General features: G+C 69.5%; 92 protein-coding genes and 1 tRNA gene (2 of these 93 running past the window's edge). 52 read left to right on the forward strand and 41 right to left on the reverse strand.

Features of this window, described 5'->3' with window-relative positions:
• The 5 genes from ybeY to IEX18_RS02715 form a co-directional block, all read left to right on the forward strand.
• Positions 1 to 169: the end of an rRNA maturation RNase YbeY gene (gene ybeY, locus IEX18_RS02695; RefSeq protein WP_188657109.1), read on the forward strand. Its footprint begins 341 nt before the window's first position; only the last 169 of its 510 coding nucleotides appear in the window; its start codon lies beyond the left edge, outside the window; it ends in the stop codon at positions 167 to 169.
• A 1-nt stretch (position 170) separates the two neighbouring features.
• Positions 171 to 1,070, forward strand: a complete 900-nt coding sequence (locus IEX18_RS02700) for a hemolysin family protein (RefSeq protein ID WP_188657110.1) — start codon at positions 171 to 173, stop codon at positions 1,068 to 1,070.
• 521 nt (positions 1,071 to 1,591) lie between these two features.
• On the forward strand, positions 1,592 to 3,808 hold the full coding sequence (katG, locus tag IEX18_RS02705; RefSeq protein WP_188657111.1) for a catalase/peroxidase HPI: 2,217 nt from the start codon (positions 1,592 to 1,594) through the stop codon (positions 3,806 to 3,808).
• 110 nt (positions 3,809 to 3,918) lie between these two features.
• On the forward strand, positions 3,919 to 5,259 hold the full coding sequence (locus tag IEX18_RS02710) for a PQQ-dependent sugar dehydrogenase (protein WP_188657112.1): 1,341 nt from the start codon (positions 3,919 to 3,921) through the stop codon (positions 5,257 to 5,259).
• Positions 5,260 to 5,274: 15 nt separating this feature from the next.
• Positions 5,275 to 6,153 (forward strand): hypothetical protein, encoded by an 879-nt coding sequence (locus IEX18_RS02715; protein ID WP_188657113.1) that lies wholly within the window; start codon positions 5,275 to 5,277, stop codon positions 6,151 to 6,153.
• Between the two features lie 3 nt (positions 6,154 to 6,156).
• Here the strand turns inward: IEX18_RS02715 and IEX18_RS02720 are convergent, their stop codons facing one another.
• Entirely contained in the window at positions 6,157 to 6,459 is a 303-nt protein-coding gene (locus IEX18_RS02720) for a polyhydroxyalkanoic acid system family protein (protein ID WP_188657114.1), read from the reverse strand.
• Positions 6,460 to 6,594: 135 nt separating this feature from the next.
• Here IEX18_RS02720 and IEX18_RS02725 point away from each other — a divergent pair, with 135 nt between their 5' ends.
• The 4 genes from IEX18_RS02725 (at position 6,595) to metK (ending at position 10,580) form a co-directional block, all read left to right on the forward strand.
• Complete coding sequence (locus IEX18_RS02725) at positions 6,595 to 7,122, forward strand: P-loop NTPase family protein (protein ID WP_188657115.1); 528 nt, start codon at positions 6,595 to 6,597, stop codon at positions 7,120 to 7,122.
• A gap of 57 nt (positions 7,123 to 7,179) precedes the next feature.
• Positions 7,180 to 7,653, forward strand: a complete 474-nt coding sequence (locus IEX18_RS02730) for a hypothetical protein (RefSeq protein WP_188657116.1) — start codon at positions 7,180 to 7,182, stop codon at positions 7,651 to 7,653.
• 138 nt (positions 7,654 to 7,791) lie between these two features.
• Positions 7,792 to 9,321 (forward strand): apolipoprotein N-acyltransferase, encoded by a 1,530-nt coding sequence (gene lnt / locus IEX18_RS02735; RefSeq protein ID WP_188657117.1) that lies wholly within the window; start codon positions 7,792 to 7,794, stop codon positions 9,319 to 9,321.
• A 41-nt stretch (positions 9,322 to 9,362) separates the two neighbouring features.
• On the forward strand, positions 9,363 to 10,580 hold the full coding sequence (metK, locus tag IEX18_RS02740; protein WP_188657118.1) for a methionine adenosyltransferase: 1,218 nt from the start codon (positions 9,363 to 9,365) through the stop codon (positions 10,578 to 10,580).
• A gap of 95 nt (positions 10,581 to 10,675) precedes the next feature.
• On the opposite strand, the gene IEX18_RS02745 is transcribed toward metK, so the two are convergent.
• Both IEX18_RS02745 and IEX18_RS18510 read right to left on the reverse strand, forming a co-directional pair.
• A complete protein-coding gene (locus tag IEX18_RS02745) occupies positions 10,676 to 11,566 on the reverse strand; it encodes a tyrosine recombinase XerC (RefSeq protein WP_188657119.1) in 891 nt (296 codons plus the stop codon).
• Positions 11,567 to 11,784: 218 nt separating this feature from the next.
• On the reverse strand, positions 11,785 to 12,444 hold the full coding sequence (locus IEX18_RS18510) for a PEPxxWA-CTERM sorting domain-containing protein (protein ID WP_229664321.1): 660 nt from the start codon (positions 12,442 to 12,444) through the stop codon (positions 11,785 to 11,787).
• Positions 12,445 to 12,706: 262 nt separating this feature from the next.
• On the opposite strand from IEX18_RS18510, the gene IEX18_RS02755 reads away from it, so the two are divergent.
• On the forward strand, positions 12,707 to 14,875 hold the full coding sequence (locus IEX18_RS02755; RefSeq protein ID WP_188657120.1) for a primosomal protein N': 2,169 nt from the start codon (positions 12,707 to 12,709) through the stop codon (positions 14,873 to 14,875).
• Positions 14,876 to 14,912: 37 nt separating this feature from the next.
• Positions 14,913 to 16,640 carry a hypothetical protein gene (locus IEX18_RS02760; protein WP_188657121.1) on the forward strand — a complete coding sequence of 576 codons (1,728 nt, stop codon included), beginning with the start codon at positions 14,913 to 14,915 and terminating at the stop codon, positions 16,638 to 16,640.
• Between the two features lie 150 nt (positions 16,641 to 16,790).
• On the opposite strand, the gene IEX18_RS02765 is transcribed toward IEX18_RS02760, so the two are convergent.
• The 5 genes from IEX18_RS02765 to IEX18_RS02785 all read right to left on the reverse strand — a co-directional run bounded on the left by IEX18_RS02765 (position 16,791) and on the right by IEX18_RS02785 (position 21,795).
• A complete protein-coding gene (locus tag IEX18_RS02765; RefSeq protein ID WP_188657122.1) occupies positions 16,791 to 17,042 on the reverse strand; it encodes an ATP synthase F1 subunit epsilon in 252 nt (83 codons plus the stop codon).
• Between the two features lie 120 nt (positions 17,043 to 17,162).
• Positions 17,163 to 18,644: a F0F1 ATP synthase subunit beta gene (gene atpD, locus IEX18_RS02770; protein ID WP_188657123.1), complete on the reverse strand. Its 1,482-nt coding sequence runs from the start codon at positions 18,642 to 18,644 to the stop codon at positions 17,163 to 17,165.
• 114 nt (positions 18,645 to 18,758) lie between these two features.
• The gene (locus IEX18_RS02775) at positions 18,759 to 19,634 is read right to left on the reverse strand and encodes a F0F1 ATP synthase subunit gamma (protein WP_188657124.1); all 876 of its coding nucleotides are present in this window, start codon (positions 19,632 to 19,634) and stop codon (positions 18,759 to 18,761) included.
• A gap of 81 nt (positions 19,635 to 19,715) precedes the next feature.
• Positions 19,716 to 21,245, reverse strand: a complete 1,530-nt coding sequence (atpA, locus tag IEX18_RS02780; protein WP_188657125.1) for a F0F1 ATP synthase subunit alpha — start codon at positions 21,243 to 21,245, stop codon at positions 19,716 to 19,718.
• Positions 21,246 to 21,249: 4 nt separating this feature from the next.
• Entirely contained in the window at positions 21,250 to 21,795 is a 546-nt protein-coding gene (locus IEX18_RS02785; RefSeq protein WP_229664400.1) for a F0F1 ATP synthase subunit delta, read from the reverse strand.
• Positions 21,796 to 22,032: 237 nt separating this feature from the next.
• On the opposite strand from IEX18_RS02785, the gene IEX18_RS02790 reads away from it, so the two are divergent.
• The 3 genes from IEX18_RS02790 to IEX18_RS02800 all read left to right on the forward strand — a co-directional run bounded on the left by IEX18_RS02790 (position 22,033) and on the right by IEX18_RS02800 (position 25,800).
• On the forward strand, positions 22,033 to 22,974 hold the full coding sequence (locus IEX18_RS02790; RefSeq protein ID WP_229664322.1) for a hypothetical protein: 942 nt from the start codon (positions 22,033 to 22,035) through the stop codon (positions 22,972 to 22,974).
• A gap of 218 nt (positions 22,975 to 23,192) precedes the next feature.
• Positions 23,193 to 24,227, forward strand: a complete 1,035-nt coding sequence (gene ada / locus IEX18_RS02795) for a bifunctional DNA-binding transcriptional regulator/O6-methylguanine-DNA methyltransferase Ada (protein ID WP_188657127.1) — start codon at positions 23,193 to 23,195, stop codon at positions 24,225 to 24,227.
• 55 nt (positions 24,228 to 24,282) lie between these two features.
• On the forward strand, positions 24,283 to 25,800 hold the full coding sequence (locus IEX18_RS02800) for a TadA family conjugal transfer-associated ATPase (protein ID WP_188657128.1): 1,518 nt from the start codon (positions 24,283 to 24,285) through the stop codon (positions 25,798 to 25,800).
• 58 nt (positions 25,801 to 25,858) lie between these two features.
• Here IEX18_RS02800 and IEX18_RS02805 read toward each other — a convergent pair whose 3' ends face one another.
• From IEX18_RS02805 to IEX18_RS02820, 4 genes are read right to left on the reverse strand one after another with little or no spacing between them, the layout of a single operon-like run.
• A complete protein-coding gene (locus tag IEX18_RS02805) occupies positions 25,859 to 27,790 on the reverse strand; it encodes a GDSL-type esterase/lipase family protein (protein ID WP_188657129.1) in 1,932 nt (643 codons plus the stop codon).
• Between the two features lie 27 nt (positions 27,791 to 27,817).
• Positions 27,818 to 28,120 carry a hypothetical protein gene (locus IEX18_RS02810; RefSeq protein WP_188657130.1) on the reverse strand — a complete coding sequence of 101 codons (303 nt, stop codon included), beginning with the start codon at positions 28,118 to 28,120 and terminating at the stop codon, positions 27,818 to 27,820.
• On the reverse strand, positions 28,117 to 28,347 hold the full coding sequence (locus IEX18_RS02815; RefSeq protein WP_188657131.1) for a hypothetical protein: 231 nt from the start codon (positions 28,345 to 28,347) through the stop codon (positions 28,117 to 28,119). The genes IEX18_RS02810 and IEX18_RS02815 overlap by 4 nt, the downstream gene beginning before the upstream one ends.
• Positions 28,344 to 28,898: a glycoside hydrolase family 108 protein gene (locus tag IEX18_RS02820; RefSeq protein ID WP_188657132.1), complete on the reverse strand. Its 555-nt coding sequence runs from the start codon at positions 28,896 to 28,898 to the stop codon at positions 28,344 to 28,346. Before IEX18_RS02820 ends, IEX18_RS02815 begins: the two co-directional genes overlap by 4 nt.
• Before the next feature lie 337 nt (positions 28,899 to 29,235).
• Here IEX18_RS02820 and IEX18_RS02825 point away from each other — a divergent pair, with 337 nt between their 5' ends.
• The 7 genes from IEX18_RS02825 (at position 29,236) to IEX18_RS02855 (ending at position 36,181) form a co-directional block, all read left to right on the forward strand.
• Entirely contained in the window at positions 29,236 to 30,348 is a 1,113-nt protein-coding gene (locus IEX18_RS02825) for a CDP-glycerol glycerophosphotransferase family protein (protein ID WP_188657133.1), read from the forward strand.
• Between the two features lie 85 nt (positions 30,349 to 30,433).
• Complete coding sequence (locus IEX18_RS02830) at positions 30,434 to 31,561, forward strand: CDP-glycerol glycerophosphotransferase family protein (RefSeq protein ID WP_229664323.1); 1,128 nt, start codon at positions 30,434 to 30,436, stop codon at positions 31,559 to 31,561.
• Between the two features lie 34 nt (positions 31,562 to 31,595).
• Entirely contained in the window at positions 31,596 to 32,936 is a 1,341-nt protein-coding gene (locus IEX18_RS02835) for a lipopolysaccharide biosynthesis protein (protein ID WP_229664324.1), read from the forward strand.
• 79 nt (positions 32,937 to 33,015) lie between these two features.
• Positions 33,016 to 33,477: a DUF2141 domain-containing protein gene (locus IEX18_RS02840; RefSeq protein ID WP_229664325.1), complete on the forward strand. Its 462-nt coding sequence runs from the start codon at positions 33,016 to 33,018 to the stop codon at positions 33,475 to 33,477.
• 60 nt (positions 33,478 to 33,537) lie between these two features.
• Entirely contained in the window at positions 33,538 to 34,554 is a 1,017-nt protein-coding gene (locus tag IEX18_RS02845; RefSeq protein ID WP_188657134.1) for a diacylglycerol/lipid kinase family protein, read from the forward strand.
• Positions 34,551 to 35,441, forward strand: a complete 891-nt coding sequence (locus IEX18_RS02850; protein WP_188657135.1) for a hypothetical protein — start codon at positions 34,551 to 34,553, stop codon at positions 35,439 to 35,441. Before IEX18_RS02845 ends, IEX18_RS02850 begins: the two co-directional genes overlap by 4 nt.
• Positions 35,438 to 36,181, forward strand: a complete 744-nt coding sequence (locus IEX18_RS02855; RefSeq protein WP_188657136.1) for a nucleotidyltransferase family protein — start codon at positions 35,438 to 35,440, stop codon at positions 36,179 to 36,181. Before IEX18_RS02850 ends, IEX18_RS02855 begins: the two co-directional genes overlap by 4 nt.
• A 173-nt stretch (positions 36,182 to 36,354) precedes the next feature.
• Here IEX18_RS02855 and hspQ read toward each other — a convergent pair whose 3' ends face one another.
• Positions 36,355 to 36,762 carry a heat shock protein HspQ gene (hspQ, locus tag IEX18_RS02860; RefSeq protein ID WP_188657137.1) on the reverse strand — a complete coding sequence of 136 codons (408 nt, stop codon included), beginning with the start codon at positions 36,760 to 36,762 and terminating at the stop codon, positions 36,355 to 36,357.
• A 127-nt stretch (positions 36,763 to 36,889) separates the two neighbouring features.
• Here hspQ and IEX18_RS02865 point away from each other — a divergent pair.
• Positions 36,890 to 36,979 (forward strand) — tRNA-Ser (locus tag IEX18_RS02865).
• A 27-nt stretch (positions 36,980 to 37,006) separates the two neighbouring features.
• Here IEX18_RS02865 and asd read toward each other — a convergent pair.
• Entirely contained in the window at positions 37,007 to 37,888 is an 882-nt protein-coding gene (asd, locus tag IEX18_RS02870) for an archaetidylserine decarboxylase (protein ID WP_188657138.1), read from the reverse strand.
• A gap of 32 nt (positions 37,889 to 37,920) precedes the next feature.
• Here asd and IEX18_RS02875 point away from each other — a divergent pair, with 32 nt between their 5' ends.
• Positions 37,921 to 39,576: an aminotransferase class III-fold pyridoxal phosphate-dependent enzyme gene (locus tag IEX18_RS02875; protein WP_188657139.1), complete on the forward strand. Its 1,656-nt coding sequence runs from the start codon at positions 37,921 to 37,923 to the stop codon at positions 39,574 to 39,576.
• 670 nt (positions 39,577 to 40,246) lie between these two features.
• Here the strand turns inward: IEX18_RS02875 and IEX18_RS02880 are convergent.
• Both IEX18_RS02880 and IEX18_RS02885 read right to left on the reverse strand, forming a co-directional pair.
• Positions 40,247 to 40,846: a hypothetical protein gene (locus IEX18_RS02880; protein WP_188657140.1), complete on the reverse strand. Its 600-nt coding sequence runs from the start codon at positions 40,844 to 40,846 to the stop codon at positions 40,247 to 40,249.
• 11 nt (positions 40,847 to 40,857) lie between these two features.
• Positions 40,858 to 41,499, reverse strand: coding sequence for a class I SAM-dependent methyltransferase (locus IEX18_RS02885; RefSeq protein ID WP_188657141.1), 642 nt, complete (start codon positions 41,497 to 41,499; stop codon positions 40,858 to 40,860).
• Positions 41,500 to 41,713: 214 nt separating this feature from the next.
• On the opposite strand from IEX18_RS02885, the gene IEX18_RS02890 reads away from it, so the two are divergent.
• Positions 41,714 to 42,649, forward strand: a complete 936-nt coding sequence (locus IEX18_RS02890) for a UDP-2,3-diacylglucosamine diphosphatase (protein WP_188657142.1) — start codon at positions 41,714 to 41,716, stop codon at positions 42,647 to 42,649.
• A 17-nt stretch (positions 42,650 to 42,666) separates the two neighbouring features.
• Positions 42,667 to 43,692, forward strand: coding sequence for a glycosyltransferase family 4 protein (locus IEX18_RS02895; protein ID WP_188657143.1), 1,026 nt, complete (start codon positions 42,667 to 42,669; stop codon positions 43,690 to 43,692).
• 233 nt (positions 43,693 to 43,925) lie between these two features.
• On the opposite strand, the gene IEX18_RS02900 is transcribed toward IEX18_RS02895, so the two are convergent.
• From IEX18_RS02900 to IEX18_RS02925, 6 genes are all read right to left on the reverse strand, one after another.
• Positions 43,926 to 46,256, reverse strand: coding sequence for a penicillin acylase family protein (locus IEX18_RS02900; RefSeq protein WP_188657144.1), 2,331 nt, complete (start codon positions 46,254 to 46,256; stop codon positions 43,926 to 43,928).
• Between the two features lie 219 nt (positions 46,257 to 46,475).
• A complete protein-coding gene (locus tag IEX18_RS02905; protein WP_188657145.1) occupies positions 46,476 to 47,483 on the reverse strand; it encodes a glycosyltransferase family 4 protein in 1,008 nt (335 codons plus the stop codon).
• On the reverse strand, positions 47,480 to 49,051 hold the full coding sequence (locus IEX18_RS02910) for an alpha-amylase family glycosyl hydrolase (RefSeq protein WP_188657146.1): 1,572 nt from the start codon (positions 49,049 to 49,051) through the stop codon (positions 47,480 to 47,482). The genes IEX18_RS02905 and IEX18_RS02910 overlap by 4 nt, the downstream gene beginning before the upstream one ends.
• Positions 49,052 to 49,160: 109 nt before the next feature.
• Positions 49,161 to 50,384 carry an NAD(P)/FAD-dependent oxidoreductase gene (locus IEX18_RS02915; RefSeq protein WP_188657808.1) on the reverse strand — a complete coding sequence of 408 codons (1,224 nt, stop codon included), beginning with the start codon at positions 50,382 to 50,384 and terminating at the stop codon, positions 49,161 to 49,163.
• A 64-nt stretch (positions 50,385 to 50,448) separates the two neighbouring features.
• Positions 50,449 to 51,795, reverse strand: a complete 1,347-nt coding sequence (locus tag IEX18_RS02920; RefSeq protein ID WP_188657147.1) for a family 43 glycosylhydrolase — start codon at positions 51,793 to 51,795, stop codon at positions 50,449 to 50,451.
• Positions 51,795 to 53,360 carry an alpha-N-arabinofuranosidase gene (locus IEX18_RS02925; protein WP_188657148.1) on the reverse strand — a complete coding sequence of 522 codons (1,566 nt, stop codon included), beginning with the start codon at positions 53,358 to 53,360 and terminating at the stop codon, positions 51,795 to 51,797. The genes IEX18_RS02920 and IEX18_RS02925 overlap by 1 nt, the downstream gene beginning before the upstream one ends.
• 556 nt (positions 53,361 to 53,916) lie before the next feature.
• Here IEX18_RS02925 and IEX18_RS02930 point away from each other — a divergent pair.
• Positions 53,917 to 55,392 carry a glycoside hydrolase gene (locus IEX18_RS02930; protein ID WP_188657149.1) on the forward strand — a complete coding sequence of 492 codons (1,476 nt, stop codon included), beginning with the start codon at positions 53,917 to 53,919 and terminating at the stop codon, positions 55,390 to 55,392.
• Here the strand turns inward: IEX18_RS02930 and IEX18_RS02935 are convergent.
• Positions 55,382 to 56,743: a glycoside hydrolase family 27 protein gene (locus IEX18_RS02935; protein ID WP_188657150.1), complete on the reverse strand. Its 1,362-nt coding sequence runs from the start codon at positions 56,741 to 56,743 to the stop codon at positions 55,382 to 55,384. The two genes, IEX18_RS02930 and IEX18_RS02935, sit on opposite strands and share 11 nt — an antisense overlap.
• 181 nt (positions 56,744 to 56,924) lie before the next feature.
• Between IEX18_RS02935 and IEX18_RS02940 the strand changes: the two genes are divergently transcribed.
• From IEX18_RS02940 to IEX18_RS02965, 6 genes are all read left to right on the forward strand, one after another.
• Positions 56,925 to 59,243, forward strand: a complete 2,319-nt coding sequence (locus IEX18_RS02940; protein ID WP_188657151.1) for a PAS domain-containing sensor histidine kinase — start codon at positions 56,925 to 56,927, stop codon at positions 59,241 to 59,243.
• Positions 59,244 to 59,382: 139 nt separating this feature from the next.
• Entirely contained in the window at positions 59,383 to 60,258 is an 876-nt protein-coding gene (locus IEX18_RS02945; RefSeq protein WP_188657152.1) for a glycosyltransferase family 2 protein, read from the forward strand.
• A complete protein-coding gene (locus IEX18_RS02950; protein WP_188657153.1) occupies positions 60,233 to 61,036 on the forward strand; it encodes a ChbG/HpnK family deacetylase in 804 nt (267 codons plus the stop codon). Before IEX18_RS02945 ends, IEX18_RS02950 begins: the two co-directional genes overlap by 26 nt.
• 18 nt (positions 61,037 to 61,054) lie before the next feature.
• The gene (locus IEX18_RS02955; RefSeq protein ID WP_229664326.1) at positions 61,055 to 61,603 is read left to right on the forward strand and encodes an RNA polymerase sigma factor; all 549 of its coding nucleotides are present in this window, start codon (positions 61,055 to 61,057) and stop codon (positions 61,601 to 61,603) included.
• Positions 61,600 to 62,559 carry a FecR family protein gene (locus tag IEX18_RS02960; RefSeq protein ID WP_188657154.1) on the forward strand — a complete coding sequence of 320 codons (960 nt, stop codon included), beginning with the start codon at positions 61,600 to 61,602 and terminating at the stop codon, positions 62,557 to 62,559. Before IEX18_RS02955 ends, IEX18_RS02960 begins: the two co-directional genes overlap by 4 nt.
• Before the next feature lie 16 nt (positions 62,560 to 62,575).
• Positions 62,576 to 64,876, forward strand: coding sequence for a TonB-dependent receptor (locus IEX18_RS02965; protein WP_229664327.1), 2,301 nt, complete (start codon positions 62,576 to 62,578; stop codon positions 64,874 to 64,876).
• A 21-nt stretch (positions 64,877 to 64,897) separates the two neighbouring features.
• On the opposite strand, the gene IEX18_RS02970 is transcribed toward IEX18_RS02965, so the two are convergent.
• Positions 64,898 to 66,838: a glycoside hydrolase family 127 protein gene (locus tag IEX18_RS02970; protein ID WP_188657155.1), complete on the reverse strand. Its 1,941-nt coding sequence runs from the start codon at positions 66,836 to 66,838 to the stop codon at positions 64,898 to 64,900.
• Between the two features lie 145 nt (positions 66,839 to 66,983).
• On the opposite strand from IEX18_RS02970, the gene IEX18_RS02975 reads away from it, so the two are divergent.
• Positions 66,984 to 68,510, forward strand: a complete 1,527-nt coding sequence (locus IEX18_RS02975; protein ID WP_188657156.1) for an MFS transporter — start codon at positions 66,984 to 66,986, stop codon at positions 68,508 to 68,510.
• On the opposite strand, the gene IEX18_RS02980 is transcribed toward IEX18_RS02975, so the two are convergent.
• Positions 68,500 to 70,950, reverse strand: coding sequence for a TonB-dependent receptor plug domain-containing protein (locus tag IEX18_RS02980; RefSeq protein WP_188657157.1), 2,451 nt, complete (start codon positions 70,948 to 70,950; stop codon positions 68,500 to 68,502). The genes IEX18_RS02975 and IEX18_RS02980 overlap by 11 nt on opposite strands.
• Positions 70,951 to 71,165: 215 nt before the next feature.
• Here IEX18_RS02980 and IEX18_RS02985 point away from each other — a divergent pair, with 215 nt between their 5' ends.
• The 7 genes from IEX18_RS02985 (at position 71,166) to IEX18_RS03015 (ending at position 77,178) form a co-directional block, all read left to right on the forward strand.
• Positions 71,166 to 72,077, forward strand: a complete 912-nt coding sequence (locus tag IEX18_RS02985; protein WP_188657158.1) for a fatty acid desaturase — start codon at positions 71,166 to 71,168, stop codon at positions 72,075 to 72,077.
• Complete coding sequence (locus IEX18_RS02990; RefSeq protein WP_188657159.1) at positions 72,074 to 72,883, forward strand: phosphate/phosphite/phosphonate ABC transporter substrate-binding protein; 810 nt, start codon at positions 72,074 to 72,076, stop codon at positions 72,881 to 72,883. The genes IEX18_RS02985 and IEX18_RS02990 overlap by 4 nt, the downstream gene beginning before the upstream one ends.
• Before the next feature lie 57 nt (positions 72,884 to 72,940).
• Positions 72,941 to 74,290: an FAD/NAD(P)-binding protein gene (locus tag IEX18_RS02995; protein ID WP_188657811.1), complete on the forward strand. Its 1,350-nt coding sequence runs from the start codon at positions 72,941 to 72,943 to the stop codon at positions 74,288 to 74,290.
• Positions 74,291 to 74,419: 129 nt separating this feature from the next.
• Complete coding sequence (epsC, locus tag IEX18_RS03000; RefSeq protein ID WP_188657160.1) at positions 74,420 to 75,379, forward strand: serine O-acetyltransferase EpsC; 960 nt, start codon at positions 74,420 to 74,422, stop codon at positions 75,377 to 75,379.
• A 5-nt stretch (positions 75,380 to 75,384) separates the two neighbouring features.
• Positions 75,385 to 76,155 carry a gamma-glutamyl-gamma-aminobutyrate hydrolase family protein gene (locus tag IEX18_RS03005; protein ID WP_188657161.1) on the forward strand — a complete coding sequence of 257 codons (771 nt, stop codon included), beginning with the start codon at positions 75,385 to 75,387 and terminating at the stop codon, positions 76,153 to 76,155.
• Positions 76,152 to 76,412 carry a hypothetical protein gene (locus tag IEX18_RS03010; RefSeq protein ID WP_188657162.1) on the forward strand — a complete coding sequence of 87 codons (261 nt, stop codon included), beginning with the start codon at positions 76,152 to 76,154 and terminating at the stop codon, positions 76,410 to 76,412. Before IEX18_RS03005 ends, IEX18_RS03010 begins: the two co-directional genes overlap by 4 nt.
• 211 nt (positions 76,413 to 76,623) lie before the next feature.
• Positions 76,624 to 77,178 carry an alpha/beta hydrolase gene (locus IEX18_RS03015; RefSeq protein WP_188657163.1) on the forward strand — a complete coding sequence of 185 codons (555 nt, stop codon included), beginning with the start codon at positions 76,624 to 76,626 and terminating at the stop codon, positions 77,176 to 77,178.
• Between the two features lie 272 nt (positions 77,179 to 77,450).
• Here IEX18_RS03015 and IEX18_RS03020 read toward each other — a convergent pair whose 3' ends face one another.
• Positions 77,451 to 78,566: a LacI family DNA-binding transcriptional regulator gene (locus tag IEX18_RS03020; RefSeq protein WP_229664328.1), complete on the reverse strand. Its 1,116-nt coding sequence runs from the start codon at positions 78,564 to 78,566 to the stop codon at positions 77,451 to 77,453.
• 274 nt (positions 78,567 to 78,840) lie between these two features.
• On the opposite strand from IEX18_RS03020, the gene IEX18_RS03025 reads away from it, so the two are divergent.
• Together IEX18_RS03025 and IEX18_RS03030 are read left to right on the forward strand one after the other, a co-directional pair.
• Positions 78,841 to 79,947 carry a Gfo/Idh/MocA family protein gene (locus IEX18_RS03025; RefSeq protein ID WP_188657164.1) on the forward strand — a complete coding sequence of 369 codons (1,107 nt, stop codon included), beginning with the start codon at positions 78,841 to 78,843 and terminating at the stop codon, positions 79,945 to 79,947.
• A complete protein-coding gene (locus IEX18_RS03030; protein WP_188657165.1) occupies positions 79,944 to 80,435 on the forward strand; it encodes a cupin domain-containing protein in 492 nt (163 codons plus the stop codon). The genes IEX18_RS03025 and IEX18_RS03030 overlap by 4 nt, the downstream gene beginning before the upstream one ends.
• Before the next feature lie 43 nt (positions 80,436 to 80,478).
• Here the strand turns inward: IEX18_RS03030 and IEX18_RS03035 are convergent, their stop codons facing one another.
• Together IEX18_RS03035 and IEX18_RS03040 are read right to left on the reverse strand one after the other, a co-directional pair.
• A complete protein-coding gene (locus tag IEX18_RS03035) occupies positions 80,479 to 83,484 on the reverse strand; it encodes a glycosyl hydrolase family 28-related protein (protein WP_188657813.1) in 3,006 nt (1,001 codons plus the stop codon).
• An 81-nt stretch (positions 83,485 to 83,565) separates the two neighbouring features.
• Positions 83,566 to 83,805, reverse strand: a complete 240-nt coding sequence (locus IEX18_RS03040) for a helix-turn-helix domain-containing protein (protein ID WP_188657166.1) — start codon at positions 83,803 to 83,805, stop codon at positions 83,566 to 83,568.
• Between the two features lie 275 nt (positions 83,806 to 84,080).
• Between IEX18_RS03040 and IEX18_RS03045 the strand changes: the two genes are divergently transcribed.
• Together IEX18_RS03045 and IEX18_RS03050 are read left to right on the forward strand one after the other, a co-directional pair.
• Positions 84,081 to 85,427, forward strand: coding sequence for a GntP family permease (locus IEX18_RS03045; RefSeq protein ID WP_188657814.1), 1,347 nt, complete (start codon positions 84,081 to 84,083; stop codon positions 85,425 to 85,427).
• A gap of 21 nt (positions 85,428 to 85,448) precedes the next feature.
• Positions 85,449 to 86,126: a FadR/GntR family transcriptional regulator gene (locus tag IEX18_RS03050; protein WP_188657167.1), complete on the forward strand. Its 678-nt coding sequence runs from the start codon at positions 85,449 to 85,451 to the stop codon at positions 86,124 to 86,126.
• 187 nt (positions 86,127 to 86,313) lie between these two features.
• Here the strand turns inward: IEX18_RS03050 and IEX18_RS03055 are convergent, their stop codons facing one another.
• A complete protein-coding gene (locus tag IEX18_RS03055; RefSeq protein ID WP_373284518.1) occupies positions 86,314 to 86,823 on the reverse strand; it encodes a gluconokinase in 510 nt (169 codons plus the stop codon).
• 206 nt (positions 86,824 to 87,029) lie between these two features.
• On the opposite strand from IEX18_RS03055, the gene IEX18_RS03060 reads away from it, so the two are divergent.
• From IEX18_RS03060 to mgrA, 4 genes are all read left to right on the forward strand, one after another.
• A complete protein-coding gene (locus IEX18_RS03060) occupies positions 87,030 to 90,086 on the forward strand; it encodes a glycosyl hydrolase family 28-related protein (protein ID WP_188657168.1) in 3,057 nt (1,018 codons plus the stop codon).
• Positions 90,087 to 90,205: 119 nt separating this feature from the next.
• Positions 90,206 to 93,268, forward strand: a complete 3,063-nt coding sequence (locus IEX18_RS03065; RefSeq protein ID WP_373284524.1) for a TonB-dependent receptor domain-containing protein — start codon at positions 90,206 to 90,208, stop codon at positions 93,266 to 93,268.
• 124 nt (positions 93,269 to 93,392) lie between these two features.
• Positions 93,393 to 94,253, forward strand: coding sequence for an NAD(P)-dependent oxidoreductase (locus IEX18_RS03070; protein WP_188657169.1), 861 nt, complete (start codon positions 93,393 to 93,395; stop codon positions 94,251 to 94,253).
• A gap of 81 nt (positions 94,254 to 94,334) precedes the next feature.
• Entirely contained in the window at positions 94,335 to 95,423 is a 1,089-nt protein-coding gene (gene mgrA / locus IEX18_RS03075; RefSeq protein WP_188657170.1) for an L-glyceraldehyde 3-phosphate reductase, read from the forward strand.
• Here the strand turns inward: mgrA and IEX18_RS03080 are convergent.
• The 10 genes from IEX18_RS03080 to IEX18_RS03125 form a co-directional block, all read right to left on the reverse strand.
• On the reverse strand, positions 95,420 to 96,025 hold the full coding sequence (locus IEX18_RS03080; protein ID WP_229664330.1) for a hypothetical protein: 606 nt from the start codon (positions 96,023 to 96,025) through the stop codon (positions 95,420 to 95,422). The two genes, mgrA and IEX18_RS03080, sit on opposite strands and share 4 nt — an antisense overlap.
• Complete coding sequence (locus IEX18_RS03085; protein ID WP_229664331.1) at positions 96,025 to 97,215, reverse strand: M48 family metallopeptidase; 1,191 nt, start codon at positions 97,213 to 97,215, stop codon at positions 96,025 to 96,027. The genes IEX18_RS03080 and IEX18_RS03085 overlap by 1 nt, the downstream gene beginning before the upstream one ends.
• Positions 97,215 to 97,952 (reverse strand): hypothetical protein, encoded by a 738-nt coding sequence (locus IEX18_RS03090; RefSeq protein ID WP_188657171.1) that lies wholly within the window; start codon positions 97,950 to 97,952, stop codon positions 97,215 to 97,217. Before IEX18_RS03090 ends, IEX18_RS03085 begins: the two co-directional genes overlap by 1 nt.
• A gap of 212 nt (positions 97,953 to 98,164) precedes the next feature.
• Positions 98,165 to 98,851: a response regulator transcription factor gene (locus IEX18_RS03095; protein ID WP_188657172.1), complete on the reverse strand. Its 687-nt coding sequence runs from the start codon at positions 98,849 to 98,851 to the stop codon at positions 98,165 to 98,167.
• On the reverse strand, positions 98,851 to 101,520 hold the full coding sequence (locus tag IEX18_RS03100) for a DUF4118 domain-containing protein (RefSeq protein WP_188657173.1): 2,670 nt from the start codon (positions 101,518 to 101,520) through the stop codon (positions 98,851 to 98,853). The genes IEX18_RS03095 and IEX18_RS03100 overlap by 1 nt, the downstream gene beginning before the upstream one ends.
• On the reverse strand, positions 101,520 to 102,092 hold the full coding sequence (gene kdpC, locus IEX18_RS03105) for a potassium-transporting ATPase subunit KdpC (protein ID WP_188657174.1): 573 nt from the start codon (positions 102,090 to 102,092) through the stop codon (positions 101,520 to 101,522). Before kdpC ends, IEX18_RS03100 begins: the two co-directional genes overlap by 1 nt.
• 43 nt (positions 102,093 to 102,135) lie before the next feature.
• Positions 102,136 to 104,169: a potassium-transporting ATPase subunit KdpB gene (gene kdpB, locus IEX18_RS03110; protein WP_188657819.1), complete on the reverse strand. Its 2,034-nt coding sequence runs from the start codon at positions 104,167 to 104,169 to the stop codon at positions 102,136 to 102,138.
• Between the two features lie 12 nt (positions 104,170 to 104,181).
• Positions 104,182 to 105,885, reverse strand: a complete 1,704-nt coding sequence (kdpA, locus tag IEX18_RS03115; RefSeq protein WP_188657175.1) for a potassium-transporting ATPase subunit KdpA — start codon at positions 105,883 to 105,885, stop codon at positions 104,182 to 104,184.
• Between the two features lie 13 nt (positions 105,886 to 105,898).
• Positions 105,899 to 105,988 (reverse strand): K(+)-transporting ATPase subunit F, encoded by a 90-nt coding sequence (gene kdpF, locus IEX18_RS03120; protein WP_037531783.1) that lies wholly within the window; start codon positions 105,986 to 105,988, stop codon positions 105,899 to 105,901.
• Positions 105,989 to 106,101: 113 nt separating this feature from the next.
• Positions 106,102 to 106,968 (reverse strand): TorF family putative porin, encoded by an 867-nt coding sequence (locus IEX18_RS03125; protein ID WP_188657176.1) that lies wholly within the window; start codon positions 106,966 to 106,968, stop codon positions 106,102 to 106,104.
• A 148-nt stretch (positions 106,969 to 107,116) separates the two neighbouring features.
• Between IEX18_RS03125 and IEX18_RS03130 the strand changes: the two genes are divergently transcribed.
• Positions 107,117 to 107,539 carry a DoxX family protein gene (locus tag IEX18_RS03130; RefSeq protein WP_188657177.1) on the forward strand — a complete coding sequence of 141 codons (423 nt, stop codon included), beginning with the start codon at positions 107,117 to 107,119 and terminating at the stop codon, positions 107,537 to 107,539.
• On the opposite strand, the gene IEX18_RS03135 is transcribed toward IEX18_RS03130, so the two are convergent.
• On the reverse strand, positions 107,533 to 109,302 hold the full coding sequence (locus tag IEX18_RS03135; protein ID WP_229664332.1) for an aspartyl protease family protein: 1,770 nt from the start codon (positions 109,300 to 109,302) through the stop codon (positions 107,533 to 107,535). The genes IEX18_RS03130 and IEX18_RS03135 overlap by 7 nt on opposite strands.
• A gap of 143 nt (positions 109,303 to 109,445) precedes the next feature.
• On the reverse strand, positions 109,446 to 112,358 hold the full coding sequence (locus IEX18_RS03140; protein ID WP_188657179.1) for a TonB-dependent receptor plug domain-containing protein: 2,913 nt from the start codon (positions 112,356 to 112,358) through the stop codon (positions 109,446 to 109,448).
• Between the two features lie 176 nt (positions 112,359 to 112,534).
• Here IEX18_RS03140 and IEX18_RS03145 point away from each other — a divergent pair, with 176 nt between their 5' ends.
• The 3 genes in view from IEX18_RS03145 to IEX18_RS03155 are tightly spaced (at most 2 nt apart) and all read left to right on the forward strand, a layout consistent with a single transcriptional unit that may run on beyond the window.
• The gene (locus IEX18_RS03145) at positions 112,535 to 113,752 is read left to right on the forward strand and encodes an extracellular solute-binding protein (protein WP_188657180.1); all 1,218 of its coding nucleotides are present in this window, start codon (positions 112,535 to 112,537) and stop codon (positions 113,750 to 113,752) included.
• Entirely contained in the window at positions 113,749 to 114,630 is an 882-nt protein-coding gene (locus tag IEX18_RS03150) for a carbohydrate ABC transporter permease (RefSeq protein WP_188657181.1), read from the forward strand. The genes IEX18_RS03145 and IEX18_RS03150 overlap by 4 nt, the downstream gene beginning before the upstream one ends.
• 2 nt (positions 114,631 to 114,632) lie before the next feature.
• Positions 114,633 to 115,343, forward strand: the 5' portion of a protein-coding gene (locus IEX18_RS03155; RefSeq protein WP_188657182.1) for a carbohydrate ABC transporter permease. Its footprint extends 141 nt past the window's final position; 711 of the gene's 852 nt are visible here — the first part of the coding sequence; it begins with the start codon at positions 114,633 to 114,635; its stop codon lies off the right edge, out of view.

The following is a 115,343-nucleotide window of genomic DNA, read 5'->3' on the forward strand; positions in this document are numbered from 1 at the left end:
TGGCATCTCGACAGAGGCGCATGCCACGCATCTGCTGGTGCATGGCACGCTCCATTTGCTAGGATACGACCATCTGGAAGATGGCGAGGCGGAGGCGATGGAGGAGATCGAGCGGCAGGCGCTCGAAACGCTCGGCATCGCCGATCCCTATCTGATACGCGAGGAGTAACTTGGCAGAGGACCGAAGTAGCGCCGTCGGCGGCGACGGCGACAGCATATGGCGCAGCCTGAAGACGATGATCTTCGGGCCGCCCGAGGAATCCCTGCGCGAGCAGCTGGAAGAGGCGATCGACCGGCACGAGGGCGATCCCGCTCCCGACGCCAAGGGCGACCTGTCTCCGCTCGAACGGCAGATGGTCCGCAACCTTCTCCATTTCGGCGAGCGTGATGCGGGTGATGTCGGCGTGCCGCGCGCGGATATCGTCGCGATCGAGGAAGGGACCAGCTTCGACCATCTCGTCCAGATCTTCGCCGAGGCGGGCCATAGCCGCCTGCCGGTCTATCGCGAGAAGCTCGATACGATCGTCGGCATGGTCCATATCAAGGACGTCTTCACCATCCTGGCGACCGGCGCGCCGCATCCGGAGACGATCGCCGGGCTGATCCGCGAGCCGCTCTACGTCCCCATGTCGCGCGGCGCGCTCGATCTGCTCGCCGACATGCGCCAGAAGCGCGTCCATCTCGCCATCGTGCTCGACGAATATTCGGGCACCGAAGGGCTCGTCACGATCGAGGATCTGATCGAGGAGATCGTCGGCGAGATCGAGGACGAGCATGACGAGGCGCCCCAGGCGCTGCTTGTTCCGCTCGACGGCGGCGGCTGGGATGCCGATGCCCGCGTGCCGCTGGAGGATGTCGCGAGCACCGTCGACGCGCGGCTGGACGAGGAGGAAGCCGAAGTCGACACGCTCGGCGGCCTCGCGGCGCTGCTCGCCGGCCGGGTGCCGGAGACGGGCGACTGTATCGACCACCCCTCGGGCTGGAAGATCGAGATCACCGAAGCCGACGAACGCCGCATCCACCGCTTGCGGCTGCATCCTCCTGCGGCGCGCGAGGTGGAGGAGGCCTGACCCGACTGGGCCTCCCCGGCTGGGGGTGGTGGCAGCCGTAGGCTGACGGAGAGGCGGATGCGGGACGGTGATAATCTGGCCCCGCGCCCCACACCCGATCCCCACGGCCAATCATCTAGCTTGTAGCAGACTGGACCGCGAACCATCCGGATTGAAGCAATCGTCATCCCAGCGAAGGCTGGGATCTCGCGGTTACGGCGACGCAAGAGTCGCAGGAGGCCCCAGCCTGCGCTGGGGCGACGATTCTGGCCGAGTGGAACAGGCTCCACATCCGAACAGGCGCTTGCACCACAGCATGGCTGCCTTCGTCGCGGGACCGACAGGACGCTCGGGAATGCCGCCAATGTTTCACGTGGAACATTTGTAGAACGCGCTCCCTCTTCTTCATTATCACAAAAACCGATCACTGGTTTCACGATTATACGTTTCCCGATCAGTCGAGCTGCGGTAGCACTGGCGTCATAGGCGCGTTGCACGCAGGGTCGGCGCGGGCCGGGATGACAGAACCGAGGAGAGAGACGGTGGACGCAATTACCACGGGTAGCCCGATCAACGATCCGGGCAAGCAGCCCAAAGCGATGCGCACCCTGCTGGGCCGGACGGCGAAGGACTGGTGGCCGGAATCGCTGTCGATCGACATCCTTCACCAGAAGGGCGTCAGCGGCAATCCGATGGGCGACGACTTCGACTATCGCAAGGAATTCAACAGCCTGGACTATGCCGCGGTGAAGGCGGACCTGACCGCGCTGATGACCGACAGCAAGCCGTGGTGGCCCGCCGATTACGGGCATTACGGCCCCTTCTTCATCCGCATGGCGTGGCACTCGGCCGGCACCTATCGCACCGGCGACGGGCGCGGCGGCTCGGCGGCGGGGCAGCAGCGGTTCGCGCCGCTCAACTCCTGGCCCGACAACGGCAATCTCGACAAGGCGCGCCGCCTGCTCTGGCCGATCAAGCAGAAATACGGCCGCAAGCTGAGCTGGGCGGACATGTTCATCCTCGCCGGCAATGTCGCGATCGAGTCGATGGGCGGCCCGACCTTCGGCTTCGGCGGCGGGCGTGAGGACGTGTTCGAGCCCGAGAAGGACGTCTATTGGGGCACCGAGGAGGAATGGCTCGGCCAGACCCGCATCGACGAGGAGGCGGGACTGGCGCTCGAGAGCCCGCTCGCCGCGATCCAGCACGGCCTCATCTATGTGAACCCCGAAGGCCCGGGCGGCTGCCCGATGCCGCAGGGCTCGGCGCGCGACATGCGCGAGACCTTCGCCCGCATGGGCATGAACGACGAGGAGACCGTCGCGCTCACCGCCGGCGGCCATACCTTCGGCAAGGCGCATGGTGCGGGCGATCCGAAGCTGGTCGGCAAGGAGCCTGAGGGCGCCGACATTGCCTCGCAGGGCCTCGGTTGGGCGTCGACGCATGAGAGCGGCATGGGCGATCACACCATCACCTCGGGTCTGGAAGGCGCCTGGACGCCGACCCCGACGACCTGGGACATGACCTATTTCGACATGCTGTTCGACCATGAATATGAGCTGGTGAAGAGCCCGGCCGGCGCGCATCAGTGGCAGCCGGTCGGCAATCCGGAGGATACGCTGGCCCCGGCCGCCCATACGCCGGGCAAGAAGGTGCCGACGATGATGTCGACCGCCGACATGGCGCTGAAGGTCGACCCGGCCTACAACGCCATCTGCCAGAAATTCCGCGCCGACCCCGCCTATTTCGCGGACACGTGGGCGCGGGCGTGGTTCAAGCTGACCCATCGCGACATGGGTCCGAAGGTGCGCCTGCTCGGCCCCGAAGTGCCGCAGGAAGACCTGATCTGGCAGGATCCGGTGCCCAAGGCTGACTATCCGCAGATCGAGGCGGGCGACGTCGCCGATCTCAAGGCGGCGATCGCAAATTCGGGCCTGTCGACGTCCGAGCTGGTGACGACCGCCTGGGCCTCCGCCTCGACCTGGCGCGGGTCGGACCATCGTGGCGGCGCCAACGGTGCGCGCATCCGGCTGGCGCCGCAGAAGGACTGGGACGTCAATCAGCCCGAGCAGCTTGCGAAGGTCCTCGGCGTCTATGAGGGGATCAAGGCCGACTTCGACGCGAAGGGCGCGAAGAAGGTGTCGATAGCCGACCTGATCGTGCTGGGCGGCTCGGTCGGAATCGAGGCGGCGGCGAAGGCGGCCGGCCATGCGATCGAGGTCCCCTTCACTCCCGGCCGCACCGATGCGACGGCGGAGCAGACCGACGCCGAGAGCTTCGACGTGCTCGAACCGCGCGCCGACGCCTTCCGCAACTATCTGCAGGTGCAGTTCAACGTGCCGACCGAGGAGCTGATGGTCGACCGCGCGCAGCTGCTCGGCCTGTCCGCGCCGGAGATGACGGTGCTGGTCGGCGGCCTGCGCGTGCTCGGCGCCAATCATCCCAAGGCGGCGCAGCACGGCGTCTTCACCGATCGTCCGGGCCAGCTGACCAACGACTTCTTCGTCAACCTGCTCGACATGGGCACGGCGTGGAAGCAGGTCAGCGACGAGAGCGACCAGGAGTTCGTCGGCACCGATCGCGACACCCATGAGCAGAAGTGGACCGCTTCGCGCACCGATCTGGTGTTCGGCTCCAACTCGCAGCTGCGCGCGCTGGCGGAGGTCTATGCCTGCGACGACGCGAAGGAGGTGTTCGTCCGCGACTTCGTCAAGGCCTGGACCAAGGTGATGAACGCCGACCGCTACGATCTCGGCGCCTGATTGCCCTCTCTCGACCGTCGGTGCGTCCTCCCCGCACCGGCGGCTTTTTTTTGGATTTCGTCGCCGCCCGCCGCCTTGGTTCCCGCGGCCTGCCCGCCTATCATGGTCGCATGAAGCGGCACGTCCTCGCCATCGCGGCGATCATCCTTCTGGCCCTTGCCGGCATCCTCGCCTGGTTCGCCTGGCCCGACACGGCGAAGCTGCCGGTCGAGGCGGTGGCGGGCACCCGGCCAGACATCACCGCCCCGCGCGTCCAGACCATTCCGACGGTGAAGGTCGCCAAGGTCGTCGGCTGGCCCGCCGGCACCACGCCGAAGGCTGCGGACGGGCTGAAGGTCGCCGCCTTTGCCGAGGGGCTGGACCATCCACGCTGGCTCTATCGCCTGCCCAATGGCGACGTGCTGGTGGCCGAGACCAACAGCCCTCCACGCGAGGGCGGCGGCATCCAGGGCTGGATTATGCGCCTGTTGATGGGCCGGGCGGGTGCGGGCGTGCCCTCCGCCAACCGCATCACCCTGCTCCGCGACGCGAATGGCGACGGGGTGGCGGAGCAGCGCAGCGTGTTCATGACCGGGCTCAACTCGCCCTTCGGCATGGCGCTGCTGGACGGCCAGCTCTACATCGCCAATACAGACGCGCTCGTCCGCGTCCCCTATCGCGACGGCCAGACCCGGATCAACGCGAAGCCGGAGACGGTGGTCAAGCTCAATCCCGGGGGCAACCACTGGGCGCGCAACGTGATCGCCTCGGCGGACGGCAAGACGCTGTTCGTCAGCGTCGGCTCGTCGAGCAACATCGCCGAAAACGGGATGGAGGCGGAGAAGTATCGCGCCAACATCCTTCAGGTCTGGCCTGACGGCCACTGGCGCATCTACGGCGCGGGCCTGCGCAACCCGGTCGGCATGGCGATCAACCCGGTCACCGGCAATCCGTGGACGGTCGTGAACGAGCGCGACATGCTCGGTTCCGACCTCGCCCCCGACTATCTGACCCAGGTCGAATTCGGCGACCATTTCGGCTGGCCCTGGTATTATTGGGGCGGCTATCGTGACGACCGGGTCGAGCCGCGCAACACCGCGCTGCAGGAATATTCCAAGCGGCCCGACTATGCCCTCGGACCTCATGTCGCCGCACTTGGCCTTGCCTTCTCCGGCGACGTAAAGCTGGGCGGGCGGTTCGGCAGCGGCGCGTTCGTCGGCGAACACGGCTCGTGGAACCGCAAGCCGGTCTCGGGCTACAAGGTCGTCTACGTTCCCTTCGCGGCCAGCGGCTATCCGGTCGCGGGCGCCAAGCCGGTCGACGTACTGACCGGCTTCCTCACCGCCGATGGCGACGCCATGGGCCGGCCGGTCGGGGTGATCGGCGACAAGGCGGGCGCGCTGCTGGTCGCGGACGATGTGGGGAACCGGGTGTGGCGGGTCAGCCCCGCCGGGACGGTCGCGACCCGATAGGCGATGGCGGCCGGCGTGCGACCGAAGCATCGCCGATCCCACTCGCCCCTGCCTCGTTCCGCCCGCGGTGCGATCCTGACGGGAGTTGCGCTGCTCCACGTCGCGGCGCTGCTGGCGCTGCTGTCGGCCCCGAAGGCGGACATCGCCGTGCGAGACGATCGCGCCCTGTCGGTATTTGCGGTGCCGCTCCCTACTGCGTCGCCCCGATCCGATCCCGTCGCCCCGGTCGAACGGCCGCAGCAGCGCATCGTGACACGCGCACCCGCGGCGCTCCGACCCGTCTCGCCGGGCGGCGGGCGCCCTGCCACACCGCAGATCACCGCCCCCGTCTTTGCCCCGCCGGACCGCCAGCCCGGCTTCGACGCGACTCTGGTGTCCAGCGCGCCCCTTCCCCTGTCGGGTGCGCTGCTGCCCGGGCCGGACCTCGACGGCGAAGTCGCCGGCTTTGGGGGACAGGGCGGCGGGAGCGGCACCGGGACGGGCAGCGGCTCGGGAGCGGGCAAGGGCGGCGGTGGCGGATCGATGCGCCGCGCGCGGTGGATTTACCAGCCCGGCTGGCGCGAGATGCGTCGCTATTTCCCGAATGCCGGGCTGGCCGCCAACGTGTCGGGCCGTGCGCTTCTCGCCTGCATCGTGCCACGACCGGGTCAGCCCGAACGCTGTCAGGCGATCGCCGAAGCGCCTGCCGATCTGGGCTTCGGCGCCGCTGCCGTCCGCTTGTCCGAACGCTTCCGCATTCGCCCGGTGCGCGAGGACACGACCGATCGTGCCGACATCCCGATCATCATTCCGGTCATGTTCCAGATGCGCGGCAAGCCCCTGCCCCCGCCGCTCGCCTGTCCGCGACAATGGTGCGTCGACGTTCCCGACTACAAGGGCGAGCCGCCGGACTGATCGCTACTTCAAAAGCTTGGGCGCTTCCCGCTCGATCACCGCCTTCACTTGCCCGGCGAACAGGCCGAGGAACGCGGGCAGGTCGACGACCGCATGGACCTTGTCCTCGAATACCGTCGCGGTGGAGGCGATCTGCTGGCCCATCGCGCTGACCGTGAAGTGCATCGTGTCGCCCTCCCATCGATGCGTCACATGGCCGCCTCCGGGAATCTTCTCCGTGATCCGGCTGATCCCGCTGTCGAGCCGCTGCCGCACCCCCGCCTTGCCGAGCGAGTGCGGGATATCGAGTGAGATCGGCTGACCCATGGTTCAGCGACGTCCGTGAGGATGGGGGATCATGGCCGGCAGCCTACACCAAGTGAGTATGGCAGGGAACGGAGAGAAAGGGGCTTGGTGGCTATCGGCTTCCTTCATTGGCTCTGGTTTAAGAAAGACGGGGTTATGATGCTGAACGATCTGGGCACGCGCATCTGCATCATGGGACCGTCGAACAGCGGCAAGTCCACCTTGGCGGATGCGATCGGGCGGGCGAAGGGGCTGGAAATCGTCCATCTCGATCGGCTGCATCATCTTCCGCATACCGACTGGGTTCCACGCCCGCCCGAAGAGTTCGCCGAGCTGCATGATGCGGCGATCGCCAGCGAGCGTTGGGTGATCGACGGCAACTACACCCGGCTTCTCCCGCAGAGGCTGGAGAGGGCGACCGGCCTCATCCTGCTCGACGTTCCGACCGCGACCAGCCTGTTCCGCTATGTGCGGCGCTGTTGGTTCGAGCGCGAGCGGCGCGGCGCTCTGGAGGGCGGGCTGGATACGGTGAAATGGGACATGATCCATCACATCCTGTTCGCGACCAGAGCCAATCGCCGCCGCTATCGTACGATGATCGACGGCATCAGCCTGCCCAAGGTGGAGATCGACTCCGCAGCGGAATTGACCGCGTTCTACAGAGCCAATGGTTTGAGGCGCTGAGCCACGATTAGCCATATGCGCATCCCCAAAGAAGGGTTCGGCTGCTATACCGAGCACATGGCAGTCTCTCCGGCTCTGTCCGCATCGTTGCGCGCGATCAGTTGCGTCATGGCTGGCGCGCAGGATGACTGGTGGATCATCGGGAGCGCCGCGGTCGCCCTTCACGGTGCCGATCCGGGCGATGTGGCGGATGTGGACGTGTTGCTGAGCGTTGCCGATGCAGAGCGCATCCTGCCGGGAGTCGGTGTCCCGCTGCGCCGGGGATCGGGCAATGCGGCGTTCCGATCCAGCCTTTTCGGCATCTGGCTCGGGACCGGATTGCCGGTGGAGTTCATGGCCGACTTCCACCACCAGTGCGACGGCATCTGGCGAACGGTCCGCCCGGCAACACGACAGGCGATCGCGGTTGAAGGCGGGATGGTCTTCATCCCGGAAAGACGCGAGCTACAGGCGATACTTGCGGCTTTCGGCCGCCCCAAGGATATGGCGCGCGGGCGGAGCCTTGCTGCGGTCGCAAGGGACACGCCGTGACGCTCGCCAGCCGGCCGCGGAAAACGGGCCGGATAGCGGATCAGCGGCACCCGGCTCGCCCGACATCGACCGCGATCGTGGCCTCTGGGCTTTGCCCCCGCATTGCGGATGACACATACACCACCCATAGGTCGCGCCATGACCCGCCTTCCCGCCCTCGTCTGCATCCTGCTCGGCGCGTTTGCCGCGTGCGGGTTCGCGCCGCTCGACCTGTGGCCGCTGGCGCTGGCCTGTTTGGCGGGATGGATGGCGCTGGTCCATGCCGCGCCCACGCAGCGGTCCGCGCTGTGGCGCGGGTGGCTGTTCGGGCTGGGGCATTTCACGATCAACAACAACTGGTTCCAGCACGCCTTCGACTTTCAGGACAAGATGCCGCCGGTGCTGGGCTATTTTGCCGCGGTCGGGCTGGCGCTGTATCTGGCGGTGTTTCCCATGGTCGCGGCCGGGATCGCGTGGCGGGTGCGCGGGCCGGGCAAGCGGCCTGATGCCTCGTACGTCCTAATCTTCGCCGCCGCATGGATCGGAACCGAATATCTCCGCGCGATCCTGTTCACCGGCTATGCCTGGGATCCGCTGGCGGTGATGTGGCTGCCGGTGATCGGGATCGCGCGCGTATCGGCGCTGATCGGCACCTATGCGCTGTCGGGGCTGACAATCGTGCTCGCGGGGGCGCTGCTGCTGCTCGTACAGCGCCGCTGGGCGCTGCCGGCGGTCGCGCTGCCCGCCGCCGCGCTTGCCGCCCTCTCCGCCCTGTGGACCGGTGCACCCGCCGCGCCCGCCAGCGCGCCCCGCGTCCGCGTGATCCAGCCGAATATCGGCAACGAGGCGCGCACCAATGCGGGCGAGCGCTCGCTTCAGACGCTGATCCGCCTGTCGGGCCGGCCCGGGCCGGTGCCGCGGCTGGTCGTCTGGCCGGAGGGGCTGATCCTCGACCTGCTCGAAAGCGGCTATCCCGACTATATCTACGGCGACCGCCGACCCTTTCCGCTGCGGTCCCGGATCGCCGATGTGCTCGGCCCGCGCGACATGGTGATGACCAATGCCAACCGGCTCGCCTTCGACCGCAAGGACGATCTGACCGGCGCGGCCAATGCGGTGCTGGCGATCGGCCCCGACGCGCAGATCCACGGCACCTACGACAAGGCGCATCTCGTTCCCTATGGCGAATATCTGCCGATGCCGTGGCTGCTGAAGCCCCTCGGCCTCGCGCGGCTGGTGCCCGGCGACATGGACTTCACTCCCGGCCCCGGCCCGCGCGCGCTCGACTGGCCGGCGTTCGGACCGGTGGGCGTGCAGATCTGCTACGAGATCATCTTCTCCGGTCGGGTGGTCGACGAAGCACGTCGGCCGCGGCTGATCTTCAATCCGTCGAACGACGCCTGGTTCGGCCGCTGGGGCCCGCCCCAGCATCTGGCGCAGGCGCGGCTGCGCGCGATCGAGGAGGGGCTGCCGATCGTCCGCGCGACCCCGACCGGCATCTCGGCGATCATCGCCGCCGACGGCCGCCTGCTCGCCACCGTTCCGCACGAGACCGCCGGCGCGATCGAGGCGCCGGTCCCCCCCGCCCTGCCCCCGACCCTGTTCGCGCGGGTCGGCAATGCGATGGCCGCGATCGTCGCAGCAATGCTTCTCACCGCTGCGATTGCCATTCAACGGCGGGCGCGATAGGAGCCGATATAAAGCTATCTTTATATCGTTATGAGGCCCCGATGCGCTCTTCCTACATCTTCACCTCCGAATCGGTGTCGGAAGGGCACCCGGACAAGGTCGCCGACCAGATCAGCGACACGATCGTCGACCTGTTCCTGTCCAAGGACCCGGAGGCGCGGATCGCCTGCGAGACGCTGACCACCACCAATCTCGTCGTGCTGGCGGGCGAGATTCGCTGCCGCGGCGTGTACGAGAATGGCGAATGGGCCGAGGGCGCGCTCGCCGAGATCGAGGCGGCGGTCCGCGCCACGGTGAAGCGGATCGGCTACGAGCAGTCGGGCTTCCACTGGAACGAATTCACCTTCGAGAACAATTTGCACGGCCAGTCGGCGGAAATCGCGATGGGCGTGGACGAGGGCGCCAACAAGGACGAGGGCGCGGGCGACCAGGGCATCATGTTCGGCTATGCGACCGACGAAACGCCCGGGCTGATGCCGGCGACGCTCTATTACAGCCACAAGATCCTCGAGACGATGGCGGCCGACCGGCATTCGGGCAAGGCCCCCTTCCTGGAGCCGGACGCCAAGAGCCAGGTCACGCTGCAATACGAGAATGGCGTGCCGGTCCGCGCGACCGCGCTGGTCGTCTCGACCCAGCACAAGGCGGGCTATTGCCTGCAGGGCCAGAACGCCGATCCGGCCAAGTACGAGGAACTGCGCAGCTATGTCGCGGGCGTGCTGACGAGCGTGCTGCCCGACGGCTTCGTCACCGACGCGACCAAGGTCTATATCAATCCCACCGGCGCGTTCGAGATCGGCGGGCCGGACGGTGACGCGGGCCTGACCGGGCGCAAGATCATCGTCGACACCTATGGCGGCGCGGCCCCGCATGGCGGCGGCGCGTTCAGCGGCAAGGATCCGACCAAGGTCGATCGCTCGGCCGCCTATGTCGCGCGCTATCTCGCCAAGAACGTCGTCGCCGCGGGGCTCGCCAAGCGGTGCACGATCCAGCTCTCCTATGCGATCGGCGTCGCCGAGCCGCTCTCGGTCTATGTCGACACGCACGGCACAGGCACTGTCGACGAGGCGAAGCTGGAAGAGGTGCTGCCGCGCCTCGTCCGCCTGACGCCCAAGGGCATCCGCCAGCATCTGAAGCTCAACGCCCCCATCTATGTGAAGTCGGCGGCGTACGGCCATTTCGGCCGCGAGCCGGAGGGTGACCTGTTCACCTGGGAGCGCACCGATCTGGTCTACGCGCTGAAGGCTGCGGTGGCATAAGCCCATCCCATCGATGAGGCGGAACCCGGCGCGGCGAAGGCCGTCGCCGGGTTTCGTGCATCTGGGGCAGATCGCGCGAGCCTCAGCCCACCCCCTCACGCCCGCGGATGCGCGTTGCGGTAGACGTCGAGCAGGTGCGCCGCATCGACGGCCGTGTAGATCTGGGTCGAGGCGAGGCTCGCATGGCCGAGCAGTTCCTGCAACGCGCGCAGGTCCGCGCCGCGGCCCAGCAGATGGGTCGCGAAGCTGTGGCGGAGCGCGTGCGGCGTGGTGCGTTCGCCCAGCCCCAGCCGGCCCCGCGCCCCCTGCACGGCGCGCCGGATGATCGCGGGATCGAGCGGACCGCCCCGCGCGCCGCGGAACAGCGGCTCGGCGCGGACGATCGGCCAGGGCGATTGGCGGGCATAGGCCTCCACCGCGGCGCGGACCTGGGGCAGCAGCGGCACCGTCCGGGTTCTGGCCCGCTTGCCGGTCACCGCGAGGGTCTCGCCCAGCGGCAGGATGCCGCCGGTCAGCGCCAGCGCCTCGCCGATGCGCAGCCCCGCGCCATAGAGCAGCATCAGAACCGCCCAGTCGCGTGCGGCGATCCAGGGCTCGCGCGCCTCGTCCGCCACCTCTCCGGCCAGCGCGACAATGTCGTCGGGGCTGACCGGGCGCGGCACCGCGCGCGCCTTGCGCGGGCCCTTGAGCGGCGGGACGACGATGCCGGCAAAGGCCAGGAAGCCGCGCACCGCCGACAGTTCGCGCGCGGCCGAGGCGTTGGTCAGCCCCTCGCCGCGACGATGGGCGAGATAGGCGCGCAGGTCCGCGGTCCCGATCGCCGCCAGCGCGGCCGCATCGACCGCTCCGCCCCAGTGCCGCGCCAGGAAGCCGAGCAGGCGCTCCGCCGTCGCATGATAGGCGCGCACCGTGTGCGGCGAGCGTCGCCGGTCGCGGGCGAGATGCGCGGCGAACTGGGTCGCGAGCGGATGCGGAAGGCCGGCCATGGCCGGATCATAGCGCAATGTCGCGAATATGGTGCGCACGATCGGCGAGGCCCGGCCCCGCGCCTACCCGATTTAGCGAAGGAGCCCATGCACCTTGCCGCGCATCACGGCGGTCGTCGGCGTCGCGCAGCGGCAGCGGCAAGCGGTCCGCTACGCCTGACATGAAAGGGGCCGCCGGATCGCTCCGGCGGCCCCCTCGATCGTCTGGCCCGAGACGATCAGGCGAAGCGCACGGCGCTGTTGCGGCGGCGATAGCGCGCGGTCGCGCCGACCATGCCGAAGCCGAGCAGCATCATCGCCCAGGTCGCCGGTTCCGGCACCGCCGTGGTGATGGGGGTCGAGTTGAAGGTGTAGAAGCGATCCGTCGAGTTGACGTCGCCCGAGAAGGTCACCTGCGCGCTGGTGCCGTCGCTGAACTGCGCGACCGCGGTGTTGGTGCCGGCGAACAGCGCGTTGCGATAGTTGACGGTGCCCGGACCCATGTCGATCGAGAACACCGAATAGGCACCCGGATCGAACGCGGTCGCGCCATAGTTGAGCGTCACCACCTTCGACGTCGCGGTCACCGCGGGGTTGCTCGCCGCCGGGCTGCCGTCGCCGCCGAGGCCGATGCCGGCCGAACCCGCCCCGAAATTGCTCACCGAACCGAAGGTAAAGGCAGTCGTCGCATCCAGCGTCAGCGTCAGCGAGGTGATGGTCGGCAGCAGGTTGGTGCCGGTGGTCGTGTCGTTGACGAACTTGAACTTGGGAATGTCGTTGGTGCCGCCACCGTTCGGGTTGGGCACGGTGCCCAGCTCGACATAGAAGCTGGCTGCGGCGGCCGGCGCAGCGGCCAGCAGCATCGCACCGGCCAGAGCGGCCGCGAGTGTCTTGCGCATGATAGTCTCCCCTGCCGGGCCCCGAAGCCCCCTCGGCCCGTCCCCGGCAACCAATCCCTGAACAGAACAAGAAGGGGAGTCAATCGAGCTATCTGACTCAGATTGTTCGTTTTTCCGCCGAAATGTCCGGCATAATCGATTGCATTGTTCCGTCGCGAGACAGTTCTAACATCCATTAGGTTTGCCACGGTGCAGGCCCGGAGGACCGGTCGCGTCCGCCCTGCCTTTCCCCGACCGTGCCGCCGCCCCATATAGCGGCACCATGTCCCGCGCCCGTGTCCTGATCCTCAATTCGGCGCTTGGTCCGCTCGACTATCGGGTGCCGCACGGGATGACGGTAGAGCCCGGATCGATCGTCGTCGCGCCGCTCGGTCCCCGCCAGCTTCTCGGCGTGGTCTGGGAACCCGAATATATGCCGTCGGAGGCGGAGGTGGGCGACAATCGCCTGCGCCCGTTGCTCGCCCGCGCCGACGTGCCGCCGCTCGGCGAGGCGTTGCGCCGGCTGGTCGAGTGGACCGCCGCCTATTATCTCGCGCCGCCGGCCGCGGTGCTGCGCATGTGCCTGTCCTCGACCTCCGCGCTGGAAGGCGCGCGCAGCGTCACGGAATATCGCGCGACCGGCGATGTGCCCGACCGGCTGACGCCGCAACGCGCGCAGGCGCTGGAGCGGATCGGCGACCGGCAGGGGCTGATCCGCGAGCTGGCGATGACCGCCGACGTCTCCGACGCGGTGATCCGCGGGCTGGTCAAGGCGGGTGCGCTGGAAGGGGTGGAGGTGGACATCGACAGCCCCTTTCCCCTGCCCGATCCCGCTTATGGCGCGCCCGTCCTGTCCGACGACCAACGCGCCGCAGCCGACCGGCTGGTCGCCGATGTCACCGCCCATCGCTTCGCCCCGACGCTGCTGGACGGGGTGACCGGATCGGGCAAGACCGAGACCTATTTCGAGGCAGTGGCGGAAGCGATCCGGCTGGGACGGCAGACGATCGTCCTGCTGCCGGAGATCGCGCTGACCGAGCCGTTCCTGAAGCGCTTCCACGACCGGTTCGGCTGCGAGCCGGTGGCGTGGCATTCGGGGCTGCGCTCGACCCAGCGCCGCCGGGCGTGGCGCGCGATCGCGAGCGGCGAGGCGCTGGTGACGGTGGGCGCACGCTCGGCGCTGTTCCTGCCCTATCGCAATCTCGGCCTGATCGTCGTCGACGAGGCGCACGAGACGAGCTTCAAGCAGGAAGACGGCGTCCATTATCACGCGCGCGACGTGGCGGTGATGCGGGGCAAGTTCGAAAGCTGCCCGGTGATCCTCGCCAGCGCGACCCCGGCGATCGAGACGCGCCAGCAGGTGGCGCTGGGTCGCTATGCCGAGGTGCAGCTGCCCGGTCGCTACGGCCCCGCCGAGCTGCCGACGATCGAGCCGATCGACCTGATCGCCACCCCGCCCGAACGCGGGCGCTGGCTCGCGCCCAAGCTGGTCAGGATGCTGGCCGAGCGGCTGGAGCGGCGCGAACAGTCGCTGCTGTTCCTCAACCGTCGCGGCTATGCGCCGCTGACCCTGTGCCGGACCTGCGGGCATCGTTTCCAATGCCCCAATTGCACCGCCTGGATGGTCGAGCACCGGCTGACGCGGCGGCTCGCCTGCCATCATTGCGGCCATGTCGAGCCGGTGCCGCGCGCCTGCCCCGAATGCCAGAGCGAGGACTCGCTGGTCGCCTGCGGCCCGGGCGTGGAGCGGATCGCCGACGAGGTGGCGCTGCTCTTCCCCGAGGCGAAGACCGCGGTGGTGACCAGCGACACGATCTGGTCACCCGCCAAGGCCGCCGAGTTCGTCGGGCGGATGGAGGCGGGCGATATCGACATCGTCGTCGGCACCCAGCTCGTCACCAAGGGCTATCACTTCCCTAACCTGACGCTGGTGGGCGTGGTCGATGCCGATCTGGGGCTGGAGGGCGGCGACCTGCGCGCCGCCGAGCGGACCTTCCAGCAGATCCGCCAGGTGTCGGGCCGGGCGGGGCGCGGCGAGAAGCCCGGCCATGTGCTGATCCAGACCCATGCCCCGAACGCGCAAGTGATGCAGGCGTTGGTGACGGGCGAGGCCGACGCCTTCTACGAAGCGGAAACCGAAGCGCGGCGCGATGCCGGTGCGCCGCCCTTCGGCCGCTATGCCGCGATCATCGTCTCGTCCGAGGATCAGGCGGTGGCGCAGGAGACCGCGCGGCTGGTCGGTGCGTCGGCGCCGCGGGTGGAGGGGATGGCGGTCTATGGTCCCGCCCCCGCGCCGCTCGCGATGCTGCGCGGGCGGCATCGCTATCGGCTGCTCGTCCATGCGCGGCGCGCGCTCGACGTGCAGGACGTGATCCGCGACTGGCTGGGCGGACTCGACTGGAGCGCAAAGGCGCGGGTGGCGGTGGATGTGGACCCCTATAACTTCCTGTGATTACGCCCCGTTAACCCTGTTCTCCTAGGCGTCGGACATGGTTTCCGATGCCCTGCCCCGCCCTGTCGATGCCGATCCATGGGCCGGGTGGCTGCGCCGCATGGCGCTGTTCCAGCTGGCGGCGTTGGCGATCGTCACCGCCTTCATCCTCGGCAAGGGCAATGACGACCTGCCCTATTACTATTTCCTGACCCAGGATCTGCCGCTGCTCGCCGCGGGCGGGCTGGCCTTGTTCGGCTTCGCACGGGTCCGCCACGTGCGCGGCGTGGCCGGGCTGACGCGCGGCCGGGCGGCGGCGCTGGCGGTTGGTGCGGGGCTGCTGGCCTATGCCGGCAGCTGGTTGGTGCTGCATCGTTATGCGGTCAGCCGCGACGAGCAGATGGCCGATTTCGCCGCCGCCTATCTGGCGAGCGGGCATATGGGCCAGGCGATCCCGCCCGACCTGATCCCGCTCGCCAAGGCGATGATGCCGGTCTTCACCAACGTCTATCCGGCCACCGGCTATTGGGTGTCGGACTATCTGCCGGGTAATTCGGCGATCCGCGCGATCGCGATGCTAACGGGCGACAGCTGGCTGGCCAGCCCGGTGCTGCTCGCGATCGGGCTGCTCGCGCTCTGGTCGGCGGCGCGGCGGATCTGGCCGGAACGTCCCGAAGCGGCGACGGTGGCGCTGGTGCTGGCCGCCACGTCGACGCAGGCGCTGGTGACCGCCATGTCGCCCTTCGCGATGACCGCGCACCTGGCGATCAACGCGCTGTGGCTCGCCTGTTTCGTGCGGCAGGAGCGGCGCTGGCACTGGGCGGCGGCGGGGCTGACGGTGGTGGCGATCGGGCTCCATCAGGTGCATTTCCACCTGATCTTCCTCAGCGGCTTCCTGATCGCGACGGCCCTGCGGCGGGACTGGCGCATGCTGGCGATCCTGCTGACGGGCGCCGTGGCGGGCTATATCGTCTGGCAGATCGGCTGGCGCGACCTCATCCCCCGGCTGTTCGACCCGGTACAGGCGGCGCAGGCCACCGGGCAGGTGGCGGAGCGCGCGGCGGGCGAGATCACCGGGCGGCTGGTGCGCATCCTGCGTCAGGACATGTTGCGCCACCTGGCGCGGTTCGTCGCGTGGCAGAACGTCCTGCTCGCCCCGCTGGCGGCGATCGGCATCGTCGCGGCATGGCGGACGGCGCATCCGGCGCTGCGGGGCGGCGCCATCTCCTGCGCCATTGCGCTGCTCGTCCTGCCGGAACAGGAACATGGCTTCGGCTATCGCTATCTTCACGGAATGATCGGCCCGTTCTGCCTGCTTGCGGCGCAAGGCTGGCTGGCGCTGGAGGCGAAGCGGGGACGGCCGCTGCCACGCGCCGCGCTATGGGGCAGCACCGCCTTCGCGCTCGTCGTCACCCTGCCCTATGCGAGCTGGCGGAGCATGGCCTATGCCGCGCCCTATGAGGCCGCCTATCGGGCGGTGCGCGCGGTGGATGCGGATGTCGTGCTGATCGATACCTCGCACCAGACCTATATCAGCGACATCGTCCGCTTCGATCCGGCGGCGGGGCCGAGCCAGCGACCGGTGCTGGCGGACCTCGCCTATGTCCCGGCGGATGCGCTGGCGCGGCTGTGCGCGACGCGATCGGTGGTGGTGGTGACGGATCGCGACCTGCAACGCTTCGACCTGCCGCCGTTCGGCTATGCCTTCGACAAGCGACGGCCGACGAACGCACGGCTGGCGGAGATGCGGCGGATGGGATGCGGGCGGCCGTTGCCGCGGGGGTGAGGGTTCTTATGCCTCAAACGCACGTCATCCCAGCGCAGGCTGGGATCTGGGGCGATCGGAGCGCTTAAGCCGAGAGAGGCCCCAGCCTGCGCTGGGGCGACGAATATCGGTTGCGCTAGTCCGGTGCGACACACTCCGGAATAGAAGCCGTTACCCCGCATGCTCCGCGAGCACGGTCAGGCCCTTGGCGCTGACCTCGGCGAAGCCGCCGCGAATCGCGATCGACTCCGGCGCGGCGCCGGGTGATCGCTGGATCAGGATCTGGCCGTCGCGGATCGTCGACATGAAGGGCGCATGGCCCTCCAGCACCGCGAAGTCGCCCTCGGTGCCGGGCACCGTGACCATATGGACCTCCTCCGAGCGGAGGAGCTTTTCGGGGGTGACGAGTTCGAAGTGCAGCATTTCGATACCTGCTCCCCTCCCGCTCGCGGGAGGGGTTGGGGGTTGGCCGGGTCGGGGCAGGCCGCCCGCAGACGGCTCCACCCCTAGCCCCTCCCGCACAGGGGAGGGGAACATCGTGGCTTACGCCTCCTGGGCCAGCTTCTCGGCCTTGGCGACCGCCTCGTCGATGCCGCCGACCATGTAGAAGGCAGCCTCGGGCAGATGGTCGTATTCGCCGTTCACCACGCCCTTGAAGCTGCGGATCGTATCCTCGATCTGCACGAACTTGCCCGAGATGCCGGTGAACACCTCGGCGACGTGGAAGGGCTGCGACAGGAAGCGCTGGATCTTGCGGGCGCGCTGGACGGTCAGCTTATCCTCTTCGGACAGCTCGTCCATGCCCAGGATCGCGATGATGTCCTGCAGGCTCTTGTAGCGCTGGAGCAGCGACTGGACGGCGCGCGCCGTCTCGTAATGCTCCTGGCCGACGACGCGCGGCTCCAGCACGCGGCTGGTCGAGTCCAGCGGATCCACCGCCGGATAGATGCCCAGCTCCGAGATCGCGCGGCTCAGCACGGTGGTGGCGTCGAGGTGCGCGAAGGAGGTCGCCGGGGCCGGATCGGTCAGGTCGTCCGCGGGGACGTAGACGGCCTGCACCGAGGTGATCGACCCCTTGTTGGTCGAGGTGATCCGCTCCTGCAGCGCACCCATGTCGGTCGACAGGGTCGGCTGATAGCCCACCGCCGAGGGGATGCGGCCGAGCAGCGCCGACACTTCCGCGCCCGCCTGGGTGAAGCGGAAGATGTTGTCGACGAAGAACAGCACGTCCTGCCCTTCCTGATCGCGGAAATATTCCGCGATGGTCAGGCCCGACAGCGCCACGCGGGCACGCGCGCCCGGCGGCTCGTTCATCTGGCCATAGACCAGCGCGACCTTCGAGCCCTCGCTGATCGCGTTGCCCTCGGCATCCTTGGCGATGACGCCCGCGTCGAGGAACTCGTGATAGAGGTCGTTGCCCTCGCGGGTCCGCTCGCCGACGCCTGCGAACACCGAGGTGCCGCCATGGCCCTTGGCGATGTTGTTGATCAGCTCCTGGATCAGCACGGTCTTGCCGACGCCCGCGCCGCCGAACAGGCCGATCTTGCCGCCCTTCGCGTAGGGGGCGAGCAGGTCGATGACCTTGATGCCGGTGACGAGGATCGCGCTCTCGGTCGACTGCTCGACGAACTCGGGCGCCTTGGCGTGGATCGGCGCGCGAAGCTGGGTGCCGACGGGGCCGCGCTCGTCGATCGGCTCGCCGACGACGTTCATGATGCGGCCCAGCGTTGCCGGACCGACCGGGACCGAGATCTGCGCGCCGGTGTCGTTGACGGTCTGGCCGCGGGTCAGCCCCTCGGTCGAGTCCATCGCGATCGTGCGGACGGTGTTCTCGCCCAGATGCTGCGCGACCTCCAGCACCAGCCGGTTGCCGTTATTGTCGGTCTCCAGCGCCGACAGGATCGCCGGCAGCTGCTCGGGGAAGTGGACGTCGACGACGGCGCCGATCACCTGGGCGATCGTGCCGACATTGTTGGTGGCGCCCGTCGACTGGGTCGGGCGGATGTCGTCTGCGGCGGTGGCCATCGCTTCGTTCCTTGCCTTCTACTCGTCATCCCGGCGAAGGCCGGGATCTCCCTCCGCGGGAGTGTCGCTTGCGGCACGAGGCCCCTGCCTTGCGCAGGGGCGACGTGTAGGTTGTTACAACGCCTCCGCGCCGGAGATGATCTCGACCAGCTCGGTCGTGATCGCCGCCTGGCGGGTGCGGTTATACTGGATCGACAGGCGATTGATCATGTCGCCCGCGTTGCGGGTCGCATTGTCCATCGCGTTCATCCGGCTGCCCTGCTCCGACGCCGCATTTTCCAGCAGCGCGCGGAAGATCTGGATCGCGACGTTGCGCGGCAGCAGGTCGGCGAGGATCGACTCCTCGTCCGGCTCATACTCGACCACCGCACCCGCGCCCGCCGCAGCCGGTTGCTTCTCGGGCAGCGGCACCGGGATGATCTGGATGCCGGTCGGCTCCTGGTTCAGCGCCGAGACGAACTTGGAGAAGAACAGGTGCGCGACGTCGAACTCGCCCTTCAGATAGCGGGCGATCAGATCGTCGGCGATGACGCGTGCATCGTCGAACGCCACCGTCTTGATGTGGCCCATCTCGTGATCGGCGAGGATCGCATTGGGGAAGAAGCGGCGCAGCACGCGGCCCTTCTTGCCGGCGATGTAGAACTTCACCGTCTTGCCCTGCGCGGTCAGCTCGTCGGCCTTGCGGCGCGCGGCGCGGACGATGTTCGAGTTGAACGCACCGGCCAGTCCCCGCTCGGAGGTGGCGACGACGATCAGCTGGACCTGATCCTTGCCCGTACCCGCGAGCAGCGGCGACGCGCCGACGCCGCCCACCCGGCTGGCGAGGCTGGCCATCACGGCTTCGAGCCGCTCGGCATAGGGGCGGCCGTTCTGCGCAGCCTCCTGCGCCCGGCGCAGCTTGGCCGCGGCGACCATCTTCATCGCCTTGGTGATCTTCTGGGTCGACTTGACCGAGTTGATCCGGACCTTGAGGGCCTTCAGTGACGCCATGTCTTCCCTACCGTCACCCCAGCGGAGGCTGGGGTCTCCCCGTTACTGCGAGACCCCAGCCTTCGCTGGGGTGACGCGGATTCAGGCGAACGTCTTCGCGAACTGGTCCAGCGCGGCCTTCAGCCCCGCCTTCGCCTCGTCGCCCAGATCGCGCGTGTCGCGGATCTTGGCGAGAACGCCCGCATGGTTGGCGCGCAGGTCCTGCAGCATCGCCGCCTCGTAGCGGACGACGGCGTTGACCGGGACGGTGTCCAGATAGCCCTGCGTTCCCGCGAAGATAGAGGCGACCTGCTCCTCGAACGGCATCGGGTTGAACTGCGGCTGCTTGAGCAGCTCGGTCAGCCGGGCGCCGCGGTTGAGCAGCTTCTGGGTCGAGGCGTCGAGGTCCGAGCCGAACTGCGCGAACGCCGCCATCTCGCGATACTGGGCGAGCTCGAGCTTGATCGAGCCGGCGACCTTCTTCATCGCCTTGGTCTGCGCGGCCGAGCCGACGCGGCTGACCGACAGGCCGACATTGATCGCCGGGCGGATGCCGGCGAAGAACAGGTCGGTCTCGAGGAAGATCTGGCCGTCGGTGATCGAGATCACGTTGGTCGGGATATAGGCCGACACGTCGCCCGCCTGCGTCTCGATGATCGGCAGCGCGGTCAGCGAACCGCCGCCGTTCGCGTCCGACATCTTGGCGGCGCGCTCCAGCAGGCGCGAGTGGAGGTAGAAGACGTCGCCCGGATAGGCCTCGCGGCCCGGCGGACGGCGCAGCAGCAGCGACATCTGCCGATAGGCCACCGCCTGCTTCGACAGATCGTCGAACACGATCAGCGCGTGCATGCCGTTGTCGCGGAAATACTCGCCCATCGCGGTGCCGGTATAGGGCGCGAGGAACTGGAGCGGCGCGGGGTCCGAGGCGGTGGCGGCGACGACGATGGAATATTCCATCGCGCCATTCTCCTCCAGCGTGCGGACGAGCTGCGCGACGGTCGAGCGCTTCTGCCCGACCGCGACATAGACGCAGTAGAGCTTCTTCGACTCGTCGGTGCCGGCGTTGACCGTCTTCTGGTTGATGAAGGTGTCGATCGCGACCGCCGACTTGCCGGTCTGGCGGTCGCCGATGATCAGCTCGCGCTGGCCGCGGCCGACCGGCACCAGCGCGTCGATCGCCTTCAGCCCCGACTGCATCGGCTCCGACACCGACTGGCGCGGGATGATGCCGGGCGCCTTGACCTCGACGCGGCTGCGCTGGTCGCTGACGATCGGGCCCTTGCCGTCGATCGGGTTGCCGAGGCCGTCCACGACGCGGCCGAGCAGGCCCTTGCCAACAGGCACGTCGACGATGGTGCCGGTGCGCTTGACGGTGTCGCCCTCGCGGATCTCGGCGTCCGAGCCGAAGATCACGACACCGACATTGTCGGCCTCGAGATTGAGCGCCATGCCCTGCACGCCGTTGGCGAACTCGACCATCTCGCCCGCCTGGACGTTGTCGAGGCCGTAGATACGCGCGATGCCGTCACCGACCGACAACACCTGGCCGGTTTCCGAGACCTGCGCCCCGGTGCCGAAATTGGCGATCTGGTCCTTGATGACCTTGGAGATTTCTGCGGCGCGGATATCCATTACGTCAGCCTTTCATCGCGCTGGCGAGCGCATTCAAACGGGTGCGGATCGAGCTGTCGATCATCTGGGAACCGATGCGGACGACGAGGCCGCCCAGGATCTGCGGGTCGACCGACAGGTCGACCGACACCTCGCGACCGACGCGGGTACGCAGCTGCTGCTTGAGCGCGTCGACCTGATCGCCGGACAGAGGATGGGCGCTGACCACCTCGGCGCTCACCTCGCCCCGGTGCCGGCGGGCAAGGTCGCGATAGGCGCGGATGATCTGCGGCAACTGGCCCAGCCGGCGGTTCTGCGCCAGCACGCCCAGGAACTTGGTGGTGACCGGATCGAGACCCAGCGCCGCGGCCGATGCCGCGATCGCCTTCGCCGCCGCCTCGCGCCCGACGACCGGGCTGGAGGTCAGGGCGCGCAGATCCGCCGACTCGGCGAGCGCGTCACGCAGGGTGGCGAGGCTCGCCTCGACCGTATCGATCGCCTTCCCCTCGCGGGCGAGGTCGAACAGCGCGACGGCGTAGCGGCCCGACAGGCTGGCCTGGATGCCGCCCATGCTGCCGCCGGCCAAATTACCACCGGATAAGACGCCGGATGTCTCCACGGACCTTCGTTTCCTCGTCAACAGAACGGGTTCGCCCATGGTAAACGGGGCGCAGGAACCGCGCCTGTCGAAGGGCTGGCGGGCGGCTAGCATGGGGTGGCGGGTGATGCAAGCCGACCGCGTGACACTTGTATGAACGATTCCGCCATAGATCGTTCAGGATCGCAACCGTAACGAAGGAGGGGAAGTTTGGCACGGGAGGGGCGCGCGATGCGGCGGGCGGCGATGGCGTGGGTGGTGGCTGGAGCGCTGGTCGCCGCGCCGGCGTCGGCGGAGACCGTGCGGGTCGCGGGCGTCTATGCCGCCAATGCCCGCGAGGCCAGCCTGCTCCCCACGATCGGCGTCGATCTGCTCGGCGGTCCCGCCGGGGAGGCGCTGGGCGAGGCGATCGAACGCAAGCTTGCCAGGCTGGGCGGCGACGGCGTGCGCCACGCCCGGCTCGTCGCCCCCACGCTGCGCCCGGATGGACTGCTGTCGGGCCAGGCAGGCTTTTCCGCCAGCGACTATCCCTATGTCGAGACCCGCGACCGCTGCGTCGAGAAGGATGCGAAGGGCAAGTGCACCCGGCGCGAGCGCTATCGCGTCCGCTGCATCCGGCGCACGGTCGACTTCCATGCCGATCTGCGCATGGTCCGATGGCGCGACGGACGTACCGTCTATGCCGCGCCCAAGACGCGCAACGACAGCGACTGGTGGTGCGAGGATTCGGGCTTTCCGACCAGCGTCGACACGAGCGTGCAGATGATGGTGGAATCGGTGGCGCAGGAGGTGCGGATGGATCTCGCCCCCCATGCCGAGGACTATACGATCCGGGTCAAGGAGGATCGCAACGGCCTGTCGCCCGACGATGCCGACCGCTTCCGCGCCGCGGTGCGATTGACCAAGCGCGATCAGGCCGCCGCCTGCGCCGCCTTCGCCGCGCTGGGCCAGAGTGCGCCGGACCACGGCCCGACCCTGTTCAACCGCGCGCTCTGCGCGGAGGCCGCCGGGCGCTATGCCGAGGCGAACGACCTCTATACCCGCGCCCGCGTGTTCGGCCCGCAATATGGCGGCGACATCAGCCGCGGCCTCGCCCGCGTCGCCTCGCTGGCTGCGGGTGCGGAGGACGAGCGGCAGATGGCGGCGCTGTGAAGGGTGATTGCCCCCTTGCCCCTTCCCCCGTCATTCCCGCGAAGGCGGGAATCCAGAGCCTCTGACATTTGCGGGTAAATCGGAAGGCTCCCGCGCGTCTGGAGCCACGCCTTCGCGGGGATGACGGCAAAGGGGCGAGGTCAGGACCCGCACCATCCACCCAGTTTGACCGCAACCTCCGGGATGCGCGCCGGCGCGGACGGGTCTAGACCCGCACTATGACCGGGACGATCGACGACGACGCCGCATGGGCGGCCTTTGACCGGCGGGACCGGGCGGCGGACGGGCGCTTTGTCGTGGGGGTGCGGACGACCGGCATCTATTGCCGGCCGAGCTGCCCTGCGCGCCGGCCGCAGCGGCGGAACGTCGCCTTCCACCATGATGCGGCCGCGGCGGAGGCGGCGGGGTTCCGCGCCTGTCGCCGGTGCCGCCCCGATGCGGTGGCGCGCGACCATCTCGCAGTGCGCGAGGCGGTCGCGATCCTCGACCGGGGCGAGACGCCTTCGCTGGCCGAACTTGCCGCCCGGGTCGGCTATGCGCCGCATCACTTCCAGCGGCTCTTCACCCGCGCGACCGGGGTGAGCCCTGCCGCCTATGCCCGCGCCCGGCGCGCCGCCCGCGCGGCCGAGGCCCTCAACACGGAGACCAGCGTGACCGACGCCCTGTACGCGGCCGGCTATGCCGCGCCGAGCCGCTTCTATGACGATGCCGCGGTGCGGCTGGGCATGGCGCCGGCCCGTTGGAAGGCGGGCGGCGCGGGCGAGACGATCCGCTGGACGATCTCAGCGACGTCGCTGGGGCCGCTGCTGGTCGCCGCGACCGATCGGGGCATCTGCCGCATCGCCTTCGACGAGGACGCGGACAGCCTTCGCGTCCGCTTCCCGCATGCGGATATCCGGCCGGGCGACGCCGCGCTGGACGCGCTCGGCGCGCAGGTCGTCGCGGCCGTCGAGCGGCCCGGCCTCGATCCCGACCTGCCGCTCGACGTGCGCGGGACCGCCTTCCAGGAGGCGGTATGGCAGGCCCTGCGCCGCATCCCGCCCGGCGAGACGCGCAGCTATGCCGAATTGGCGGCGATGGCCGGGCGGCCCGGCGCGGTGCGGGCGGCCGGCACCGCCTGCGGTGCGAATACGCTGGCGGTGGTGATCCCCTGCCACCGGGTGCTGCCGCAGGGTGGCGGCGTCGGCGGCTATGCCTATGGCCCCGAACGGAAAGCCGAGCTGCTGGCACGGGAGCGTAAACGCCGCGGTTAGCCAAATCTAAAGCCTTGCCGCCTACCCCGACCGGGCAGGATCGACGAGGAATGGCATGAGCAGCGCGTTCGGACGGCGTAGCGGTATCGGTGGCGGACAAGCGGCGCGGCCCGCCTTCGGCGTGGCGCGACCGATGCACGGTGGCGGTCCTGCACCGCGCGACGAGGCTGGCGCGGCGGTCGCCGAGATCCCCTCGATCCTGACCGAGGTCGATCCGCTCGGCACGCCGGCCGGGCAGATGGACGCGATGCAGCGCCTCGCCGACCGCCAGGCCCAGTCCGGCGAGGCGGGGTCGAGCCGGGTCGAGGGATTCGAGGCCTCCGTCCACAAGATCAAGGAGCAGGTCCTCCCCCGCCTGCTGGAGCGCGTCGACCCCGAAGCGGCGGCAACGCTGGGCAAGGACGAGCTGGCCGAGGAATTCCGGCCGATCATCGGCGAGGTGCTCGCCGAGCTGAAGCTGACGCTCAACCGGCGCGAACAGTTCGCGCTCGAGAAGGTGCTGGTCGACGAGCTGCTGGGCCTCGGACCGCTCGAGGAGCTGCTGGCCGATCCGGCGATCAGCGACATCATGGTCAACGGCCCCGAACAGACCTATGTCGAGCGCAAGGGCAAGCTGGAGATCGCGCCGATCCAGTTCCGCGACGAGGAGCATCTGTTCCAGATCGCGCAGCGGATCGTGAATTCCGTTGGTCGCCGCGTCGACCAGACCACGCCGCTCGCCGACGCCCGGTTGAAGGACGGCAGCCGCGTCAACGTCATCGTGCCGCCGCTCTCGCTGCGCGGCACCGCCATCTCGATCCGTAAATTCTCCGCCAAGCCGATCACGCTCGACATGATGGCGGGCTTCGGCAGTATGTCGCCGAAGATGGCGACCGCGCTGAAGATCGCGGGCGCGAGCCGGTTCAACGTCGTCATCTCGGGCGGTACCGGCTCGGGCAAGACGACGATGCTCAACGCCCTGTCGAAGATGATCGACCCCGGCGAGCGCGTGCTGACGATCGAGGACGCGGCCGAGCTTCGCTTGCAGCAGCCGCACTGGCTGCCGCTGGAAACCCGCCCCGCCAATCTGGAGGGTCAGGGCGAGATCAGCATCCGCGACCTCGTCAAGAACGCGCTGCGTATGCGGCCGGACCGGATCATCCTGGGCGAGATCCGCGGCAGCGAGTGTTTCGACATGCTCGCCGCGATGAACACCGGCCACGACGGATCGATGTGCACCCTCCACTCCAACAGCCCACGCGAGGCGCTGGCGCGTATGGAGAACATGGTGATGATGTCGGACATCAAGGTGCCCAAGGAGGCGATCAGCCGCCAGATCGCCGACTCGGTCGACATGATCATCCAAGTCAAGCGCCTGCGCGACGGCAGCCGCCGCGTCACCAACGTCACCGAGGTGATCGGCATGGAAGGGCCGGTGATCGTGACGCAGGAACTGTTCAAGTTCGAGTATCTGGACGAGAGCGCCGACGGCAAGATCGTGGGCGAATACCGGTCGATGGGCCTCCGGCCCTACACGCTGGACAAGGCCAAGCAGTTCGGGTTCGACCAGGCCTATCTGGAGGCGTGCCTGTAGGGGTCGCCGGCTGACGGTAGGGCCGTCGCCCCGACGCAGGCCGGGGCGACGAAAGGGATCATCCGATCCCCGGCGCCATGCGGCGCAGCGCGTCGCGGAGCAGGCCGGCGATCTCTGCGGCAAACTCGGCCCGGGGGTGGACCTCGCCATCGGCCATCCGGGCCGCCAGCGTGGACGAGAACGGCCCGTAATAATCGTACAGGCTGAAGAAGGCGATGCCGGCCTTCGCGGCGACGCCCGCCGCCGCGTCGCGCATCGCGACGACGTTGCGGTTATAGTCGCCGGCGGCAGGCGGCGGAAAGACGAGAAGGACGTCGCCCGAGGCTTTCGCCGCCTCCACGATCGACGCCAGGCCAGTGGCATAGTCGGTCGCCGCGACCGCCGCCGCCATATCGTTGAGGCCCAGCATCACGATGGTCAGGTCGGGCGCGTCGAAGACCAGTGCCTCGCGGTTGCTCCAGCCGCTCCCCGTCGCCGCCTGCTGCGCGGTGCGGGCGCCGAGCGCGGCATGGACGCTCATGTCGAGCGCGGCCGCGCCCGCCGCATAGGCAGCGACCGAGCGCAGCGCGCCATGGCCCTGCGCGCCGGTGATGGTCAGCGTGTGGCTGCCGCTATCCGCTGCCTTCAGGACATGACGGACGAACCCGCTGTCCGCCTTGGTCACCAGCGTCGCCGCGCCGCCGGCGGGCGGCTTGCCGTCGATCGCGAAGCCATAGGTCTCGTCGTTCGACTGGTAGACCACCACTTCGAAACTATCGACATTCCCTTCCGGCGTGAACTGCCAGCCGCTGCTGTGCGGCGCCCAGAAACCGCCCCCCGCCAGCGCCGGCGCGTCGATCACCCGCCAGCCATCGGCCGGGAAGACGATGCGCGGGTCGTAGGCGGCGACCGACAGGCCGGTCAGCTTGGCGATGGCGTGGTCGGCGACCACCGCGCCGTCGAGCGTGCGCGTGCCGCCCTGGCTCAATAGCGTCGCGAGCACGGCCGGGATGCGCTTCGCCCGCGCGCCGGTGAGATAATGCGGATCGGCGCTGGTGCCGGCGCCCTGGCCGACCGTGACGCTATCGCCCTTCCAGACGATCCGTCCGCGTCCGGTACCCGCCCGGACGCGAGCCACCGCCGCCCGCAGCGCGGCGTTGGTCGCGCCATTGGCCGCGAAGCCGGGGAGCGGCGCAGGATCGTCGTTCAGGATCGTACCGGTCGCGCTGACCGCGCTGCCGCCGGCATAGCCCGGCGGAGGCACGATCGCGACGGTGAAGCTCTCGTCGGGCTCATATTGCGTGTCGCCCGCGACCTCGACCGTGAAGCTGCCGCTCGCCGCGCCGTCCGCCAGCGCCACCGTGCCGCCCTTGGGATAGGAGCTGCCGGCAAAATCGTCGGCGCTGGTCTGCCCGGCGGCAAAGGTCCAGGCGACCCCGACCGCGCCGCTGCTGGCCGAGCGGGTCACGGTATAGGTGAAGGCGCGGGTGCCGCTGTCCCCCTCCGGCAGCGACAACGCCGCCGAGAGCGAAACGGTCGGTTTCGCGATGGCCGGCGGGACGCCGGTCGACGGCGCTTGCGACACGGCGAAGCTGCGGCGACCGGTCGCGTCGGTGCGGACCGCGAGGTGGGTCGCCCAGACGCTCGTGGCGCTGTCGGCGAGCGGCGCCACGCCCTCGGCCGAGGTGACGACGACGAGCCGGCCGGCGGCAATCACGTCGCGGCCCGTCGGCAGGCGTTCGGCCAGTTCGACGGTCAGCGACTGACCGTACAGCGCCTCCGACAGGGTCCCGTCGCGCGCGAAGCGGACCAGCGTGCCGTCCGCAGCGCTGGTCGCGACGCCGTCGATGGCGGTCACGACCTGCCGCTCGTCGTCGTGAAAGGACAGGACGAAGCCGCGTTTGGCGAGCGGCTCCCGCGTACCGTCGGCGGCGAACGGCACCAAGTCGAGGATGAAGGGCTCGCCCGCGGCAAGGGTGAAGGAGGACAGGTCCTCGGCAAGGATCAGCATATCCGGCAACTCCGGTGAAGGGTGGGATCAGCCGCCGGCGGCGGCACGGTAGGCGTCGGCGGCCGCGGCGGCGCGCTCGATCGCAGCAGCGCGGTCGGCGAACCCGGTCGCGGCGCGGGCGGCGGCGAGCGTCAGTTCGACCAGATCGGCAAGCGCCCGCACGCGGGCGGCCCGGTCGGGCGGGAGGAAGGGCGCGAAGAGCAGCGCCGTCCGGTGTACGGCCGCGTAGCGCGCCTGTACCGCCGCCAGCGTCGCCTCGGCCCGCGACACCCGGTCGCCCGCACAGCCCGTCGCCAGCAGCGCCAGCGCCGCGGCGAAGCGCAGGCTCATTGCGGCCGTCCAGGATCGGACGGAGGTACCTGCCGGAACATCAGGCCGCCGATCGTGCCCAGCAGCGTGACCAGCCCGGTCGTCACCTTGTCGGACGTCGCGATCAGCGCCTCGGGCAGCGACTTGCCGAGGATGCCGCTGACGACGATGGGCGCCAGCGCGACGATCAGCGTCGCTGCGACCACCGACAGGAAGGCGCGATAGCTCAAACGCGGATCGGGGCTCATAGGCGTGCCTCCCCGCCGATCCGGTTGGCGAGCCAGCCATAGAGGAACGCCTCGTTCGCCGGCCGCCGCTCGGCGAGGGCGAGATAGCGTTCGCCCTGCAACGCCTCGATCGCCTTGAGCAGCACCGCCTCGCCGCCCGGTGCGCGCACCGCCAGAAAGGCGTCGAGCGCGGCCAGCGTCGCCGGCCCGATCCGCCCGTCCACCGCGACGTCGACATAATCGGCGCGGTTGCGGTTGAGCGCGTTGAGGGCCCGCTGGAGAAAGGTGATGGCGACCGGCGGTCCCATGTTGACCCCGGTGTCGAACAGCTCGGCCGCGATCCGCGGGGCGCGGTCGGCGACATAGTCCAGTCGCGGCCGCAGCCAGTAGATGCGGCGATAGATCGCCTTCGCCTCCTCGCGCGGCAGCGCGCGCATCGGCCCCTGCCATCCCTGCGCCCGCGCCACCGGCTCGCTCACGCCCCAGCGCGTCGCGCCGCCCCGGTCGGCCGGGTTCCGGGCGTAACCGCCCTCCCGCGCGATCACCGCATCGATCAGCCCGTCAACATCCATGGTCCCTGCCCTCCATCGTTGTTGGAAGGCGGCCCGGCTAACCGATTCGCCGGCGTGTAGGACAGACAAATGTTCGCTAAATGTTCCACGTGAAACATTGCTGATGCGGGCCCGGCTTCTCGGTCGTCCCGGCGCAAGGCCGTGATCTGGCGATCGGGAGCGCGCGGGTGGCCAGAGACCCCAGCCTGTGCTGCGACGACGAACGTAGCGAGGGCGGCATCGGGCAGCGCGGCCGCAGCAGCGGGAGGGCGCACACGGCCCCTCGCTTTTCCGCCCCAATCCGAACATGATCCCGCTTTAGGTCGCCTGCCCTGCCCTTTCGGACCCGTACAGCCCCTTGAACATCGCCTTCGTCTACATCGCCGAAGCCTATCAGGTGTATCACGGTGCGGCGATCGCGCTCGAACTCGCGCGCCGGCCCGGGGTGCAGGTCACGTCCTTCTACAACGAGCCCGAGACGGTCCATCACCTGGAGCGGGTACGTGCGGCCTGGGGGGCGCCGGCGGGCGACTATCGCCGGCTGCATCGCTCGCCGCTGACCCGCGGACTGCAACGGCTGCGGCGGCTCGGCATGTTCAAGGACAATGTGCTGCGCGACAATCGCCGCACGCTCGACGGCTTCGACGCGATCTTCGCGGTCGAGAACACGGTGGCCGCGGTACGGCGGCTGGGGGTGCGCCGGCCCAGGCTGATCTACAGCCCGCACGGCTTCGGCGACCGGGCGCGAGGCTTCATCCCGCGCATCGCGACCTTCGACTTCGTGCTCGTCGCCGGGCGCAAGACCGAGGCGCGGATGCTGCGCGAGGGGCTGATCCGGCCGGGCGACTATGCACTGACGGGCTCGGTCAAACTGGAGACGGGCGAGAAGCTGCGCGATGCGGACCCGGTGCGGCTGTCCGGCAGCGGCCCGACCGTGCTCTACAATCCCCACAAGGAGCCGAAGCTGACGAGCTGGTATCGCTTCGTCGAGCCGCTGCTGGCGGGGTTCGCGGCGGAACCGGCGCGCAACCTGATCGTCGCGCCGCATGTGAAGCTGTTTCGCCGCCGCACGCCCGAATATCGCGCCCGCTGGGAGGCGCGCAGCACGGCCAATGTGCTGGTCGATACCGGCTCGGATCGAGCGGTCGATACCAGCTATGTCGCCGCGGCCGACATCTATGTCGGCGACGTCAGCAGCCAGGTCTATGAATTCCTCGCCACTCCGCGCCCCTGCGTCTTCCTCAACGCGCACGGGATCGACTGGCGCGACGACCCGAGCTTCGCGCACTGGCACCTGGGCGACGTGGTGGACGATCCGGCCCGGCTGATGGAGACGATCCGCGCGGCGCCGCGTCGGCATCATCTCTATGCCGAGCGTCAGGCGGCGCTGGCCGCCGCGTCGCTGGGGGATCATCGCGATGCCGCGGCGCGGGCGGCGGACGCTATCATGGGGTTTCTGGCGCGTGGGTGACCCTTCACCGTCTCCGCCCCCGCCGGCGGGAGGATCGGATCGGTCCCCGATCAGGCGCGTCGGCTTCCTCTACAATCACGATCAGGTGCATCAGGTCGCGCACAGCCTGCCGATCGCGCTGGCGCTGATCGAGGCCGGAGGACCGGTGCAGCCCGTGCTCGCCGCGACCACGCCGGCGCTCGCCGCCGAGATCCGGCGGCTGGGGGCGCTGATGGGGCATGACCGGCTGGAGATCGTGTCGCTGGGCGTGGACTCGGCGCTCGGCCGCGGTTTGGAGCGGGCGCTGGGCGCATTGGTGCCGGCGCGCAAGCTGCTCGTCTATCGCGACCATCTGGACTTCTTCCGCGGGCTCGAGGCCTTGGTGGTGAGCGAGCGTACCTCACTGATCCTCAAGACGCGCTACGGCCTTTCCCTCCCGATCATCCTCGCCGATCACGGCGCGGGCGACCGCGCGATCGGATTCAATGCCGTGACCGCCAGATTCGACCATGTCCTCGCGGCAGGACCCAAGATCCGCGACCGGCTGATCGCCGACGCCGGGGTCGCACCCGAGCGGATCAGCATCACCGGCTATCCCAAGTTCGACCTGTTCCCGCCCCGCGCCGCGCGGCTGCCGATGCAGGCGAACGGCCGCCCGACCATCCTCTACAACCCGCACGTCTCGCCGCATCTGTCCTCCTGGTATGCGCAGGGGCGCCAGGTGCTCGATTGGTTCCTGCGACAGGACCGCTACAATGTGATCTTCGCGCCGCATGTCATGCTGTTCCACCGCCGGATCGCGATCAGCATCGATCGCCTGCGCATCGACCGGCCGGGCCGGATCGATCCGGCGCTGCTCGCCGCGCCGCACATCCATGCCGACCTGGGCAGCACCGCCTCGACCGACATGACCTATGTCGAGGCGGCGGACCTGTATCTGGGCGATGTCAGCAGCCAGGTATACGAGTTTCTGCGCACGCCCCGCCCCTGCCTGTTCCTCGACGTCCACCGCACCGACTGGCAGGGCGATCCCGATTACGCGCACTGGCAGGCGGGCGACGTGATCGCCCGCGCCGCAGACCTGCCCGCCGCGCTCGACGTCGCCTGGGCGCGCCATGCCGACCGCTATGCGGCCGTGCAGCGCGACCTGTTCGGCCGCACCTTCAGCATCACCGGGGAGCCCGCCGGCCGTCGCGCCGCACGGGTTCTGACGAGCCTTGTTCTGGATCATTGAGCGCGTGGACTTCCCGCCCCATAACGGACCTTCGATGCTTCCCCCGCCCGCTTCGGTCCCGCCGGCCACCGGCACGCCCGCCACCGGCACCTTCGCCGAGATGCGGCGCGCGGTGGCGCGCAATCTCGGCTGGCTGCTCGCGAGCCGCGGGGTGATCGCGGTGCTGTCGCTCTTCTATCTCGGCATCGCCACCCGCTCGCTGGGCGTCGCGGGGTTCGGCCGCTTCGCGCTGATCATCGGCGCGGCACAGACGCTGGCGGCGCTCGTCACCTTCCAGAGCTGGCAGATCATCGTCCAATACGGCACCGCGCCGCTGGCCGCCGACGACCAGCCCGCGCTCGCCCGGCTGTTCCGCGGCACCGCGCTGCTCGATCTGGGCAGCGCGATCGTCGGCGCGATCCTGGCGTGGATCATCCTGGAAGCGTGCGGCGAGATGATGGGGATCGGCGCGACGCTGAAGCGCGCGACGCTGATCTTCGCGGTCGTGCAGCTGCTCACGATCCGATCGACCCCGCTCGGCATCCTGCGCCTGCGCGACAAATTCTCGCTCGGCGCCATCGCGGACAGCGTCGCGCCGGTGACGCGCTTCGTCGGCGCGGTCCTCGTCGCCCTGATCCATCCGACCGTACAGGGCTTTCTGGTCGCCTGGGGTGCGGCGGAGGTGCTGACCGCGGTGACCTATTGGGCGTTCGTCGCGCGCGACGGCGATCTCGCGCTGATGCGCCGCGGTGCCGGGAGCCGGCATCTGGGACGCGAGCATCCCGGCCTCGTCCGCTTCGCTTTGTCGACCAATGCCAGCGCGACGCTCGGCCTGTCGAGCAAGCAGGTGCCGCTCCTGATGGTCGGCGCGGGTGCGGGCCTGGCGGCGGCGGGCGCCTTCCGCCTCGCCTCGCAGCTGGCCCAGGCGCTCGCCAAGCTGTCGCAGATGGTCAGCCGCGCCGCCTTTCCGGAGATGGTCCGGACCGTCCGCACCGCAGAGCCCGCCGCGCTCGGCAAGCTGCTCGGCCGGCTCTTCCTCGCCTCGGCCGCGGCGGCGCTGGCGATCATGCTGGTGGTGCTGCTGATCGGCAAGCCGGTGTTGAGCCTGGTCGGCGGGAAGGACTTTCGCGGCGCCTGGCCGATCCTTTTGTGGCTGGCGCTGGCCGGTTGCCTCGATTTCGCCACCGTCGCGGTCGATACGGTGATGACCGCACTGCAACGGGCGGGCACCGTCTTCGCGATTCGCGCGGCGGGTGTCGTGCTGATGGTCGGTTCCGCCCTGCTGCTGATCCCGCGGCTGGGCGCGACCGGCGTCGCGATCGGCGTCGCCGCCGGCTCGGCGGGGGTAGTGCTGCTGATGGCCGCGGCTGCGATCCGGCTGGCCCGTCAGCGCTGACCGGTCTCCGCGCAGACGGAGAAGGCGCCGGCGATCGGGACCCATGGTTTCCGGCCGGCGTTCATTCGAGGTGAACGTCATGACCCGCACCCTGTTCCTTGTTCCTCTCGCGATGCTGGCTGCCGCCGGCCCCGCCGCAGCGCAGCAATGCGCGGGTACGCCGGGCAACGGCGCGGTCCGGCTGAACGTGGAGGCCACCGATCTCCACAACGCCCAGGGCGAGGTCGCCTTCACCGTCTATCCCGACGATCGCCGCCGCTGGCTCGCCAAGGGCGCCAAGCTGCTGCGCATCCGCGTGCCGGCGCGGCTGCCGGTGACCACCGGATGCTTCTGGCTGCCGCCCGGCCATTATGCGATCGCGCAATATCACGACGAGAATGCCGATCACGATTTCAACCGGACCTTGTGGATGCCCAAGGAAGGCTATGGCTTCTCGAACGACGCGCCCACCAAGATCGGACTACCGAGCTTTGCGGCGGCCCGTTTCCCCCTGCCCGCCGGCGGCAGCACGGTGCGCATGAAGATGCGGTACGGCCGCTGATGATTTCGGGACGAGAACAAATAACTGGCCCCGTGCGTCCGATGAAGTTAGCGCTACGTCATGCCGCCGCTGCTGCCCGCTAACTGCCTGTCCTTCGTCGGCGTCGAAGCCGATGTCGGCACGCGGCTGAAGCCCGCGCCGGCCTTCGTCGCGCCGGACGGGCTGACGATCGGCATCGTCTGCAATCCACGCGCGCACCGCAACCACGGCGCTGCCTATGCCGCCGGCACTCCGGGTGCCGACCGGGTGATCGTGACGGCGCCGCGCACGATGGAAGACCTGGCGGAGGTTCTGACCGACTTCGCGGCGCGCGGCATCGACCTGCTGGTGATCGATGGCGGCGACGGCACGGTGCGCGACGTGCTGACCGCGGCCGGCGACCTGTGGCGCGGCGCATGGCCGGCGATCGCGGTCATCCCGTCGGGCAAGACCAACGCGCTGGCGATCGACCTCGGCCTCCCGACTGGCTGGTCGCTCGCGGATGCGGTGGCGGCGGTCGCGAACGGACGGCTGGAGACCCGCCGCCCAATCGAGGTGCAGGCCGTGGGCGAAGCGATGCCGATGCGTGGCTTCCTGCTGGGCGCCGGCGCCTTCGTGAAGGCGACGGCGCTGGCGCAACACACCCATCGCTGGGGCGCGTTCAACACCATCGCGGTCGGGCTGGCGCTTGCCTGGGCGATCACGCTGACGCTGTTCGGCAGCCGGCGCAACAGCTGGCGCGCCGGCGAGGCGATGGACCTGCGCCTCTTCGCCTCCCCGGTCGAGCGGGCGCCCCTCTACATGCTGCTCGCCTCGACGCTGCAGCGGATGCCTGCCGGCCTCAAGCCCTTCGGCCGGGTACGCGAGGGCCTGAAGCTGATGGCGGTCGATGCACCGCCGCGCTGGATGTCCCTGGCGGTGCCCGCGATCCTGAGCGGATCCGAGGCCGCATGGCTCGAACAGGCAGGCTATCGCCGCCGCGACGTCGCAGGCTTCGAGGTGGCGCCGGAGACGGGATATATCCTCGACGGCGAGCTGTTTGCGGGCGGTACGCTCACCGTCGGTCAGGGACCGCTGTTGTGCTTCGTCGTGCCGTGAGCACCGCGCTCGACGCTTTTATCTCCACCGCGCTCGCCGCGCCCGTCCCCGCCGAGGTCCATGGCATCGCCGCGGCCCTGGCGAGCGCCCCCGGCACGGTCGCCGTGCTGTTCTACGGCAGCAACCTGCGCACCGGCTCGCTCGACGGCGTCCTCGACTTCTACGTCCTGACCGAGGGGCCGCGAGAGCGTGGGCTATGGCCGCGCGTCGGCTATCGCGAATTCGCCCGTGCCGGAACGACGCTGCGCGCCAAGATCGCGACGATGCGCCTGGCGACCTTCGCGGCGGCGGCGGGCGGCCTCTCGATCGACACGACGATCTGGACGCGCTTCGTCCAGCCCGCCGCGCTGGTCTGGACGCGCGACGAGGCGGCGAGGACGGCGGTGACGGGCGCGGTGGCGGCGGCGGCGATCACCGCGGCGCGCTTCGCCGCAGTGCTAGGGCCGGAGGCCGGCGAGGCGGCGGACTTCTGGCGCGCGCTGTTCCGCCAGACCTATGCCGCCGAGCTGCGCGTCGAGGCTGCCGGGCGCGAGGAACAGATCCTCCAGCATGGCGCCGGCCGGTATCAGGCGCTGCTGCCGCTGGCGTGGAAGGCGGCGGGGATCGCGTTCACCCGTGAGGGCGAGCGGCTGACGCTGGCGATCGACCCGCAGGAGCGGATGCGCTGGCAGGCGCTATGGGCGCGGCGGCGGCGGCTGGGACGGCCGCTCAACATCGTCCGCCTCGTGCGGGCGGCCTGGACGTTCGAGGGTGCGGGCGCCTATGGCGCGTGGAAGGTGGAGCGGCATACCGGCGTGCGCGTGCCGCTGACCGCCTTCCGCGAGCGCCACCCGATCCTCGCCGCGCCCGGCGTGCTGCTGCGGGTGTGGCGCGAGCGGCGGCGATGAGCGCGGCGCTGATCCTCGCCGGGTCGCGGTCGGGCGCGGTCGATCCGGTGGCCACCTATGCCGGGGTGGCGCACAAGGCATTGATCGTGCTGGGCGGCGAGACCCTGCTCGCGCGGGTTGCGGGCGCACTGGACGCGGCCGGACTGTCCCCGATCGCGGTCTCTGCCGATCACCCCGCGGTGGTCGCCGAGGCGGAGCGGCTGGGGCTGACCGTGCTGCCGCCCGAAGCTGGACCCAGCGCCAGCGTAGGCGCGGCTCTGGCAGCGCTCGGTACGCCGCTGCTCGTCACGACGGCCGACCACGCGCTGCTCGAGGCCGAATGGGTCCGCCGTTTCCGGGCGGATGCGCCGACGGGAGCGGATGTCGCGGTGCTGCTCGCCCGGCGCGATGTGGTGGAGGCGGCGGCGCCGGCGACCCGGCGGACGTGGCTGCGCTTCGCCGATGGGGATTGGTCCGGATGCAACCTGTTCCTGCTCGCGACCCCGGCCGCGGCGGGCGCGATCGGGCTGTGGCAGGCGGTGGAGGCCGATCGGAAGCGACCGTGGCGGATCGTGCGACGGCTGGGGCCGGGATTGCTGCTGCGCTATCTGCTGGGCCGGCTGACGCTCGGCGAGGCGCTGGCGCATCTCGGCGCGCGGGCGGGATTGCGGGCGGCGGCGGTCGCGTCGCCCTTCGGGCTGGCGGCGGTGGACGTGGACAAGCCGGCCGATCTGGATCTCGTACGGACGTTGACGAGCTGACGATCCCTCGCCTTCTTCGTCACCCCGGCGAAACGCGTGGCCGAGTGGCGCGATAGCACCTAAGAAGGCGTCACGCCCGATCACTCCTGACTTTCCAACTGGGCCCCGGCCTTCGCCGGGGTGACAGTATGAGGATCCGAGGGACGCTCAGTTCGGCCCCATGCCGCTCGGCATCAGTGGCGGTGTTCCTGCCGCAACCGGTAGCGTCCATCCGCAAAGCCGGTGAACAGGCCGGAGATCGCCGGATGATCGACAGGCTCGTCGCTGTCGTCCGCGATCAGGTTCTGCTGGCTGACATAGGCGACATAGCTCGATTCGATATTCTCGGCGAGCAGGTGGTAGAAGGGCTGATCGCGGCGCGGACGGATCGATTCCGGAATGGCCTCATACCATTCTTCGGTATTCGAGAAGACGGGATCGATATCGAACACGACACCGCGAAAGTCGAACATCCGGTGCCGCACGACATCGCCGATGGTGAAGCGCGCATGGGCGATCGGCGGCGCCACCACGGGCGCAGCCGCCACGCGATCGGCCGCCGCGGTCTCGGCGGCGGGGGTGGAAGCGGAGGATTCGGGCATGGCCTGTATTTAGGCACAGGAACCGTAACGAACAAGCGCGCGGGCGCTTGTGCTGCGCCAAGCCTTGCGTTACAGGCCCGCCCTCGACCGGCAGGCGGGCCTTTTCACGGCTCTCCAGTCCTTCTGCGGAGAGGTGGCAGAGTGGTCGATTGTACCGCACTCGAAATGCGGCGTGCCTTCACGGGCACCGTGGGTTCGAATCCCACCCTCTCCGCCATTTCCTCCGTCCGCATCGTCCCGCCCGTCAGGCCATGACGGCCAGTCGCTGGCCGGCGCGGATCTCCTGCCCCTCGGCCAGATCGGGGTGCAGCGACCAGCCTGCGGGGATGAAGACGATGATGGTCGAGCCATGCTCGAACCAGCCCAGCTCCTCGCCCTTCGCCACCGCCGCGTCGCACGCCACGCGCCGGCCCGAGCCGAGGTCGCGCAGCGTTGCCGCCGGATCGATCGCATGGAGACGGATGCTCGCGACGAGGATCGCGGCGACCGGCACGAGCAGCAGCGGCGCGCCCGCAGGAGTGCGCGCCTCGATCACCGCGCGCTCGTTGCGGCAGAACAGCCGCTCCACGCGCTTGAGCGCGATCGGATTGACGTTCCAGCAGTCGCCCGACCAATAGGTCACCCCCTCCACCGTCAGGTCGCAGGGCGCGTGGAAGCGATGGTACATGCCCGCCGTCAGCCGCAGCGTCACGAAGCTGCCATCGGCGAAGCGTGACGCGACCGCGGGATCGGGGATCAGTTCGTCGAGCCGGTAGGGATAGCCCTTGACCTGCCACGCCGCGCCGTCCGCCACCCGGCCATGCGCGCCGACCACCGCGTCGCACGGACTGGCGAGCAGCGCCGGATCGGGGTCGAACACCCGCGCCCCCGGCCTGAGCGCGCGGGTGAAGCCCTCGCGCAACGAGCGAAACCGGGTCGCGACCGAATCCGACAGGTCGACCCCCGCGAAGAAGCGCCAGGCAGCGATGGCGGGCTGCGCGACGAGCGGATGCTCGACCCGCGCCAGCCGCCCGACCATCTGCGTCGCCCAGCGCCGCGGCAGGCGGTTGGTGACGAGGAAGTTGAGGTCCTCCTGCAGGAACAGGCGGACAAAGGCGTTGGTCTTTGCAGGCTTGGCAGCTGTCATAGCGGTGTCACCACATTGAGGTGGAAGGCGGCATGAACCCGATCGTCCTCGGCGTCGCCGCCGTCTCCGCCGGAACCCTGGCCCTGACCAAGGGGCGTCGCCGCCTCGCTCTGTCGCGGGCGAAACATCCCTCGCTCGGCGGCCATGTCCGCATGGCCAAGCGGATCGCCGGGCAGATCCCCTATTTCAGCCATGACGAGGCCCGCTTCTTCGCCGCCGACGGCGCAGACGAGAGCGTCGCGGCGCGGCGACGGGCGGGCTTCGAGCGGCTGGGCACGCTCTACGCCGAGCGGTTCGCGCAGACGCTGGCGCTGACTCGCGAAGCGCGGGCCGGACTGTCGGACCTGCAATTCACCGGGGCCTATCGCGTCCCCTTCCCGTTCAGCGCGCGGGTGCGCGAGACGCTGGGGACCGGCGCCTTCCTGATCCGGTCCGAGGGGCCGTGGGTGGAGGATCTGGACGGCAACCGGCTGATCGACCTGACCGGTTCCTACGGCGTCAATCTGTTCGGCTACGACTTCTACAAGGACACGATCGCGGCGGGCGCGCAAATGGTCGAGGGGCTGGGGCCGGTGCTGGGCGTCTACCATCCGGTCGTGGCCGACAATATCCGTCGGCTCACCGCTCTGTCCGGGATGGACGAGCTGTCCTTCCACATGTCCGGCACCGAGGCGGTGATGCAGGCGGTGCGGCTTGCCCGCTACCATACCGGGCGCGCGCGGATCGTCCGCTTCGCCGGCGCCTATCACGGCTGGTGGGGCGAGGTGCAGCCGGGGATCGGCAACCCGGTGCCCGCCGACCGCACGCTGACCCTGGCCGAGCTCTCCGACCGGACGCTCAAGGTATTGGCGACGCGCGAGGATATCGCCTGCGTGCTGGTCAATCCGTTGCAGGCGCTGCATCCCAACCGCGCCGCGCCCTCGGACGGACAGCTGACCGATAGCGGCCGCAGCGCCGGAACGGACCTCGCCGCCTATCGCGACTGGCTGCACCGGCTGGCCGAGACCTGCCGGACCAACGGCATCGTCCTGATCTTCGACGAGGTGTTCGTCGGCTTCCGCCTCGCGCCGGGCGGGGCGGCGGAATATTTCGGGGTACGCCCCGACCTCGTCACCTATGGCAAGACGCTGGGCGGCGGGCTGCCGGTCGGGGTGCTGGCAGGCAAGGCGGCGCTGATGAAGCGGTTCCGGGATGACCGCCCGGCCGACATCTGCTTCGCGCGCGGCACCTTCAACGCGCATCCCTATGTCATGGGAGCGATGAACGCCTTCCTCCAGCGGCTGGAGACGCCGGAGGTCCGCGCACTGTACGACGGGCTGGACGCGCGATGGGACGCGCGGGCGGCGCGGTTCAACGCCGCGCTGGCCGAGGCCGAGGTGCCGGTGCGCGCCGCGCATCTCCAGTCGATCTGGACGATCACCTATACGCGGCCGGCGGCCTATAACTGGATGCTGCAATATTACCTCCGCGCCGAGGGGCTGGCGCTGAGCTGGGTCGGCACCGGGCGGCTGATCTTCTCGCTCGACATCGACGATGCGCTGTTCGCGGAGATCGTCCGCCGCTTCGCCGCGGCGGCCCAGGCGATGCAGGCGGACGGCTGGTGGGACACGCCGGCGGGCGTGACCGACAAGCAGCTGCGCCGCGCGGTGCTGAAGCAGGCGGTGCGGGTGCGGCTGGGGCGGGGGTGACAGGAGGGTAGCGTTTCGATCCGATCCTCCGTCATGCCGGGCTCGTCCCGGCATCCACCGCGCCGCGTAAGCAACGGCCTCGGCGCTTGCGGGAGCGTGGATACCGGAACGCGTCCGGGATGAGGGGCCTGAGCGACGGCGTCCTGTCCAGTCGCGATTCCAGTGCGCCATGCGCGGTCGGGGATCAATCTCGCGCGAAGGCGCGAAGGCGCGAGGAGGATTGTTCGCGCGGAGGCGCGGAGGCGCGGAGAGGATTCGCCGGGGGCGGTCGTCGCCCTGTTAATCGCGGCGGGGGAGAGGCGCGCGGCCTTCATCTTTGCGTCCTCTGCGCCTCTGCGCGATTTTTGAAGGACCGCTGCGCGGTCTATGGCTTCCCTGGGGCGCGGGCTGTTCTCCGCGTCTCCGCGCGAACATAGTGTCACAGGTGTGGTGCGCCGTGATGGTCCCCAACTGCCCCTCAGCTTCGGTGGTGGACATCGGGAAAAACCAAACTCGCCTTGTTCCCGTCATCCCCGCGCAGGCGGGGATCCAGACGCGCGGCAGCTTTCCGCATCATTCGCAAGCGTCAGAGAATATGGATCCCCGCCTGCGCGGGGATGACGGAAGGACCGTGGAACGGTCCCGTCGCCACCGGCAACAGCTATGGGGAGCGGACGACTCCCCCCGCCCGTCACCCCGCGTGGCGGGTGTCGATGCGTTCGCCCTTGAGCAGACGGATCGGCGCAGCGCGATACAGCTTGAAGTCGCTGAACGGCTCGGTGACGATCTTGGTCGCCCAGACCAGTCCGGTCTCCACGTCGCGGACGAAGAAGAGCTGGGTGGTGCGGAATGCGATGGCAATGACGCCGAGGAACAGCCAGCCGATGCCGACATGCCGCAGATAGGCCTCGAACCCGTCGGGCCGGATCAGCGTGCCGAACAGCGTCGGCTCGATCGCGAGGACGACCGGGATCGCCGCCCAGATGCCCATCAGGATATATTTGCGGAAGAGATTATAGCCGACCTTGATCTCTTCCTTATATTCGTGACTGACGCCGTTCTCGTGATCGAAGCCCTTGGGCTCGAAGAAGAAGTGCCCGGCCTGACGGCTGGTCATGGCGACGCCCCAGGCGAGCAGGCTGGCGACCGCCGGGTCGACGAACAGGATCAGATAGGCGACCAGGAAGGTGCAGGCACTGATGAAGTGCAGGCTCTGGTTGATCAGGCTGTGATGATAGTAGCGGTGATCGTCCCACCGCTGTTCGGCGAGCTGCGCGCGAAAACCCGTCATCGTATCGTCCCTCAGGAAATCTTGGTCTTGGCGAAGCGGACCAGCGAGAAGTGGCCCAGCGGCGGAAGCGGCCGGTGCTCGACCAGCGTCACGTCGTCGCGCGTCGCCGCCCAGTCGGTGTAGCGGCTGAACGGAAAGTCGGTGCGGAAGCCCAGGCGGCTGGTGACGGGCATCAGCAGCCGCTCGATCGCGCCGCGCAGGCCTTCGCCCGCGCCCTCGCGCGTGGCGATCACGATCTCGCCGCCCGGCTTGCACACGCGGACGAACTCGTCGAGCGCGCGCTCGGGGTTGGGCACGGCGGTGACGACATATTGCGCGACCACCACGTCGAAGCTGTTGGCGGCATAGCCCAGCGCCTCGGCATCGCCGACCGCGATCTCCTCGACATTGGACAGGCCCAGCCGCCGCACCCGCTCGCGCGCCTTGCCGAGCATCGGATCGGACAGGTCGATCGCGGTGATCCGGCTGGTACGGGCATATTGCGGCAGCGAGATGCCGGTCCCCACCCCCACCTCGATGATCCGGCCGCCGATCCGGTCCGCCGTCGCCACCGCGGCGCGGCGGCCCTTCCGGAATACGGCACCGAACACCAGGTCGTAGACGGGCGACCAGCGGTCATAGGCGCGGGTCACGCCGGCGGTACTCATCTGCATGGCCACGTTGCACAAGCCTTTTCGAGTGGAACCCCAATGTTGCAGCCATGCATTGCGGAATTACGACAAGACTACGACACCCGCATGTCAGTTCATCGAGTGGTCCGCCCGGTGCAACACAGATGTCACCGGCTCCACATCGAATAGTCGCAATGATCGATTAACAGCCATGGGCAGAGGACGGGCCATGCCGGCCCGCGGGACGGGGAAAGACATGGCGTCGCTGCCTTTATCCTCGCCGGTTGCGCGCAAGCAGCCGGCCGATGCTTCGCGCCGCATCGTCGCGCAATTGCCCAAATGGCTGTTGGAAAGCGACGACGAGGCGTCCGGCCCGGCGGCCAAGCGCAAGCGCTACCGCACCATCTTCGTCTCCGACTCTCATCTCGGCACGGCCGGGTCGAGCGCCGAGCTGCTGCTCGATTTCCTGAAGAAGCACGAGTGCGAGACGCTGTATCTGGTCGGCGACATCGTCGATGGCTGGGCGCTGCGCAAGGGCTGGTACTGGCCGCAGGCGCACAGCGACGTGATCCGTGCCATCCTGAAGATGGCGAAGCACGGCACCCGCGTGATCTACGTCCCCGGCAACCATGACGAGCATTTCCGCGACTATGTCGGGCTGGAGTTCGGCGGGATCGAACTGCTCGATCGCGACATCCACGTCACCGCCGACGGCCGCCGGCTGCTCGTGATCCATGGCGACCAGTTCGACAACGTCGTCCTCTATCACAAGTGGCTCGCCTTCCTGGGCGACGGCGCGTACACGCTGCTGCTGAAGAGCAACCGCTGGGTCAACCGGGTGCGCCGCCTGTTCGGCTATCCCTATTGGTCGCTCGCTGCGCATATGAAGAAGCGCGTCAAGAACGCGGTTGCCTTCATCTCGCGCTTCGAGGAAGTCGTCGCCCATGCCGCCGCGGAAGAGGGCGTCGAGGGCGTGGTGTGCGGGCATATTCATAGCGCCGAGATCCGCCAGTTCGGCGCCATCACCTATTATAATGACGGCGACTGGGTCGAAAGCTGCACCGCGCTGGTCGAGGATTTCGACGGCGCGCTGTCGATCGTCGACTGGGCGGAGCATGCCCGGCTGGAGGCGATGGAGGCGATGGCCGCCGCGCGTCGGGCCAAGCTCGTCGCCGTGCCGACCCCGGCCTGACCCGAGGCCCCGCTCCCATGCGTATCGCGCTCGTGTCCGACGCCTGGACGCCGCAGGTCAACGGCGTGGTCCGCACGCTGACCACCACCCTCGCGCGGCTCGCCGCGCGCGGGCACGACGTGACGACCATCGTCCCGTCCGACTTCCGCACCCTGCCCTGCCCCGGCTATGGCGAAATCCGGCTGGCGCTCGCCCCCGGCCGCGCGGTGGCGCGGCGGCTGGGCGAGGCGATGCCGGACGCGGTGCATATCGCCACCGAAGGGCCGCTGGGCTGGGCGGCGCGGCGCTGGTGCCTCTCCCAGGGCCTGCCCTTTACCACCTCGTTCCACACGCGCTTCGCCGATTATCTGGCGGTGCGCACGCACCTGCCCGCCGAGCTGTTCTGGACGACGCTCGACCGGTTCCACCGCCCGGCCGCACGGGTCTTCGTCGCCACGCCGACGCTGGAAAAGGAGTTGGCCGGGCGCGGCTATGCGCGGCTGCACCGCTGGGGCCGCGGGGTGGACCTGTCGTCCTTCACGCCGGCGGGGGAACGGCATCCGGAGATCGCGGCGATGGCCGGGCCGGTGCTGCTTCATGTCGGCCGCGTCGCGCCGGAGAAGAATATCGAGGCGTTCCTCGCGCTCGACGTGCCAGGCACCAAGGTGGTGGTCGGCGACGGCCCGGCGCGGGCCGGGCTGGAGCAGCGCTACCCGCAGGCGCGCTTCCTGGGGGCTCTGCATGGCCCGCCACTGGCGGCGGCCTATCGCAGCGCCGATGTGCTGGTCTTTCCCAGTCGCACCGACACGTTCGGGCTGGTGATGGCCGAGGCGCTGGCGAGCGGCACGCCCGTCGCCGCCTATCCGGTGGCGGGTCCGGTGGATGTGGTGACCGACGCGGCGATCGGCGCGCTGGACGAGGATCTGGCAGCCGCCGTCACCCGCGCCCTCGCCTGCGACCGGGCCGCCTGCGCGGCGGCGGGGCGGCTGTTCGACTGGGAGCGCTGCACCGACCAGTTCCTCGCGGGTCTGAGCCCGGTGATGGCGGAGCGGCTGGCGGCCTAGAGCTGGATGACCGCACATCGACCCGTTCGTGCTGGGCGACGTCGAAGGACGGGTGAGTCTCGGGCCCTTCGACTGCGCTCAGGGCGAACGGTCAGAAGTGAGTCAACGCCAGATCATCTTGCTCCAGGGGGCCAGCCGGCCCCCGCCTTTGCGGGTCAGGCGAAGCGGCATCAATCAGCCCAGCCGTCACCCCGGCGTTCCCCGGGGTGACGAGAAGAAGACAACTCCCCCGGCTACGGCACCAGCCGCATCCGCCACTTGGCCGGTCCGGGCAGAAACGGCGTCGCCCGGCCGTCTTCCCAATCGCGATGGCCGGCGAGATAATAGGGACTGACGGGATTGCCCGACTGGCCGGACGGCATGTGGAACAGTCCCTCCCCCTCGTGCCCGGGCGAGACGGCGAAGCGCTCGCTGGCGCCGAAGCCGGGCGCCTGCGCCCGCACGACGCCGCTGTCGCCGGGCAGGGCGCGATCGGCGGGATCGGTCAGCCAGCCGAGCCCCGGCACATTGCGGGCGAGCGGATGGCGGACCGCGGCGGGGGATGCCGCGCCCCAGCTGAAGACGTCGAGGCCGCCCGCCTCTTCCACATCGGTCGCCACGCGCAGGAGCGCCGCATCGACGAAGCCGCGCCAGTCGTGCCGGCCCGGCGGCACCAGATGCGCGGGCTGCTCGGTCAGCAGGCGGCGCAGCGCGCCCTCGCTGGCGGGGATCAGGTAATTGGCCTGCCAGCCCGGCGTGCCGCCCATATAGCGGGCATAGGCATCGGCCAGCGCCGCCTGACGGAATGCGGCGATCAGGCGATAGCCGACCGAGCCGGTCTCCGCCCGCCCGTCCCAGGCCGCGACCGGCGCGGCCATTGCGGAGAGACGCGCGTCGCCGGTCCGGGCGCGCAGTTCGGCGAGCAGGCGCTGCTGCCACCAGCGGTTGCGCAGGCTGGTGGTGTCGAGCTGGATGGACAGGAAGTCGCGCGGGGTGAAACGGTCGGCGGCGAACAGCCGCTCGCGGATGCGCAGCGCCCGCGCGCCGGTATCGTATCCTCCGTCACCCAGCCGAGCATAGGCGGCGCCGCCCACGACCCGGGCATTGGCGGTCCAGAGCCGCCCGTCGGCGGGGTCGATGACGGTCGGGATCGCCTGAGGCGGCAGCATGCCGCGCCAGCCCCGCCGCCCGTCCGCCAGGCTGACCGCGTCGCGCCCGTCATAGCCGAAGCGCGCGGGCACCTGCCCCATCACCGTCCAGCCGATATGACCGTCACGATCGCCGACCATCAGGTTCTGCTGGGGCAGCGCGGCGGAATGGGCGATGGCGATGGCCTCGCCGACCGACCGGGCGCGCTCCATCGCGACGAAGGAGGCAAGCTTCACCGCGTCGCGCGCATGCGCGGTCCAGCGCATCGCGATGCGGCGGCCAAAGGCGTCGACAGCGACGATCGGGCCCCAGATCGTCTCCTCGACGGAGACGGTTCGGCACGCCGTCTTGACGCAGAAGGGCTGGGCGACGCGGCGGATCGGCTGGTCGCCACGGGCGGTCCGATACCAGCCGGGCCGGCCGTGTGCGGGCTCCACCACGATCGCATCGGCCGTGTCGATATAGCTGTTGGTGAATCCCCAGGCGATATGCCCGTTGCTGCCCGCGACGACCGTCGGCGTGCCGGGCAGCGTCACCCCGGTGATGTCGAGTGGCCCGCCTTCGCCGCGCACCACGATGCGGGCGCGATACCACATGCCGGGGACGCGGATGCCGAGATGCATGTCGTTGGCGACGAGTGCACCGCCGCTCGAGGAGAGCCGCCCCGCCACCGCCCAGTTGTTGCTGCCCGGCACCGCCGGCTCCGGGCCGGGTGCGGGAACACCCGGTGCGGCCTGCGGGGCGAAGCGTGCCGGCAGCGGCGGCAGGGACAGACGCGAGCCGTCGATCGGCGCGTCGAGCGGGGTCGCGGAGGGGTAGAGAAGATCGGCGAAGGCCCGTCCACCCCGGCGCGCCGCCCGCGCCCGGAAGAGTTCGGTCTTGGGTAGCGACGGCTGGAGGTTGAGGTACATGGCGAAGACGGCGAGCACCGTATCCTCCGCACGCCAGGGCGCGGGCTCGGCGCGGAGCAGCGCATATTCGAAGGGCGTGGCGGACAGATCACCGAGCCCGCGATTGACCCCCGCGACGTAGCGGTCGAGCAACGCCCGCTCCGCCGGCGCCATCCGCGCGACGATGCCGCGGGCGCGGGCGCGGAATCGGTGCGCGAGGACGGCGCGGTCCGCGTAAACGGTCGCCGCGCCGAACAGTTGCGACAGCTCGCCGGCGGCGACACGGCGCAGCCCGTCCATCTCGAAGAAGCGCTCCTGCGCATGAAGATAGCCGAGCGCATAGGCGGCGTCGGCGCGGCTGGCAGCGGTGATGGTGGGGACGCCGGCGGCGTCGCGCGCGATGGCGACGGATGCGGCGAGGCCGGGCGCACGGACCTCTCCCGTCAGCCGCGGGCGTGCGCCATAGAGGTGCCAGGCGAACAGCGCCGCTACCAGCAGCAGCAACGCCGCCCCGAGCCATAGCGCCCAACGCCCGATCCTCGCCATGCCGCCCATCCCCTGTCGTGGCGACGCAGGCTTGCAGGTGGCGGGGTGGAGGGCAAGGGTGTTGGGAGCGTGAAATCTCTTCAACACACCCCGGCCGTCACTTCGGCGAACGCCGGGATCTCCATCGGCTCTGGCCCCGCGCTCCACCCGGAGGCCCCAGCCTGCGCTGGGGCGACGATGAGTGAGGAAAGTTTGTCGCCGCTACGTGCCCCGCGCCGGTCACCCGCCCAGGATGCGCCGGTACAGCGCGATATACGCATCCGCCATCCGTTCGACGCTGAACCGCTCCGCCACGCGCGCGCGGCAGGCGGCGCGGTCGAGCGTGTCGATGCGGGCGATCGCATCGGCCGCCTCGGCCGGCGTATCGATCAGATAGCCGGTCACGCCGTCCTCGATCAGCTCGGCCATCGAGCCCCGGCGGGTGGCGATGACGGGGGTGCCGCAGGCCATGGCCTCGACCACCGAGAGGCCGAACGGCTCGTCGAAGTCGATCAGGTGGAGGAGCGCGCGGGCCTGGCCCAGCGCCCGCAGCCGCGCCGCGCCGCCGACCGGGCCGTGATAGCGGATCGTATCGGAAAGGTGCGGCATCACCTCGCGCTCGTGGTAGCCCCCGTCCTGCACGATGCCATAGAGGTCGAGCCGCCGACCGGCCGCTCGCGCTGCGGCGATGGCATGGCCTGCACCCTTGTCGGGATGGATGCGGCCGAAGAAGAGCAGGTCGTCCGAACCTGCGGGATCGAAGGGGAAATCCTCCAACGGAATGCCGTGGTGGATGGTCGCGGCATAGCGGAGCGCAGGATGCCGGTCGGCCTCGCTGATCGCGACGTAATGGACGCGGTCCTGATAGGGTTCGTACATCGGCAGGATGCGGTCGGACGAGAAGCCGTGAATGGTCGTGACCATCGGCGTCGACACCAGCGGCGCGAAGGCATGGGCGGGGAAATCCGCCTGATTGTGAATGAGGTCGAACCGGTCGGCCTGTGCGAACAGGTGCGAGAGGTGGCGATGTTCCCAGACCTTCGCGTCGACCGAAGGGTCTTCCGAATAGGGTGCGGGCACCACCGCATCCAGCCGCGCGGTGGTGATACTGTCCTGCGTGGCGAAGAGGGTGATGTCGATGCCGCGGGCGACCAAGGCTTCGGTCAACAGGCTCGTGACCAGCTCCCAGGGGCCGTACTGGCGCGGCGGGGTGCGCCACGCGATCGGCGCGAGCATCGCGACCCTCATGCGATCACCAGTCCTTCATTGGGGTAGAGCATCCCCGGCTCTGTCGGTCCGTCCAGCGTCGAGATCAGCACCGTTCCATTCCATGGGATCGTCACCGGGCGGTCGGTGAGGTTGAGGAGGATGCGCAGCCGTTCGTCGCCTTCGCTCCGCTCATAGGCGAGCACGCCAACGGGCGCGTCGAGCAGCGCGAAGTCGCCGATATGGAGCGCCGGATGCGCGCGACGCAGGGCCAGCAACCGGCGGTAGAGGTGCAGCATCGAGAGCGGGTCCGCCTCCTGCGCCGCGACGTTGCGCCTCGGCCAGTCCGGGTTGAGCGGCAGCCATGGCTCGACGGTGCTGAAGCCGGCATGGGGCGAGGCGTCCCATGGCATGGGCGTGCGCGAACGGTCGCGACCGATGCCCTTGCCGGGCTGGCGCAGATCCTGCGGGTCGCGGACGCGATCCCCGGGAATATCGACGCGGCCGATGCCGAGCTCGTCGCCCTGGTAGAGGGTGGGTGTACCGCGCAGCGTCAGCAGCAGCATCGCCGCGACCCGTGCCTGCGCCTCGCCGATGCGCGCGGCGATGCGGGGCGCGTCGTGGCTGCCGATCACCCAATTGGGCCAGCCATGATCGGGGAGCGACGCCTCATAGTCGGCGATCAGGCGGCGCAGAGTCGCGGCGTTCCAGTCATTCTCGATCAGCTGGAAGTTGAAGGGCAGATGGACCTGCGGCCGTTCGGGCGTGCCGTACCAGCGGGCGTGACGATCGTTGGGCAGGAAGATCTCGCCGATCAGCACCCGTTCGCCATAGCCGTCCGCCAGCGCGCGCATCTCGGCGGAGATGGCGTGCGCCTCGGGCTGGTCGGTGGAGTGGCGCTGGATGACGCGGTCGCGCTCGGTGCGGTCGGGCGTCCAGTCCGGATTGGCGGGATTGTCGGGCAGCCCCTCCGCCTTGACGATGTGCCAGAGCACGTCGATGCGAAAGCCGTCGACGCCGCGATCGAACCAGAAGCGCATGACGTCGAGCATCGCCCGCTTCAGCTCCGGGTTGCGCCAGTTGAGGTCCGGCTGTTCCTTGAGGAAGGCGTGGAGATAATATTGGCCGGTCGCCTCGTCCCATTCCCAGGCCGAGCCGCCGAAATCGCTGATCCAGTTGTTGGGCGGGCCACCATCGGGTGCCGGATCGCGCCAGATATACCAGTCGCGCTTCGGATCGTTGCGCGACGACCGGCTCTCGACGAACCAGGGATGCCGGTCGGACGAGTGGTTCGGGACGAAATCGAGGATCAGCTTCAGCCCGCGCGCGTGAACCGCGGCGAGCAGCCGATCGAAGGCGGCCAAGTCCCCGAACAGCGGCTCGATCCCGCAATAATCGGCCACGTCATAGCCGAAATCGGCCATGGGCGAGGGGAAGATCGGCGACAGCCAGATCGCGTCGATGCCGAGCGAGGCGACATGATCCAGCCGCGCCGCGATCCCGGCGATATCGCCGACCCCGTCACCGTCGCTGTCCTGGAAGGAGCGCGGATAGATCTGATAGACGACGCCGCTCTCCCACCAGGGATGATTGCGGCCGGACGCGGTCATGCAGCTTCACCCCCCGGGGACCCGAACTCCTGTGTAACGATGGCGGGCGGCGGTGTATCCGCAGCCGGCCATCGATCGAGGCTCGGCGGCGAAGGCGCCTCCCTCGCGGTCAGGCCACGAGACTCTTCAGCTCGATCGCCCGATCGCCAAGCGCGGCCGGGTCGGGCATCGCCGCTGCCTCCACCAGCTTTCGACCCTGCACATAGTCGCGCACCGCATTGACGCAGTCGAGCGCGATCACCGCGCCATCCTTCAGATAGATCACCGAGAAGGATCGGGTTGCCGGATCGCCGCGCAGCACGGCCTCGTCGTGCCCGGTCGACAGGCCGACCGTCTGCAGCTTGAGATCATACTGGTTCGACCAGAACCAGGGGACCGCGTCGTAATGCGCCGCAACACCGGCGATCGTCTTTGCCGCGACCCCGGCCTGGTCATTGGCGTTCTGGACGGACTCCAGCCGTATCTCCGCACCGTCCGCGAAGCGGTTGGCATGGAGCGCGCAGTCGCCGATTGCGAAGATGTCGGGCAAGGAGGTGCGGCACTGCGCATCGACGCGCACGCCGTTGCCGCCCGCCGCCCCGGCCGCAAGCAGCGGGGCGACCGCGGGCACGATGCCGATCCCGACCAGCACCATGTCGGCGGGGATCAGCGTGCCGTCCGCGAGGCGCACCCCCGTTACCCTGGCCTCGCCTTCGATGCAGGCGACCTGTGCATCGAGCCGCAGGTCGACGCCATGCGCCCGATGCTCCGCCTCGTAGAAGCGCGACAGCGGCTCGCCCGCGACGCGCGCCAGCACCCGCGGCAGGGCCTCGAGCAGGACGACGGACTTGCCGAGCTTGGTGAGGCAGGCGGCGGCCTCCAGCCCGATATAGCCGCCGCCGATCACCGCGACGGTGCGGGTTGCGGGCAGTTCGGCGACGAGCCTGTCGACATCGGCACGGGTGCGAAGCGTATGGACGCCGGCAAGGTCATGCCCGGCACAGGTAAGCCGTCGCGGCGCGCCGCCGGTCGCCCAGATCAGGTGGCGATAGCCGAGCATCGTACCGTCATCGAGGGTGACGCTGTGTCCGGCCGGATCGACGTGGACGACGCGCGCGCCGAGGCGCAGTGCGATACCGCGCTCCTCCCAGAAGCGAGCCGGGCGGATCAGCAGACGTTCGAAAGGCCGGTCGCCCGCCAGATAGTCCTTCGACAAAGGCGGCCGCTCATAGGGAAGCTCGGGCTCGTCGCCGATCATCAGGATCGACCCGGCGAACCCCGCCTGGCGCAACGCGACCGCCGCCTGTGCGCCGCCATGGCCGGCGCCCACCACGATCACGTCGATCCGCTCCATCTCGCCTCTGCCCTTCACTGTCTGTCCGACCCATGGCGGGTCCGGCGGCGGCGGGCAACGGCCGCTATTCGATCACCCACTCCCACAGCGCCGCGTCCGTATCGGGCGAGACGAGGCGCAGATACCGCGCCGATGCGGGATGGCTGATCGCAATCGGCGAGCCTTGCCGTTCGGCCACCGGGGCCAGGGCGCGCCAGACCCTGCCGTCGTCCGACGCCTCGACGCCGAAGCGATAGGCGCGATTGGCGAATTCGGGCCGCACCTCGCTGCGGTGGACCGGCTGACGGCGGCCGAGATCGGCGACGAGCGCGGCACCGCGCCAGAGCGTCGCATAATTGTCGTCGACGGCCGCGTTGCCGCCGGGCGTCGGGCTGGTCCAGCGCAACCCCGCGTGGCGCGCGGGCGCCCAGCCCTGCACCGCGCCGCCGTGCGACGGGGTGACGGTGGCGATGCTGCCGTCGGGGCGAAGCGTCAGCGGATCGACCGCGACCTGGCGCAGTACCGCATCGCCCCCCTGGGGCCAGGGCAGCGCCTGGCGGTGGTAGAGGATGTAGCTGCGATCCTCCGACCGGAACACGGCGTGATGGCCTGGGCTGATGACATCGCGTGAGGCGTCGGTCTGGAGGATCGGGCTGTTCGCCGCCTCCCGGAAGGGGCCGAGCGGGGTATCACCGATCGCATAGCGGACCTTGTACGTGTCCTTGGTGGTGTTCCCGTCGCTATAGGTCAGCGCATAGCGGTCGCCGACGCGGACCATGAAGGGACCCTCGAAATAGTGCGCCGGCGTGACGTCGCGCGGCTCCCCGTCGAAGCTGACCATGTCGGGCTTGAGCCTGACCGCGAAACAATGGCCGTTGACCCAGTTGAGCCCCGACCCCCAGTAGAGATAGGCGCTGCCGTCGCGATCGACGAACGCCTCCGCATCGATCATGTGGTATTGCGGGGCGAAGTCGCGCGCGATCAGCGGCCGTCCGCCATGGGCGTCCCGCCATGGCCCGGCTGGCGACGGCGCGGTGCCGACCCACACCTCGCTGCCGACCGACACGTACATGTACCAGCGGCCGTTCGCGGCCTTGACCACCGAGGGCGCCCAGACCTTCGCACCCCCCGAAGTCGGGCCGGTCGCGGCCTGCTTGGTTGGCCATTCGGGCGTCGAGAAGCGCCAGTCCCGCCCGTTGTCGGACGTCCACAGGCCCAGCCGGTCGTCGCCCCAGGGATCGATCGTCGCGAAGATGTACCAGCGGCCGCCGTCGTGGACGATCGAGGGGTCGGCGAAATAGCCCGGCAGCACCGGATTGCCGCGATGGGGCGCGTCCCATCGCGGCGCGTCTGCCGGGGTCCCGGATCCGCCCGCCTCCGCTGCGCCGGCCAGCAGAAGCAGGAACAGCGGCGAGAGGCGGGCGGGCGTCATCAGCGGATGTCCAGCATCACGACCGACTTGGCGGGCAGCGTGACGGTCAAGGTGCCGCCCGACAGCGCGGCGCCGTTGAACGCGACCGGGCGCACCGCGTCCGGTGCGTCGAAGGTGTTGTGCGCATCCATCGTTGCGGCGGTGATGATCCGGCCGGTCACCGTGCTGCCGGCGACCCCGTCCAGCTTGACGCTGACCGTGGCGGGCTGGTTGGGATCGACATTGGTCAGGCCCATATGGACCGCGCCGTCGGTGCCGCGCACCGCACTGGCGCTGACCGCCTTCAGCACCCACTCGTTCTTGTTGTACCAGCGCGACTGGACGTCGACCGGCAGGACGGTGCCGTCCTGATAGTCCTTGTACAGGTCGAACACCCAATAGGTCGGCGTCTTCACCATGCGCGCGCCGTCGGTCAGCATCATCGCCTGGAGCACGTTGACCATCTGCGCGATGTTGGCCCCGCGCAGGCGGTCGGTGTGGCGGGCGAAGATGTCGAAGTTCAGGCTGGTGACGAGCGCGTCGCGCAGGCTGTTCTGCTGATAGAGGAAGCCGGGGTTGGTGCCGGGCTCGACATCGTACCAGGTCCCCCATTCGTCGACGAGCAGCGCGACCCGCTTGGCCGGATCGTACTTGTCCATGATCCGCGAATGGTCGGTGATGATGCGGTCCATCCGCACCGTCTTGGCGAGCGTGCGCGCCCAGCCATCCTCGTCGAAGCCAGTGGCCGCGCCCTTCTTCGACCATTCATAGGGGACGGTGTAATAATGGACGCCGATGCCGTCGAAGGCGCCGGCGGCGTCGCGCATCATCACCTCGGTCCAGTTATTGTCCTCCGAATTGGCGCCGCTGGCGATCTTCATCACCCGCTGCCCCTCGGGCATCTTGACGAAGGTCGAGTAGCGACGGGTGACGTCGGCGGCATATTCGGGCTTCATGCTGCCGCCGCAGCCCCACAGCTCGTTGCCCAGGCCGAACATCGTCAGCTTCCAGGGCGCCTTGCGGCCGTTCGCCGCGCGCTCCTTCGCCAGGCTCGAACCGGTCGGCGACGTCATGTACTCGACCCATTCGGCCATTTCGTACGGCGGGGCCGAGCCGACATTGCCAGAGACATAGGGTTCGGCGCCGACCAGCTCCGAATAGTTCATGAATTCATGGGTGCCGACCGCATTGTCCTCGGTCACGCCGCCCCAGTTGGTGTTGATCTTGACCTTCCGCTTCGCCTGCGGGCCGATGCCCTCGCGCCAGTGATATTCGTCGGCGAAGCAACCGCCCGGCCAGCGGATCACGGGGGTGCGGATCGCCTTAAGCGCGTCGAGCACGTCCTTGCGATAGCCGTCGACATTGGGGATGCGGCTGCCCTTGCCGACCCAGATGCCGCCATAGACGCCGGTGCCGAGATGCTCGGCGAACTGGCCGAAGATGCGCTTGTTGAACTTCGGGGCGGGCCGGTCGCCATGGACGGTGACGGTCGCACCGCCATCGGTGGCGGCGGCGGGCGCAGCGTCCTGGGCTGTGGCCGGTGCGGCGAGCACCAGCGCCAGGGCGGTCAGGATCGATCGGGTCATGTGTCGCTCTCCGTTACGCGGTCGTTCCGCGCTTTTCAGACTGTGGATGCCGGGGGCGGGATGCGGGATCAGGGGCGCGACGGCATGCGCGCGGGGGCAAGCGTCGCCCCCGTCGTACCGCCAGTCCGTGGTCGAAACCGCCCCCGCATCCCCCGCTCCCTTTCGTTCGCATCGCGTCGATGCCGAAACTTGTATGACAATAACGACAGGCTCGGCGGAGGCAAGGCCCGGCCGTTCGCCGAAAGCCATCCTGAAAGTGGCGTATCGAGGGGCAGCCAAGGGCAATCGCCTCGACGAAACTGGCGACGGGAGCAAACCTCAACCGTAATGTAGGACAAGTTCCGGTTGATGCGGAGTGACCCTAGCTCGTACAGTCCGGTGGCGGGGGGCAGGTCCGGTCCGGCTGGACCGGCGGGACCGTACGGTGGGAGCCTGACGGTTATTTCCCAGGCTTCAGCAACTTGGCGTCACGATCGCGGCAGCAGGGGGATTTCGATCGATGCAAGCTCGGCTCGGAGGGGTGATTCGGCGCAGGCTCCGCCGCTGTCTTGCTGGAATGGCGTCGGTCGGCGCCGCTCTGCTCTCGGCCGGTCCGGGCGCCGCGACGGAGACCGGCGCGGTCACGATCCAGCTTCGGCCCGCGATCGATCGACCGTCCACCCTGTTCGAAGGCTGGGGCACCGCGCTCGCATGGTTCGCGGATGTGACCGGCGGGTGGCCGGATGCGGACCGGACCCGGCTCGCCGACCTTTTCTACGGCCCGGACGGACTGGGCTGGACGATCGCGCGCTACAATATCGGCGGGGGCAACGCGCCCGAAACCCCGCCCTATCTTCGGGTCGGCGGCGCGATCCCCGGCTTCTGGCATCGGCCGGCGCAAGCGACGGGGCGGGACTGGTGGCGGGCCGACGACCCGGGGCTGTGGGACTGGTCGCAGGACCTGCGGCAGCGCTGGTGGCTCGACGCGGTGCGCGACCGGGTCCGCACGCCGATCTTCGAGGCCTTCTCCAACTCCCCGCCCTATTTCATGACCGTCTCCGGCCGGGTCTCCGGGGCCGATAAGGGCCGCGACGACAATCTGCGCCCCGGCTTCGAGCGCCCCTTCGCCGATTATCTGGCGACCGTCGTCGGCGAGCTGGAGCGGCGCCACCGCATCCGCTTCCGCACCCTGTCGCCGGTCAACGAGCCCAACACCGATTACTGGTACGCGGCGAACAAGCAGGAGGGTTCGCACTGGAGCCCGGCGCGGCAGGCGGCGGTGATCGATGCGGTCGATGCGGCGCTCAAGGCACGTGGGATGGCCACGGTCGTCGCCGCGCCGGACGAGACGAACTCGCACCTCTTCGTCGCCGACTGGGCAGGCTGGCCCGCCGCGACGCGGGCGCGGGTCGGCCAGCTCAACGTCCACAGCTATGGCACAGTGCACCAGACCGCGGTCCGCGACATTGCCGCGGCGAGCGGCATCCGCCTGTGGATGAGCGAGAACGATACCCCGCTGGGCGGCGACCCGGAGGATCTCGAGGGAATCGCCTCGCCGCTCGCCTTTGCCGAGCATATCGTCCTCGACCTCAAGCGGCTGGAACCCGCCGCCTGGGTCTTCTGGCAAGCGGTCGAGGATCTGAGCGTGCGCGGCGACAGCAAGGGGAGCAACTGGGGCGTGGTGAAGGCCGATCTGCGGAGCGATCCCGCCGGGCCCCACCGGATCCACGTGACGCGCAAATACTGGGCGATGGCGCAGTTCAGCCGCTACATCCGGCCGGGCTACCGGCTGGTGCCGGTCGACGATCTCGACACGGTCGGCGCGATCGCGCCGGACGGGCGGACGCTGGTGATGGTCCATGTCAATCCGGGCCCGGTCACGCGGCGGCTGGTGCTGCCCGGCGGCTGGAAGGCGGCCGCGGTCGTGACCGACGCGACGCGCGCGGTCGCCTGCACCGACCCCGGCCGGGCTCCGCCGCGCGCGATCGTCACGCTGGTCCTGACCCGGCGGGGCGCGGCGTCCCCCTGCCCCGCCCGCGGCGCTACAGGCTGAGGCGGTAGAGCCCGGCCCCGTGCGGCGGCAGCGTGCGGGCGAAGCGTGGGCCCTCGACGGCCATCGCGTCTCCGCTCCACAGATCGGTTGCGCGACGCACCGGCGGCAGTTCCAGCTGCCGCAGCGGCACCGCGACCGTCAGCGGCTTGTCGGTGGTGTTGAAGAGCGCAAGGTACCGGTCGTCGCTTGCCGCACCCTCCGGTCGCGCGGTCCAGACGCGCAGCCCGTCCTGCACGAAGTGCGGGCGGTTGTCGGTCGAGGACTGGTTGACCGCCAGCACCGCGCGGTTGGTGAGCAGCGCCAGCGTCGGCGCGTCGAGATGGCGCAGGTCGCCGCCCATGATCAGCGGGGAGCGGGCGATCGCCCAGAGCGTCATCAGCGTCCGCTGCTCGTCGGGGTCGAACTTGGTGTCGCGCTGGCCCAGCGCCAGCCGGCCGAGCGGCAGCATGTCCCCATCGGGCCAGCCGCCGGGCCGCCGATGCGGGTTCCAGTTCTCGAGCCGCGTGAACTGCGCCTCCAGCAGAGGCCATTCGTCCCAGAAATCGTCGGAAATACGCCACATCTGGGCATAGCGGCGGACATGCTCGCCGCGCGTCACCGGGGTCTCGCCCGGCGAGAGGCTGAGGACGATCGGCCGCCCGGTGCGCACGATCGCGGCGTGCGCCGCCTCGATTTCCGGCGCATGGGCGTCATAGGGGCGGCTCATATCGTCCATCTTGACGAAATCGACGCCCCATGAGGCGTAGAGCGCGAAGACGCTGTCGTAATAGGCCTGCGCCCCCGGCCTGGTCATGTCGACGCCGTACATGTCCGGATTCCACGGGCAGGTGCTGGTCTGATCGGCGATGTCGCGGGCGCGGTAGCGGGTGCCGAAGACCGGCAGGTTCTTCTCGACCGCCAGCCTGGGGATGCCGCGCATCAGATGGATGCCGAACTTCATTCCCATCGCATGGATGTCGGCCGCCAGCGTCCGGAAGCCTGAACCGTCGGCGCTGGAGGGAAAGCGATTGGGCGCGGGGATCAACCGGCCATAACCGTCCATCGCCGGGACCGGCTTGGCATTGTAGGTGTAGCTGGAGGCGTCGGGCTCGTACCACTGGATGTCGACGGTGAAGATGTCATAGCCGAAGGGCAACAGCTTGGCGCGCATGATCGCGGCGGTCTCGCGGGCCTGCGCCTCGGTGATGGTGGTGGCGAAGCTGTTCCAGCTGTTCCAGCCCATCGGCGGTCGCGGCGCGAGAAGCGCCGAAGGATCGCGGCCGGACTGCGCGCGGGCGACATGCGGAGCCATGGCCGCGCCGGACCCTGCCAGCCCCGTCTTCAGGACGCTGCGACGGCTAACCTGTGGCATCGTATACTCCCCCTTATTCGTTGATCGAGGGTCCTAGCAACGCGGCGCAGACTGATCCACCATCAAGCGTCGGCGCAGACCCGGCGCCCCGGAAAACACCATCTGGGTTAATCTCGGCTGGTGCAGCACGGTGCCGGCCGATGCATAGTCCTGGTGACAGCGAACAGGCGCGGAGCAATCGATGGCAGAACGGGCCACCCGGCAGGACCAGATCGATCGGGAAGCGATGCCGGGGGATGCGGCGGCACCGCTGGAGCGCGGAAGCCTGGCGCTGATGATGCGGCATCCCCTGCCCATGGCCCTGTTCTGGGGAGCCGGGCGCCACCCGATCTGCAATCCGGCCCTCACCTCGCTGCTCGGCGACGACGGCGCCGCATCATCCGGGCCGCAGGCGGGAGCGGGCTGGCCCGAAACGCTCGCCATCGCCATGGCACGGCTCGAGGATGCGCAGGCTGGCGAACCCGTGATCATAGAGGGCGTCTACCTGCCCGTGATGCGCGCCGACGGGCGCGAGGATGCGTGGTTCACGCTGACGCTGAGCCCCGTGAGCGACGCCGTCGACGGACCTGCGCCGGGTGTGCTGATGACGCTGTTCGAGACCACAGATCAGGTCGCGCCGTCAGAGGCGCAAGACCGCCGTCCGACCCGGACCGACCTCGAACGCCAGGTCCGCGAGCGCACCGCCGAATTGAAGCGCAGCCGCGACCTGCTTCGGGCGACGATGGACAGTTCGCCCGACATGATCCAGGTCTTCGAAGCGATCCGGGACGGCACGGGCGAGATCGTCGACTTCCACTGGGTGCTGAACAATCACACCTCGGCCAGCCGATTCGGCGAAGTCCGGGGCGAAAGCCTGTTGCAGCGCAATCCCGGCGTGGTCGTGGAGGGCATTTTCGACACCTTCAAGCGCGTGGTGGAGACCGGCGTCTCCGACCAGGCCGAGCGCCATTATGTGCACGAGCAGTTCGACGGCTGGTTCCTCCAGTCGGTGGTGAGGCTGGGCGACGGGGTCGCGACCACCACGAAGGACATTACCGAGGCGAAGGCAGCGCAAGCGGCGCTCCTGTTGCTGCAGGACGAGGTCGCCCGCGCGCGGTTGCAGGAGAGCGAGGAGCGGCTGCGCCAGTTCGGCGAGGCGTCGCAGGACATCCTGTGGATTCGCGACGCCGAGACTTTGCAGTGGCGCTACCTGACACCGGCGTTCGAGACCATCTATGGCCTCAAGCGCGAGGAAATGCTGGCACAGAACGACTATCGCACCTGGCTTGAGCTGATCCTGCCCGAGGATCGCGCCGTCGTAGGCGATGCGCTCCGAAGGCTGCGGCAGGGCGAGCACGTCACATTCGACTATCGCATCCGCCGTGCCTCGGACGGGTCGATCCGCTGGCTGCGCAACACCGATTTTCCGATCCGGGATGCCGGCGGCCGGATCACGCGGATCGGCGGGATCGGCCGCGACGTGACCGACGCGAAAATCGCGCAGGATGCTCTGGAGCAGAGCGAGGAGCGACTGCGCAGTGCGATCGAGGTCGGGCGGCTCGGCCTGTGGGACTGGAACGTCGAGACCGGTGATGTCCACTGGTCCGACGAACATTTCCGCATGGAAGGCTATGCGGTCGACGAGATCCGGCCGAGCTTCGAGGCGTGGGCGGCGCGCGTCCATCCCGACGATCGCGCCGGCAGCGAGGCTGCGTTGGCGAAGGCCATGGCGAGCGGTGGCGAATATGTCCGCGAGTTTCGCGTGGTTCATCCCGATGGCTCGGTCCATTGGCTGCACGGCCGCGGGCGCTTTTCCTACGACGCGGCGGGCAAGCCGGTGCGCATGATCGGCGCGATGATCGACATCACCGATCGCCGCGAATGGGAAGAGCGGCAGAAGGTGCTGATCGCCGAACTGCAGCATCGCACCCGCAACCTGCTGGGCGTCGTCCACTCGATGACCGCGAAGACCGGCGAGGCGAGTCGCGATCTCGCCGATTTCCGGGCGCGGTTCGACGACCGGCTGGAGGCGCTGGCGCGGGTGCAGGGCCTGTTGTCGCGGCTGGGCGACACCGACCGGGTCGCGTTCGACGCTCTGCTCTCCAGCGAACTGACCGCGATGGACGGGGCCGCCGACCGGGTCACGCTCAGCGGGCCGATCGGCATCCGGCTCCGGTCGAGCACGGTGCAGACGCTGGCGCTGGCGCTGCACGAGCTCGCGACCAACGCGGTGAAATATGGCGCGCTCGGTCAGCCCGGCGCGCATCTGGCGATCCGCTGGTGGATGGCGCGGCCGTCCGATGGCGACCGACCCTGGCTGCATATCGAATGGCGGGAGAGCGGCGTCGCGATGGGCCCGGCCGATGCCGCGCCGCATGGCTCCGGCCAGGGTCGCGAACTGATCGAGGAGGCCCTGCCCTACCAGCTCGGCGCCACCACCCGGTTCGAACTGGGTGCCGACGGTGTCGTCTGCACCATCGCCATTCCCGTCTCCGCAAGCAACCAGGCCGGCGAAGGCTGAGGTCGGCGCGAAGCGGGCGACCGGATTTTATTCGCGGGCCCGTGCGGGACCGCGCCGCCGGCGTCGTCATGCCATCGGGGGGACATAGCGAACCAGCCATGGATCGCCGCGTCCCGGTGTCACCGATGGACGACTGCGCATGTATCTCGATCTCGATCGCAACGCCGCCGACGCGTCCCGATCGCGCCTTGCCGCCCATGGAGCGGGCGAGTGGACGGTCATCGTCCCCTTCTTCAACGAGCGCGCCTGCATCGCGGCGACGATCGCAAGCCTGTCCGCACAGACCGTGCAGCCGCTGCTGCTGCTGGTCGACAACGGCTCGACCGATGGGGGTGCGGCGGTGGCGCGGGCCGCCTGCGAGCGGCTGGGCGTCGCCTATCGCGTTCTGACCGAACGCGCGCCGGGCAAGATCGCGGCGCTCGCGGCGGGGCTGGCCGAGGTACGCACGCCCTATGTCGCGACCTGCGATGCCGACACGCTCTACCCTCGCCATTATCTGGCCGCGGCGCAGCGGGTGCTGGAGCAGCCGGGCTGCGCGATCGCCGGCGCCTATTATGTCGCCCCCGATGCCCTCGATACTGAGCGCCTGGCCCGGGCGCGCACCGTAAGGGCGGCCGCACGGCTGCTTCCGCGGCAGAGCCATACGGGCGGCGCCGGGCAGGCCTTTCGCACCGCCGCCCTGCGGGCCGCGGGCGGCTTCGACGCACGGCGCTGGAGCCTCGTCCTCGAGGACCACGAGATCGTCCACAGGGTGCTGGCGTTCGGCACGATGCGCTATGCCGCGGACCTGTGGTGCTCCCCCTCCCCGCGCGAGCGCGACCGGGATTCGATCCGCTGGACCCTCGTCGAGCGGCTCCTCTATTCGGCCGCCGCGCCCTGGGCCGGCGACTGGTTCTTCTATCGCTTTCTGGCGCCACGGCTGCGGCGGCGCAAACTCGTCAGCAGCAGCATCCGCGAACGGTGCTTCCAGCCGGCAGAAGGGCCGATCCTTGCCACGCCTCATCCTGTGTTCTGACGACTTTGCCTTCTCGCGCCCGGTCAGCGAGACCATTGCGGCCCTGGCGGAGGACGGAAAGCTCAACGCGATCAGCTGCATGGCCGTGATGCCCGGCTGGGCGGCGGACAGCGCGCTGCTGCGCCACCTGCCCGACCGCGTCGAGATCGGGCTGCACCTGACCCTGACCGGCGAGCGACCGCTGACCGCCATGCCCGATACCGCCCCCGACGGCCGATTGCCGGAGGTCGCGACGTTGCGCACCCGCGCGCGGCAGCGGGCCTTGTCGCTGGGCGAGATCGCGGCGGAGGTCGCGGCGCAGTTCGACGCCTTCGCCGCGGCGATGGGACGTCCACCCGCCTTTGTCGACGGGCACCAGCACGCCCATGCCCTGCCCGGCATCCGCGCGCTCGTGCTTGGCGAAACTCGGCGGCGGGCGCCCCGCGCCTGGGTTCGCACTTGCGAGGATCGGCTGGCCGCCATGCTCGCCCGGCCCTTTGCCGGCAAGGCGATCGGCAGCGCCTATCACGCGCGCGGCTTGCGGCGGGCCGCGGCGGCGCATGGCCTGTCGTGCAACACCAGCTTCGGCGGACATTATGATTATGCGGCCGATTTTGCAGTGCTGCTGCCCCGCTTCCTCCGCCGACCCGGCGCGCGGCATCTGGTGATGTGCCACCCGGGCGCCGGGGCACGGGCCGGAGACGCGATCGCGGCCGCACGGCCGATGGAGGCGAAAGCCTTGCGCGGCGCCTCGATCGTCGACATGGCGCGGGCCGCGGGGCTCTCCTTTCCCGTTTGACCTGGGGCACCGGCACGCGTGGCTGACGAGGGGCTGAAGGCCGTGTTCCTGGCACAGCGGCCGATGCTGATGCGGCTGCTCGTCGCGCGGCTCGGTCGAGCGGACGAAGCGGAAGACGCCTTGCAGGACATGTGGCTGCGGCTCGACAGCCTGGCCGACCGCCCCGTCGCCCAACCCGCGGCCTTCCTCTATCGCGTCGCCGCCAACCTTGCGACCGACCGCCGCATCGCCGCCCAGCGCCGTGCCGGCCGCGACACGGCCTGGCTCGATCTCCAGCCGGATGCCGACGAGCTGCCGTCGATCGAACGTGCGCTGGTCGCCCGCGACGAATGGCGGACGATCGAGACGATACTCGCCGCCATGCCCGAGCGGATGGCCGAGGCGCTGCGGCTGTTCCGGCTCGAAGGCTGTCCGCAGCGCCAGATCGCCGAGCGGATGGGCATCAGCCTCAGCGGCGTCGAGAAGCTGCTGCAACGCGCCTATCGGCAAATTCACAAGGCCTTGGCGGCGGATGATGCGGGAATGGACTTGCCGCGTCGTCTGCCAGAGGAAAGGGGTCGGCCGTGACGGACAGGGCAGACGCGAACATCGACCAGGCCATCGCATGGCACCTGCGCCTCGTGGAGGCGGACGAGGCCGAATGGGCCGCATTCGTCGCCTGGCTGGAAGCCGACCCCGACCACGCCGCGGCCTATGACCGGGTCGCCCGGGACGATCGGCTGCTGGCCGACGCAGCGTTTCCGCCGCCGGCATCGCCGCCCGTCGCCGCCAACGACAATCGCCGCTGGCGGGGCTGGGCGATCGGCGGTGGAATGGGGGTCGCCCTGGTGGCGGCGCTTTCGCTGCTCCCGTCGCTGCCGTCGCCCTTGTCCCCCGACCCCGCACCCTTCGTGGTCGCCACGCGGCCCGGCGAGATCCGGACGGTGGCGCTGGCCGATGGCACGCGGATCGAGATGAGTGGCGGCACCACGCTACGCCTCGATCCCGCGGCACCGCGCCTCGCCGCGCTGGAGAGCGGCGAAGCGGTGTTCCACGTCCGCCACGACAGAACGCAGCCCTTCACGGTTACCACGGGCTCGATCGCGCTCCGCGATCTCGGCACGGTGTTCGACGTGATGCGCGAGCGGGACCGGGTCACCGTCGCGGTCGCCGAGGGCGCGGTGATGTTCCGGCCCGAGCGCGAGGCGCTGACGCTGCGCGCGGGCGACCGGCTCGTTGCGGATGCCGGAGTGGGATATATCAAACGCGACACCATGGCGATCGGCGAGGTCGGCGGCTGGCGGCGCGGATCGATCGAGGCGAACGGACAGCCGCTGGGGCTGATCGCGGAGCGCCTGACCCGCCTCTATGCCTATCGGCTGTCGCTGACCCCCGACTTGTCGGCCCGTCCCTTTACCGGCATGATCCACATGACGGGGACGGCGGATCGGGATGTGCCGCATCTCGCCGCATTGATCGGGGCGGACTGGCGGCGTGACGGGGACAGGTGGCTTTTGTCGAGCAGCCGCGCGGCGGCGCGCTGACGCCCTTGCCCTGCTGTTGGCGCTGATCGGCCCGGCCGCAGCCGCCCCGGCCCGCGGCACCGCCATCACCCTTCCGACCACCGCCCTCGATGTCGCCCTGACCGCGCTGGCACGACAGGCAGGCATCGACATCGTCAGCACGGAGCCCGGCCTGCGGTCGCTGCGCAGCACGCCGGTGCACCGCGCCCGCTCGCCGCGCGAGGCGCTCGATCGCCTGCTGGCGGGCACCGGGCTGCGCGCCGTCGCGGTGACGGGCGGGTATCGGATCGAGCGCGTCCCCCGTCCGCCCCGGGCTCCCCAGCCTCCCCGGACGCCTTCCGACACCGAGCCAAACCCGGACATCGTGGTCACCGCCAGCAAGCAGCGTGTCCGCCTGCTCCGCTATCCCGGCAGCCTGACGCTGGTCGCCATGCCCGCGCCGCTGCCGCCCGCCGGAGCCGGCACGATCACCGACACCGCACGGCACCTGCCGGTCCTGCAGAGCACGCATCTGGGCGCCGGGCGCGACAAGATCTTCATCCGTGGCATCGCCGACAGCAGCTTCATCGGCAGCACCCAGGCGACCGCAAGCGTGTATCTGGACGACGTCCAGCTCAACTACTCCGGACCCGACGCCGGCCTCCGCCTCTACGACATGCAGAGCGTGGAGGTCCTGGAAGGCGCGCAGGGCACATTGTACGGCGCGGGAGCGATCGGCGGCGTGATCCGGCTGACCTCCAACCCCATCGATCTGTCCCGACCCGCAGCCGCGCTGGCGGCAGGCGGCACGGCGACGAAAAGCGGCGCGGCCGGGTACGACCTGTCGGCTATGGCCAATATGCCGGTACTTCCGGACCGGTTCGCCCTGCGAATGGTCGCTTATCGCGTCCGTGAAGGCGGCTATATCGACGAGCGGCAGCGCGGCCGCGCCGACATCAACCACGTCGACACGATCGGCGGCCGAGCCGGACTGCGGCTCGATCCGGGCGGAGGCTGGCGGATCGAGGCGAGCGGCGCCGCGCAGCGGATCGCAGCCGCGGACGGGCAATATGCCGATGCGCGGGTTGGGCCATTGGCGCGGCGCACCGCCATCGACCAGCCCTTTTCGAGCCGACTCCTGCTCGGTCGGATGGTCGTGACGCATGACTGGGACAGCGGGCTGCAGCTCGTCTCGGCGACCGGGATCGTCGACGATCGATCGTCGGAACGGTTCGACGCGACGCCCGACCCCGCGCCCCGTTCGGGACCGGCGGTCTATACCGCATGGCGCGACAAGCTGCTGCGCAGCACCGAGATGCGACTGACGCGCAGCTTCGGCGAACGCGGCAGCTGGGTCGGCGGGGTCGCATTGATCAGCGATCGCGATATCCTGTCGCGCACGCTCGGCGCACCGCGGCGCGAGGCGGACATCGTCGGCGTCACCAACGTCACCAACGCCGCGTCCGCGTTCGGCGAGGCGACCTTCGGGCTGGCGACCCGCCTGTCGGCAACGCTCGGCGGCCGACTGTCGACCGCCCGAACCGAAGGCGAGCCGTCGAACCGGCCGGGCCGATATATTAAGGGGCGACTGACGCGGCGGATCGATCCCACCGCGGCCCTGTCATGGCAGCTGCGCGACGATGCCGCGCTCTTCCTGCGCTACCAGACCGGTTATCGCACCGGCGGCGTGGCGGTGGCGCGCGGGGTCGGCCGAGTGGCCGATTTCCGCCCCGACGCGATCGCGATGGGTGAAGTGGGTATTCGCAAGCTGCGCACCGGCGACACCGGCCTCGCGGCGTCGGGCAGCATCTCGCTGGCGCATTGGGCGGACATCCAGGCCGACCTGGTCAATCGCCGCGGCCAGCCTTTCACGCTCAACGTCGGCGATGCGCGGGTCCGCGCCGTCGAGGCCGCGCTCGACTGGGTGCCGGTCCGCGGTCTCCACGCGACCGCCGCCGCCCTTCTCACCGACAACAGGGTCAGGGGCGCCCTGGCCGCGCAGGCACGGCCGGAGAACCGGCGCCTGCCCGAAACGCCACCCTTCGCCGCCGATCTGGGTGTCGGCTATCAATGGACCTGCGCCGGAACGCCCTATCTGGGGGTGACAGGCAGCTATGTCGGGCGGTCGGTCCTGGGTACGGGCGACATGCTCGACGTCAGTCAGGGCGATTACGCCACGCTCGGACTCCAGTCGGGCGTGCACTGGCGGGGCGCCGATCTGTCGCTGACGATCGACAATCTCGGCGATGCGGCGGGCAACCGCTTCGCCTTCGGCAATCCCTTCGCCCTCGCATCGCGCAGCCAGACGACTCCGCTGCGGCCGATCAACGTCCGCTTTGGCATCGGCCGGCATTGGTAGCGCACGCCCGCCGGCGGATCGTCAGGTCAGGCGCCAATAGGTCGCGTACCGCTCGTGCGCGATACGGTGGTAGGGAACCAGCCGGATCGGCGTGCCGTCCGCCGCCGAAAGTGCGAATTCGAGCGGCACGCCGGTCGCGCGGACGCTGGCCGCGAGCGCCTGTGGGTCGCCCGACAGCGCGGGCACCGCGACCGGTTCCTTGTTATATTCGCCATAGAGCCGCTCGTTGACGACGATGTCGCTGCCCGGCGCCAATCCGTCGCGGCCGAGTGCTCCGGCGAGCACCAAGGGACCGTAGGTGAAGGCGACGATCCCGGGAGCGGCAGGCGCGCTTTCGGCCCGGGTTTTCATGACGAGCTCGAGTTCGACCCGGTCGCCGTCCCGCCATTCGCGTGCCACTTCCAGATAGCGGCCCGGTTCGGTGGAGGTCAGCGCCGGCTCGCCATTGACCCGCACGGTCGCGGTCGGGCTCCAGCCCGGATGCCGCAGGCGCAGCGCGATGGGCGTGGGCCGCTTGAGCTGCCACCGGAAGCTGCTCGTCGCCATCTCGGGGAAACGCGTCTCCTGCACCAGCACCGCGTCCTTGTCCCGCCAGCGGAGGGTCGAGGGGATGAAGAGGTTCACGTAGAGCGCGTCCCGATCGTGGAAGTAGATCGAGTCGCGGTACTTGACGTGGTTTTCCATGCCCGTGCCGGTGCAGCACCAGAAACTGTCCTCGGGCGTGTGGTAGAGCTTCATATAGCCCGGCCGCGCGCCCTGGAAGTAGGTCGCCATGCCGCTGTCGGGGTCCTGGGAAGCGAGGATGCCGTTGAACAGGGTCCGCTCGTAATAATCCGCATAGTCGGCACGCGGATCGTGGAGGAACAGCGCCCGCGTCAGCTTCAGCATATTGTGCTGGCAGCATGTCTCGGAGCCCTTGGCCGAGAAGACGTGATCGGCGAAGTCCGCCATGGCGAAGAAATGCTCGTTGTCGCCATGCCCGCCGGTCGCGAAGGAGCGGGTCTGCGCGACCGTCCGCCAGAAGAAGCTGGCCGCCTGCCCATAGCGCGCGTCGCCCGTCACCTCGTGAACGCGGGCGAAGCCCACGATCTTCGGCACCTGCGTATTGGCGTGCAGCCCGTCGAGATGATCCTGCTCCTTCGCCAGCGGCTCCAGAATCGCCTTGTGCGAGAAGCGTTCGGACAGGACGCGATAGTCGGGATTGCCGGTCATGACGAACAGGTCGGCATAGACCTCGTTCATCCCGCCATGCTCGGTCGCCAGCATTGCCTCGAAGGCGGCATCGGACAGCGGCCGGGTGGCGACGACACCCCAGTCGGCCAGCCGGATCAGCACCGCCCGGGCGGCGGCGCTGTCGGCCAGCTGCGCCGCATCGCGCAGGCCGGCATAGACCTTGTGCAGCGTGTACCACGGCACGCCGGTGATCGGCTCGCCGCGCAGGTGCGCCGCGACCAGCGACGCGCCCTTCGGGAAGGCGCAGACGAGGCCGGTACCGGCCGCCGCCTGGCAGGCTGCCAGTTCGCCCGCGATATAGTCGATGCGCCGGCGGTAGAAGCGATCGCCGGTCGAGCGCGCTGCGAAGGCGCAGGCCGAGAGATAATGGCCGAGGCTATGGCCGTGGCAATTGATGTCCGCCCAGGTCGGCTCCGACTCCCAGCCCCCATAGACGGGCGCCTTGGGCTTCAGCCCCGCATTGACCCGGAAATTATGCAGCAGGCGATCGGGGTCGAGGCGGCGCAGATAGGCCTCGGTCAGGCGTTGCGCGCGCAGGAACGGCCCCTCGCCCAGCGTCACATCGGCCATGTCGAAGGGTTCGAGGATCGGCGGCGCCGGGGTAAGAGACGGGACACTCTCCGCCGCCGCCCATGTCGGGGACAGGCCGAGCCCCGCCGCTATGCCGCCGACACCGGTGGCGCCGAGAAAGCCCCGGCGCGAGTGGCCCGTGCAGCAATGGTCCGACACAAGGCCTCTCCCTCATCCTGATCGACTGATTTTGTCCGACTTAGCAGATGTGGCCGTGCGCACAAACGGCGCGGCTCCGGATCACCCCGCCGCAGACTGGGCACGTGACAGAAACTCGTTAGAATACTGCACGTTAGTGCCCGCCATGGTGAGCCTGTCCCCGCAATCAGTCGTCACGCCGGAAGAGCAGGAACGCGGCCTGCGACTGCTGGTCGGCGAGGCGGCGCTGTCGGGCGGAGCGGCCGCCCTGACCACCGGCGTGATCCTGACCGCCTTCGCCCTGCATCTCGGGGCGTCGAACGTGATGATCGGGGTGCTGGCCAGCGTGCCGTTCCTGGCCCAGCTGCTCCAGCTGCCCGCGATCGCGCTGATCGCACGCTGGCCGCACCGCAAGGCGATCTCCGTCGTCACCAGCCTGGTCGGGCGGGCGATGCTGGCGGTGATGGCGGCGCTCGCCTTCTTCAGCGGCACGGCCCCCCTGCTGATCTTCGTGGCCGCGCAGGCGATCCTCTGCGGCCTCGGCGCGGTGGGCTCCTGTGCCTGGAACGCCTGGATGCGCGATCTCGCGCCCGAGGAGCGATTGGGGCAGGTCTTTGCGCTGCGATCGCTCTGGCTTACCGGCGTCAGTCTGGTGCTGGGCCTCGCCGCGGCGCTGGCACTCGACCTCACCGCACCGCGATCGACGCCCCGCGACTTCGTCTTCGCGGGCATGTTCGCGGCCGGCTGCGTGACGGGGCTGATCAGCGCGCGCGTGGTCGCGGCGATGCCGGAGCCGCAAATGCCGCCGGCCCCCGGCGCTGTGCCGCTGCTCGCGCTGCTCCGCCCGCCGCTGGGCGACCCCAACTTCCGGCGCCTGCTCGGCTTCATCGCCAGCTGGCAGTTCGCGGTCAATCTCGCCACGCCCTTCTTCACCGTCTTCATCGTGCGCCAGCTCGGCTTCAACGTCAGCTTCGTGCTGCTGCTCAGCGTCGTCAGCCAGATCGCGAACCTCGCGGCGTTGCGGATGTGGGGCACGCTGAGCGACCGGTTCGCCAACAAGTCGGTGCTGGCGGTCTGTGCGCCGACCTATATCCTGGCGATCGTCGCGATGATCGGCGCCTCGCAATTCGACAGCCGCTGGCTGGTCAAGGGCTGGCTGGTGCTGCTCCATGTCGTGATGGGCGGATCGATCGCCGGGGTCACGCTGACCAGCACCAACATCGCCCTCAAGCTCTCGCCCAAGGGATCGGCCACCGCCTATGTCGCCGCCAGCGCGATCGCGACCGCGCTGGCGGCGGGGCTGGCGCCGATCCTCGGCGGTCTGCTCGCCGACTTCTTCGCGGCGCGCCGGTTCGAGCTGGTCGCCCGCTGGTCCGGGCCGAGCGGGGTGCTCTCTTTGCCCTTCGTCCTCAGCCGCTGGGACTTCTACTTCCTGATCGCCGGCATGATCGGGCTCTATGCCATGCACCGGCTCTCGCTGGTGGCCGAGACGGGCGAGATCGAACGGCGGGCGATGGTCGGGCAGGTGCTGGGCGAGACGCGGCGGACGATCCGCAACATCTCCAGCGTCGCCGGGCTGCGCGCCGCGACCGACCTGCCCGCCAACCTGTTGCGCGAGGGCTGGCTGCGGGTTCGCCTGCGCCGCGCCCAGGCGGCGAAGCGAGCCCGCACCGACCCGGCGGTCACCAGCTGATGTTGAGGCGGCCGTAGAGCTGGCGGCCGTTGAAGCCGAACGGCGAGTAATAGGGGAAGGCGGTCACCCCGTTGTTGTTGAGCCGTGCCGGCGTCGTGTCCGGATAGACGTCGAACAGATTGTCTGCTCCCACAGCCAGCGACACCGCATCGTTGAAGCGGTAGCGCGCCTCCAGATCGACCAGCGTGTGGCGGCCGGTATAATAGTCGTTGGCGACCACCGTGCCGGGCTGGAGGACGTTGCCATAGTGGACGGCGCGCAGCGTCGCGCCGAACGCATCGAGCCGCCAGTCGACCGCACCGACCAATTTGGTGCGCGGCGTGCCCTGCTCGATCGTCAGGATGCGGTTGCGGCCGAAGAGGCTGGGCGCGGGGTTGAGCGCCGCGGTCGAGGTCGGCACCCGGTCGACCGAGATGTCGTTGATATTCGCCGCCGCGCTCAGGTTGAAGCTGCCCAGACCGCCGCTGCGCAGCGTATAGGCGGCGACGATGTCGAGGCCCTTGGTGGTCGTCTGCACACCATTGATGAAGAAGCGGGCCGCCTGCACGCCGAAGGGAGCGAGGATGTTGGCGACCTGCGTGCTGGCGGTGCGCTGGATGTTCTCCGACAGCGCGATCTGGTTGCGGATGCGGATGCGATAGGCATCGACCGTCAGGCTGAAGCCGCCGGCACGGATGACGGTGCCGAGCGAATAGTTGCGCGACTTTTCCGGCTCGAGCGAGCGCGCGCCGAGCGCCTGGGCGATGCTGCTCGACACCGGGTAGAGGCCGGTGTCGAGGATCTGGTTGCCGCTGACCAGCGACTGGGTCGAGGTATAATATTGCTGCTGGAGCGACGGCGCGCGGAAGCCGGTCGAGATCGAGCCGCGGAAGGCGAGCCAGGGGGCGATGTCGTAACGGGCCGAAACCTTGCCGGTGGCCGTTTCGCCGAAATCCGAATAGGTCTCGCCGCGCGCGGCGAAGCCGAGCGTCAACCGGTCCCACAGGCGTGCCTCGACATCGGCATAGATGCTGCCGTTGCTGCGATGGACATCGACCTCGTTCGACGGCTGGAAGCCGAGAAACCCCTGCGCGCCCGAGCCGAGGTTCGTCGCGGCGCCCGGTGCGCGATTGTAGCTCTGCAGCTCGCCCGCACCGATCTTGAAGCCTTCGCGCCGATATTCGCCGCCGGCCGCGACGTTGACCACCGCGATGCCCAGCGTCACCTCGCGCGCCACGTCCAGCCCGGCGACGAGCTGGTCATAGGTCAGCCGCCCCGCATCGAAGCTGGTGGGCGAGGCATTGCCATAGGTGGCGTTGGCGCTGTTGCGGGTCGCGAAGTCGATCGTGTTGCGACCATAGCTGACGGTCAGGTCGGTGTTCCACCCGCCCAGTTCGCCGCGGATGCCGCCGGTGGCGTTATAGTCCTTCGACCGGGTACCGATCAGCGGCAGGAAGCCGTCCGGATAGAGTCCGGTCAGTGCGTTCGCATTGGCGTTGGCATCCGATCCGGTCGCGTTGGGCACGCGCGGAAAGGCGGCGCTTTCGCTGTCGCGCAGCTGGAAGCCGCCATTGGCATAGGCCGTCCAGCCATTGTCGCCGAGCGGCACGGCGGCGTTCAGGAAGACGGTGCCCTGCTCGACCTCCGGATCGCCGAAGCGGGCGCGGATGCGCAGCGGGGTGATGCCGCGCGGATCGATGTCGGCGCGATTGGTCGGCTGGCGGGTGACATATTCGCCCGACAGGGTCAGGAAGCCCTCGTCGCCGATCCCGAAACCCTGCCAGCCGCTCACGGTCAGCGCCTCGCCGTCGCGCGCATTGCGCGAGGTGCGGGCGGCGTCATATTCGGTCAGATAGCGGCCGAAGGTGACGGCCGCGCCGCCGCCGGTCCGCGCCTCGCGCAGGCGCAGGTTGACGACGCCGGCGATCGCATCCGAGCCATATTGCGCCGACGCGCCCTCGCGCAGCACCTCGACCCGGTCGAGCGCGACGGTGGGGATGGTGTTGAGATCGACCGCGGCCGAGCCGCGCCCGACCGAGCCGTTGATGTTGAGCAGCGCCGAGGTGTGGGCGCGGGTGCCGTTGATCAGCACCAGCGTCTGGTCGGGCGAGAGGCCGCGCAGCGTCGCCGGGCGAACCGCGTCGGTGCCGTCGACCGCGGCCTGGCGCGGGAAGTCGATCGAGGGGGCGACCGTCGACAGGGCATCGGCCAGCTCGGTCGTGCCCTGCGCGCGCAGCTGCTCGCCGCTCAGCACGTCGACCGGCGACACGGTGTCGAGCCGGCTCCGACCCGGTGCGCGGGTGCCGGTGACGACGATCTCAGCGTCGACCGGAGGCGCGGCGGCGGGCTCCGCATCGGTGGCGCCGGCCGGTGCCGCCGTCTGGGCCCGCACGGCGACGGGCAGGACAGCGGAGACGGTCAGAGCGACGCCGGCGAGCAGCAGGCTGCGTGGAGTGTTCACGGATGTTCCCCTTGGATGTTTTCGGCTTGTTCGCGTGGGCGCCTTGTTGACCGGATCTAGCGCGAAGTGGGGCAAGGCTTCCTTGCCGTACGATAAGGCGAGCTTCGAAGCCGGAAACGCCCCGGTCGGCGCATCGGGATGGCAGCTCGTCTCAACGGCCCTTTAATTCCCATCGGAATAGTAGATATTGGAGCCCGATTAGACGGAGAACGCGGATGCGGCAAGGGCGGCGCGGGACGAAGGGCGAATTCCCTATACGGGTCGAATGGCCGACGGTCGGCGTCGCGATCGCCGTCTATGGCGGCTGGCTTGCGCTGACAGCCTGGCACGCGGCGCTGCCTTGGCCGGTCCTGGCGCTGGCCGGCGGCTGGCTGATCGCCTGGCACGGATCGCTCCAGCATGAGGTGATCCATGGCCATCCGACCGGCCGTCGCGGCATCGACGATGCGATCGGCAGCGTGCCGCTGTCCTTATGGCTGCCCTATGCCGTCTACCGCCGCTCGCACCTCCTGCATCACGGCACGGCGGCGATCACCGATCCGTTCGACGACCCCGAGTCGCGCTACATCGCCCGCCCCTCGCGCTGGCAGCGGATCCGCGCGACCGTGCAGGCGACGCTGCTGGGCCATCTGCTGATCGGCCCTGCGATCGTCATCGGCCGCTTCCTGGCGAGCGAGGCGCAGCGGCTGCGGCGGGCGCCGCGGCAGGTGCTCCGCGACTGGACACCGCACCTGATCGCCACGGCGCTCGTCCTGCTCTGGCTGCGCCGGATGGACCTGGGGATCGATACCTATCTCGCGTGCTTCGTCTATCCCGGCACGGCCTTGTCGCTGCTGCGCTCCTATGCCGAGCATCGCGCCGAGCTGGCGACGCCGGGGCGGGCGGCGACGGTCGAATCGCGCGGGGCTCTCTCGCTCCTGTTCCTGCACAACAATCTGCACGTCGCGCATCACGAGCGGCCGCGCCTGCCCTGGTATCGCCTGCCCGCCTATCATCGCGCCAACCGCGCGCGCTTCTCCGCCGCGGGGACGCGCCGCTACGCCGGCTATCGCGAGGTGCTCCGCCGCTACCTGCTCGCCCCGCACGATGCCGCCGTCCACCCGCATTACCAGGAGGTGCAGCCATGACCCTGCCCGTCGCATCGCTGCCCATGTACGACCATCCCGCCCAAGCCGGTGCCAATGACGCGCTGTGGCGGGCGATCGCCGAGCGGCTGGAGGCGCGCGGCGTGCGCCGCGTGCCGCACCGGCTGACCCGCACGGCGGCGCCCGGCCGGCTGTGGCGCGATCCCGCGCTGCTGTTCGGCCAGGCCTGCGGCTATCCGCTGGTGACCGAGCACCTGCCGCTGCGGGTGCTGGCCCTGCCCGTCTATGCGGCGCGGGGGAGCGAGGGCGGGCGGCACCGCAGCCTGATCGTCACGCGCGCCTGCGAGGGCGGCGAGACACTGGCGGCGTTTCGCGGTCGCCGCGCCGCGATCAACGATCCCGGTTCGAACACCGGCATGAACCTGTTCCGCGCCGCCGTCGCGCCGCTCGCCCCCGGCGGGCGGTTCTTCGCCGAGGTGATCGTGACGGGCGCACATCGCGACAGTATCCGTGCCGTGCTTCGCGGGGAGGCGGACGTCGCCGCGATCGACGCGGTGACCTATGCCGGGATCGAACGATTCGAGCCGGCGCTGACCGAAGGCCTGCGGATCGTCGACCAGACGCCGTCCTCGCCGACCCTGCCCTTCGTCACCTCGACCTGTACGCCGATCGAGACTGTGTCGGCCCTGCGCATGGCATTGGCCGATGCGATGGACGACCCCGCCCTGGCCGAAGCGCGCGGGACGCTGGCGCTGACCGGCCTCGCCGCCGCGGAGGCGGGCTCCTTCGACGGCCTGTCGGGGCTGGCGCGGCAGGCGGACCGGGTCGGCTATCCGATACTGGCCTGATCTGGCAGAGCCTGCGCGATGCATGCCCCTGCTCCCCCCAATGCCACGGCTGGCTGGATGACGCCCGAGAGCCACATCGTGATCGTCGGCGGCGGCTTCAGCGGCACGATGATGGCGGTGAACCTCCACCGCTATGGCGGTCCCCGTGCCACGCTGCTGGAGCGCGAGCCGGACCGCCTGGGGCGCGGCGTCGCCTATGGCAGCGCGCATCCCGGTCAGCTCCTCAACGTCCGGGCCAGCGGGATGAGCGTCTTTCCCGACGATCCCGGCCATTTCGCGCGCTGGGCGATGGCGCATGGCGAAGGCGGCACCGGCGACTTCGTGTCGCGCACCGTCTACGGCGCCTATCTCCGGGAAACGCTGAACGAGGTCCGCGCGAGCGCGGGCGCGCGGCTGGAGGTGACGACCGGCGAGGCGGTGGCGCTGGAACGCACGGCGGAAGGCGTCGTCGTGCGCCTGGCGGACGGCCGCGGAATCGCGGCGGACGCGGTGGTGCTCACCCCCGGCAACCTGCCGCCGCACGCGCCCCCGGGGATCGATCCGGCGGCCCTGCCCGCGGAGCTCTATGTAGACGACCCCTGGACCGGCGACGTCGCCGCCGGACTGTCGTCGGACGACGCCGTGCTTCTGGTCGGGACCGGGCTCACCGCGATCGACATGGCCTTGTCGCTCGACGCGTCCGGGTTCGAGGGCCGCATCCTCGCGCTGTCGCGGCGCGGGCTGGCGCCGCGTCGCCATCTCGACGGCCAGCCCCCGGTCGCGGGGCTCGTCGACCCGCCCGAGCTGCCGCTGTCGCAGCTCGTCGGCGAGGTCCGGCGAGCAGGCGCGGCACAAGGCTGGCGCAATGCCGTCGATGCGCTGCGCCCGGTGACCCAGCGCTGGTGGGCGCGGGCCGATACCGCCACGCGCGCCCGCTTCCTGCGCCATCTGCGTCCCTGGTGGGACGTGCACCGCCACCGTTTGGCGCCCGCGGTCGCCGACCGGATCGACGCGATGGTTGCGGCCGGGCGGCTGCGCTTTGCCGCGGGCAAGATCCTGTCGGTCTCGGCGGACGGGCTGCTCGACTGGCGACCGCGCCATGCCGCCGAATCCTGTCGCACGCGGGTCCGCCGGATCGTCAACTGCACCGGCCCGCAAGGCGACGTGCTGCGCACCGGCGAGCCGTTGCTGCGCCAGCTCATCGCGGACGGAATGATCAGGCCCGATCCGCTGCGGCTGGGCATCAACGTCGACGCCGGATCGCACGTCATCGCCGCAGACGGCACCGCGCAGCCGGACCTGCTCTGCGTCGGCCCGATGACCCGCGGCAGCGTCTGGGAGATCGTCGCGGTGCCCGACATTCGCCGGCAGTGCGCTGATCTGGGCCGCCGCCTCTCCAACGCGCACTGGATCGGCGAGGGCCTGTAAAGCCAGCTTCTCCACCCGACAGCATTTCTATCAATCCCCATCAACTTAGTGGGGTATTGTGGAGGTCGGAGGTTTCGATGCGCCACCTTGCCACCCCTGCCCCATTGCCGGTCCGGCGCTGAGGCCCCGATGCAAGCTTTGCTCCGCTCCGCATCGGTGGAATCGGCGATCGGCGAGGCCGCGCGCTCCCTCCATACCGCGCGTGCCGAATGGCGCGGGCGGCAGACCGGAGATGGTATCCCCAGCTTCCCCTCGCGCCATGGCCTCGCCCGCGTCGTTGAGCTGCTGTCCGCCGCGCTCTATCCGCGCCGCCTCGGCCAGTTCCGCGGGGCGGAGCGCGAGGAGGAAGCCTTCGTCGTCGCCAAGCTGATCGCGGCGACGGGCGAGCTGGAGCGCGAAGTCGCCGCCGAACTCGGCTATTGGCAGGCCGGCGCGCGCGACGGGCGTTTCGACAGCGACCAGCCCGGCACGATCGTGCGGCTGTTCGCCGCCGCGCTCGGCAATGTGCGCCGGCTGCTCGACAGCGATGTCGAAGCGGCCTTTCTGGGCGACCCCGCCGCGCGGAGCACCGACGAGATCCTGGTCTGCTACCCGGGCGCGATCGCCATCCTGCACCACCGCATCGCGCATCAGCTGCACAATCTGGGCGCGCCGATCGTCGCGCGGATCATCTCGGAGCTTGCCAACGAGCGGACCGGGATCGACATTCATCCCGGCGCGACGATCGGCGAGCGCTTCTTCATCGACCACGGCACCGGCGTGGTGATCGGCGAAACCGCGATCATCGGCGCGCGGGTGAGGCTGTATGTGCACGTCACGCTCGGCGCGCGCACGCCGCTGGGCGCGCGACCCGTCGGACCGCGCGAGCGCTACGCCCGCCACCCGATCATCGAGGACGACGTCGTCATCTATGCCGGCGCGACGATCCTGGGCCGGGTGCGGATCGGTCGGCGCTCGACGATCGGCGGCAATGTCTGGCTGCTCGACGACGTGCCCGCCGACAGCGTGGTGGTGCAGCCCGCCGCCCGCGTCGCGCCGGCCGACGATGCCGCGGCGGTGCGCGACGCGTTGCTGGCGGCGGCGGACTGAGCGCCATGGCCGCCCGCCCCGTCATCGGCGTCCTGTGCTGCAACGAAGTGGCCGATCGCCCCGTGCAGGTGGTCGCCAGCCGCTTCGTCGCGCCGCTGACCCAGCTGGTGGGCGCGACGGTGCTGCTGATCCCGGCCCTGCCCGGCGCGAACGATCCTGCGCACTTGACGGGCCTGCTCGACGGCCTGCTGCTCACCGGATCGCGCTCGCACGTCGCGCCGGTCCGCTATGGCAGCGACCGGGACGCCGCACCGCTCGATCCCGATCGCGACGAGGTGGCTCTGGCACTCGCCGGGCGGATGATCGAGGCGGGGAAGCCGGTCTACGGCATCTGCCGCGGGATGCAGGAGCTTAACGTCCTGTTCGGCGGAACGCTGGCCGATGGCGATGACGACCGGCATCATCGCGGTCTGGCGGCGGCGGGTAGCTATGCCGGCCTGTTCGCCCATCGCCACGACATCGATCTGGTCCCCGGCGGCCGGCTGGCGCGAAGCACCGGCGTGCGACGGCTGTCAGTCAACTCGGTCCATGAACAGGGCATCGACCGGCTCGGTACCGGCCTGTCGGTCGAGGCGATCGCCGCGGGCGACGGACTGGTCGAGGCGATCTCCGCCCGTCCGTGCGGCGGCGACGTGCTGGCGGTGCAATGGCATCCCGAATGGGACGTCGCCGCCGATCCGGCCAGCCGCGCCTTCTTCGCGATGCTCGGCAGCGCGCTGCGGGGCGGCGAACCGCCCGTAATCTCTACCGTTCACCACAGAAGGGGACTTGCATGAAGACGCTGTTCACTGCCGCCACCGCCGCGGCGCTGGCCCTGTCGCTGGCCGCCTGCGGCAAGGGCTCGGACACGAGCAACACTGCCGATACATCGCTCAACGACTCGGGCGTGCCGGTCGAGGGCAACGCCGCCGAGGGTCTTCCGGCCGAAACGCTGGGTGCGCCCACCGACAATCTGGGGGTCCCCACCGGCAACGAGCTGGCGCCGGCCGAAGGCAACGCCGCCGGCGCGACGACCACCGGCAATAGCCTCTGATTCGCCGACCCTTTTCACCGATCGCCTGGAATGCTCCCTAGGCGTAACCTCCGCCCCGGCAGCGTCGTCTGCCGGGGTTTCTTTCTGCGCTGCGCCGGTCCGCGCGCCACGTGCGGCAGGCGGAGGGCGCGAGCGCTATGCAACGCCGGCGCGTACGGTACCTTCACCAATCCCGATTGTTCTGGTCGGGTATGAACAAGCGGAGACGGACATGGACGGTTTGGCCCTGATCCCCGATCGCGTCGCCCTGATCTCGCTGTTGGGCGAGGGACAAAGTCCCCTGCTGCCCGACCTGTTGCGAACCCCGAGCTTCCACGACGTCGTGCGGGTGCCGCAGCGCCCGACGCAGACGCAGCGCAATCTGCTCGCCGCACAGATCGATGCCGCGACTCTCCAGGCCGATCGCGCGGTGATGCTCGTCGCCCAGGGTATCGGCTGCCTCGCCGCCGCCTGGTGGGCGCGGCTTTCGCCCAATTTCTACGTCCGCCGCGTCGCCGGGGCGGTGATGATCGCACCGGGTGGCGCCGGCTTCGCCTCGCCCGAGGGGCGGCTGCCCTTTCCCTCCGTGGTCGTCGGCACCGACGACCTGACCCAGCGACTCGGCGACGAGTGGGGCAGCCGCTTCATCGACGGACCGCTGCTGGTCGGGCGGCAAGGCCCCAGCCGCCGCTTCGCGTCGCTGATCGACCGCTTCACCTCCGCGATCGTCGAGCGCGACGTCGCGGCGGCCGAGCGGCTGCTGAGCGCGGTCGGCGACCGCTGCTGAGGCTGGCGGCCCGGCGAAGGCGGGACCTTTGCATCAGGCCCGTCGTCATGCCCGACATGTTCCGGCATCCACGGCACCGCAAACACGCAACCGGCTGATTTTGGAGGAATGGTCGATCCCGGAGCACGTCCGGGATGACGCGTGAAGAGGGCACCGTCGCGGCTTTCGCAAAGATTCGGCGACGGCTGGAATTACGCGGATGGCGCGGGACAGGTGCCGTCGGAGGCTTCAGCCTGCGCCGAAGCGACGATCCGGGTGGGGTGAAGCGGAACCTAGCCCTGACGGTCGAGCGACGGCCGCAGGATCGCGTCGGACTGGCGGCGGACGAGCTCGTGCGGGTAGACGCGGTGCTCCAGAGCGCCGCGCTGCTCGGCTGTGCGGCCGATCGCATCGATCAACATGCCCACGGCGCCTTGCGTCATGGCGACGATCGGCTGGCGGATCGTGGTCAGCTGCGGCCAGATCGCGCTGGCCAGGACCGTGTCATCGAAGCCGCACACCGCGACATCGGCGGGGACATCGATCCCCAGTCGATGCGCGACCGCGACGGTCGCGGCGGCCATGTCGTCGTTACAGGCGAAGATCGCGGTGGGGCGCGGCTCGGCGGTGAGCAGCGCCTCCGCGGGCGCGAGGCCCGACTGGTAGGTGAAATAGCCCTGTGCGACCAGGCGCTCGTCGAGCGCGATCCCCGCCGCCTCCAGCGCCATGCAATAGCCCTCGAAGCGGCAGCGGCTCGCCGACAGGCTGGGCGTGCCGCCGATGAACCCGATAGCGCGATGTCCCTGGGACAGAAGGTGGCGGGTCATCGCCTCCGCTGCGCTCCGATCGTCGATATGGACGGCCATCACGCGCGGATCCGGCAGGCTGGCGGTGATGGCGACCACCGGCACGCCGGCCCCGACCAGCTGGTCGATCACCGCGCCGTTCTCGCACAGGGGCGGCGGCAGGATGACTCCGTCGACCTGCGCGTCGACCAGGCTGGCCGCGGCGGCCAGGGGATCGCTCAGCCCCTCCACATTCTCCACCAAGACCTGCACGTGGCGCGCGCTGGCGGTCTGCAGACAGCCGAGCAGCAACGGGCTGAGAAAGCCCGGCTCCAGATCGTTGAGCAGCAATCCCAGCCGCATTGCCTTTGATCCGGCCAGTGTGCGGGCGGCGGTGTTGGGCATGTAGTTGAGCTTGGCGATCGCGCGCTGCACCGCCTCGCGCGTCTTGGGCTTGACCAGCGACGGCTCGTTGATGACGCGCGAGACGGTCATCGGCGACACGCCCGCGACCCGCGCCACGTCCACCAGGGTGGGCGGGCCGGACGGCCGGGCCTCGCGGAACGACGCCTCCGGCCGTTTGCGCAGGGCGGTCAGACTCTTGTCGGAGCGTTCGTCGGTCACAATGCCTTCACTGCCGGGCCCGGGGACGACGGGCAAGCGCCCTGCGCGCCGGTTTTTGCGCAAGATCAGGTCGCGATCGGGCGGGCAACCGCGACCATCGTCGCACCCCTCGCCGCCGCTTTATTCTTGAACCGGCTGATATCGTTCGTCATTCTCTGCAGCCAAAGGGCGGCTGCCCGCCCCATTGGGAGAGTTGAAGGCCCAAATTGGCTGCCATGCGCCATCTGCGTGCCCTTCCTCTTTCGCTCCATTCCTCCGCCGGAGACCGTCTGCCATGGAACTCGACCGCCGCGACTTCGTCCTGTCCGCCGCCGCGCTGACGCTCGGCGCGCCCGCCTGCGCCGCCCAGCGCGGCGACGGCAAGCTCGGCTACGCCATCGTCGGGCTGGGCAGCTATGGCCTGGGCATGATCATCCCCCAGTTCAAGAACTGCGAACACAGCCGGTTGGCAGCGGTGGTGAGCGGCGATCCCGCCAAGGCCCGGCGGGTGGCGGACGAGCATGGCCTGCCGGCGCGCTCGATCTATTCCTATGCCGATTTCGACCGGATCCGCGACAATCCCGATGTCGACATCGTCTATGTCTGCCTGCCCAATGCGATGCATGCGGAATATACGATCCGCGCGGCCCGGGCCGGCAAGCATGTCATGTGCGAGAAGCCGATGGCGGTCTCGGTCGCGGAGGCCGAGTCGATGATCGCCGCCTGCCGCCAGGCGAAACGGAAGCTGATGATCGGCTATCGCTGCCATTTCGAACCGTTCAACCTCGAGGCGATGCGGCTGGCGCACACCGGCGCGGCGGGGAAGATCCGCTATGTCCGCTCCGAACACGGCTTCGTGCAGGGCGACCCGTCGCGCTGGCGGCTGAAGCGCGCGCTGTCGGGCGGCGGCTCGCTGATGGACATGGGCGTCTACAGTCTCCAGGCGGCGCGCTACATGACCGGCGAGGAGCCGGTCGCCGTCACCGCGCGCGAATCGACGGACCGCAGCGACCCGCGCTTCAGGGAGGTGGAGGACATGATCGAGTGGACGCTCGAATTCCCCTCGGGCGCACTGGCCGGGTGCCAGTCGATGTACAGCGCCAACCAGAACCGCATCCTGCTGATGGGTGACAAGGGCCGGATAGAGCTGGAGCCGGCCACCCGTTACGAGGGGAACCGGATGTGGACGGGCAAGGACGGGCGCGAGCAGGCGGTCAGCCCGCCGCCGGGCCCCGCCAGGACCCAGTTCGCGGGGCAGCTCGACCACCTCGTGCAATGCGTGCGCACCGGGGCGGAGCCGATCGTCTCCGGCGAGGAGGGGCTGCGCGACATGCGGATCGTCGAGGCGATCTACCGCTCTGCGCGCGAGGGCCGCACCATCCGCCTGGATGGCCGCGCATGATCCCGGCCGTCCGTCTCGCCCGCCCCGTCCGGCTCGCGCTGCTCGCCGCCCTCGCCGCCCCCGCCGCCGCGCAGGCGCCCGATCCCACCGCCTTCGCGTCGGGCGCCGAGGTGAAGGCGCAGGTCGCCGCGATGGCGCGCGCGATGAAGCCGGGTCAGGGCTTCGCCTGGCAGCCGCTGGTACGCGACGACAGCCGCGTCGCCGCGCTGGAATATTGGAAGAAACCGGGCCGCCCCGCCGTCCATCCCGAACAGGCGGAATATGCCATCGTGATCGAAGGCTCGGGCACGCTGATCTCGGGCGGCACGCTCGATACCCCGAAGGTCGTCAATCCCGACCTGACCGAGGGCGAGCGGATCGTCGGCGGCACCACCCGCACGCTGGGGCCGGGCGACGTGATCCTGGTGCCGGCCGGCGTGCCGCACTGGTTCGGGATCACCGGCGGCAAGCTGGTGCTGCTCGGCATGAAGCTGCCGGTGAAACGATAGGCCTGCCGGCCCCTCCCCTGCGGGAGGGGCTGCGCGCGGCTCCCTACAGACCCATCCCGTACAGCGTATGGTGGCTGAGGATGAAGAGCGTCCGCCCGCCCTCGCCGCCGATCAGCAATTGCAGGGGTCGTTCGGGCGTGTCGATGCGGCGGACCAGCGTGCCGTCGGGGCGGTAGACGAAGATCTGGCCGTTCGCGACATAGAGGTTGCCGGCCGCGTCGCGCGCGACGCTCTCGCCCCCACGATCCGCGACGACCTTCAGGTCGGTCAGCCGCCCGCCTTCCCCAACACGGCCGCTATAGGTGCGATTTTCCGAGGCGTTGGTCAGTACCACCCGGCCGTCCGCATCGCTGGCGACGAGACCATAGCTGTCGAGCGTGTCGGACCATCGCCAGCCGCGGTGATCGTCCGGCCCCTGGTTCCAGACGCGGAAGGCCGGCAGGACCAGCGATCCGTCGGGCGAGACATAGTCCTGCGGCTTCGCCTCTCCCATATTGTCGGTGAAGAAGCTGGACAGCGGCGGGAATGCGTAGGTCTTGGGATCGATGCGATCGGCGAACTCGCCGTTCGCCCAGACATTGACCGGCAGCAGCGTCGCCGCGCCGCGGCGGGGCCGGGCGGCGGTCGGCGCGATGACGCGCACGTCGTTCGGCTTGTCCGGATCGATGCTGTAGACGCTGCCGTCCCGTCCCGCCGAGGACAGGACCATCAGCCGGCCCGAGCGATCGATCGCGAGGTTGACCGGGTCGAGCGGCGCGTCGGCGACGATCGACAGGCCCTCGCCGCGCGACCAGCCATGAATGCGCTGGAACTCGCGGTCGATGAAATAGAGCTTGCCCTTCGCATCGACCGCGCCGCCCGCGATCGAATAGAAGCCGTCGGCCAGCCTTTCCACGCCGGGCGACACCGGCACGGCGGAGGCGGTGGCAGCCGCGGCGGGCGCGGCGGGCACGTCGAGCTTCGCGAACTCGCGCTCGCGCACCTCCTGCTGCCGCGTCATATCCTTGATCGCGTTCTCAAACGGATATTTGCTCGCGCGGGTATAGGTGCCGCAGCCTTTCGCATCGCAGCTCGAAAAGCCGCTCTCGGCGTTCACATGGACGTTGCGGAAGCGGATATCGCCCGAGTCATAGATCCTGACGGCCGCATCCATCGGCTTGGCCGAGCGGGTGACGCGATAGCCGTGATAGTTGGCGAACAGGATGTTGCGCGAATGGCGCATCTCGGTCGAGATCGCGTTGACGCCGTCGCGCACCTCCTGCTCGGTCTGGGGTGCGAGGAACTCCCAGTTCTCGACATGGTCGAGGACGATCTCGGCCCGGTAGTGATGCTCGGCCGACAGCTGGTAGACATGGCCCGGCGTCTTCGTGTCGGAGACGTAGAAGCCGGCCGATGCCAGGGTATTGGGCGACCAGATCGCCGAGAAGGTGCCGCCGCCGCCATCGGTCACCCAGATGCTGGGATTCTGCCCGTCGAAGCGCGCGCGCGGATCGCCGAAGCCGATCGGGCTGCCCGCGGTCAGGACCGTGCCGCCGCCGCCCTGGATCTTGACGTCGTTGACCATCGACGCCTCGCCCGCCTTCCACAGCAGCGCCGTCGCGCGCGGGTTCACGCCGCCCGTCCAGAGGCCGAGGCCGTGGACGATCGCATTGCCCCCCTTCGCGCTCTCGAGCAGCGCCTTGGGTCCGCCGACGCCGCGATAGCCGGGCGCGTCGTCGGGCAGGTAGAGATGGGTGAGGCTGGGATGCAGCGCGATCAGCACGCTGTCCGGCCGCAGCTTCAGCGTGTCGGTGACGCGATAGCGGCCCATCGGCAGATAGACGACGCGATGCGTGTCGATCGCCCGCTGAAGCGCCGCGGTATCATCGGTCGCGTCGTCGCCCTTCACCCCCAGATCACGGGCATTCGCCCATTCGCGCACCGGAGGCAGCGCCCGGATCGCGGCCGCCGGGCGCGCCGGAGCGCGGGCGAGCGGCGTCATCGCCACGTCGAGCGCATAGTCGCCGGTCGCGCCGAGGCCGGGCAGCTTGAGGCCATAGGAGAAGTCGGCGACGCGATAGCGCGGGCCCGATCCCGCAACCGTCCGGCCGCTGTCGCGGAAGCGCGCGAAGACCGGCGTGTTGAGCCCGACCGCGTTGTCGAACCCGATCTGGGTGAAGACGCTCTTCTCCTCGGAAACGACGACGCCGGCATCGGCGACATTCTCGAAGCGGACATCCTTGCCCCAGAGCGAATCCGAATAGCCGCGATCGATCTCGATCCCGACCGGCGTGTTGCGGATTGCGACGTTGACCAGCGTCAGGTCCACCTCATGCTCGCGGATCGCGGCGTCGCGCTGGCCCTCGAACTCGCTGTCGATCAGCGTGAACTGCCAGGCGGGCGAGGTCTTTTCCGAGATGATGCCGTAGCGGCCGCCGAAGAAGCGCAGATCCTCGAACTCGTTGCCCGCCTGGTAGACGCCGGCAAGGCCCGAGCCGATATGGAAGTCGGCATGGCGGATATAGCCGTGCTGCGCGACGCGGAACCGAACCGCCACAGCGCCGGCATTGCCCGCCCCGATCCTGAAATCGATGTTGGCGAGCGCGGAGTAGAAGGTGCTCGACGTCGCGTCGAAGATCGTCGGATCGAACGGAACGCTGGTGGGCGGCGGCACCGCAGGCTTGCCGGCGCGATACTGATCCTCGCCGGTAAAGGCGACCATCGCCGCCACGCCCTCGCCGAAGCCCGCGCTGTTGTCGGCCAGCACGATTTCCGGCCGCGTCGGACCGACGCCGAACAGGCGGACCGCGGTCCGCACGAAGATGGTGCGGCTGATCCGATAGCGGCCGGAGGGAAGGAAGACGATGCCGCCATGCCCGCCCGCGGCGGCTGCGTCGATCGCCTGCTGGATCGCGGCGCTGTCGTCCGCCCGCCCGTCGCCGACGCCCCGCACCGTCACCGCCCGCGGCTCCGCCGGCGCGCTGCGATAGACCGATTGGGAGGGCGGGGCCGCGCGCGCCGGAACGGCCGGCAGCACAGTCGCGGCGCCAAGCAGCCACAGGGCCTTCATCATCGATCTCCCGTTGTCTTTACACGGTTTTTTCTAGTCAGCGGGGATCGCGCCATCAGGCTCGACCAAAGTCGTAGCCGGTCAGATCTGCAAGGCTTGCGCCGCGATCGCGACCTGAGTGCGGTTGCGCACGTTCAGCTTGCGCATCAGCGCGGTCATGTGCGCCTTCACCGTCGCCTCGGCGATGCCGAGTTCATAGGCGATCTGCTTGTTGAGCTGCCCGCTATGCACGCCGCGCAACACCTTCATCTGGGTGGGCGTCAGCTGTACGAGCGGCGATACGGGTCCACCGGCGGGGGCGGTTTCCACGGTCGCTTCCATCATCATCCTCCTCTGGTCGGCCATGCCGTGCGACCGTGCGGCGAGGACCGCCGATGATCGCCTGTCCTCCGATCGCCTTGAGCCGGATTCGGTTGGACAGCTTTAGTCTATGCGCGCTGTTTTCATTGGCAATCAAGGCTTTTTCTTGCGGTTCTGCAAAAATCTGTCGTACAGCTATGCACAATATCGGCAGGCGAAGGCGTCGCCGATCCATGGGAGGGAGTGCCGATGCAGACAGCGCGGACCTGGGGTCGTTCGGCATGGGGGCACAGGCCGTGACCGGCGACGACCTGCGGCTGGTCGGTGCGGCGCTCGCCGGCATCCTGCTCGCCGTGCTGATGATCGTGCGCGGGCGGCTCCATCCCTTTATCGGCCTGCTTTGCGGCGCATTCACGGTCGGGCTGCTCGCCGGGCTGCCGCTGCCCGATATCGCCAAGGCGGTGCAGAAGGGCGTCGGCGACATCATCGGCGGCACCGGGTTCGTCGTGGCGCTGGGCCTGTCGCTGGGCGCCATGCTGCACCTGTCTGGTGCCGCCGCCTCGCTGGCGCGGGGCGCGCTGTCGCTGACCGGCGTGCGGGCCGCGCCCTGGGCGACGCTGGGCATCGCGATCGTCATCGGCCTGCCGCTGTTCTTCGAGACCGGGCTGGTCCTGCTCCTGCCCATCGTGGTCGCCGCGGCGGAGGCGATGGGGGGCACCGATGACGCGGCGCGCGACGCCGCGAAGCTGCGGCTGATCATGCCGGCGCTGGCTGGACTGGGCGTCGTCCATGCGCTGGTGCCGCCGCATCCCGGACCGCTGCTGGCGGTCGAGGCGCTGGGTGCCAATCTGGGGCTGACGATGCTCTACGGCATCATCATCGCCATCCCCACCGCGATCCTGGCCGGACCGGTGCTGGCGAAGGTGACGACGCGGGGCGTCCGGCTCGCGCCGCCGGTGCTGGGCGATCATGCGCTCGGCATCGCGACACCGCCGCGCGCGCTGGCGCTGCTGATCGTGCTGCTCCCAGTGCTGCTGATCGCGACCGGCGAGCTGGCGCAGATGGCGCCCGGCCTGCGCGGCAGCGCGCCGCTGGTGGCGGCGAGCAACCCGGTCGTGGCGCTGCTCGTCACCAACCTCCTCGCCCTGCCCGTCCTGTTCGGCCGCCGGCTGCGCGAGTCGGCGATCCAGGACGCCGTGTGGCACGAGACGATGGGCGCGGCGGGCGCGATCCTGCTGGCGATCGGCGCGGGCGGCGCGCTGAAGCAGGTGCTGGTCAGCGCCGGCCTGTCGGACCTGCTCGCGCGCGTGGTGCTGATGTACGCGATCTCGCCGCTGTTGCTCGGCTGGCTGGTGGCGGTCGGCATCCGGCTGGCGGCGGGATCGGCGACGGTCGCCACGATCACCGCGGTCGGGGTGATGCCGGGCGTCGTCGCCAGCTCGGGCGTCTCGCCCGAACTCGTCGTGCTGGCGATCGGCGCCGGCTCGGTCTTCTTCAGCCATGTGAACGATCCCGGCTTCTGGCTGGTCAAGAGCTATGTCGGAACCAGCACCGCAGACACCTTCCGGACCTGGTCGCTGCTGGAAACGGCCATCTCGGTGGTCGGCCTGGCCATGGTGCTGGTGCTGAGCCATGTCATCTGACCGGGCCGGAGGGGACAGGCGATGAGCGAGGGACGGCTGGCGGAGCGGGCCTATACGGCGATCGTCCGCATCATCACCGACGAGGATCTCGCCGCCGGGGATCGCCTGCCCTCGGAGGCGCGGCTGGCCGAGATGTTCGGCATGTCCCGCACCATCGTGCGCGAGGCGCTGGCCCGGCTGGCGTCGGACGGGATCACCGAGGCGCGGCGGGGTGCGGGCTCCTATGTCAAGCGCCGGCCCTCCGCCCGTCTCGGCACGCACATGCCGATGGACGCGCTGGCGACGACGCTCGGCACCTACGAGGTGCGCTTCGTGCTGGAGGCGGAGGCGGCGCGGCTGGCGGCGCAGCGACGATCGCCGCAACAGCTCGAGGAGATCGAACAGCGGCTGGCGGCATTGCGCACGGCCCTGCTCTCCGCCGCGCCGGCGCATGACGAGGACTGGCTGCTCCATCGCGCAATCGCCGAGGCGACCGGCAATGCCGCCTTCCTGCCCGTGTTCGACCACCTCCAGGACGAGGTGCTCAAGATCCTGCGCGCCGGTGTCGACATCTCCCGCTCGCGCCCGCCCGAGGTGCTCGGCGCGATGATGGAGGAGCATGACGCGATCGTCGATGCGATCCGCGCGCAGGATGCCGACGGCGCCGCGCTGGCGATGCGCTGGCACCTGTCCCAGGGCCGCAAGCGGCTGATGCCGTGATCTATAGAGCAAGATGACTTGAGGTTAGCCCACCTCTTACCGTTCGCCCTGAGCGTAGTCGAAGGGCCTGAGACTCACCTGTGCTTCGACTTCGCTCAACACGAACGGGTCAATGTCGTGTAATTCAGCTGTAGATATGCCCATCCGGGTCGGACGGCCGGGCGATGCCCTCAGGCCGGTGTAGGTCCTAGACCGGCACCCCGTCCACCCATTCGAGCGCCTGACGGCACAAGGTGTCCGGCCTTTCTGCTGCGTCGAGCGTGATCGCCGGTTCGTCGGCGCCCGGCGGTTCGAGTGTCGCGAGCTGGCTGCCCAGCAGGCTGGGCGGCATATAGTGGCCGGCGCGCGATGCCATCCGGCGCGCGATCTCGTCGGCATCGGTGGCGAGCAGCACGAAGCGCAGCGGCACCGCCGACGCCGACGCGAGCCGCTCGCGATAGCTGCGCTTCAGCGCCGAACAGGCTGCCACCGCGATACCGTGCGCGGACGCAGCCTCGCCCAGGGCCGCACCTAGACGGTCGAGCCAGGGCCAGCGATCGGCGTCGGTCAGCGGATGGCCGCCCTCCATCTTCGCGACATTGGCGGCCGAGTGATAGTCGTCACCCTCCAGCACCGGGCAATCGAGCGCCGCGCCGAGCCGGGCGGACAGCGTCGACTTGCCCGATCCGCTGACGCCCATCACGACGATGCCCTGCACGCGTCGGGATCGCGCGCTCGGTCCGCCGGAATCGTCTCGTTCGCTGAGTGCCTGCACCATCCCTGTCCCTGCCGACCCGGTATGCAGCTATCCGTGCCACGCACCGGCTTGGCCATTACGACCTTTGTCGCAATCGTCGGCGGCCACAGGCGATCCTATCGCACGGGGCCAGGCCGATATTTTCCTGCGAGACGGAGTTGCCCGTGATGACCGCCAGCCCCCGGACATTTCGTGCGGGCCGCGCGCTCGCCATGGTGCTGCTCGCCGGCGCCGCGCTGCCCGCCCTCGCCGCCGGGCCGTCGCGCTCGGCCTTCACCGCCGCGCCCGTCGATCCGCGCGCGATCACCGTCGCCGCGCCGTGCGACGGGACGACGGACGCCACCGCCGCGATCCAGCAGGCGCTCGACGCCGCTGCCGGCCAGGGCGGCGGCGGCATCGTCTTCCTGCCCGCCGGCCGCTATCGCCTGGCCCGCAGCCTCTATGTCTGGCCGGGCGTGCGCCTGTTCGGGACCGGCCGGACCCGCCCCGTCTTCGTCCTCGCCCCTGCCACGCACGGCTTCCAGCGGGGCGTCGGCAGCATGATCGTCTTTACCGGCAACCGGCGCGCCGCACCCGGCGAGCCCGCCGCGCGACCCGTGCCGGTTCCGCCCCCGACCAGCGTACCCTTCGATCCGGGCATCGCCGATGCCAATTCCGGCACCTTCTACTCGGCGATGGCCAATGTCGATTTCGAGATCGGCGAGGGCAATCCGGCGGCGACCGCCGTCCGCTTCCACACCGCGCAGCACGCCTATCTCAGCCATATCGATTTCCGCCTGGGGTCGGCGCTGGCCGGCATCTATCAGGTCGGCAATTTGGGCATGGACCTGCGCTTCTATGGGGGGCGCTACGGCATCCTGACCGAGAAGCCGTCGCCGGCCTGGCCGTACACCCTGCTCGACTCGCTGTTCGAGGGACAGCGCGATGCCGCGATCCGCGAGCATGAGGCGGGACTGACGCTGGTCAACACCGTGTTCCGCAACGTGCCGGTCGGAGTGGAGATCGACCGCGGCTATGGCGACTGGCTGTTCGGCCGCGACGTCCGATTCGAGAATGTCGCGCGCGCCGGCGTGATCGTCAGCAACGAAGGCAATGCCTATACCCAGATCGGCTTCGACAATGCGGTGGCGAGCGGCACGCCGGTCTTCGCCCGCTTTCGCGACAGCGGGCGCGAGGTTGCAGGACCCGCGGCGCGCTACCGCGTGCGCGCCTTCACCTATGGGCTGACGCTGCCGGGTCTGGGCACCCTCGGCACCTACGAAACGCGGATGGTGGCGAGCCCGCTTGCCGCCCTGCCCCGCGGCCCCGCTGCGGCGATCAGGGCGCTGCCGCCCGTCTCCGCCTGGGCGAATGTGCGCGACCTGGGCGTGCGCGGCGACAATGCGGCCGACGACACCGCGGCGCTCCAGCGCGCGATCGACACGCATCGCTTCCTCTATTTCCCCGCCGGCTTCTATCGCGTGTCCGACACCTTGCGGCTGCGGCCCGACACCGTGCTGATCGGCCTCCACCCCAGCCTGACCCAGATCGTGCTGGCCGAGGACAGCCCGCTCTATCGCGGGATCGGCAGTCCGCGCGGGTTGATCGAGAGCGCGAAGGGCGGCGGCGCGATCGTTTCCGGACTGGGGCTGTTCACCGGCGGCCGCAACCCGCGCGCGACCGCGCTGCTCTGGCGCGCCGGCGCCCAGTCGCTGGTCGACGACGTCAAGTTCCAGGGCGGGCACGGCACCTTCCTCGCGGACGGCAGCCGGCTGGAGCCGTACAACGCCGACCACAGCGCCGATCCCGACCCGGGCAAGCGCTGGGACGGGCAGTTCGCCAGCCTGTGGGTGACCGATGGCGGGGGCGGTACCTTCAACGGGCTGTGGACGCCGAACACCTACGCGGCGGCGGGCCTCCACGTCTCGAACACCGACACGCCGGGCCATGTCTACCAGATGTCGGCGGAGCATCACCGGCGGGCCGAGATCGTGCTGGACGGCGTGCGCAACTGGCAGTTCCTCGCGCCCCAGACCGAGGAGGAGGCGGGCGAGAGCCGCGACGCGGTGTCGCTGGAGGTGCGCAACTCGCGCGACATCCTGTTCGCCAACTATCACGGCTATCGCGTCACCCGCTCGCTCCAGCCTGCCCCTTCGGCGGTGGTGCTCTACGGGTCGAGCAACATCCGGTTCCGCAACGTCCATGTGAATGCCGAAAGCGGGTTCGCCACCTGCGACGCGAATGGCTGCGGCACCTATCTGCGGGCGAGCAAATACCCCTACGAGAATGCGATCACCGACGTGACCCGCGGCGCAGTCGTCCGCGAGCGGGAATTCGCCGTGCTCGATGTCACCGACGCGGCCCTGCCGGCGCCGACCGCGCCCCTCGCCCCCGTCAGGAAACTCGCCGACGCCTTCCACGCGCTGGGCGGCGGCGCGGTCGATGCCCGCGGCAAGCTCTACTTCGTCGACCGGCCGGCCCAGCGCATCCATGGCTGGACGGAGCAGGAAGGCCTGTCGGTCGTCGCCGACGCGCCGCTCGACCCGGTCAACCTTGCGGTCGACCGTTCGGGGCGGCTGCTGGTCCTGTCCTCGGCGGGCGCGGCGGCGACGGTCTACAGCCTCGACCCGGCTCGCCCGCAGGCCATCGAGACGATCGCGCCGACGCCGGCCGCGGCCCGCGGGACGGGGATCCTCGCGGTGCCGGGCAGCTTCTGGAACAATGGCGAGTTTCGCGACCAATATGATCCCGCCCGCGACCGGTTCACCACGCTGGCGGAAATGTTCGCGCGCGATGCCGCGCAGCCCAAGGCGCAGCTCTACGTCTCGCCCGACGGCAGCATCGCGCTGCCCGCCTTCCGCGTCTGGCAGCAGGGGCCGGCGGATCACACCGGCTGGCGCTTCTCCGACACACTCGACACCTATGGCTTCGTGACCGGACGGATCGGCGAGCGCATTTACGTCGCCAACGGCTCGGAAGACCGTACCTATAGCGCCCTGCTCGGCGCGGGCGGCGCGCTGACCGACCTCAAGCCCTTCGCAGCGCGCGGCGGCGAGAGCGTGGCGACCGGTCCGGACGGGCGGGTCTATGTCGCGAACGGACAAGTCTTCGTCTATGCGCCCGATGGTCGCGAGCTGGGCCGGATCGACGTTCCGCAGCGGCCGCTGCAGCTGCTGTTCGGCGGTGCGGACGGGCGGACCCTGTTCATCCTGTCGCATCACGCCCTCTTCAGCGCACGCCCGTGATGCTCGCGACTTTGGTCGTAGATGCTCCGCCGACCCGCTTGGAGTAGACTGCACAGCGTTCGACCGGGGGCACCAGCCCGAATGAACGGCGCGGGCCCGGAACGATAAGGGGATGGATGATGGATAAGGCCAAGCGCAACCGCGGCTCTCGCACCCGCCTGTTTGATAACGTTACCAGCCTTGCCGTGCTGGCCGCGGCGATCGCGGCGATGCCGGCTTGGGCGCAGACGACGCAGCCCCAGGATCAGGCCGCGACCCAGGCAGACCTGCCCGATTCCACCCGCACCGCCGATCCCGCCGCCCCCGATCGGCTGGTGCGCCCGGGTTCGACCACCGACGGTGCGGCCGAGGGTCAGGAGACCGGCGCCTCGGCGTCCGACATCGTCGTCACCGGCACGCGCATCACCGCCACCGGCTTCACCGCACCGACTCCGACGACGGTGATCGGCGAGGACCAGATCCTCAAGAACGCCCAGCCCAACATCTTCAATACGGTCGCGCAGCTGCCTTCGCTCCAGGGTTCGACCGGCGCGGCGACGGGCACGTTCAGCACGTCGAGCGGCCAGCAGGGCCTCAGCTCCTTCTCGCTGCGCGGCCTCGGCACGATCCGCACCCTGACCCTGCTCGACGGCCAGCGCGTGGTCGGCGCGAACGTCACCGGCGTGCCCGACATCAGCCAGTTTCCCCAATTGCTGATCAAGCGGGTCGACATCGTCACCGGCGGCGCCTCGGCCTCCTATGGCTCCGATGCGGTCGGCGGCGTCATCAACTTCGTCACCGATACCCGCTTCACCGGGATCAAGGGCAACCTCCAGTCCGGCGTCACCACCTATGGCGATGGCGGGCAGGTGCTGGCGCAGCTGGCGGTCGGCAAGGCCTTTGCGGACGACAAGCTCCACGTCATCCTCAGCGGCGAATATGCCCATGACGAGGGCGTCGGCCCGGGCAATTTCGGCGAGGACCTCGCCGGCAGCCGCGACTGGTACCGGGCGACGACGCTGGTCGATACCGGCATCCGCAACAACGGCAATCCGCAATTCCTCTACCGCGATCACGGCCAGGCCTACCAGTACACCAAATACGGCCTGATCAGTTCCGGCCCGCTTCAGGGCATCGCCTTCAATGCGGACGGCGTGCCGTTCGCCTTCAACTACGGTTCGAACGGCGTGCCGGCGAAGAACGCCGCCGGCAACGTCATCGGCTGCTATGTCGGCTTCTGCGTCGGCGGCGACCAGTCGGGCCATGTCGGCTCGGGCACCTCGCTCCAGTCGGCGCTCCAGCGCGTCAACGGCTATACGCGCATCGGCTACGACATCGCGCCCGACATGGAATTCTACGTCACCGCGAACGTCGCCCAGGTGAAGACCAGCAACCAGCCGAACCCCGGTGCGTCACGCACCGGCCTCGTGATCCAGTGCGCCAACCCCTATCTGCCGACCACGATCAGCCAGGCCTGCGCGCAGAACGGCATCACCCAGTTCACCTACGGCCTCAGCAACGCGATCCTGCCGAACATCAAGGTCAACACCGATCGCCGCCAGTATCGCTTCGTCGCCGGCCTGAAGGGCAAGGCCGATCTGGCCGGTACGTCCTGGACCTATGACGCCTATTACGAACACGGCATCAACATCACCGACATCAATGTCGACAACATCATCCTGAACCGGCGATACGACCAGGCGATCAACGCGACGCGGATCAACGGGCAGATCGTCTGCGCCGATGCCACCGCGCGGGCCGGCGGATGCCAGCCGATCAACATCTTCGGGGCCTTCACCCCCTCGGCCGGCGCGCTGACCTACATCGCCCCGGACAAGGGCCCGTTCCAACATACCAAGCAGACGCAGGACGCGGCGGCGGGCAGCATCTCCGGTACGCCGATCGACCTGTGGGCAGGGCCGCTCGCGGTCGCCGCAGGGCTCGAATACCGCCGCGAATTCTACCGGGTGAATGCCGACCCCTATGGCGCGGGCGTGTCGTCCATCAGCCCGAATTCGACCGACTATCCGGCCGATCCGGTTCTGCTGCCGGCCGGCAACAACTGGTATGCCGGCAACTACAAGAACGGCCGCGGCCAATATCATGTGCTCGAAAGCTTTCTCGAGCTCAACCTGCCCCTGATCGACTCCAAGGCAGCGGGCCGCGCCAATCTGAACCTGGCCGGTCGCGCCACCCGTTACTCGACCTCGGGCCTGGTCTATTCGTGGAAGGTCGGCGGCACCTACGACACGCCGCTCGACGGGATCCGCCTGCGTGCCGTCACCTCGCGCGACGTGCGTGCGCCCAACCTCTCGGAACTGTTCGCCGCGCCGACCACCACCACGGTGCCCAACTTCACCGATCCGTTCCGTAACACCCAGGTGCTGATCATCCAGAATTCGATCGGCAATCCCAATCTGCGCCCGGAAATCGCGCGCAGCACCGAGGCGGGGATCGTCCTGGCGCGGCCCAGCTGGCTGCCGGGCCTCAGCGTGTCGTTCGACTATTACAAGATCAAGGTCGACGACGTCGTCTCCAGCCTGTCGGCGGCGCAGATCGTCAACCTCTGCTTCCAGGGCAACACGGAGACCTGCGGCGCCTTCAACCTGCAGAACACCGCCGGACCGAACTTCGTCAACGTCCAGGCCTTCAACGTCGCCTCGATCAAGACCGACGGCTTCGACATCGAGGCGAGCTACCAGATGCGCAACCCGCTCGGGCTCGGCGGCAACTTCACCGTGCGGGCGCTGGCGACGCACGTCATCAAGTTCGTGACCGACCTGGGCCTGCCCGGCACCATTCCGATCGACAGCGCCGGTGCGAACAGCGGCGCGATCCCCGACTGGAAGTGGCTGGCGATCGAAAGCTACGACACCGACCGGTTCAGCCTGACGCTCCAGCAGCGCTGGTTCAGCGACGGCGTGATCGGCAATCAGTATGTCGTGTGCGCCCCCGGCACCTGCCCCGTCTCGACCGCGAACAATCCGACGATCGACTATAACCGGATGAAGGGCGCCTTCTACTTCGACATCGGCGGATCGATCAACGTGACCCGGCAGGTCAGCATGTTCTTCAAGGTCGACAATCTGTTCGACCATGATCCGGAACCTTCGCCGCAGACCAATACCGGGCTCGACGTCAACCCGGCGCTCTACGACACGCTCGGACGCTTCTACCGGATCGGCATCCGCGGCCGCTTCTGACCGCAAGGTCTTACCTGCCCCCACCTTCCGGCGTCGGTCGCTCGCGCGACCGACGCCGTCTTGTCGTCCGGCACCTGCCGCCGCGGCGTGCGTTCAGGCGGTGGTGGAGCAGGCAAGGCAAGGCATGAAGATCGGATTTCTGGGGCTGGGCCAGATGGGCCGCGGCATGGCGGCGAACCTCGTCAGGGCGGGGCATGAGGTGACGGTGTGGAACCGCTCGCCCGGCAAGGCCGACGATCTCGTCTCGCTCGGAGCGACGTTGGCGAAACGGCCGGTCGACGCGGCGGGGGGCGAGGTCGTCCTCTCGATGCTGGCCGACGACGCGGCGGTGGAAGCGGTCGTCTATGGCGCGGGCGGGATCGCGGGGGCGCCGGCGCTGCATGTCGGCCACAGCACGATCGGAATCGCGCTCGCCGATCGGCTGGCTGCGGACGCGGGCGAGGACCGCTATGTCTCCGCCCCCGTCTTCGGTCGCCCGCCGGCCGCCGAAGCGGGCAAGCTGTTCGTCGTCGCCGCCGGCAGCGGCGTCGCGCTCGACCGGTGCGAGCCTCTTTTCGAGGCGATCGGCCAGCGCAGCTTCCGCGTCGGCGAGGCGCCCTCGGCCGCCAATCTGGTCAAGCTGAGCGGCAATTTCATGATCATGGCCGCGGTCGAGGCGATGGCGGAGGCGATGACACTGGCCGAGAAAGGCGGCGTGCCGCGCGGCACGCTGCTGGAGGTCTTGACGGGGACGCTGTTCGGCGCGCCCATCTACCAGACCTATGGCGACATCCTCCTCGAAGACCGGTTCCGGCCTGCCGGATTCGCGGCGCCGCTCGGCCTGAAGGACATGACGCTGGCGGATGCCGCGGCAACCCGTCTCGGCGCGTCCATGCCGGTGCTCGGCATCGTCCGCGACCATCTGCGCGCGCTGATCGCGGCGGAGGGACCCGATATCGACTGGGCCGCCGTCGCGCTGTCGGTCCGGCGGGGAGCAGGCTTGTAAGACGGCCGGACGTTTGGCTCTCGCACACAAGCAATCGCCAGCTATATCAGCGCCCTACCTGATCACCCCCGGAGACCTGCCATGGCCGCCAGCCTTCCCTACACGCCCGATCCCGCGCGCTATGACGGGCGCATGCCCTATCGACGCACCGGCCGCAGCGGGCTGCGGCTGCCGGCGATCAGCCTGGGCCTGTGGCAGAATTTCGGCGGCACCGACGTCTTCGAGACAGGCCGGGCGATTCTGCGCCGCGCCTTCGACCGCGGCGTCACGCATTTCGATCTCGCGAACAATTACGGGCCGCCGTACGGTTCGGCGGAAGAGAATTTCGGCCGGGTGCTCGCAACCGACTTCGCCGCGCACCGCGACGAACTGATCATCTCGACCAAGGCGGGGTGGGACATGTGGCCGGGGCCGTATGGCCAGATCGGGTCCTCGCGGAAATACCTGATCGCCAGTTGCGAGCAGAGCCTGACGCGGATGGGGCTCGATTATGTCGACATCTTCTATTCGCACCGCGTCGATCCCGACACACCGCTGGAAGAGACGATGGGCGCGCTCGTCCAGCTGCATCGCCAGGGCAAGGCGCTCTATGTCGGCATCTCGTCCTACGAACCGGGCCTGACGCGGCAGGCGGCGGCGATCCTGGCGGCGGAAAAGGTGCCGCTCTTCATCCACCAGCCGAGCTATTCGATCCTGAACCGGTGGATCGAGCGCGACCTGCTCGATGTGCTCGACGATCTGGGTACCGGTTGCATCGCCTTCTCTCCCCTGGCGCAGGGCATGCTGACGAACAAATATTTGGGCGGGGTGCCGGCCGACACCCGTGCGACCCGCGGCGGTTCGCTGTCGCAATCGCTGCTGACCGACCAGAATCTCGGGGCGATCCGCACGCTCAACGCCATCGCCGAGAGGCGCGGCCAGACGTTGGCCCAGATGGCGATCGCCTGGGTCCTGCGCGATCCGCGCGTCACGTCGGCGCTGATCGGCGCGCGCACGGTGGAGCAGCTCGACGATGCGCTGGATGCGGTCGGGACGCTCGACTTTTCGGCCGAAGAATTGGCCGCGATCGATAGCGCCGCGGCCGATGGCGGGATCAACATCTGGTCGGGCTCGTCGGACATCACCGCCCTGCCGGCGGCGCAGGGTGTGCCCCGCCCGACCAAGGGCTAACGCAGGCGCGCGGCCTCGACGAGCGCATGAAAGTCCGGCAGCGACCGATCGTAATAGTAGAGGCGCGGCCCGGCGAAAGTCGCCATGTACAGCCGCCCGTCGATGATCGTCGCCCGCGCCTCGCCGCGACGGGGCAGTTCGTCCTCCTCGACATAGTCGAAGGTGAAGCGGATACCGTCGTGCCCGAGAAAGCTCTCGGGCGTAGCGCCGGTCACATGGAAGGTGGCGATCATCCTGCGTGCGCGATAGGTGCCCTCCAGCAGCTCGGGAATGTCGGCGAGCAGGGTCTGGCGGCGGAATTTGGGAAGAGGAAGCCGCTTCTTGCTGATCTCCCGGACCAGCGGCATTTCCGCTTCGATCCCGGCGTAGAAGGTGACGGCGTTGAGGTCTTCGCCGTCGAGCGTCCAGACTTCCACCATCTTGCCGGGCGATACGCCCAGGCTATTCCAGTCGCGACCGGGCGTGATCGTGAGGTTCGATCCCGCGATCGGGACCGCCTCGCCCCGGCCGCGAAGCGCGTTGCCGGCATGGCCCGGCGAGATCGCGATGGCGGCGACGGCCAGTGCCGCGAACAGCCGCCTTGTGGGTAAGCGCCGCATCATCAGGGTTCCTTGGCCAGCATGGCGATCGTCGCGGCATCGGGGGCGTCCGGGCGGAGCGCCAGATAGCGGCCGAGCGCCGCCTGGCCCTCGACGCGCCGACCCGTCTTGATCAGCGAAAGGCCGAGGCCGCGCTGCGCGTCCGCCAATTGCGGGTCGAGCGCCACCGCCTTCGCGTAGAAATCGGTCGCCGCGACCAGATCGCGCGGATTGCCGCGCAGGCGATAGAGGTCGCCCCGCGCCAGCCAGAGCGGCGCGGTCCAGCCGCCCTCGGCCAGATGCTCGATGACATAGGCGCTGGCGCCGAAATCGTTGAGCCTGATCTGATCGTCGAGCCACTGTGGCAGGAAGGGCGCCATCGCACTGGCATAGCGTGCCGCGCCGTCGTCGCGGCCGATTCCTTCGAGCGCCGCGAGGGCCGCCAGCGTGGCGGCGCGCTCGGCATTGGGCGGGTGCGAGTCGGCGAAGGCGATCGTGTCGTACCGTGGCTTGCGCAATCCCTTGGCCGCGGCGGACGCCAGCCCCTCGGCGATCGCATGCTGCCAGACTTCGGATGCCACCTGAGGCCGGAGCCGACCGGCATTGAGATAGCCGATGCTGATCCGGTCCGCCTCCCGCTCGGTATCACGACCGTAGCGAAAATAATGGCCCAGCACGGAATAGCGCAGGTCGCCGAACATCCTGCGGGTATCGCGGCCGGGATACATGGCCGCCAGCAGGCCCGCCCAGCTCAGCACATCGCTGGCACCGCGTTCCGCCTTGAACAGCTTGACGCTGTGGCGGCTTTGGAAATGGCCGAACTCATGGCCCAGCACGGTGGCCAGCTCGGCTTCGCTACGCATCCGCAGCAGCAGTCCGGAGAACACCCGCACCGTGCCGTTGGGCGCCATGCTCGCGTTGAAGATCGGCGTGCGGACGATGTACACGCGCGCCGCCTTGCAGCGCTCCGGCCCGACCGTTTCGCACAGCACGCCCTTGACATAGCCCGTCAGGGCCTCGTCGCGGATGACGCGCGGGGACGCGGTCAGCCGGCGCTCGTCCTCGTCGGCATCCTGCCAGATCCCGATCTCGTCCACGCCGTGCGGCTTGTAGAGTTCGGCATAGGTCGGCGGCAGTGTCTCCGCACCCGCCGTGATCGGCGCGAGCATGGCCGCCGCCACCCAGAGCCCGGACGATAGCCACAGCGGCGACATCAGCGCGCCGGAGCCGTATCCGGGTCCGGCTTGCTGCCCGGGAAACCTTGCAGCAGTTCGCGCACGCGCTTCTCTGCGCCGTCCGGCGTTCGCACGTCGCCGCCCATATGGGTATCGGCATTCAACCACAGCAGATCGCCGGTCTTCAGGTCGACCAGCCCGGCATAGCCGGTATGCACGCCCGACGAGATCGCGATGCGGGGGCCAAGCATCGCCACCACCTGCAAGAGCTTGCGGCCGGTCGAGCCGTAGGCGTCATAGTCGTAGATGAAGAGCGCGAAGTCGGCGTCTCGCGCGCCCGGCAGGTCGGCGACGCCGGGCCCAACCGACCAGTCGAACACATCGGCCTTGTTGTCGCGCTTCTTCGTCGGCAGGCGATTGCCCTTGAAGAATTGGTAGTTGACGACCGACGCGGAGACGGCCGCGAAAAGCGATCCATATTCCTCGGCGAGCCGGTTCGCGTCTCCATAGGCCTCGGGCGCGGCGACCACGCGATTGTCGAGCCTCTCCTGCACGTTCGCCAGCGCAACCGCGATGTTCCGGCGCGCCTCCTCCGTCCATGTCCCGTTCGCCTCGAACATGCCGCCGGTCGATTGCGCGCCGACCCGGATCGTCGGGCGCAGCAGCAGGATCGTCTTGCCGCGCAGCACGGCCGATCGCTCTTGCGCAGCTGCCGGCGAAACAAAGGGAGCGGCTGCCGCGAGGGCAACGGCGATGATCCAATGCCTGGCGAACATCGTTCCCCCGAAAGCCTTCGACCGACAGCGCCTTTGTGCCGTGCCGCCGCCCGCGCGCAACGCGACTCTTCCGGGCGATCGGGAAGTCGTTTCGGACCTGATCGGGCAAGCCCTTGTCGTTCCGGGCGATGTGCGTTGGGCGGCGCCTGGTGCGCCCCTTCTGCATGGCGCTCTAACGCGAGGCCTCCCGGCTGATGCCGGGATGATGAAGTCTACCCTTCCGCGCGCAAACGGTATCCCACGCCGAGTTCGTTGGCGATCACGCTGCCGACCGGTCCGGGCGCCTCCAGCTTCTGGCGAAGATTGCGGATGACGATCCGCAGATATTCGATACGCGGGTCCTCGTCCGCCGCCCAGCAGGCCGTCAGCAGCCGCTCGTGTGTCACCACCCGGCCAATATGGCGGGCGAGCACCCCCAGCACCTCGTGCTCCTTGCGGGTGAGATGCAACTCCTCCCCGCCCCGCGTCACGCGCCGCTGCTCCGTGTCGATGCTGAGTTCGCCGCGCCGGATGGTCCGCGGGGCGGGGTCGGACGCGCTCCGGTGCCGCAGCGCGACCCGCAGGCGCGCCAGCAGTTCCTCGGTATCGAAGGGCTTGGTGACGAAGTCGTCCGCGCCCAGATCCAGCGCGGCGACCTTCTCCTCGACCGCCTCGCGCGCCGATACGACCAGGATCACTGCCTCGCCTTGGCCGCGCAGCAGCGGGATCAGGCTCAACCCGTCCCGATCCGGCAGGCCCAGGTCGAGAAGCACGGCGTCGGGCCGCTCGGCTGCCGCCCCGCTTATCGCGCTCTTGCCGTCCCACGCCTCGGCGACCGCGTAGCCGGCATGGACCAGCGTATTGCGCAGCAGACGCCGGATCGCGCCGTCATCGTCGACCACCAGGATCTTGGCCGGCATCAGGACAGCCCCTCGGCAGGTAGGTCGCGCACGATCAGCGCGGGCGGGAAGACGAGCGTGAAGGCCGCGCCGCCCCCGCCCGCCCGGTTCGCCGCCTCGACCGACAGGCCCATCGCCTCGGCAAAGGCCTTGACGATCGCCAGACCCAGTCCCGTCCCGCCCACCGCGCGGTCTGACCCCTGAAGCCGGCGGAAGGTCTCGAACACTTCCGCCTCGCGGCCGGGCGGCAGGCCGCTGCCCCGATCAAGCACGGCGAGGCGGAGCTCGCCGTAGCGATGGCCTCCCTCGATCACGATCTCGGACCCCGGTTCGCCATAGAGGCCGGCATTGTCGAGCAGATTGAGCAGGCAATGGTGCAACAATTGCGGATCGGCGCGCACCAGCGGCAGGTCGGGCGGCACGTCGAGCCGGACATCATGCCCCTCCAGCGCTCGGCGCGCATCGTGCGCGGCGCCGGTCACCGCATCGCTGAGGTCGATCGCCTCGGTCCGGAGGCGCAATGCCCCGGCCTCCACCCGCGCCATGTCGAGCAGGTTCGACACGAAGCGGTTGAGCCGCGCTGCCTCGCTTTCGATCGTTCCGATCAGCGCGGGCGTCGCACCGTGCCGAAGCTGCGCGGCCGCCGCGATCACCGCCGTCAGCGGCGTGCGCAGGTCGTGGCTGACCGACGACAGCAGCGCCGCCCGCAATCGGTCGCGCATCCGCACCGCGTCGAGATCGCGCATCTCCGCCTGCAACCGCAATCGCTCCAGCACCAGCGCGGCCTGATCGACCAGGCTGGACAGGAGCGGCAGCTGGTCGGCGCGTACCGGCTGCCCCGCCGCCTCGCTGGCGACGCCCAACACCGCGAGCACGCGATCCCCCGCCCTGAGCGGCTGGAATAGCCATTCGGATGCGGTCAGCGTGCCCGAGCCCTTGCCTGCCGCACTGCCCGTATCGAAGGCCCAGCCGGCGGCCGCATGATCCATCGTGTCGAGCCGATAGGCGGGGTCGCTCGCGGCGAGGGTGCGCATCACGCCCCCCTCGCCCGCGCCGAGCAGCACGACCTGCACGCCCAGCAGGCGGCGCACGTCGTCGCAGATCATGCGCGCGGCGGCATCGGCATCGTTGACCCCGGCGATCTGGCGCAGGAAGCCCGCCAGCGTGGCATTGGTCCGCGCGCTCGCCGCGGCGAGGTCGGCCTGCGCCCGCACCCGTGCGGTCAGCTGGCTGGTCGCGATCGCCACCCCCAGCAGCACGAAGATGGAGACGACATTTTCGGGATTGCTGACGCTCAGCGTACCGACCGGCGGCAGGAAGAAGAAGTTGTAGACGAGGCTCGAGGCGAGGCCGGCGAACAGGCCGGTGCGCAGCCCGAACAGGCTCGCCGCGACCATCACCGGCAGCAGGTAGAGAAGCGCGACGTTCCCGAGGTCGAGGATGTGAAACAGCGCGCTCGCGATCGCGGTCACCGCCGCGACGAGCAGCGTCGTGACGCCATAGCCGGCGGGCGACCCCCAGCGCGCCGGGCGACGCGGCGCCTGGCCGCGCGGTGCCTTCACGGCCGGCACCGGCAGGACGTGGACGGTCACGTCGGGAGTATCGCGGACCAGCCGGTCGACGATCGATCCATGGCGCAGCTCGAACCAGCGCGAGCGGCGCGACTTGCCGAGCACCAGCTGTGTCGCGCGCGCATCGGCCAGGAAGGACTGTATGCCCTCCACCACGGTCGGTGCGGGGACGGTCGCCACTGCGGCCCCCAGCTGGGTCGCCAGCGTCATCGTCGCGGCGACCCGGGCGTGCTGCTCGTCGGTGAAGTGCGCGGCGCGCGGCGTCTCGATGAACAGGGCCGTCCAGGGTCCGCGCAGGCCGTCGGCGACACGCTTGGCCGCGCGCACGAGGATGTCCGCGCCCGGCAGCTCGTTGATCGCCACGACGATCCGGTCGCCGCCGGCCCAGGTGCCGCCCAGGCCGAGGGCGCGGACATCCTCCAGCATCCGCGCGTCGACCGCCTGCGCGGCGCGGCGCAGCGCCAGCTCGCGCAGCGCCGACAGGTTGGAGCGGGAGAAGAAATGCCCAAGCGCCCGGGTCGCCTCGTCGGGCAGGTATACCTTGCCGGCCTTGAGCCGCTCGATCAGCTCGTCGGGCGGAATGTCGACGACCTCGATCTCCGCCGCCTCCAGCACCGCATCCGGCACCGTTTCGCGCACGCGGATGCGGGTGAAGCTCGCCACCACGTCGTTGAGGCTCTCGACATGCTGGATATTGACGGTGGAGTAGACGTCGATCCCCGCAGCCAGCAGCTCCTCGACATCCTGAAAGCGCTTGGGATGGCGGCTGCCGGGCGCGTTGGTGTGCGCCAGCTCGTCGACGAGCACCAGCCGCGGTGCGCGCGCCAGCACCGCATCGAGGTCCATCTCGTGCAGCGTGCGCCCCTCATAGCGAACCGCGCGCCGGGCGATGATCTCGTGTCCGCGGACCAGCGCCTCCGTCTCCGCCCGGCCATGCGTCTCGACGACGCCGACCACCACGTCGACGCCGTCCCGCCGCCGCGCGGCGCCCTCCGCCAGCATCTCGTAGGTCTTGCCGACCCCCGGTGCCGCGCCCAGGAAGATCTTCAGCCGGCCGCGCCCCTCCTGCACCGCGGCGCGGAGCAGGGCATCGGGATCGGGGCGCTGGCCGTCCGCCATCAGCGGCCGAGGCCATCCAGCGCGCGATTGAGCGCCAGCAGGTTGACGTGCGGTTCGCCGAGCAGCGAGTCTTCGGTCGCGGCTTCGACCAGCGCGCGGACCCGGCCGACCGGCAGACCGCGCACCGCCGCGATCCGCGGTGCCTGCGCCAGAGCGGCGGCCGGCGACAGGTCCGGATCGAGTCCGGATCCGCTGGCGGTGACCAGATCGGCCGGCAGCGGCCCGGAGATCCCTTCCGCACGGCGAGCCGACACGTCGATGGTCACGCGCTCGATCAGCGCGCGGCTGGTCGGTCCCAGATTGGAGCCGGACGAGGCGAGCCCGTCATAGCCCTTCCCCGCCGCCGATGGCCGGGACCGGAAATAGCGGTCGCTGACGAAGGCTTGCCCGACCACGCTCGAACCGATCGCCCGGCCCGATCGGTCGCGGACCAGGCTGCCATTGGCCTGCGAGGGAAACAGCGTCTGTCCGATCCCGGTCATGGCGAGGGGATAGACGAGGCCGAGCAGGATCGCGAACAGGATCGTCATGACGATCGTCGGCCGCAGCGCCGTGATGATGTCGTTGTTCATGTCACACTCCCATTGTCCCCGCAGCGTCGGGGGACCCTGTTGTTCAGGCCAGCCCGATCCCGGTCACGGCGAGGTCGATCAGCTTGATCCCGATGAACGGCGCGACGAGACCGCCAAGGCCGTAGACCGCGAGGTTGCGCGCCAGCAGCGGCCCCGCCGCCATTGGCTTGTAGGCGACGCCCCGCAGCGCCAGCGGCACGAGCAGCGGGATGATCAGCGCGTTGAAGATGATCGCGCTGAGGATCGCCGATTGCGGCGTCGCCAGCCCCATGACGTTGAGGACGCCGAGACCCGGGTAGAGGGCGACGAACATCGCCGGGATGATCGCGAAATACTTGGCCACGTCGTTCGCCACCGAGAAGGTGGTCAGCGCGCCGCGGGTCATCAGCAACTGCTTGCCGAGCCCGACCACCTCGATCAGCTTGGTCGGATCGCTGTCGAGATCGACCATGTTGCCCGCCTCGCGCGCGGCCTGCGTGCCGGTATTCATCGCCACGCCGACATCGGCCTGGGCGAGCGCGGGCGCGTCGTTGGTGCCGTCCCCGCACATCGCCACCAGCCGGCCGCCGGTCTGCTCCTTGCGGATAAGCGCCAGTTTGTCCTCCGGCGTCGCCTGCGCGAGGAAGTCGTCGACGCCCGCCTCCGCCGCGATCGCGGCCGCGGTCAGCGGATTGTCGCCCGTGATCATCACCGTGCGGATGCCCATCGTCCGCAGCTCGCCGAACCGCTCGCGGATGCCGGCCTTCACCACGTCCTTCAGGAAGATCGCGCCGAGGAGGCGGCCGTCCTTCGCGACCGCCAGCGGCGTGCCGCCGGCGCGCGCGATCTCGTCGGTGATGCGGCGAAGCTCGGTCGCGGCCGCCGTCTCGCCCGAGCCGGCATTCGCCCGAAGGATCGAATCGACCGCTCCCTTCTGGATCAGCATGTCGCCGATGCGGACGCCGGATACGCGGGTCTGGGCGGTGAACGGGATGTTCTCGGCGCCCTCCGGCAGGGGCCGCTGCAAGCCGAAATGCTCGCGCGCCAGGACCACGATCGAGCGGCCCTCCGGCGTCTCGTCCGAAAGGCTCGCCAGCAGCGCCGCCTCCGCGAGCTCGGCATCGCTGGTGCCGCCGACGCTGCGGAACTCGCTGGCCTGACGGTCGCCGATCGTGATGGTGCCGGTCTTGTCGAGCAGCAAGACGTCGACGTCCCCCGCCGCCTCCACCGCGCGCCCCGATTTGGCGAGCACGTTGAAGCGGACGAGGCGATCCATGCCGGCGATGCCGATCGCCGACAGGAGCGCCGCGATCGTGGTCGGGATCAGGGTGATGAGCAGCGCCGCGAGGATCGCGACCGGGATGCTGCCGCCCGCATAGGACGCAAAGCCGGGGATGGTGGCGACCGCGATCAGGAAGATGATGGTCAGCCCGACGAGCAGGATCGTCAGGGCGACCTCGTTGGGCGTCTTTTGCCGCTCGGCGCCCTCGACCAGCGCGATCATCCGGTCGAGAAAGCCCTGGCCCGGCTCGGCCGTCACCTTCACGCGGATCGCGTCCGAGATGACGCGGGTGCCCGCGGTCACCGCCGAACGGTCTCCGCCCGCCTCGCGGATCACCGGCGCGCTCTCGCCCGTGATCGCGGCCTCGTTGACGCTGGCGACGCCCGCCACGACGTCGCCGTCGGAGGGGATCAGGTCGCCGGTCTCGACCAGCACGACGTCGCCAACCCTGAGCTGGCTGGCCGGGATCTCGTCGAACCGACCGCCCTCGCCCTTCAGCCGCTTGGCCACGAGCTCGGCCTTGGTCGCGCGCAGCGAGGCGGCCTGCGCCTTGCCGCGCCCCTCCGCCAGCGCCTCGGCGAAGGTGCCGAACAGCACGGTGAGCCACAGCCACAAAACGAGTTGCAGCTTGAAGCCGAGGGTCAGCCCGTCCTGCCCGGCGACGAGCAACAGGGTCAGCAGCGCGGCGACGGCGGCGGTGACGAACATCACCGGATTGCGGACCAGCGCACGGGGGTGGAGCTTCACGAAGGCGGCGCCGATCGCGGGCACGACGAGGTCGGCCGTGAACAGGCTCTTGGGAGCGGAATGTGCCATCATGGCCTCTCGTCAGAACAGTTGCCCGCGGATCATCGCGAGATGATCGGCGATGGGACCGAGCGCGAGGCTCGGCAGGAAGGTCAGCCCGCCCAGGATCAGGATGATGCCGACCAGCAGCCCGACCCACAGCCCGCCCGTCGTCGGGAAGGAGCCGGCGCTGGCGGGCGTGTGGGCCTTGGCGGCGAGGCTGCCGGCGATCGCGAGCATCGGCACGATGACGAAGAACCGCCCGATCCACATCGCCACGCCCAGCAGCCCGTCATAGAAGGGTGTCGCCGCGGTCAGCCCGGCAAAGGCCGAGCCGTTGTTCGCCACCGCGGAGGTGAAGGCGTAGAGGATCTCCGAAAAGCCGTGCGGTCCCTTGTTGAGCGGCCCCGCCAGCCCCGCCCCGGTCACCGATGCCAGGGCGGTGAAGCCCAGGATCACCAGTGGCAGCACCGCGATCGCGAGGACCGCCAGCTTCACCTCGCGGCTTTCGATCTTCTTGCCGACATATTCTGGCGTCCGCCCGACCATCAGCCCGGCGACGAAGACGGCGAGGATCGCGAAGAGGAGGAAGCCGTAGATGCCGGCGCCGACGCCGCCGATCACCACTTCGCCCAGCTGCATGTTGAACAGCGGGATCAGACCGCCGATCGCGGTGAAGCTGTCGTGCATCGCATTGACCGCCCCGCACGAGGCGGCGGTGGTGACCACCGAGAACAGGGCCGAGGCCGCGAGGCCGAAGCGCACCTCCTTGCCCTCCATGTTGCCGCCCGCGACGCCGAGCGCATGCAGCACGGGATTGCCGCCCGCTTCCGCGCCATAGGCGACCGCGGTGCCGGCGAGGAACAGGATCATCATCGCCGCCAGGATCGCCCAGCCCTGCCGCGGATTGCCGACCGCCTTGCCGAAGGTCCAGGTCAGCCCGACGCCGATCACGAAGATCGACAGCATCTGGATCAGGTTGGTCAGCGCGGACGGGTTCTCGAACGGATGGGCCGAATTGGCATTGAAGAACCCGCCGCCATTGGTGCCGAGCATCTTGATCGCCTCCTGGCTGGCGACCGGCCCCAGCGCCAGCGTCTGGCGGGCGCCCTCCAGCGTGGTCAGGTCGACCGATCCCGCCAGCGTCTGCGGCACGCCGCAGGCGATGTAGACGACCGTCAGCGCGATGCAGAGCGGCAGCAGCAGGTAGAGCGTGATCCGGGTCATGTCGGCCCAGAAATTGCCGATCGTCTTCGTCTCGCGCCGGGCGAAGCCGCGGAACAGCGCGAAGGCGAGCGCGATGCCCGTGGACGCCGACAGGAAGTTGTGGATCGTCAAGCCCAGCATCTGGCTGAGGTTCGACATGGTGCTCTCCCCGGCATAGCTCTGCCAGTTCGTGTTGGCGGTGAAGCTGATCGCGGTGTTGAACGCCAGATGCTCGCCCACCGCACCCAGCCGCTGCGGGTTGAGCGGCAGCACCGCCTGGAGCCGCAGCACGGCATAGGTGAAGACCATCAGCGCCGCGTTGAACAGCAGCATATGGACGGCGTAGCGCCGCCACCCCTGCTCCGCGTGGGGGCGGATGCCGGCAAGCGCGTAGAAGCCGCGCTCGACCGGCCCCAGCACGATGTGGAGCGGGGTACGCCGCCCCTCGTACAGGGCGAAGAGCCACAGCCCCATGGGCTTGGCGAGCGCCAGCAGGACGGCGGTGAAGCCGAGGATCAGGAACCATCCCTGAAAGGTCATCGTGCCGCCTCCTTCAGAAGCGTTCGGGGCGGATCAGCACCGCCACCAGATAGACGAGAAGGCCGAGCGCGGTCAGCGCCGCGAGCCAGAGGTCGAGGGTCATCGCGGCGGCTCCCTCATGCCTTGTCGCACAGGCGGACATAGGCGAGCGTCATCGCCCCCAGTCCCGCCATCACTGCGATCCAGATCGCGTCCTGCATCGGTCGGTCCTCCTGCTCAGAAGGCCGCGGTCAGCGAGGCGAGGACGGTCGCGCCGGCGATGCTGCCGATGCCGTCCTGCCCCTTGCTGAAGCTCGGCTGGAGATAGGCCGCCTCGCGGCGGGAAATGTCGGTGTCGACATAGCTGAGGGTGAAGGTCAGGTTGCGGTAGGCGATGTCCGCGCCCAGCGACCAGTCCCAGTAGCGCCCGGTCGGCGCCACCGCGGTGGCGTTGGGTCCCAGCCCGTTTTGCCCCCGGCTGTGCCCGATATGCGCCTTGGCGGTGACCGGCGTCCCCGCCACCGCCAGCGCGCCGTCGCCCCACAGATAGAGGTTGTCGTCCTTGGCCCCCGGACGGTCGTAGACCCCGGCGGCCGCGGCCGCGCCGTCGTCGTACCATTTACCGATCGCCTGCTGCCGGGGTGCATAGGCGGCCCCGGCGGTCAGCGTCGCCGGTCCGGTCGTTCCGGTCAGCTTGACATAGGGCTCCGCGAAGTCCGTCTTCGCCGCGCCGCCGGGATAGACGTACCAGGTCAGCCCGACGTCGAGCGTCGCACCCCGGCCGATCGCGGTGCGATAGCCACCGATCAGGTCCAGCTCCAGATTGGCGCCGCCGAACGTGCCCCAGCCGGCGAGGTTCGAGGCCCAGACGCCGACATAGGGGCCATCGACATGCGCGACGGTGATGCCGCCCTGCACCGCCATCTGCCGGTCGGTCTGCGACACGCCGCGAAAGCGATAGTCCGAGGCGACCGCGACCGAGCCGCTGACGGTCACCGCCGGCGGCTGCGCGGCGTCGCCGGCCCGCGTCTCTTCCGGCTCCGCCAGCGCCCCGCCCGGCAGGACGGCCAGCGCCGCCGCCACAATCCCGTATCGTACCGTCATCCCCGATGGTCCTCGTGCGGCGTTCCGTCACCCGACGACGCCTTCAAGGATGCGCGATTAGGCCCCTGCGACATAGCAATTCGAGATCGATTCCCGACTTTCGCATAGTGCGCGCATAGTGCTGTGCCGCTAAGCCATGCGGTACGTCATGACCGCCAAGTCGCTCTCCCGGCCGATCCTCGCGGCGCTCTACGCCGCCGCCGGTCTGCTTCACCTGCTGCTGCCCGCGCCCTTCGTCGCGATCGTTCCGCATCTTGTCCCCGCGCCGGCGGCGATGGTGATGCTGACCGGACTGGCGGAGATCGCAGGCGCCATTGGCATCGCCCAACCCTGGAGCCCGCGCCTGAGGGTGGCGGCCGGCTGGGGCCTTGCCGCCTATGCGCTGTGCGTCTGGCCCGCCAACGTGCAACATATGCTGCTCGACCTCGGCCGGCCCGGTCACGGTCTCGGCCTGGTCTATCACGTCCCGCGGCTGGCGCTCCAACCGGTACTGATCTGGTGGCCCCTCTGGGTGACGGGCATAGTCGACTGGCCTTTCCGTTCCGATCCGGCGGCCAAGCGCAGTCAGTAGGTCAGGCCATAGCGTTCGGCGCGGGACACCGCGCGCGCGTTGATCGCCAGCGCCGCCTTGCGATCCGCCTCGGCAGCCTCGACCTTGCCCAGCCGCTTCTCGACGATCGCGCGGCCGTAATGCGACCAGGCGTTGCGGGGATTGGCCTGGATCGCCGCGTCGTAATCGGCCTGCGCCGCCTCCAGCCGGCTCATGCGCAGCAGCACCAGCGCCCGACTGTCGAGGAACGAGGCATCGCCCGGCCGCAGCTTCACCGCCGCCTTGCAGTCGGACAGGGCCGCCTCCAGCTCGCGATTGAGCAAGGCCCGCGCCCAGCAGCGGCCGTTATAGGCACGTGCGCGATCGTCGTCCTCGCGGTGCATCTCCAGCCAGGCATCGTAATTCGTGATCGCCGCGTCCGGCTGGTCGAGACTTTCGAAGAGACCGGCGAGCTGCAGGCGCTTGTCCGATGCGGCCGGCAGGGTACGGTCGGCGACGCGGGCGTCTTCCTTCGCTCCCTCCGGATCGCGATGGCTCAGCCGCAGCCGCGCGCGGGCGAGCCGTACCTCGCTGTCCTGCGGCATCAGCGTCGCCGCCTTGTCGAGATCGGCCGCGCCCAGCAGCGGCTGGCCGTTCGCGAGCCGCGCCATCGCGCGCAGATACACGTAGCGGCCCTCGTCCGGGGCCATCGCCACCGCCTTGTCGAAGTCCGCCAGCCCTTCGGCAAAGAGACGTTTCGACATTCGCGCGCTGCCGCGACGGGCAAAGCCGTCGGCATCGGTCGGCTCCGCCGCCTTGTCGGTCAGGTCGAGCGCCTCGCCCGTCGCGGAACGGGCCCCCTTGGGCGTGATCCCGAACAGCGGCCCGCCCTCATAGGTCATGTAGAGCTGATGGGTCGTGTTCGACACGAAGATCCGATGGGTCAGGAAGAAATCGAAGCCGATCAGCATGTCGCCGTCGATGCCGATGTCGCCGATGCGCAGCTTGGGCTTGGGCACGATCTCACCGCCCAGGTCGATCGAGGTGAAGGGCGCCAGCCAGACCGGCAGCTGCCGCGATCCCAGGCCGCCGAACGAGCCGGCCGGCACGACACCCTCGCTGCCCGGCGTGACGCCCGCGCGCTTCGCCGCCGCCAGCGTCATGATCGTCGTTTCCGCGCCGGAGTCGAATACGGCGCGCATCCTGACGCCGTTGACCAGTACCGTGCCGATCGTGTGCGGCTTCCAGGGCCCGCCCGCCCCGCGCTCCAGCGCGATGCTGGAATAGGGCTTGCCGGCCGACCAATAGGCGAGTGCCGATCGCGCGCAATCCTCGCTGCGCATCAGACGCACCGCGCCGTGCGGCAGATCATATTCCACGTCGGCAAGGCCGAGGATATTCTGGCCCAGCAGCCCCGCCGTCCCCGTATCGCTGCCGCCGACGATGAACTCGACCCGCGGGATCGGGATGCCCGCCAGCGAGAAGTCCTTGGCGCGGCCGACGGAGGCGGCGCTGTCGCCGTTGATGCCGCGCAACCGGAACCAGGCGGGCAGCGGCTCGCTCGACAGGCCGAACTCCGCCGCCGACGCGCGCGACACGGTGCTATAGAACGCGCCGCTGTCGACGATGAAGCGCGCCGGATGCGGCCCGAACCGCGCTTCGACCATCGCGCGCCGCCCCATCAGCGTGACCGGCAGCTCGGCGATTTGCGACACCTTGCAGGCCGCCCGTGCGGGCGTCGCTACCACCAGCGCGACCGGCAGGGTGGCAAGGAGGGCCAGACAGGACGCCGTAACGGACCGCAACGATTTCCCGGGCAAAGCCATCCCTCCCGCTGGGCACGCCCGAAGGACGCCGCCCTTTCTCCTTTACTCTATCTGACCTTATGCTGACAGCGCGATGACAAGCGCACGAGGCCTGTCGGCGCCTCGCCCGCCCGCCCCTCGCGTCACAGGCGCGGCAGGTTAACCCGCGCGCCCGCATAGATGTAGCGGCCGACCGGCGAGATCGGCACATTGGTGTCGAAGCCGATATCCGGCTTCTGGTCCCCCAGATTGATCACGCCCAGGTAGAAGGCGAAGGCCTCGGTCGCCTGCACCTGGACCTGCACGTCGTGCTGCCACAGTTCCTTGAAGCGGAAATAGCGCGGGTCGACGAAGCCGGGCGTGTCGTCGGTCGAGACGCGGGGGAAGCGGCGCACTCCGTCCTGCCAGCGCAGATTGTAGCTGATCGTCACCGGCGCCAGCGTCCAGCTCGGCGAGAAGGCGAGGTTGTACTTGGGGCGGAACGGCCGGTCGGCATTGTTCTGCACCTCCGCCCCCGGCGTCGGGATCTGCTCCAGCCGGTGCAGATAGCCGCCGACGAGCCGCAGGTCGAAGGTTCCGGCCGAGCGGGTCGGCACGCGATAGGCGATGTTCACCTCCAGCCCGGCGGTGCGGAAGGCGGCGACATTCTCCGGCTGGACGACATAGCCGTTGACATAGCCGTTGCCGGTCGCGCGGCTGACCGCGCGGCAGAAGGTGTTGTCGGGCGTGGGCTGGTCGACGCACAGATTGGCGAGGTCGGTGGCGCTGGCCGTGCTGATCGCGTCGCGCAGCCGGATGTCGTACCAGTCGAGCCCGATCTGCAGCCGCGGCACGAAGGACGGGCGCAGCACCAGCCCCGCGGTCCAGGTGCGTGCCACCTCCGGCCGCAGCGCCGGATTGCCCTGCTGGGCGCCGGGCACATAGGAATTGGCATAGGGGTTGTTGTCGTTGGTGAAGGTGGTCGGGTCGCCGCCAGCGGCGGTGATCAGCGCCCGGCAATTGGCGGCGCGATACTGGGTGCCGAGGTCGCGATTGCCCAGATAGCAGGGGTCGGTGAAGAACTCGCTATAGCCGGTTCGCGGCCGGAAGATCTCGGCGATGTTGGGCGCGCGGACGGAGCGGCCATAGGAGCCGCGCAGCGTGATGTCCGCGACCGGCGCCCACAGCGCATTGAACTGATAGGCGCGGGTCCGTCCGATCGTCGAATAGTCGGACAGACGGCCCGCCGCACCGACCGAGAGCAGATGGGCGAACGGCTTGTCGCGCAGCAGCGGCGCATTCACCTCGCCAAAGGCTTCCCACACGTCGAACGACGCGTTCGAGGGGGTCGGGATAATGTATTCGTCATATTGGTAGAAGATGTTGTCGAGCAGTGCCTGGGACGGACGATAGCGGCTGCTCTCGCGGCGATATTCGCCGCCGACCGCATATTGGATCGCACCGCCCGGCAGCTCGAAGAGCGCGCCGAAGTCGCCCGTCAGCGCGGCATTGACGACATGCTGCTCGATCCGCGCGTCGCTGACCGGATTGGACAGGTAATAGCCGAAGGAGGCGGGATCGACCGTGTTGGCGCCGAAGGTGTTGACCGGCAGGCAGCCTGCCGCGCGCGCGGTGGCGGAACGGCAGACGATCTGGCCGGTCGCGGGGTCGCGCACTGCGTCGAGCGCCTCGAGGAAGCGGTCGTTGAGCCGGTCGTTGAGCTTGGTCGCGCGCAGATCGGTGCGGCCATAGGTGTAGGAGACGTCGTAGCTGGCATGGTCGGTGATCCGCCCGGCCACATCGATCACGCCGCGCCAGGTGCGCCGGCGATCCTGCTCGCCGCGCCGGGGGATATCGAAATTGTTGCGGTTGACGTCGACCGAGGTCAGCCCGGCCGCGAGGGCGGCGTTCAGGATCGTCGTCGGGATATAGGGATTGTCGAGCGCGATCGTCGCCGGATAGTTGCCGCCATAGCCGCCCAGCGTCGTCACCTCGGTCTGGACGAACTTGCCCTCCAGCGACAGCTTGAACGCGTCGGACGCCTCGAACCGGCCGAGCAGGTTGAGCGCGTGCCGCTCGGTCTTCGGGAAGATGTCGCCGATATAGCCGGCGACCGGCGTGTCATCCCCGCCCAGCGAATAGCTGTCGTTCACCAGGCGCGCGCCGGGCCTGTAGAGCGCGCCGTCGCCCCGATAGCGCACCCCGGCGATGTCGACATAGCCATAGGTGGAGCTGTCGATATAGCGGATGTCGCGCACCGGTCCCTGCTTGTAGCTGCCCGGACGGCTGGGATCGTAGTTGTTGAGGTTGACGAAATTGACCCGGTTCTCGCTGCGCAGATAGCTGCGGGAGTCGTTCGAGAGCGGGTCGTCTGCGTTATACTCATAGGCGAGGGTCAGGTTCGCGCGCCCGTCCGCGAAGTTGCGCCCGGCGATCAGCGAGGCGAAGCGGTTGCCGGCATCGCCCCGTTCGGAGATGCCGGCCTGCGCCCGTGCTGCGATCCCGTCGAAGTCGCGGCGCAGGATGAAGTTCACGACGCCCGACACCCCGTCCGCGCCGTAGATGGCCGAGGCCGCGCCGGTCAGCACGTCGACCCGCTCGATCAGGTCGGTCGGGATGGAGTTGATGTCGACCGCCGCCGTGTCCGGCTGGCCAGCCACATGCCGCCGGCCGTTGACCAGCACGAGCGTGCGGTTCGCGCCCAGTCCGCGCAGGTCGAGCAGGTTCAGGCCGACCTGCCCCACCGCACCGTCGACCTGCGCGTTGCCGGCGCTGCGGGTGCTGTCGATCGAATTGGTCAGCGCGGGCACGCGCTGCAGGAAGTTGGTGACGTTGGTGTTGCCCGACTGGCGGATATTGGCGGCATCGTAGGAGACGATCGGGTTCGGCGCCTCGTAGTCGGGCCGCTGGATGCGCGAACCCGTGACCACGATGTCGGATCCGTCGCCGGACGATGCGGCCGCCGGCACGGGCTCCGCCGGGGCATCGGGCGCCTGCTGGGCGGCGGCGGCGGAGATGTCGACAAGCGCCGCGCCCGCGAGGAGCAGCGCACGGGTGAACGGGCGGATGAACGTCATGACAGCGTGGTGTGCGGGATCGATGCATTCCGGCCACGCAAAGCTGGAAGAGACACAATCTATGTTTCCTAATGGTTAAACATCGCGCGTCGTCGTGCTGGCCGTGTTCGTGGCGCGGTGTCACACCCTGATGGATGGAGGGGTCGGCCCAGTTGCGCATCTCGCGCCGGAGCGTGATGGCAGGCGCCGCCGGGCTTCTCGCCGCCGGTTGCGCCCGCACCGCCGACCGCCCGCTCCAGCTCTGGGCGATGAGCTATGAGGGCGATTACGCGCCGCTGCTGATGCCCGCCTTCGCGCAGGCGACCGGCATCGCGGTGGAGGTACAGTCGCTGCCCTGGACCGCGTCGCACGAGAAGCTGCTGACCGCCTTCGCCGGCGACGCGATGCCCGACGTGCTGATGCTGCCGTCCGAATGGGTCGGCGAGTTCGCGATGATCGGCGCGCTAGCCCCTGTGCCGGATCCCCGCCTGCTCGCCGGCCTCTTCGAGGGGACACGCGCCGCGGGACGATATCGCGGGCGCGACTATGCGGTGCCCTGGTCGGTGGCCCCGCAGGCGCAGTTCTACCGCCGCGACCTGCTCGCCGCGGCCGGCTTCGGCCGCCCGCCCCCCGCCTGGGCCGAGTGGCGCGCGATGGGCCGGGCGCTGCGCCGCCGCCGGCCGGACGAGTGGGTCTTCCTGATGCCGCTCAACTGGTGGGACGCCCTCTTCACCTTCGCCGGGCAGACCGGCGCGGCGATGCTGCGCGATCGCGACACGCGCGGCGACTTCCGCTCGCCCGCATTCGGCGCGGCGCTGGCCTTCTACGCCTCGCTCTATGCCGAGAAGCTCGCGCCGGCGATGCTGTCGACCGAGTTGCAGGACCCCTTCGCCGCCTTTGCACAGGGCAGCTTCGCCATCTATCCGCGATCCCCGGCGATGCTGCTCGACCTGAAGCGCCGCCGTGCGGAGATCGCCGACAATGCCTGGGGCGTGGTGCGTATGCCCGGGCCGAACGGTCCGGGTCCCGCGAGCGGGATCAGTGCCAGCCTGTGCGTCGCCGCCGGTACGCGCCGGCCGGACCAGGCCTGGGCCCTGATGCGCTATCTCACCGATGCGCCCGCCGAACTGCGCTTCCAGCATCTGATCGGCAGCCTGCCCGCGCGCCGTGCCGCCTGGACCGCGCCGCAGATGCAGGCGCCCGTATTGCGCCCCTTCCTCGACCAGATGGCGCAGCCGGCCCGCATGCCCGGAGTGGTCGAGTGGGAGCGGATCCGCATCGAGGTGCAGCTGGTCGCCGAGCGGATGGTCCGCGGCGAGCTGTCTCTGCCGGCCGCGCAGGCGATGATGGATCGCCGCGCCGACGCGATCCTCGCCAAGCGGCGCGCGCTGCTCGACACGGGGCTGGTGGCGTGACCCGGCAGGAGCGCGCGGCCTGGCTGTTCGTGGCGCCGGTCCTGGCGATCATCCTGCTCGTCCTCGTCCTGCCGGCGCTGCTCGCGCTGGCACTCGCCGTCACCGACTACAGCATCTACGCACTCGCCGACCTGTCGGCGCTACGCTTCATCGGCCTGGGCAATTTCACCGACCTGTTCGGCACCCCGCTCTTCTGGCGCGCGCTCGGCAATACCGCCCTGTTCGCGCTGTTCGGGGTGCCGATGGCGATCGGCAGCTCGCTCGCCGCGGCGCTGCTGCTCGACGAGGCGACCGTGCGGTGGAAGCCCCTTTGGAGGGTGGTGCTGTTCGCGCCCTATGTCACCAGCGTCGTCGCCGCCGCGGTGGTGTGGCAGTTCCTGCTCAACACGCGCTTCGGCCTCCTCAACTACGGGCTGGGCCTGATCGGCATCGGGCCGGTCGACTGGCTGGGAAACCCGCGCGCGTCGATCCCCGCCATCCTGATCTTCGTCACGTGGAAGATCTTCGGCTACAACATGATCGTCTTCTCCGCCGCGCTGTCGGCGGTGCCGCACGACCTGATGGAGGCGGCGCGGCTCGACGGCGCGTCGCGCTGGGAGCGGTTCCGCCATGTCACGCTTCCCGCGATCGGGCCGACATTGCTGCTCGCCGCGGTGATGAGCGTGGCCGGCTTCGTCCAGCTGTTCGCCGAGCCCTATGTCATGACCATGGGCGGTCCCTCGCAAAGCACCGTCACCGTCCTCTACTTCATGTTCGACGAGGGGTTCAAATGGTGGAACCTCGGCCAGGCGAGCGCGGTGGCATTGATCCTCTTCGCCATCATCCTGCTTCTCACCGTCGTCCAGACGCGGATCGGGCGCCGCTACGAATGGCTGTGATCATGAACCGGCGCCTGCTGCGCACCATTGTTTCCAATGCCCTGGTCGCGTCCATCGCCGGGCTGACCCTGGTTCCGCTCGTCTGGATGGTCACCGTGTCGTTCATGCCGCGCGGGGAATCGAGCCACTTCCCCCCGCCCTTCTGGCCCAGCCGCTGGTCGTGGGAGAATTATCACGAGCTGCTGGTCCGCCGGCTGATCGACGGCGCCTGGTTCGACTACCGCATCATGCCGGCCCTCTGGAACAGCCTCGGCATCGCGCTGGCCGCCACCGTGCTTGGCCTGCTGCTCACCGTGCCGGCAGGCTATGCCTTCGCCAAGCTGCGCTTCACCGGGCGCGAGCGGCTGCTCAGGCTGCTGATTGCCGCCCTCGTCGTCCCCACCCAGGTGGCGATGCTGCCGCTATTCCTCGCCTTCAAGGAGCTCGGCCTCGTCAACAGCTATGCCGGCGTGATCCTGCCGGGCCTCGCCGCGATCTTCGCGATCCTGTTCGTCCGCCAGACCGTGCTCGGCATCCCGGACGAGATGATCGACGCGGCCCGGCTGGACGGGGCGGGCGAGGTACGCATCTTCGTCTCGATCGTGCTGCCGCTGCTGATGCCGATCACCGTCACGCTGGCGGTCTTCCTGTTCCTCGCCAGCTGGAACGACTTTCTCTGGCCGCTGATCGTCCTGTCGGACCAGCATCGCTACACGTTGCCGGTCGCGGTCGCC

The sequence above is a fragment of the Sphingomonas metalli genome (assembly GCF_014641735.1).
In the GTDB taxonomy this organism is placed as follows: domain Bacteria; phylum Pseudomonadota; class Alphaproteobacteria; order Sphingomonadales; family Sphingomonadaceae; genus Sphingomonas; species Sphingomonas metalli.

What these genes read in the sequence shown, in the direction of transcription:
- IEX18_RS02710 (WP_188657112.1), top strand. Translation starts at nt 3,919, where the DNA reads ATGAAGCGGCACGTCCTCGCCATCGCGGCGATCATCCTTCTGGCCCTT.
- IEX18_RS02720 (WP_188657114.1), bottom strand. Translation starts at nt 6,459, where the DNA reads ATGGGTCAGCCGATCTCACTCGATATCCCGCACTCGCTCGGCAAGGCG.
- IEX18_RS02725 (WP_188657115.1), top strand. Translation starts at nt 6,595, where the DNA reads ATGATGCTGAACGATCTGGGCACGCGCATCTGCATCATGGGACCGTCG.
- IEX18_RS02730 (WP_188657116.1), top strand. Translation starts at nt 7,180, where the DNA reads ATGGCAGTCTCTCCGGCTCTGTCCGCATCGTTGCGCGCGATCAGTTGC.
- lnt (WP_188657117.1), top strand. Translation starts at nt 7,792, where the DNA reads ATGACCCGCCTTCCCGCCCTCGTCTGCATCCTGCTCGGCGCGTTTGCC.
- metK (WP_188657118.1), top strand. Translation starts at nt 9,363, where the DNA reads ATGCGCTCTTCCTACATCTTCACCTCCGAATCGGTGTCGGAAGGGCAC.
- IEX18_RS02745 (WP_188657119.1), bottom strand. Translation starts at nt 11,566, where the DNA reads ATGGCCGGCCTTCCGCATCCGCTCGCGACCCAGTTCGCCGCGCATCTC.
- IEX18_RS18510 (WP_229664321.1), bottom strand. Translation starts at nt 12,444, where the DNA reads ATGCGCAAGACACTCGCGGCCGCTCTGGCCGGTGCGATGCTGCTGGCC.
- IEX18_RS02755 (WP_188657120.1), top strand. Translation starts at nt 12,707, where the DNA reads ATGTCCCGCGCCCGTGTCCTGATCCTCAATTCGGCGCTTGGTCCGCTC.
- IEX18_RS02760 (WP_188657121.1), top strand. Translation starts at nt 14,913, where the DNA reads ATGGTTTCCGATGCCCTGCCCCGCCCTGTCGATGCCGATCCATGGGCC.
- IEX18_RS02765 (WP_188657122.1), bottom strand. Translation starts at nt 17,042, where the DNA reads ATGCTGCACTTCGAACTCGTCACCCCCGAAAAGCTCCTCCGCTCGGAG.
- atpD (WP_188657123.1), bottom strand. Translation starts at nt 18,644, where the DNA reads ATGGCCACCGCCGCAGACGACATCCGCCCGACCCAGTCGACGGGCGCC.
- IEX18_RS02775 (WP_188657124.1), bottom strand. Translation starts at nt 19,634, where the DNA reads ATGGCGTCACTGAAGGCCCTCAAGGTCCGGATCAACTCGGTCAAGTCG.
- atpA (WP_188657125.1), bottom strand. Translation starts at nt 21,245, where the DNA reads ATGGATATCCGCGCCGCAGAAATCTCCAAGGTCATCAAGGACCAGATC.
- IEX18_RS02785 (WP_229664400.1), bottom strand. Translation starts at nt 21,795, where the DNA reads ATGGGCGGCATCCAGGCCAGCCTGTCGGGCCGCTACGCCGTCGCGCTG.
- ada (WP_188657127.1), top strand. Translation starts at nt 23,193, where the DNA reads ATGACCGGGACGATCGACGACGACGCCGCATGGGCGGCCTTTGACCGG.
- IEX18_RS02800 (WP_188657128.1), top strand. Translation starts at nt 24,283, where the DNA reads ATGAGCAGCGCGTTCGGACGGCGTAGCGGTATCGGTGGCGGACAAGCG.
- IEX18_RS02805 (WP_188657129.1), bottom strand. Translation starts at nt 27,790, where the DNA reads ATGCTGATCCTTGCCGAGGACCTGTCCTCCTTCACCCTTGCCGCGGGC.
- IEX18_RS02810 (WP_188657130.1), bottom strand. Translation starts at nt 28,120, where the DNA reads ATGAGCCTGCGCTTCGCCGCGGCGCTGGCGCTGCTGGCGACGGGCTGT.
- IEX18_RS02815 (WP_188657131.1), bottom strand. Translation starts at nt 28,347, where the DNA reads ATGAGCCCCGATCCGCGTTTGAGCTATCGCGCCTTCCTGTCGGTGGTC.
- IEX18_RS02820 (WP_188657132.1), bottom strand. Translation starts at nt 28,898, where the DNA reads ATGGATGTTGACGGGCTGATCGATGCGGTGATCGCGCGGGAGGGCGGT.
- IEX18_RS02835 (WP_229664324.1), top strand. Translation starts at nt 31,596, where the DNA reads ATGCTTCCCCCGCCCGCTTCGGTCCCGCCGGCCACCGGCACGCCCGCC.
- IEX18_RS02840 (WP_229664325.1), top strand. Translation starts at nt 33,016, where the DNA reads ATGACCCGCACCCTGTTCCTTGTTCCTCTCGCGATGCTGGCTGCCGCC.
- IEX18_RS02845 (WP_188657134.1), top strand. Translation starts at nt 33,538, where the DNA reads ATGCCGCCGCTGCTGCCCGCTAACTGCCTGTCCTTCGTCGGCGTCGAA.
- IEX18_RS02855 (WP_188657136.1), top strand. Translation starts at nt 35,438, where the DNA reads ATGAGCGCGGCGCTGATCCTCGCCGGGTCGCGGTCGGGCGCGGTCGAT.
- hspQ (WP_188657137.1), bottom strand. Translation starts at nt 36,762, where the DNA reads ATGCCCGAATCCTCCGCTTCCACCCCCGCCGCCGAGACCGCGGCGGCC.
- asd (WP_188657138.1), bottom strand. Translation starts at nt 37,888, where the DNA reads ATGACAGCTGCCAAGCCTGCAAAGACCAACGCCTTTGTCCGCCTGTTC.
- IEX18_RS02875 (WP_188657139.1), top strand. Translation starts at nt 37,921, where the DNA reads ATGAACCCGATCGTCCTCGGCGTCGCCGCCGTCTCCGCCGGAACCCTG.
- IEX18_RS02880 (WP_188657140.1), bottom strand. Translation starts at nt 40,846, where the DNA reads ATGACGGGTTTTCGCGCGCAGCTCGCCGAACAGCGGTGGGACGATCAC.
- IEX18_RS02885 (WP_188657141.1), bottom strand. Translation starts at nt 41,499, where the DNA reads ATGCAGATGAGTACCGCCGGCGTGACCCGCGCCTATGACCGCTGGTCG.
- IEX18_RS02890 (WP_188657142.1), top strand. Translation starts at nt 41,714, where the DNA reads ATGGCGTCGCTGCCTTTATCCTCGCCGGTTGCGCGCAAGCAGCCGGCC.
- IEX18_RS02895 (WP_188657143.1), top strand. Translation starts at nt 42,667, where the DNA reads ATGCGTATCGCGCTCGTGTCCGACGCCTGGACGCCGCAGGTCAACGGC.
- IEX18_RS02900 (WP_188657144.1), bottom strand. Translation starts at nt 46,256, where the DNA reads ATGGCGAGGATCGGGCGTTGGGCGCTATGGCTCGGGGCGGCGTTGCTG.
- IEX18_RS02905 (WP_188657145.1), bottom strand. Translation starts at nt 47,483, where the DNA reads ATGAGGGTCGCGATGCTCGCGCCGATCGCGTGGCGCACCCCGCCGCGC.
- IEX18_RS02910 (WP_188657146.1), bottom strand. Translation starts at nt 49,051, where the DNA reads ATGACCGCGTCCGGCCGCAATCATCCCTGGTGGGAGAGCGGCGTCGTC.
- IEX18_RS02915 (WP_188657808.1), bottom strand. Translation starts at nt 50,384, where the DNA reads ATGGAGCGGATCGACGTGATCGTGGTGGGCGCCGGCCATGGCGGCGCA.
- IEX18_RS02920 (WP_188657147.1), bottom strand. Translation starts at nt 51,795, where the DNA reads ATGACGCCCGCCCGCCTCTCGCCGCTGTTCCTGCTTCTGCTGGCCGGC.
- IEX18_RS02925 (WP_188657148.1), bottom strand. Translation starts at nt 53,360, where the DNA reads ATGACCCGATCGATCCTGACCGCCCTGGCGCTGGTGCTCGCCGCACCG.
- IEX18_RS02930 (WP_188657149.1), top strand. Translation starts at nt 53,917, where the DNA reads ATGGCGTCGGTCGGCGCCGCTCTGCTCTCGGCCGGTCCGGGCGCCGCG.
- IEX18_RS02935 (WP_188657150.1), bottom strand. Translation starts at nt 56,743, where the DNA reads ATGCCACAGGTTAGCCGTCGCAGCGTCCTGAAGACGGGGCTGGCAGGG.
- IEX18_RS02940 (WP_188657151.1), top strand. Translation starts at nt 56,925, where the DNA reads ATGGCAGAACGGGCCACCCGGCAGGACCAGATCGATCGGGAAGCGATG.
- IEX18_RS02945 (WP_188657152.1), top strand. Translation starts at nt 59,383, where the DNA reads ATGTATCTCGATCTCGATCGCAACGCCGCCGACGCGTCCCGATCGCGC.
- IEX18_RS02975 (WP_188657156.1), top strand. Translation starts at nt 66,984, where the DNA reads ATGGTGAGCCTGTCCCCGCAATCAGTCGTCACGCCGGAAGAGCAGGAA.
- IEX18_RS02985 (WP_188657158.1), top strand. Translation starts at nt 71,166, where the DNA reads ATGCGGCAAGGGCGGCGCGGGACGAAGGGCGAATTCCCTATACGGGTC.
- IEX18_RS02990 (WP_188657159.1), top strand. Translation starts at nt 72,074, where the DNA reads ATGACCCTGCCCGTCGCATCGCTGCCCATGTACGACCATCCCGCCCAA.
- IEX18_RS02995 (WP_188657811.1), top strand. Translation starts at nt 72,941, where the DNA reads ATGACGCCCGAGAGCCACATCGTGATCGTCGGCGGCGGCTTCAGCGGC.
- epsC (WP_188657160.1), top strand. Translation starts at nt 74,420, where the DNA reads ATGCAAGCTTTGCTCCGCTCCGCATCGGTGGAATCGGCGATCGGCGAG.
- IEX18_RS03005 (WP_188657161.1), top strand. Translation starts at nt 75,385, where the DNA reads ATGGCCGCCCGCCCCGTCATCGGCGTCCTGTGCTGCAACGAAGTGGCC.
- IEX18_RS03010 (WP_188657162.1), top strand. Translation starts at nt 76,152, where the DNA reads ATGAAGACGCTGTTCACTGCCGCCACCGCCGCGGCGCTGGCCCTGTCG.
- IEX18_RS03015 (WP_188657163.1), top strand. Translation starts at nt 76,624, where the DNA reads ATGGACGGTTTGGCCCTGATCCCCGATCGCGTCGCCCTGATCTCGCTG.
- IEX18_RS03025 (WP_188657164.1), top strand. Translation starts at nt 78,841, where the DNA reads ATGGAACTCGACCGCCGCGACTTCGTCCTGTCCGCCGCCGCGCTGACG.
- IEX18_RS03030 (WP_188657165.1), top strand. Translation starts at nt 79,944, where the DNA reads ATGATCCCGGCCGTCCGTCTCGCCCGCCCCGTCCGGCTCGCGCTGCTC.
- IEX18_RS03035 (WP_188657813.1), bottom strand. Translation starts at nt 83,484, where the DNA reads ATGAAGGCCCTGTGGCTGCTTGGCGCCGCGACTGTGCTGCCGGCCGTT.
- IEX18_RS03040 (WP_188657166.1), bottom strand. Translation starts at nt 83,805, where the DNA reads ATGGAAGCGACCGTGGAAACCGCCCCCGCCGGTGGACCCGTATCGCCG.
- IEX18_RS03050 (WP_188657167.1), top strand. Translation starts at nt 85,449, where the DNA reads ATGAGCGAGGGACGGCTGGCGGAGCGGGCCTATACGGCGATCGTCCGC.
- IEX18_RS03060 (WP_188657168.1), top strand. Translation starts at nt 87,030, where the DNA reads ATGACCGCCAGCCCCCGGACATTTCGTGCGGGCCGCGCGCTCGCCATG.
- IEX18_RS03065 (WP_373284524.1), top strand. Translation starts at nt 90,206, where the DNA reads ATGGATAAGGCCAAGCGCAACCGCGGCTCTCGCACCCGCCTGTTTGAT.
- IEX18_RS03070 (WP_188657169.1), top strand. Translation starts at nt 93,393, where the DNA reads ATGAAGATCGGATTTCTGGGGCTGGGCCAGATGGGCCGCGGCATGGCG.
- mgrA (WP_188657170.1), top strand. Translation starts at nt 94,335, where the DNA reads ATGGCCGCCAGCCTTCCCTACACGCCCGATCCCGCGCGCTATGACGGG.
- IEX18_RS03080 (WP_229664330.1), bottom strand. Translation starts at nt 96,025, where the DNA reads ATGATGCGGCGCTTACCCACAAGGCGGCTGTTCGCGGCACTGGCCGTC.
- IEX18_RS03085 (WP_229664331.1), bottom strand. Translation starts at nt 97,215, where the DNA reads ATGTCGCCGCTGTGGCTATCGTCCGGGCTCTGGGTGGCGGCGGCCATG.
- IEX18_RS03090 (WP_188657171.1), bottom strand. Translation starts at nt 97,952, where the DNA reads ATGTTCGCCAGGCATTGGATCATCGCCGTTGCCCTCGCGGCAGCCGCT.
- IEX18_RS03095 (WP_188657172.1), bottom strand. Translation starts at nt 98,851, where the DNA reads ATGCCGGCCAAGATCCTGGTGGTCGACGATGACGGCGCGATCCGGCGT.
- IEX18_RS03100 (WP_188657173.1), bottom strand. Translation starts at nt 101,520, where the DNA reads ATGGCGGACGGCCAGCGCCCCGATCCCGATGCCCTGCTCCGCGCCGCG.
- kdpC (WP_188657174.1), bottom strand. Translation starts at nt 102,092, where the DNA reads ATGAACAACGACATCATCACGGCGCTGCGGCCGACGATCGTCATGACG.
- kdpB (WP_188657819.1), bottom strand. Translation starts at nt 104,169, where the DNA reads ATGGCACATTCCGCTCCCAAGAGCCTGTTCACGGCCGACCTCGTCGTG.
- kdpA (WP_188657175.1), bottom strand. Translation starts at nt 105,885, where the DNA reads ATGACCTTTCAGGGATGGTTCCTGATCCTCGGCTTCACCGCCGTCCTG.
- kdpF (WP_037531783.1), bottom strand. Translation starts at nt 105,988, where the DNA reads ATGACCCTCGACCTCTGGCTCGCGGCGCTGACCGCGCTCGGCCTTCTC.
- IEX18_RS03125 (WP_188657176.1), bottom strand. Translation starts at nt 106,968, where the DNA reads ATGACGGTACGATACGGGATTGTGGCGGCGGCGCTGGCCGTCCTGCCG.
- IEX18_RS03130 (WP_188657177.1), top strand. Translation starts at nt 107,117, where the DNA reads ATGACCGCCAAGTCGCTCTCCCGGCCGATCCTCGCGGCGCTCTACGCC.
- IEX18_RS03140 (WP_188657179.1), bottom strand. Translation starts at nt 112,358, where the DNA reads ATGACGTTCATCCGCCCGTTCACCCGTGCGCTGCTCCTCGCGGGCGCG.
- IEX18_RS03145 (WP_188657180.1), top strand. Translation starts at nt 112,535, where the DNA reads ATGGCAGGCGCCGCCGGGCTTCTCGCCGCCGGTTGCGCCCGCACCGCC.